This window comes from Microbacterium sp. 8M (assembly GCF_902506375.1).
Classification (GTDB): Bacteria; Actinomycetota; Actinomycetes; order Actinomycetales; family Microbacteriaceae; genus Microbacterium.
This window is the reverse complement of record NZ_LR733284.1, coordinates 2,678,702-2,791,426: the sequence shown is the minus strand read 5'-3', so window position 1 is coordinate 2,791,426 and position 112,725 is coordinate 2,678,702. Positions and strand designations below refer to the sequence as shown.

Below are 112,725 nucleotides of genomic sequence, written 5' to 3'. Positions count from 1 at the left end.
TCGCGCACGCCTCCGGTCGCGGGCTCGCCGTGGTCGTGGAGGGGCACGGGGACACCGGGCTCACGGTCAAGGTCAGCGACACCGGCGGCGGATTCGATCCGGCCCAGGTGGGCCCGGATCGCCTCGGCATCCGCGCCTCGATCCTGGCCCGGATGGCGGCGGTGGGCGGAGTCGCCACCATCGACTCCGATCGCCACGGCACCGTCGTGACGCTGGGGTGGTCGCACTCATGAGACTCACCGTGCGCATCGTGGCGACCGGACTGGCGCTCGTGTTCGCCTGCTACTTCGCTGCGCGTGCGCTGGCGTGGACGTCGCCGCCCCCGCGCCCGCTGCTGGTGCTGCTCGCGGTCGCCATCTACCTCGCCTCGTTCGCGGTGATCGCGATCGTCGGCGCCGGGCGCGCCGTGCAGATGCCGCGCTGGGCCGCCGCCCTCGCGCTCGCCTCAGCGATCGCGATCCCGCAGCTGAGCAACCTCGGTCTGGATCCGGATCAGCTGCTCGCGCCCTACGCCACCTGGTACATCGGCTCCGTCGGCCTGATCGGCGTCGTCTGCATCGTGCGGCGCCGCCCCCTGGAGGGATGGCTGGTGCTGGTCCTGCTCACCATCGCCTCGACCGCCTGGATCGGCTTCCTCGCCGCACTCGGGCTGGGCCTGGTCGGATCCACCGTGTGGATGGTGATCGCCCAGCTGCTCGTCGCGTTCTGGCGCCGAGCCGTGCGCGACACCGATCGTCTCGCCGGCATCCAGCAGGCGGCATCCGCGTGGCAGGCGACGCAGATCGTGCGCCAGCGGGAGCGCCGCGAGCGCGTGCAGTACGCCCTCACGGTGGCCGGACCCGTGCTCAGTCGGGTCATCGAGACGCGCGGCGAGCTCTCGCCGGAGGAGCGGCGCACCGCGCGGCTGGCCGAAGGGCGTCTGCGGGACGAGATCCGCGGCGGCGAGCTGCTCAACGAGCGGGCGCGCGCGGCGATCGAGTCGGCGCGCGCGAGGGGCGCGTCGGTCACGGTGTTCGACGACGGCGGCCTGAACGGGCTGGACGAGCAGACCAAGGGCCGGATCCGGGAGGAGCTGGCCGACGTGCTCTCCGGCTCCTCCTCGGCCCGGCTGATCATCCGCGCCCCGAAGGATCCGCGTGTCGCGGTGACGGTCGTGGGTCGTTCGGCGGCGGGGGAGTCGTCCGACGAGGATTCCGTCGAACTCTGGCACGAGATCCCGCGCACCCACGCGGACTGACGGCATAAGAAAGGGCGAGGGGCGGCGAAGCCGCCCGCCCCTCGCCAGGTGCGGAACAGTTACCCGAAAACCGTCCGCAAAGACCGGAGATCGTCTGCCTACCCTGTGGCGGAGATCCGGTCGAACGCGAAGCGTTGCAAGAAAGAGTCTTCCGGGTCGCGCAGAGGATGTCTGTAGGTATTTTGGGGGACAAATTCAGACGGAGGCGAAATTCCTGGATCCGCCCGCGCTGCAGCGGGTTCCGCGGTCAGCCCGAGAAGCGTCCCCAGGGGATGTCCCGGCGCAGCGGAGTGCGCAGCCCGCGCTGGTTGCGCTCCCAGGCGGAGACGGGCTTCTGGGCGGCCACCGCGTCGGCCTCCTCGGCGGCGAACGCCTCGGAGAGCACGGCGATGAGCGCCGCGAGCTCCTCCTCGGTGGCGGAGCCGCGGAGCACCTGGATCTCGACCGCGTCGGCCGCGTCCTCGGCGCTCACAGCGGGATGTTCCCGTGCTTCTTCGGAGGCAGCTCGGCGCGCTTGCCGCGCAGGGCCCGCAGCGCCTTCGCGATCGAGACGCGGGTGTTGGCCGGCTCGATGATGCCGTCGATCTCCCCGCGCTCGGCGGCGAGGAACGGGCTCGTGACGTTGTAGGTGTACTCGTTGGCCAGGCGCGTGCGCACGGCAGCGACATCCTCGCCGGCCTCTTCGGCGCGCTTGATCTCGCCGCGGTAGAGGATGTTCACGGCGCCCTGGCCGCCCATGACCGCGATCTCGGCCGTCGGCCAGGCGAGGTTCACGTCTGCGCCGAGCTGCTTGGAGCCCATGACGATGTACGCGCCGCCGTAGGCTTTGCGCAGGATCACGGTGACGAGCGGCACGGTGGCCTCGGCGTACGCGTAGATGAGCTTCGCGCCGCGGCGGATGACGCCGGTCCACTCCTGGTCGGTGCCGGGGAGGTAGCCGGGCACGTCGACGAGGGTGACGATCGGGATCGAGAACGCGTCGCAGAATCGCACGAAGCGGCTGGCCTTCTCTCCGGCCTCGATGTTCAGGGTGCCCGCCATCTGCGAGGGCTGGTTGGCGATGATGCCGACAGAGCGCCCCTCGACGCGGCCGAAGCCGATCACGATGTTGGGCGCGAACAGCGGCTGCACCTCGAGGAAGTCGCCGTCGTCGACGACGTGCTCGATGACGGTGTGGATGTCGTAGGGCTGGTTCGGGGAGTCCGGGATCAGCGTGTTGAGCGCCCGGTCCGCGTCCGTGGTCTCGAACTCGAAGCCGCTCGCGTAGGCGGGAAGCTCCGCCATGTTGTTGTCGGGCAGGAAGCTCAGCAGGGTGCGCGCGTAGTCGATCGCGTCGTCCTCGTCCTCGGCGAGGTAATGCGCGACGCCCGAGCGGGTGTTGTGGGTGTAGGCGCCGCCGAGCTCCTCCATGCCGACGTCCTCGCCGGTCACGGTCTTGATGACGTCGGGGCCGGTCACGAACATCTGGCTGGTCTTGTCGACCATGATGACGAAGTCGGTGAGGGCGGGGCCGTAGACGGCGCCGCCCGCGGCCGGGCCCATGATGATCGAGATCTGCGGGATCACGCCGGAGGAGCGGGTGTTCAGCCGGAAGATCTCGCCGTACTTGCTGAGCGCGAGCACGCCCTCCTGGATGCGCGCCCCGCCCGAGTCGAGGATGCCGATGATCGGCACGCCGCTGCGCAGCGCGAACTCCATGATCTTGATGATCTTGTCGCCGGAGACCTCGCCGAGCGAGCCGCCGAAGGTCGTGAAGTCCTGCGAGTACACCGCGACCGTGCGCCCGTTGATGGTGCCGACTCCGGTGACGACCGAGTCGCCGTAGGGCCGGTTGCGGTCCATCCCGAAAGCGGTCGTGCGGTGCCGCACGTACTCGTCGAACTCGACGAAGCTGCCCGGATCCACCAGCAGCTCGATGCGCTCGCGGGCCGTCATCTTGCCCTTGGCGTGCTGCTTCTCCTTCGCCTTCGCCTCTGCCGAGACGACGGCCTCGTCGTAGCGGGCGCGGAGGTCGGCGATCTTGCCGGCGGTCGTGTAGAGGTCAGGCGTGTCCGTCACGGTCTCCACATTAGCGCCGGGGCCCTCGCGACCGTTGGATGAGAGGCACAACTCCCCGGCCGGATCCTCTGTGCGGACCCTCCGATCCGATCGCCGGTCGCGAGGGCTCCGAAGGGCCCCGGATAGGGTGACCGCATGACTTTCCCGCACAGCACCGCGGCCGCCTCGCGGCTCGAGGTCGTCGCGTCCACCGGCTCCACGAACGCCGACCTGCGCGCGCACGCCGAGGATGAGGCGGGATGGCCCCACCTGTCCGCGATCCTCACCGAGGACCAGGTCGCCGGGCGGGGCCGGCTGGACCGCGTCTGGACGGCTCCCGCGGGCTCCGCGATCGCCCTCTCCGTACTGCTGCGGGTGCCGCGGATCCCCGTCGCCGAGCGCGGCTGGATCCCGCTCGCGGCCGGGCTCGCCATGGCGGATGCGGTCGCGGCGCAGCTTCCCGGGCGCCCGGTCGGCGTGAAGTGGCCGAACGACGTGCTCGTCGGAGAGCGGAAGATCTGCGGGATCCTCGCGGAAGCCTCCGGATCCGAGGCCGTGATCGTGGGATCCGGCGTCAACACCAGGATGACGGCCGAGCAGCTGCCGGTGCAGACCGCGACCTCCTTCGCGGTCGAGGGCGTCGACGTCGACGTCGACCTGCTGGTCGCGGGCTACCTCGCCCGGCTGGACGGCTGGATCGACGGCCTCGCGGAGCACGGCTCGGCCGTGGCGAGCGGGCTGCGCGACGCCGTCGCTGCGCGCTGCGTCACGCTCGGACGCACCGTGCGCGTGATGCTCCCGGCCGGCGCGGACCTCGTGGGCGAGGCGACGGGCCTGGGCGAGGACGGCTGCCTTCTGGTGTCGGCCGGGGGCGTGCACCGCGTGGCGGCCGGCGACGTCGTGCACGTGCGCCCAGCCTGAGCCGGAGGCGGGCCGGGAGAGCACGCGACTACCCTGGGATCCGACATGGCACATCTTCTCGGGGCCGAAGGGCTCCACCTCGAATTCCCCACCCGCGTCGTCTTCGACTCCGTCACCCTCGGCATCGAGGAGGGCGACCGGATCGGCATCGTCGGCCGCAACGGCGACGGCAAGTCGAGCCTGCTGGCGATGCTCGCCGGCCGTCTGGAGCCGGACGCCGGCCGGGTGACCGTGCGCGGCGGGACGACGATCGGCGTGCTCGACCAGGCCGACGTCCTGGACGACGCGCTCACCGTGGGACGCGCCATCGTCGGCGATGCGGCGGAGCACGAGTGGGCCGGGGATCCGAGGATCCGCGACGTGATCGACGGGCTCGTCGGGGACCTGGACTGGGACGCCTCGGTCGCCGACCTCTCCGGAGGGCAGCGGCGTCGCGTCGCGCTCGCGAAGCTCCTCGCCGGCGACTGGGACATCATCGCTCTGGACGAGCCCACCAACCACCTCGACGTGGAGGCCATCGGCTGGCTCGCGGAGCATCTGAAGCGGCGCTGGCCGGCGGGCCAGGGCGCGCTCATGGTGGTCACGCACGACCGCTGGTTCCTGGACGAGGTGTGCACCGAGACCTGGGAGGTGCACGACCGGATCGTCGAGCCCTTCGAGGGCGGCTACGCCGCGTACATCCTGCAGCGCGTGGAGCGGGACCGGATGGCGGCGGCGACCGAGGCGAAGCGGCAGAACCTCGCCCGCAAGGAGCTGGCGTGGCTGCGCCGTGGCGCGCCCGCGCGCACCTCGAAGCCGAAGTTCCGCATCGACGCGGCGAACGCGCTCATCGCAGACGTGCCCGAGATCCGCGACCGGATCGCGCTGCAGTCGCTCGCGGTGTCGCGTCTCGGCAAGGACGTGGTCGACCTCATCGACGCGGGTGTGACGTTCCCGGCGACGGCCACGACGCCGGAGCGCGAGGTGCTGCGCGACGTGGAGTGGCGCATCGCCCCCGGGGAGCGCACCGGCATCCTCGGCGTCAACGGCGCGGGCAAGTCCACCCTGCTCGGCCTCGTGGCCGGGACCGTGGAACCCACCAGCGGCCGGGTCAAGCACGGCAAGACGGTGCAGGTGCGCACCCTCACCCAGCGCCTGGACGAACTGCAGGACGTGTGGGACGAGCCCGTCCGCGTCGTGATCGGGCGCCTGCGCACGACCTACACGTTCGGTACAGGATCCAAGGCCGCCGAGCTCACGCCCGGCCAGCTGCTGGAGCGCCTCGGGTTCTCCTCGGCACAGTTGTCCACCCCGGTCAAGGACCTGTCCGGAGGCCAGCAGCGCCGGCTGCAGCTGCTGCTCGTGCTGCTGGACCAGCCCAACGTGATGATCCTCGACGAGCCCACGAACGACATGGACACGGACATGCTCGCCGCCATCGAGGACCTCCTCGACTCGTGGCCGGGCACGCTCCTCGTCGTCAGCCACGATCGCTACTTCCTGGAGCGCGTGACGGACCAGCAGTACGCGATCCTCGGCGGGCGCCTGCGGCACCTGCCCGGCGGCGTCGACGAGTACCTGCGGCTGCGGGCGCTCGAGCAGGCGGCGCCGAAGGATTCGGGAGCGCAGTCGGGATCCGCCCCGGCCGCCGCCGAACCGGCACTGAGCGGGGCGGACCGCCGGGCCGCGGAGAAGGAGGTCTCCGCGCTCGAACGGCGCATGCAGAAGCTCGCCGAGCAGATCGACCGCGCCAAGCATGCGCTCGCCGACCACGATCAGTCCGACTACGCCGGCCTCGGCGAGAAGATGAAGGCGATCCAGGCGCAGCAGGACGAGGTGGACGAGCTGGAGCTGCGCTGGTTCGAGCTCACCGAGCAGCTGGGCTGAGCGCGCCGGCCACGAGACGGAAGTCCTCCTCGACGAGAGTGCCGTTGACCCCGGCGCCGGCCATGGCACCCGCGCCGATCGCCATCGGCACCGTCGCCATCGGGTTCACCACGTTCCCGGCCGCCCAGATGCGCGGGTGCGACGTCCTCCCGGTGGCGTCCGCCTGCACGAAGGATCCGAGACCCGACGGGAGGTCGGCCCGGGCGAGGCGGAGGTCGTCGAGGAATCCGTCGTGCGGCACCGGGCGACCGCCGGTGAACACCGCATCGACCGGGATCTCGGCACCGTCGGCCGTGCGGATGGCGCTGACGGTGGTTCCCTCCCCGAGCACCTCGACGGCGGGCGAGGCGACGATCTCGATGCCGCGGGCGCGCAGCAGACGCTCGTCGGAGGGGTCCAGGCCGCCGAGCCCGGCGGAGAAGAGCACGACGTCGTCACTCCACTGCCGCACCATCTTCGCCTGGTGCAGTGACGCGGGCGAAGTCGCCAACACCGCGAGCCGACGGTCGCGCACCTCCCAGCCGTGGCAGTACGGGCAGTGCAGCACGCTCGTGCCCCAGCGTTCGGCGAGCCCGGCGACCGCGGGGAGGTCGTCGTCGATGCCGCTGGCGACCACGAGCGCTCGGGTGCGCTCCTCGGCGCCGTCGACGGCGACGACCAGGACGTCGCCCTCATCGCGCACACCGGCGACCGCGCCGTCACGGGTCTCGACGCCGTAGCCGGCGACCTCCTCCCTGCCGCGCCGAAGGAGGCCCGACGGCGACGCGCCCTCGTTCCCGAGCACGCCGTGCATGTGCGCGGCGAAGCGGTTGCGCGGGCTGCCCGCATCGATGACCAGCGTGCGACGGCGCGCCCGCCCGAGCAGCAGCGCGGCGGAGAGGCCGGCAGCGCCACCGCCGATGACGATCACGTCCCAGGAGGCGGATGAGTTCACGGTTTCCATGCATCCAGTGCAGGGGCTATGCTCACAGGATCGCAAGTGAACTTGCGGTTTTGGCAAGAAGGGGAAGTCGTGCAGGATGAGCTGGCCCAGGTGGGACCGCGGCTGCGCGCCGCTCGGCGGGCCCGCGGATGGACTCTCGAGGAACTGGCCGAACGGGCGGAGATGTCGGCCAGCACCCTGTCCCGCCTGGAATCGGGAAAGCGTCAGGCGAGCCTCGAGCTGCTGCTGCCGCTGACCCGGCGCCTGGGCATCCGGATCGAGGACCTCCTGCCGGAGGAGACGCCCGATCCCCGCATCCGCCGACCCGTGATCCGCCGCGACGGGGTCGTCATCGTGCCGCTCTCCCCGGAAGGCTCGCCCGTGCACACCTACCGGATCACCTACCCGCCGGTGACCCGTCTTCCCGCACTGCGGGTGCACGACGGCTACGAGTGGTTCTCGGTCATCTCCGGCCGGCTGCGGCTGCGCCTCGGCGGTCAGGATCTCGTGCTCACGCGCGGCGAGGCCGCCGAGTTCGACACCCGCACGCCGCACGCGATGTCGGCGGCCGGAGGAAGACCTGCCCAGATCATCAGCATCTTCAACGACGAGGGCGTGCGGATGCACACCCACGTCGCGGACCCGGCGGCAGAGGGGATCGAGGCAGGGCGCTGACTCCCGCCTGTCGCACGGACGCGCCGGGGAATACCGTGGAGTCATCCGACGCTGTGGCACTTCGCGGAACGCCACGCTCGATCCGCGTCGCACGACGAGAGGAGACCGCACATGGAAGGTCTCGAGGTCACCGTCCTGCTGGGACTCACGATCCTCACGGGGGCACTGCTCGCGCCGCGGCTGCGGCTCGCGCTGCCGCTGGTGCTGGTCGTTCTGGGCCTCGCGCTGGGCTTCGTCCCCGCCCTGCGGGAGATCCAGCTTCCCCCGGAGACGGTGCTGCTGCTGTTCCTGCCCGTGATGCTGTTCTGGGAGAGCCTCACCACCTCGCTGCGCGCCATCCGGCGCGACTTCCGGTACATCCTGCCGATGAGCACGCTGCTCGTGGTGGCGTCGGCCTTCGCCGTCGCCGGCATCGGCCTGCTGTTCGGCCTCCCCTGGGAGACGGCGCTGATCCTCGGCGCCGCGGTCGCGCCGCCGGACGCGACGGCCGTCGCCGCGCTCGGCCGCCTGCTGCCCCGGCGCATGTTCATGAAGCTCAAGGCGGAGAGCCTCACCAACGACGGCACCGCCCTGGTGCTGTACGCGATCGGCATCTCCCTCGCCATCGGCGGTCGGGTGACGCCGCTCAGCGTCACGTGGTCGGTGCTCGTGTCGTACCTCGGCGGGATCGCGGCGGGCGTCGCGGTCGCCGCGCTGGCCTACCTGCTGCTGCGCATGGTCACCTCGACGATCGTGATCAACACGGCCCTGCTCCTGGTCCCGTTCGTCGCCTTCCTCCTGGCGGAGCTCATCACGGCCTCGGGCGTGCTGGCGGTCGTCGTCGCCGGCGTGATCATCGCGTACGTGTCGCCGACGGTGACCACGGCGCAGTCCCGCCGGCAGGCGGAGTCGGCCTGGCCGTTCGGGGTGTTCCTCCTCAACGGCGCCCTGTTCGTGCTCATCGGGCTCGAGGTGCAGTACGTCGTGCACCAGATCTCGGCGGGGGCGATCGGACGCCTGGTGCTGGTCACCCTCGCGGTGTGGGTCGCCCTGCTGGTGGTGCGCTACCTGTTCCAGCTGCTCAGCGTGCCGTTCTACCAGCGCACCGGTCCGCGGCCGCCCCGCGGTGTGCGGGCCCGCGCCCGGGTGCTCAGCACGTTCGCGGGCATGCGGGGTGCGGTGTCGCTCGCGATCGCGCTGTCGGTGCCCGCGGGGGCCGTCGCCGGGGGAGCGGTGGACGGCCGTGACGAGATCGTCTTCGTCACGGCGGGCGTGATCCTGCTCAGCCTGCTCGTGCAGGGCACGCTCCTGCCGGCCATGGTGCGCTGGGCCCGGATCCCGGCGGACCAGGGCGAGGTCGAGGAGTACGAACTCGCCGAGCGCACGATCTCGGGCGCCGCGCTCGCCGCGCTGGACGATCTGGCCGCGCGGCACCAGGTCAGCGACGAGGTGCGCGACCGGATCCGCTTCGAGGGCTACCAGATGCTCGAGTACACGAACGCGCGGACGCTGGCCCGCGAGCAGGCCCTCGTCGACGCAGAGGTCAAGGCGCTCGACGAGATGCTCGGTCAGCCCGATCCGCTCGCGGCCGGCACCCAGCCGGAGCCGGACGCCGCCGGGCTCGACGGCATCGGGGCTGACGGCGTCGGCGGCGAGCCGATCGACGGCGGCACCGGGGCGGCCCCACGACGGACGATCGTCGAGGGCGCCACGCTGCAGATGATCGCGACCTCGGAGGACGTCGACCTGATGCAGCGCTCGCCGCTCATCCGCCACGAGGAGCACACCCGGCTCAAGCTCGCGCTGCTGGACCGCAAGCGCGAGGTGCTGCTGGGCCTGCGCCGCTCGGGCACGGTCGACGACCTCGTGGTGCGGCGCATCTCCGCCCGGCTCGACCTCGAGCAGCTCCGCCTGCAGGGGCTGGAGGAGTTCGACTGAGCCCTGGGGGCCGCAGGGCGGATCCCGAGCTGTGACGTCGTGTGACGGAGTGATTCGGACGCCGTGCGATCCCGCTCCTAGCGTTGTGATGTCCCCCAAGAGAGGAACTCACAGCCATGTCCCGCAAGCTCACCACCGCGCTCGCCGCCGCCACCGCGGCCGCCGCGCTCGTCTTCTCCCTCGTCGGCTGCGCCTCCGGCTCGAGCGCCGGCGCTGACCCGACCGACGCATCCAGCAAGCCGGTCAAGATCGGCGTCGTCGGCAAGAGCGACCCGCAGTGGCCCGCGTTCGTCGCGGCCGCCAAGAAGGAGGGCATCACCGTCGAGATCGTGGACTTCGGCTCCTACGAGCAGCCCAACCCGGCCCTCAGCGAGGGCGAGCTCGACCTCAACGAGTTCCAGCACATCGTCTACCTCGCGCAGTACAACGTGAAGTCGGGCAAGGATCTGCAGGCGATCGGATCCACGGCCATCTATCCGCTCGGTCTCTACTCGAAGAAGCACAAGAGCGTGAAGGAGATCCCGGCGGGCGGCACGGTCGCGGTTCCGGACGACGCCTCCAACCAGGCGCGCGCTCTGCTCGTGCTGCAGTCGGCCGGTCTCGTGAAGCTGAAGTCGGGAGGCACCGCGCTGTCCGACCTTGCCGACGTCGACACGGCGGCGTCCAAGGTCAAGGTGACCGCGTTGGAGGCGGCGCTCATCCCGACGTCGCTCCCGGACGTCGACGCAGCGATCATCAACAATGACTTCGTGAAGGATGCGGGGCTCACCTTCGCGGACGCCCTCACGCAGGACGACGCCAAGGATCCGAGCGCCCAGCCCTATGTCAACATCTTCGCCGCACGTGCCAAGGACAAGGACAACGCGACCTACCTGAAGCTCGTCGAGATCTTCCAGAAGGACCCCGCCGTGCAGGCAGGGCTCAAGAAGGCCTCGGGTGACATCGGGGTGCCGACCGTCCTGTCCGCGGCCGACCTGCAGAAGGTGCAGGCCAAGGTCGAGGCGGACGTCAAGGCGCACAAGAACTGAGCTCCAGAGCTCCGCAGCGGCGGCCACGCCCGCCGCAGCCGCCGGAACCGGGCGACGCCGAACCGCGTCGCCCGGTTCCGCGTCCCATGACTTCATGACGCAGAACCAACCGGAGAACCCATGCCGATCGTGAGCCTGCAGGGCGTCACCAAGTCCTATCCGCCGACCGCGCGCGACGGCGCCCCCGTCGTCGCGGTCGACGATGTGTCCCTCGACATCGCCCAGGGGGACGTCTTCGGCATCATCGGATACTCCGGCGCGGGCAAGTCGACCCTGGTGCGCCTGATCAACGCGCTGGAGCCCGCCACGAGCGGGCACCTGATCGTCGACGGCGTCGACATCACGACGCTCTCCGAGCGCGAGCTGCGTCGCGTCCGCGGCGGGATCGGCATGATCTTCCAGCAGTTCAACCTCTTCTCCGCGAAGACCGTCAAGGCGAACATCGCGTACCCGCTCAAGCTCGCCGGCTGGGCGAAGGCGGACATCGACGCGCGCGTCGCCGAACTGCTCGCGTTCGTCGGCCTCTCCGACAAGGCCAAGGCGTATCCCGAGCAGCTCTCCGGCGGTCAGAAGCAGCGCGTCGGCATCGCGCGCGCCCTCGCCACCCGGCCGGCGATCCTGCTCGCCGATGAGGCGACCAGCGCGCTGGATCCGCAGACCACCCACGAGGTGCTCGAACTGCTGCGCCGCGTGAACCGCGAGCAGGGCGTCACCATCGTCGTCATCACGCATGAGATGGATGTGATCCAGACGCTCGCCACGAAGGTGGCCGTCATGGAGAACGGCCGGGTCGTGGAGCAGGGCGACGTGTTCGAGGTGTTCTCGAATCCGCAGAACCCGGCGTCGCAGCGGTTCGTGGGAACCGTGATCAAGGGGGTGCCGACCCCGGCCGAGCAGGCGTCGCTGCGGGCGCGTCACGAGGGCCGCCTGGTCACGTTCTCCTTCCGCGACGGAGACTCGTCGCAGGCGCAGGTGTTCCTCGACCTCGCGGAGGCGGGCCTGGAGTTCGAGCTCGTCTACGGCGGGATCAACGACATCCGCGGCCGCGCGTTCGGGCATCTCACCCTGGCGATCCGCGGCGCGGATCCGGCGATCGACGCTGCTCTGGGCCGGATCCGGGCTCATGCGACGGTGACCGAGATCGGATCCGATGCGCCCGACGCACGGGCGGGCGTGGAAGGCGAGGTGCGCTGATGGATCGTCTCATCGAGCTGCTGCCGGACTTCTGGCAGGCCGCCGTTGAAACGCTGTACATGACGACGATCGCGCTCGTCATGTCGGGCGTGATCGGCACGATCATCGGCATCGGGCTCTACGTCACCCGCCCCGGCGGCCTCATGCCGAACCGTGCGGTGAGCACCCTGATCTCGTTCCTCGTGAACTTCTTCCGGCCGATCCCGTTCGTGATCTTCATCGCCGTGCTGCAGCCGTTCACCCGGCTCGTGATCGGCACGGGCATCGGCATCAACGCGGGAGCGTTCGCGATCGGGGTGGCGGCGTCGTTCGCGATCGGGCGCATCGTCGAGCAGCATCTGGTGTCCGTCTCGCCCGGCGTGATCGAGGCGGCGCGCTCGATGGGCGCGGGCCCGTGGCGCATCCTGCTCACGGTCGTGATGCCCGAGGCGCTCGGCCCGCTGATCCTCGGTTACACCTTCATCGTCGTCGCCCTCATCGACATGACGGCGATGGCGGGTCTCGTCGGCGGCGGAGGCCTCGGCGCTTTCGCGCAGGTCTACGGCTTCCGGCAGTTCGAGCCCGTCGTGATGTGGGCGGCGATCATCCTCATCGTGGTGTTCGTGCACCTCGTGCAGACGCTCGGGACGTGGCTGGCCCGGCGCATCATGCGGCGCTGACGGGCCGCGGCGCCTCCTGCAGCGTGCGCCGCGTGGTGAACTCGCGCGGCGCGCCGGAGAGCGGGTCGATGAAGCGCAGCTCCCGGGCGAGCAGCTGCAGGGGGCGCGCGAAATCGTCCGGCGTCTCCGGCAGCAGCTCCGGGTAGAAGCCGTCGTGGAGGATCCCCGCGCCGAGCTCGGCGAGGTGCACGCGCAGCTGGTGCATGCGTCCGGAGTGCGGGCGCAGCAGGGTGTGCAGCACGCGGTCGTCGAAGCCGCGCAGCTCGATGAGCGTCTCCGCGTTCGGCTCGCGGGCGGGATCCGTCTGCACGCACACGCTGCCGCGGAGCTTGGCGATGTGGTTGCGGTGCACGAGAGGGAAGGCGGATCCGGCCAGCGCAGGAGCGTCGGGATCCCAGTCGGCCGGCAGCAGCGAGACGGCCTCGTAGACCTTCTCCACCTCGCGGCGCTCGAACAGCAGCTGGTACGCCCCACGGGTCGCCGGACGCGCGGAGAACATCAGCAGGCCCGCCGTCGCGCGGTCCAGGCGGTGTATCGGCGTGAGCTCCGGGATTCCCAGCGCGTTGCGCAGCCGCACCAGGGCGGAGTTCTGCAGGTACTTGCCGCCGGGGGTCGTGGGCAGGAAGTGCGGCTTGTCGACGACCACGAGATCCGCGTCCTGATGCAGGACCTCCACGTCGAACGGGATCTCCTTCTCCACCGGCGGCTCGCGGTAGTACCAGACGAAGTCGTGCGCACCCAATGGGGTCGCGCGGCTGAGGGCGGTCCCGTCGAAGGCCACGATCTCGCCGCGGTCGAACCGGCTCAGCAGCCGCTCCGGGTCGAGGTGGAAGAACCGCTCGGCCATGTAGGCGCCCACGGTCGGCCACGGCCCCTCGGCGGGCACGCGCAGACGCGTCGCGCCGACGCCGTCGCGCACGGGCAGGGGAGAGGGCATCGCCATTCGCCCCAGCCTAGTTCGCGCGACCTGTGCGGGAGCGGCGCGGCAGCCCGCGCCCGGTCGACGACACGCGACGTCACCCGGAAATAGTCGTCGCCGATCCTCGGTTGCCCCGGAGTATGACACGCATCGGATCCAGTGACCTGTCCGTCTTCCCGCTCTCGCTCGGCGGCAACGTGTTCGGCTGGACGGCCGACCGCGACGCCTCGTTCGCCGTGCTCGACGCGTTCGTGGCGGGAGGCGGGAACTTCATCGACACCGCCGACGCGTACAGCGCCTGGGTGCCGGGCAACAGCGGCGGCGAGAGCGAGACGATCATCGGGGAGTGGCTCGCCTCGCGACGCCCCGAAGGACTCGTGGTCGCGACCAAGGTGAGCCAGCATCCGCAGTTCCGCGGTCTGTCGGCCGGCAACATCCGTCGCGCGGCGGAGGCGTCGCTGGACCGGCTCGGCGTGGACGCGATCGACCTGTACTACGCGCACTTCGACGACGAGACGGTGCCGCTGGAGGAGACCGTGGCCGCCTTCGGGCAGCTCGTCGCCGACGGCCTGGTCCGGTACGTCGGCGTGTCGAACTACTCGGCCGAGCGGATCCGCGAGTGGATCCGGATCGCGCAGGCGAGCGGCGTCGCTCTGCCGGTGGCCGTGCAGCCGCACTACAACCTCGTGCACCGCAACGACGTCGAGGAGAAGATCATCCCCGTCGCGACCGAGTTCGACCTCGGCCTCGTCCCGTACTACGCGCTCGCGAGCGGCTTCCTCACCGGCAAGTACCGCTCCACCGACGCGACCGGCCAGTCCTCCCCGCGAGCCGCCGGCGCCGCCAAGTATGCGACGGAGCACGGTCTGCGGATCATCGACGCGCTCCAGGAGATCGGCGACGCGCACAGCGCCTCGATCACCGCGACCGCGCTCGCCTGGCTGCGCGCCCAGCCGACCGTCGTCGCGCCGATCGCCAGTGCGCGCACGGCCGACCAGGTGCCGGACCTGCTCGCCGGCGCGCGCCTCGAGCTCTCCGCCGAGGAGATCGCGCGTCTCAGCAGCGTCTCCGCGTGGACGCCGGCCCAGGTCTGACGGGAGGACGAGAGCACATGCGCACAGCGGTCTACACAGGTCCGGGGAGCGCGGCGGACGTCGTCGCGTTCCGTGAGGTCGACGCCCCGGTCGCGGGCCCGGGAGAGGTGCTCGTCCGCGTCGCCGCGGTCGGGCTCAACCCCGTGGACGTCAAGATCCGCGCCGCGGGGCACGACTTCGGATCGATCCGGTACTCGGATCGTCCCGGGTGGGACGTCGCGGGCACGGTCGCGGCCGTCGGGCCCGGCGTCACCGGATGGGGTGCGGGCGACGCGGTGTTCGCCCTGGCCCGCTTCCCCGATGCGGCGCACACCCTCGCCGAACTCGTCGCCGTCCCCGCCGGGGATCTCGCCCCTGCGCCGCACTCGTGGAGCGCGGCGCAGGCGGGCGCGGCGCCGCTCGCCGCGCTGACGGCGTGGCAGGCGCTGGACGCCGCGGGCACGGAAGCCGCGGCGGGAGCGGACGGCCGCCGCGTGCTCGTGCTCGGGGGCGCGGGCGGCGTCGGCCACTTCGCGGTCCAGCTCGCGAAGGCCAGGGGAGCGCACGTGATCGCGACCGCAAGCCCGGCGAAGCAGGCCGTCGTCGCGTCCTGGGGTGCGGACGAGGTGATCGACTACCACGACCGCGATGCGCTCGAGGCGGTCGCTCCGGTGGACGCGGTGATCGTCACGGTCTCGGACACGCTCCCGCCGCGCGGGGCGATCCGCGAGGGGACGTCGGTGATCACGATCACCGGCTTCACCGCCGAGCAGGAGGCGCAGCTGCGCGCGTGGGGCGCGGATCCGGTGCAGCGGATCCTCGTCGTCGCGAACGGCGCGCAGCTCACGGAGATCTCCGCGCTCGCCGATGCGGGTCGGCTCACGGTGCACCTCGACGGGGAGTACGGCCTGGATGACCTCGCTGCCGCCGAGGAGCGGGTCGAGACCGGGCGGGTGACCGGCAAGGTCGTGGTCGTGGTCGAGCCGAGGGATTGAGCGCGATCAGGCGTCGAAGCTCAGGCTGAGCTTGCGCAGCAGCGCCGCGATGCGCTCGCGGTCGCTGCGGCCCAGCGCGGACAGCAGGGTCGCCTCGGCGTCGACGAGGCGCGTGATCGCCGCGTCCACGCGCACCCTGCCGTCGTCGGTCAGGGTGACGAGCACGCTGCGGCCGTCGCCCGGATCCGCCTCGCGGCGCACCAGCCGGCGTCCCACCAGCCGGTCGATGCGGTTCGTCATGGTGCCGCTGGAGACGAGCGTCTGCTGCAGCAGCTGCTTCGGGCTGAGCTGGAACGGGGCGCCGGCGCGGCGCAGCGCGGACAGCACGTCCCACTCCCACGTCTCCAGGTCGCTGCGGCGGAACACGTCGCGGCGGGCGCGGTCGAGCAGGCGGGAGAGCCGGTCGACGCGGGAGAGCACTTCGAGGGGGGAGAAGTCCAGATCCGGTCGCTGCGTGTTCCACGCCGCGACGATGCGGTCGACCTCGTCGCCCGTCCGCTCCTCGCCGATGCTCATCCGTCCATTATCGCGGGCTCAGGGCGTAGCTCCCCGGCACCGGCAGCGGACCGGTGGCGATGCTCACCGGAAGCGTCCTGGGTGTCACCCGGATCGTCAGGAACAGGCTGTGCGGATCGTCGGTGTACGCCCCGAACGGCTCGCACTCGTCGAAGCCCGCCTTGGCGTACAGGCGATGCGCGGGCCAGAAGAAGTCATCGGCGCCGGTCTCCAGCGAGATCCGGCTGATGCCGCGGTCGCGCGCGTCGTCGAGCAGGGCGGTGAGCATCACGGAGGCCACTCCGCGACCGCGCATCGACGGGGCGGTGCGCATCGACTTGAGCTCCTCGTGGCCCGGCTCCAGCTCGGCCAGCGCTCCGGTTCCGACGAGCACGCCGTCCACGGTCGCGGCGAACAGGCGCACCGTGGGGGCGAGCAGGCCGGTGATGTCGAGAGCATGCCGGCTCTCGGGCGGCGCGGTCGCTTCCATGTCCCGGAGGTGGTCGGTCAGGAAGCGCTCGAGCTCGGGCGTCGGGGTGTGCACCCGGGTGATGCGGATGTTCATCGTCCCAGCGTCGCGCAGCGACGTTACAGCGGTATTGCCGACCGGTTCCGAGCCGGTCACGCCCGCCGCGGTCTGGCAGACTTGTCGGGCGGCCATCGCCTCGGCGGCCGCGGTCCGCCGTGGTGTAATGGCAGCACGACAGCCTTTGGAGCTGTGAGGTCCGGGTTCGAATCCTGGCGGCGGAGCATGACGCAGAACGCACTCGCCATCATCGTGCTCGCTGCCGGCCAGGGCACGCGCATGAAATCCCGCCTCCCGAAGGTGCTGCACCCGATCGCCGGGCGCACGCTCGTGGGGCACGTGCTGGCCACCGCCTCCCGGCTGGGCGCCGACACCATCGAGGTCGTGGTGCGCCACGAGCGCGACCAGGTGGTGGCGGCCCTGGAGGCCGAGCACCCCGACGTCGTGATCGTCGACCAGGACGAGATCCCCGGCACCGGGCGGGCGGTGCAGGTGGCGCTCGACGCGCTGCCCTCCGGCTTCGACGGCGATGTGCTGGTGCTCTCGGGCGACGTGCCGCTGCTGGAGGCGGAGACGCTGCAGGCGCTCGTGGACGGGCACCGCGCTGCGGCCGCCGCGGCGACCGTGCTCAGCGCGATCGTCGACGACCCGACCGGATACGGGCGCATCATCCGCGATGCCGACGGCGACGTCGCGCGCATCGTCGAGCAGAAGGACGCCGACGAGGCGGAGCAGGCGACCCGCGAGATCAACGCCGGCGTCTACGTGTTCCGCGCCGGTCTGCTGCGCACGCAGCTCGCCCAGGTGACCACGGACAACGCCCAGGGCGAGATGTACCTCACCACCGTGATCGGCCTGCTGCGCGAGAACGACGAGAAGGTGGCCGTCGAGATCGCCGCCGACACCGCGGCCACGTTCGGCATCAATGACCGGATCCAGCTCGCCGAGGCGGCCCGTACGCTGAACGACCGCATCGTGCGCCGCTGGCAGCGTGAGGGCGTGACGATCCAGGATCCGGCCACGACCTGGATCGACGACGATGTGACGCTCGCCCCCGACGTCACGATCCTGCCCAACACGCACATCCTCCGCGCCAGTACGGTCGCGACGGGAGCGGTGGTCGGCCCGGACACGACGCTCGTCAGCACCGAGGTGGGGGAGGACGCCGAGGTGCGCCGCTCCGAGGCGACGCTCGCCGTGATCGGCGCCCGCGCCACCGTCGGCCCGTTCTCCTACCTGCGCGCCGGCACCACCCTCGGCGAGGGCGGGAAGATCGGCGCCTACGTCGAGACCAAGAACGCCCAGATCGGCGACGGCTCGAAGGTGCCGCACCTGTCCTACGTCGGCGATGCGACGGTGGGCCGCGGCGTCAACCTCGGTGCGTCCACGATCACCGCGAACTACGACGACGTGAACAAGCACCGCACCGAGATCGGCGACGAGGTGCACACCGGCTCGCACACGGTGCTCGTCGCGCCCGTTAGGCTGGGAGCCGGCGCGAAGACCGGCGCCGGAGCCGTCGTCCGCAAGGACGTCCCCGCCGGTGCTCTCGCGATGACTGTCGCACCTCAGCGCAACATCGAGGGGTGGGTCGAGAAGAACAGAGCAGGCACGGCCGCGGCAGAAGCAGCGCGTGCCGATTCGGCGGAATAGGCGGGTCCGATGGGGCGCAAGAAGAACACGACGGTCGAGCTGGATCGCGAGAACGACATCGCGCCAGGCCTGGTCGCCAAGACCAAGAAGAGGCTCGTCGTCGCCGGCGGTCGCTCGCACCCTGAGCTCACCGCCGCGGTCGCCGCGGCGCTCGGCACCGAGATCGCCCCGGTGGAGCACCGCACCTTCGCCTCCGGCGAGCTCTACGCCCGCTTCGAGGTCTCGATCCGTGGCTGCGACCTGTTCATCGTGCAGTCCTTCGGGCAGCCGATCAACGAGTGGCTCATGGAGACGCTCATCATGCTCGACGCCGCCAAGCGCGCCTCGGCCAAGCGGATCACCGTCGTCGCCCCGTATTACCCGTACGCCCGTCAGGACAAGAAGGGGCGCGGTCGCGAGCCGATCTCGGCGCGCCTGGTGGCGGACATGTTCAAGGTCGCCGGCGCCGACCGCGTGATGAGCGTCGATCTGCACGCCGCGCAGATCCAGGGCTTCTTCGACGGCCCGGTCGACCACCTCTTCGCCAAGCCGGTGCTGCTGCAGCACTTCGAGGACACCCTCACGGCCGAGGACCGCGAGACCCTCACCATCGTGTCGCCGGACATGGGCCGCGTGCGCGTGGCCGACACCTGGTCGGACAGCCTCGGCGCGCCGCTGGCGATCATCCACAAGCGCCGGGATCCGAAGGTCGCGAACCAGGTCTCCGTGCACGAGATCGTCGGCACCGTCGACGGGCGCACCTGCCTGCTCGTCGACGACATGATCGACACCGGCGGCACGATCGTGAAGGCGGCCCAGGCGCTCAAGGCCAATGGCGCGCGCAAGGTGATCGTCGCAGCGACCCACGCGATCTTCTCGGATCCGGCGAGCGAGCGGCTGCAGGACTCGGCGATCGACGAGGTCGTCGTCACCGACACCATCCCGCTCTCGGAGGCGCGTCGCTTCCCGGGCCTGCGGATCCTCCCGATCGCGCCCTTGCTGGCCACCGCGATCCGGCAGGTGTTCGAGGACGGCTCGGTCACGAGCATGTTCGACGGCGCGGCCTGACGCGCCCAGCCTCATCGCCCGCCGGGCCGCCTCAAAGGTGACGCATAGGCGCAGTGCGGAAGGTGGATCCATGCAGCTCACACCCATGGCACGTCGCGGATCCGCCCTCGTCGGCATCGCCGGAACGCTCCTCCTGGCCGGATGCGCGGCCGAGGCGTCCTCTGCCGAGACCACGAAGGACACCCCGGCGCCGCAGAGCACCGCCTCGGCTCCGTCGACCTCGAGCGCATCCACGGGCGGTGGCGGCGGCGCGTACAAGGACGGCACCTACACCGCCGAGGGCTCGTACCAGACGCCGGAGACGGTCGAGAAGATCTCGGTCTCGCTGACGATCCAGGACGACACGGTCACCGCGGTGGACGTGACCGGGGATCCACAGGCGGCGGAGACCAAGCACTATCAGGCTCAGTTCGTCGGCGGGATCGCCGCACAGGTGGTCGGCAAGAAGCTCGACGACATCTCGGTCAGTCGGGTCTCCGGATCCTCGCTCACCAGCAAGGGCTTCACGCAGGCTCTCGACACGATCCGCACCGAAGCCAAGGGCTGACGTGCACACCTGGCGGTTCGAGGCGATCGGCACCGTCTGGGAGATCGAGACGGTCCGGCCCGTGACAGCGGGTGAGCGCGACGCCGTCGGCGACGTGATCGACGACTTCGACCAGACCTGGTCGCGGTTCCGCGACGACTCGCTGGTGACCGCGCTCGCCGCCGCACCCCAGGAGGTGCCGGCCCCGCCGGACGCGGCAGCGATGCTCGACCTGTACCGCGCGCTCTCGGACGTGACGGGGGGAGCCGTCCAGCCCCTCGTCGGCGACAGCCTGGCGGCGCGGGGATACGACGCCCGCTACACGATGCGCGACCGCGGCGCCCATCCCGCTCCGCACGACTGGATCGCGCTCCTCGCCTGGGACGACGCTGCTCTGGCGCTGCGCGCGCCGGCGCTCATCGACGTCGGAGCGCTCGGCAAGGGGCGCCTCGTGGACGTGGTGCACGATCTGCTGGGATCCCTCGGCCACACCGAGCGCCTCATCGACGCGGGCGGCGACCTCCGGCTGAGCGGCGGGCCGATCCGCGTGGGGCTGGAGCATCCGTTCGACGCGACGAGCGCCATCGGCGTCGCCGTCGTCGCGGATGCGGCACTGTGCGGATCGGCCGTGAACCGGCGCGCGTGGCCGGGGCAGCACGGCGGGCTGCACCACGTGCTGGACGCCCGGACGGGTGAGCCGGTGCGCACGATCGCTGCGGCCTGGGCGATCGCGGACGAGGCGATGCTGGCCGATGCGGCCGCCACGGCGCTGTTCTTCGACGGGGGTCCGGAGTTCGCCGCTCGATTCGGTGTGGAATGGGTGCGGATGACCACCACCGGCGGCGTGGAGTGGTCTGCAGGGACGAGGATGGAGGTGTTCGCATGATCGCGACGCTGGTGGGGCTTCGCCAGCGGGTGCTCGCGCCACTCGGTCGGCTGTCGATGTACCGGCTCACGCTCTACGCGCTGCTCGCGCTCGCCGCGGTCGCCGTGGTCGAGTCCGCCCTCGGGTGGATCGGCGTCACGCCGCTCGACCTGGTGGCCAGTCTGGCGCTGCTCGTGCTCGCGACCTTCTGCACGGATGCAGTGGCTCAGGCCCTTCTGCGGGTGCCGCGGCGGATCGAGTCATCGCTGATCACCGCGCTCATCCTGCTGTTCGTCGTGCAGCCGGGCGCGAACCCGGATCAGATCGGGGGCATCGCGCTCGCCGGCGTCGTGGCGGGCGCATCGAAGTACCTGCTGGTGTGGCGCGGCCGTCACCTGTTCAACCCTGCGGCCGTGGGCGCGACGGTGCTGACCGTGACCGGTCTGGGGTTCTCGGCCTGGTGGGTCGGCACGCCCGCGCTGGCGATCCCCGTGGTCCTGCTCGGACTGCTGGTGCTGTGGCGCACCGAACGGTCCGGCATGGTTCTGCTGTTCCTCGCCGTGTACGCGGTGGTGTCCTCGGCGCGAATGTCGGTGCTGTCCTCCGCGGCCGGGCTCGCCGTCGATCCTGCGACGCTGCTGTCGTCGGTGCTGCTGCAGTCGCCGGTGCTCTTCCTCGGCGCGTTCATGCTCACCGAGCCGCTCACGCTGCCGTCGCGGCGCTGGCAGCGGCTGCTCGTCGCCGGCGTGGTGGGGGTGCTCGCCGGGTGGCCGCTGAACCTCGGCGTCGTCACGCTCGGCCAAGAGCGCGCGCTGCTGATCGGCAACCTGATCGCCGCGGTTCTGGTGGGCCGTGCCGGGATCCGGCTCTCCCTCGTGCGCCGCAGGGCCCTGACGCCGACCGTGCACGAGCTCACCTTCCGGGCGCGGCGCGGGTTCCGGTTCGCGCCGGGGCAGTACCTCGAGCTGCAGGTGCCGCACCGCCGCCCCGACGCCCGGGGCACGCGCCGGGAGTTCAGCATCGCCTCCGCGCCGGCCGAGCTGCCGTTCGTCCGCATCGCGTACCGCGAGACCGGATCCGGATCCACGTACAAGCGTGCGCTCGAGGCCGTGCAGACCGACGACGTGCTCACCGCGACAGGCGTCTGGGGGGACTTCGTGCTGCCCGCCCGGCAGGTCCCGGTGCTCCTCGTGGCCGCGGGGATCGGCATCACGCCGTTCGTGTCACAGCTGGCCGCCGGCGACCGCGCCGACGCGGTGCTCGTGCTCGTGGCCTCCTCGGCGGAGGAGTGCGCGTACCTCGACGAGGTCGCCGCGTCCGGCGCCCGCGTCGTGGTGGTGACCCCGGATCGGCCCGAGCTGCCGAGCGGGGCCGAGTGGGCCGGTGGGGGCCGGCTCGACGCCGCGATGCTGCAGGAGCTCGTTCCGGACCTGGACAGCCGCCAGGCGTACGTCTCCGGACCGCCGCGCCTCATCGCCGACCTCGCACCGGCGCTGCGTGGCGCGCGTCGGCTCACCACGGACGCCTTCGCCGGCTACTGAGCCCGCGGGTGGCGCTCAGCGTCCCCCGATGGCGCGGCCGATCTCGTGGCCGCCCTCGGCGGCGCGATCGTCGTCGGGTGCGCTCGCAGCATGCGGCATGCGCGGCAGGCGCACCGTGAACACGGTCTCGCCCGGTTCGCTCTGCACCGAGATCGTGCCGCCGTGGCCCTCCACGATCGCCTTGGTGATCGACAGGCCGAGGCCGGATCCGCCGGTGGCGCGGTTGCGGGAGCGGTCGCCGCGGGCGAACCGGCTGAAGAGCTCGTCCCGCACCTGCGGGTCGATGCCGGGGCCGTCGTCCCGCACGCGGAGCACGGCATCCTCGCCGTCCACGGCGACCTCGACGGTGATGCGCGTGCCGGCCGGAGTGTGCGTGCGCGCGTTGGCGACGAGGTTGGCGACCACCTGCTGCAGCCGTCCGGTGTCCCCGATGAGCTCGACGGGCTCCGCCGGCACATCGATCGTCCACACGTGGTCGGGCGCCGTGGGGCGCGCATCCTCGACGCCCTCGATCGCGAGCCGGGAGAGATCGACGGTCGACAGCGACAGCTCTCTGCCCTCCTCGAGCCGCGCCAGCAGCAGCAGATCCTCGACGAGGCGCGTCATCCGCAGCGATTGGGCCTGGATGCGCTCGAGCGCCGTGTGCGCCGATGCCGTCGCCGGATCCTCAGGAGCCGTGGACGTCGACAGCGCCCGCAGCGAGAGCTCGGAGTATCCGCGGATCGACGACAGCGGGGTGCGCAGCTCGTGGCTCGCGTCCGCGACGAACTGCCGCATCCGCTCCTCGTTGCGCTGCCGCACGGCGAGCGAGGCGTCGACGTGGTCGAGGAGCGTGTTCAGGGCCGCGCCCACCAGTCCGGTCTCCGTGCGCGGATCCGCCTCCGCCGCCGGCACGCGCTCGGTGATCGACACGTCGCCGCGGTCCAGCGGTTGGTTGGCGACGCGGTTGGCGGTGGCCGCGACCTCGCGCAGCGGCCGCAGGGCGAGCCGGATGGTGATCGCCGTGGACAGGGCGAGCAGGATCAGGCCGCCGATCGTGGTGAGGGCGATCATCGAGAACAGCGTCGTGATCTGGGCCTCGACCGAGGCGCGGGGAAGGCCGGTGATCACCTCGACCGAATGCGGCGTGTCCCCAGGGATGGCGACCGCTTGGTGCGCCAGTTGATACGAGCCGAGGCCGCCGATCTCCTCGTCGTATCGCCCTTGGTTGAGCGCGGTGACGATCTGCCGCATCTGGGTGCCGTTCAGATCCTGCGCGACCCGGTCGGGACTCACATAGGACCCCGTCACCGAACCCGTGTCCGACAGCACCATGACGAGGGTTCCCGTCGGCACGCCGGTCTGACCCTCCCAGAGGCTCGATGCGCTCGGCACGGTGTGGCTGATGAAGGCGCTCGCCGCAGCCGAGCGGGCGAGGCTCTTGCTCGCCGTCGCGAGCTCGTCCTGCAGCCGCCCGTTCAGCACGTTCCCGAGCACCACGCTGGTCGCGATGGCGATGACCACGAGGATCAGCGACACGAAACCGGTGACGGCGGCCATGAGTCGCGCCTGCAGCGACAGGGGGCCGCGCGGGCCGTGGCGGAACGGGTTCATCGGCGGGAGGACTCCATCGTGCGCGGACTTATTGCTGCGGGGCCTTGATCATGTAGCCCACACCGCGGACCGTGTGGATCAGCGGCACCTCGCGTCCGGCGTCGAGCTTCTTGCGCAGGTACGAGATGTAGAGCTCGACGACGCTGGAGCGGCCGCCGAAGTCGTAGCTCCACACCCGGTCGAGGATCTGCGCCTTCGACAGCACGCGGCGCTCGTTGCGCATGAGGAAGCGCAGCAGCTCGAACTCCGTCGCGGTGAGCTCGATCTCGTCGCCGCCGCGGACCACCTCGTGGCTGTCCTCGTTGAGGGTGAGATCGCCGACCTGCAGGATCGAGTCCTTGGCATCGGTGGTCGCGCCGCCCGAGCGGCGGATCACGGCGCGCAGACGCGCCACGACCTCCTCGAGGCTGAACGGCTTGGTGACGTAGTCGTCGCCGCCCGCGGTGAGCCCGGCGATCCGGTCGCTCACCGCGTCCTTGGCGGTCAGGAACACGACGGGCACCATGTTGCCCTGCTCGCGCAGGCGCTTGAGGACGCCGAGCCCGTCCAGGTCGGGCATCATGACGTCGAGGACCAGGGCGTCGGGGCCGAAGTCGCGGGCGACCTGCAGCGCTTCGAGTCCCGACCCGGCGGTCCGCACCTCCCAGCCCTCCATGCGCAGGGCCATGGCGAGGAGGTCGGTGAGCATCGGCTCGTCGTCGACCGCGAGGATCCGCAGGGGAGAGCCATCGGGGCGGCGCAGCTCAGTGGCGTGATCGTTCATGCATCCATTCTCCTCAGCTTCCTATGAGCCGCCTATGAGCTTTGAAATGTCTGTGGCCATGATTACCGTCGGACCATGAGCTCCTCCCGCGAATCCGGATCCGCCGTCCCCGAGAACCAGCCCGAGATCGTGCACCCCGCCGATGCCGACGAGGTCGCGGCAGCCGTGCGCCGTGCGGTCGAGGAGGGCAGGCCGGTGATCGTCCGCGGCGGCGGCCACGGCTTCTGGAAGCCTGCGCCGGGCGCACTCACGATCGATGTCCGCGCCCTCGCGTCGATAGAGGTCGGCGAGGAGACGGAGCGGGGCCGCCTGGTCCGCGTCGGCACGGGCGCGCTCTGGGGCGAGGTGGCCGCGGCGCTCGCCCCGCACGGCGTGGCGATCAGTTCCGGCGACACCGCGAGCGTCGGGGTCGGCGGCCTCGCCGTCGGCGGCGGCATCGGCCTGCTCGTGCGCGACCGCGGACTCGCGGTCGACCAGCTCCGCGGCGCGCAGGTGGTGACCGCGGACGGTCGGGTGGTCGAGGCCTCCGCCGCGGAGAACGCCGAGCTGTTCTGGGCGATCCGGGGCGGTGGCGGCAACTTCGGCATCGTCACGCGGCTCGACTTCGAGGCGGCGCCGCTCGCGGGCGTCCTGGCCGGCGAGCTGACGGTCGACGGCGACCAGGCCGCGCTGCTGCGCGTCGTGCGGGACACCCTGGCGACCGCGCCGCGCGAGCTGACCGTCACCTACATGGACGTGCCGGCGATGGACCCCAGCGCTCCGGCCGGCGCCCGCCTCGCGGTCGTCTGGGCGGGCACCGACGAGGCTGCGCTCGAGCCCGTGCTGCAGCCGATCACGGCGGTCGAGGGCGTGGGCGGCGAGGTGGCGCGCACGGCGTACGCGGACGCGCTGAGCACGATGCCGCATGACGTCGACGATCCGGTGCCGCCGATGCTGTCGGTGAACGGCTTGTTCGCCGAGCTCGACGACGCGCTGATCGACCGTCTGGTCGCGTTCCGCCGCGCGCATGCCGGCTCGGTCGTGTTCCTGCGCTCGCTCGGCGGAGCCTACGGTGACGTCGCGGACGATGCGACCGCGTTCCCGGCGCGTGCGGCGACCTGGTTCGTGATGGCCGTCGCCTTCGACTTCCCCGGCATGCTCGATGACAGGGAGCGCGAGACCGCGCGGACGGAGCTCGAGGCGATCGCGCAGGGACGGCTCGCCGCGTACACGAACTTCGCGGATCCGGCGTCGAATCCGGATCCTGCCGTGTTCTACGCGCCGCAGGTGTGGTCCCGGCTGCGCGCACTGAAGGCGCAGTGGGATCCGCGGAACCTGTTCTCCGGCAACCACAACATCCCGCCCGCGGGCTGATCGCGTCATCGGAACGCCGACGCCGGCCCGAGGTCGGCGCGGTGCTTAGCCTGCGCATAGCAACGCCATCACCGCGGCCCAGAACGCGCTCCTAGCGTCACCAGCACAAGCGTGACCGAAGAGGAGAAGCATGTACGGGACGTATCTGCGCCGCGAGCTGGCCGGGCGGAAGAAGCAGACGGTGATCGTCGCGGTGGGATTGGCGATCGCGATCGCCCTGGTCATCGTCGTCAACGCCCTGTCCGCCGGGGTCCGGGATGCGCAGGCCGAGGCCCTCGCGCGGGTCTACGGCGTCGGCACCGACCTCACCGTGACCGGAGCACCCGCGCAGCGGGGCAGCGACACGGGCCAGCGCTTCGACTTCGGCGCCGGCGGCGGCGCGACCGGCAGCGACGGCAGCACCTCGCTGAAGACGTCGGTGCTGCGCGCCTCGCCCGCCCGCGGCACGCTCGCCGCGTCCGAGGTGAAGACGGCGGCCTCGACCGATGGTGTCGCCGCCGCGACGGGCGCGCTGAGCCTCACCAACCTGACCTTCGACGGGCAGATCGCCCAGCAGGACGCGCAGTCCGGCACCAGCCGGCCCGAAGGGCAGAGCGGTGCGGCCGAAGGCCAGGCCGGCGGCCAGAGCACCGGGGAGCGACCGCGCTTCGGCGGCGGCCGGTTCGGACTCGACTCGTTCTCGGTGCTCGGCGTCGACCCCGCCGCGGGGACGGACGTGGGACCGCTGTCATCGGTGAAGGTCTCCTCCGGGCGTGCGCTGAGCGCGAGCGACGCCGGCGGGATGGTGGCCCTCGCCGACAGCACCTACGCCACGTCGAAGAGCCTGAGCGTGGGCGACACGGTCGACGTCGGCGGATCCAGCGTGAAGATCGTCGGGATCGTGACCTCGTCGTCCGCCTCGGCCGACACCGCGGCGAACATCTACCTGCCGCTGGACACGGCGCAGAAGATCGCCGGCACGGGCGACGTCGTTTCCGCGATCTATGTCAAGGCGTCGTCGGCGGCCGGTATCCCCGCCGTGCAGAGCGCGCTCGCGAAGACGCTGCCCGATGCGACGGTGAGCTCGCAGGCCGACCTCGCCTCCACGGTCTCCGGATCCCTCTCCAGCGCCGCGGGCATGATCGAGGGCCTCGGCACCTGGCTGTCGGTCATCGTGCTCGCCGTGGCCGTGCTCCTGGCCGTGCTGTTCACGCTCTCCGGCGTGGCACGGCGTACGCGGGAGTTCGGCACCCTCAAGGCGATCGGCTGGTCCAACGGGCGCATCGTGCGCCAGGTCGCGGGGGAGTCGCTCGTGCAGGGGCTCATCGGCGGCGCCGCGGGGCTCGCGCTCGGCCTCGTCGGGATCCTCGTCGTCAACCTCGTGCACCCCACGATCTCCGGCGCCTCAGGCATCGCCCGCCGGGCGGCCGGTGGCGCGGAGGCGTCCGGGCCCGGCGGCGGAGCAGGGGGCTTCGGCGGTGAGGGATTCGGCGGCGGGGGCGCCTTCCGCGCCCTCGGCGGGGCCGCACAGGACGTCGTGCTGCACGCACCGCTCAGCGTCGGGATCCTCGTCGCCGCCGTCGGGCTCGCGATCCTCGGAGGCCTGATCGCCGGTGCCGTCGGGGGATGGCGTGCCGCGCGGCTGAGCCCCGCAGAAGCCCTGCGGTCCGCCGCCTGAAACGCATCCGGAACGGGAGAACATCATGAGCACCATCGAGACCGCACCCCAGCCGCTCTACGTCCTGACCGACGTGACCCGCACCTACACCGGGAAGGGGCGCACCGTGACGCCCCTGACCGGCGTGACAGCGGAGATCGGGGCCGGCGAGTTCGTCACCATCCAGGGCCCGACCGGCGGCGGCAAGTCGACCCTGCTGCAGCTCCTCGGCGCGCTGGATCGGCCGACCGCGGGATCCCTCGTCCTCGCCGGCACGGAGCTGTCCTCCGCCTCGAACAAGGAGCTCGGGCGGATCCGGGCGGAGGACGTCGGCTTCGTCTTCCAGGGGTTCAACCTGATCCCCACGCTCACCGCCAGGGAGAACGTGGCGATGGCGCTGGTGCCCGCCAGGACGGGCCCGGCCGAGCGCGCCGCCCGCGTGGAGGAGGCGCTGGCCCACGTCGGGCTCGCCGATCGCGGTGACCATCTTCCCGGGGAGCTGTCGGGCGGCCAGCAGCAGCGGGTGGCGATCGCCCGCGCCATCGTGAAGCGACCGCGGGTGCTGCTCGCGGACGAGCCGACGGGCAACCTCGACGAGGAGATGCGCGACGAGATCCTGACGCTGCTGGAATCGCTGTGCGCCGAGGGGCTGACGCTCATCGTCGTCACGCACGACTCCGCGGTCGCCAAACGCGCGCACCGCCGGCTGCGGCTGAAGAACGGACGTCTGAACGCGGTCTGAGGTATGGAACACGCAAGCGCCGTCCCCGGCGATCGGGGACGGCGCTTCACTGTGCGGTCAGTGCGTGTCGACGGCCGGGATCTCGGTGCGGTCGCCGGACCACTGCGTGTGGAACGTGCCGTCCTTGTCGATGCGCTTGTAGGTGTGCGCGCCGAAGAAGTCGCGCTGGCCCTGCACGAGCGCTGCGGGCAGCCGGTCGGCGCGGATGCCGTCGTAGTACGACAGCGACGACGAGAACGCCGGCGCGGGGATCCCGGCCTGCGCTGCCGCGACCACGACGCGGCGCCAGGCGGCCTGGGCGCGGCCGATGGCCTCGGCGAAGTACGGCGCCGTCATCAGCACCGGGAGGTCCGGCGTCTGCGCGTACGCGTCCGCGATGCGGTTCAGGAACTGGGCGCGGATGATGCAGCCGCCGCGCCAGATCTTCGCGATCGCGCCGAGGTCGATGTTCCAGCCGTACTCGGCGGCGCCGGCGCGGATCTCGTCGAAGCCCTGCGAGTAGGCGACGATCTTCGACGCGTACAGCGCCAGGCGCACGTCCTCGATGAACGCGTCGGCCTGGTCGGCGGGGACCGTGAACTCGTCGGCCGGGCCGGGCAGGGCCGCGGCGACGGCGCGCTGCTCGGGGTGCGAGCTCAGCGAGCGGGCGAAGGTGGCCTCGGCGATGCCGGAGACGGGCACGCCGAGCGACAGCGCGGTCTGCACGGTCCACGCACCGGTGCCCTTGGCGCCGGCCTGGTCGAGGATGACGTCCACGAGCGGCTTGCCGGTGGACGCGTCGACCTGGCGCAGCACCTCGGCGGTGATCTCGATGAGGTACGACTCCAGCTCGCCCTTGTTCCACTCGGCGAAGATCTCCGCGATCTCCGCCGGGGTCTTGCCGGTGCCGCGGCGGATCAGGTCGTACGCCTCGGCGATGAGCTGCATGTCGGCGTACTCGATGCCGTTGTGCACCATCTTCACGAAGTGCCCCGCGCCGTCGTGGCCGACGTGCGTGACGCACGGCTCGCCCTCCGCGATGGCAGCGATGGACTTGAGGATCGGGCCGAGCGTGACCCAGGACTCGTCGGATCCGCCGGGCATGATCGACGGGCCGGTGAGCGCGCCCTCCTCGCCGCCGGAGATGCCCGCGCCGACGAAGTTGATGCCGGTCTCGCGCACGGCCTTCTCGCGGCGGATCGTGTCGGGGAAGTACGCGTTGCCTCCGTCGACGATGATGTCGCCCGGCTCGAAGACCTTGACGAGCTCGTCGATCACGGCGTCCGTGCCCGCACCGGCCTTGACCATGATGATCGCGGTACGCGGCTTCTGCAGGCTGTCGGCGAACTCCTGGTACGTGGAGGCGGGGATGAAGCCCGCCTCGGGATGCGCGTCCAGCACCGACTGCGTCTTCTCGTAGCTGCGGTTGAAGATCGCCACGGTGTTGCCCTCACGGCTCGCGAGGTTGCGGGCGAGGTTCGAGCCCATGACGGCGAGTCCGACGACTCCGATGTTGGCAGCGGCTGTGGGCACGGTGATCTCCTCGTGTCTCCGATGGGGGATGGGTTCAGCGTATCGCTGTTATCGCGGCGTTCCGGGCTGTGAGTCACGCTCCGCGACGTACCGCCGGGTGACCGAGATGTCGCGCTCGCCGAGTCCCGCCGACACGATCCCGTCGAAGGCAGCGCGCAGGGCGGGGAGAAGGGCGGGATCCGTGTGGGTCGCCTGCGCGATGTCGGCCGCGAACCCGAGGTCCTTCACCATGTAGCGGGCGATGCCGCTGGGCTCGTCGGTGCCGGCCACGAGCTGCTCGCGCCGGCTGTCCAGCAGACGGGATCCGGCGTAACCGCCGGACAACAGCGTCCACAGGGCGTCGAGGTCGAGTCCGGACCGCTCCGCCAGCACGGTGGCCTCCCCGAGCGCCAGGATCGTCGCGGCGACGACGAGCTGGTTGCACGCCTTGGCGACCTGGCCTGCGCCGAGCGGGCCGAGATGGACCGGGGTTCCGCACGGAGCCAGCACACGGGCCGCGAGCTCCGTCTCGGCCGGCTCGCCGCCGAGCATGATCGACAGCGTCCCGGCGGCCGCGCCGTCGACGCCGCCGGAGACAGGGCAGTCGACCACGCGCACACGTCCCTCGGTCTGGGTCGTGATGCGCGCCGCCAGGGCGCGCACGCCGGGCGCCGACGATGTGGAACCGATCAGGAGGAGCAGATCGCCGGCATCCGCGAGCAGGCCGTCCGGCCCGGAGAGCGCCTCCTCGAGTTCCGGGAGGTCGGGCAGCATGGTCAGGACCACGTCGGCGCGGGCGCCCAGCTCGCGGGGCGTCGCCACCGCCATGGCGCCGGCTGCGGCGAGTTCCGGCTGCGGCCGCCGCGAGGCGGTGAGAAGACGACCGTGTCCCTCCAACAGCCGCTGCGCCATCGGCAGGCCGATGGCGCCCAGGCCCAGCATCCCGACCGTGACATCCTCGTGCGCGTCGTTCATGCGCCCATCGTAGCGCGGATTCAAAATACGGAACAGTATCCAATCAGTTGGATCCGCGATACCCTGAACGGGAGTGACCGTCAGCTGCGCCTCCGGGCGGACGACGGAACGACGACGAGGAGGGTACATGGTCGAGGCGACGGAACCGAGGCTGCGCGCGGTCGCGGCGGTGCCGCTGGCGGAGCCGCTGTGCCGGCTCATCGAGGAGCTCGAGCCGCGCGTGCAGGTGGTGCGCGACCACTCTCTCGTGCATCCCATGCGCGGGCCCGCCGACTGGTCGGGGGATCCGGATCACGTGCGCACGCCGGAGCAGCAGCGCGCGTTCGAGGAGATGGTCGACTCGGCCGATGCGCTCTTCGGCATCCCCGACGTGGATCCGCAGGCCCTCGCCCGCACGGTGCGCGCCAATCCCCGGCTGCGCTGGGTGATGACTACCGCCGCCGGCGGCGGCGCGCAGATCAAGGCCGCCGGCCTCGACCGCGCGGAGCTCGATCGCATCGTCTTCACGACGAGCGCCGGGGTGCACGGCGCGCCGCTCGCGGAGTTCGCGGTGTTCGGGGTGCTCGCCGGCGCCAAAGACCTGCCGCGACTGCAGGCGGACCAGCGGGAGCGGCGCTGGCCGGAGCGTTTCACCATGCGTCAGATCGATGAGATGACCGTGCTGGTCGTGGGCCTGGGCGGCATCGGCGCCGAGTGCGCGCGCGCCTTCCATGCGCTGGGTGCCCGGGTCTGGGGGACGACCCGCACCGGCACGCCCGTCGCGGGCGTGGACCGCCTGATCCCGCTGGACGAGCTCGTCGAAGCCGTCGCGCACGTCGATGCGATCGTGGTCACCCTCCCGGGCACCGAGCAGACGCATCACCTCATCGGGGCGGATGTGCTGGCCGCCGTGCGGCCGGGGGCGATCCTCGCGAGCGTCGGGCGCGGCACCGTGATCGACGAGTCCGCGTTGCTTCAGGCCCTGGACGAGGGCCGGATCTCGTTCGCCGCGATGGACGTGTTCGAGGTCGAGCCGCTGCCGGCCGCCTCGGCGCTGTGGTCGCATCCCCGCGTGCTCATCAGCCCGCACACGGCCGCGCTCAGCACCAAGGAGGAGGAGCGGATCGCGCGGCGGTTCGCGGCAGACGCGACGCGCCTGCTGGATGGCTCGCCGTTGCATGCCGTGGTCGATACGGTCGAGTTCTACTGACCTGCGGCAGTCGCGCCGCGGGTCCGCACGATGAAGGGTTCGGCATGTCAGACGACGACGCCCGCGAGGGACGCGACCCCGCGCCCGCGGTGACGCGCAGCATCCGCCTGCTGGGCCTGCTCGCCGAGGCCGGAGGTCCGCGGACCCTCACCGAGCTCGCAACGGGGCTCGGACTGGCCAAGTCGTCGACGGCGAACCTGTGCCTGGCGCTCGAAGCCGGCGGCATGATCGAGCGCGTCGCCCAGGGGTACCGCCTGGGGCTGCGCACGGCGGAGCTGGGCGGCGCCTTCGCTGCGCAGTTCAACCAGATCCGCGAGTTCTACGCCGTGTGCGAGGCATCGCCCGTGCTCTCCTCGGAACTCGTCCAAGTGGCGATGCTGGACGGCGCCGACGCGCTGTACCTCGCCCGGCACGAGGGCTCGCGCACCATGCGCATCGGCACTCCGCTCGGCTCCCGGCTCCCGGCCGCGCTGTCCGCGACCGGGCGTGCGCTGCTGATGACCAGGACCGACGCCGAGGTCGAGGCGCTGCTCGGAGCCGACGTCGCCTTCCCCGCGCTCACCGAGCGCAGCGCGCGGGGCCTTCCGGCGCTGCTCGAGGCGCTGCGGGCCGGACGCGAGCGGGGCTGGGCGATCGACGGCGAGGAGTCCTTCCGCGGGATCATCGGGGTCGCCGTCCCCCTGGATGGCTGGTCGCCGGCCGATCCGCAGCTCGCGCTGGGCGTCGCGATCCCCGCGGCCGACGCGGGGTACGAGCGGATCGAACGGGTCGGGCGCGCGCTCCAGGAAGCCGCCCGGCAGCTGACCAACCCCTTCAGCGCCGCGGCCCGCGCCTGACACACGAGGACGGATCCCCGACGATCGGGGTGCTCGGCGTGCCCGGTTCCGGGCATCTGCGCCCGGTGATCCCGTGTGCGACGTTGTCGCTCGCCTTGAGATGATCGCGTCCGGAATCGGTACAACGTATTGAACAATGGCCAACAGGTTGGTACTGTCGTCCCTATCGCCGATGATGCGAGCCGATCGAAGGAGATGGCATGACCACCACGCACCCCGCCGTGCACACCCCGTCGGAGGATCCGGAGTACGCGGGCAATCTGCGCCGAGCGACGCTCGCATCGAGCATCGGCAGTGCGCTGGAGTACTTCGACTTCGCGCTGTACGGCCTGTCCACCGCGCTGATCTTCAACGTCCTGTTCTTCCCGCAGGGCAACCCGGGCATGGCCACGGTCGCGGCGTTCGCGACCTTCGGCGTCGGGTTCCTGGCCCGCCCCTTCGGCGGTCTCTTCTTCGGGATCCTCGGAGACAAGCTCGGCCGCAAGTGGGTGCTCGTTGCCACCATCGTGCTGATGGGCGGCGCGTCCACGGCGATCGGCCTGCTGCCGACCTATGCGGCCGTGGGCATCTGGGCGCCGATCCTGCTCGTGCTGATGCGCCTGCTGCAGGGATTCGGGGCCGGCGCCGAGCAGGCCGGTGCGACCGTGCTCATGGCGGAGTACGCGCCGGTGCGCCGCCGCGGCTACTTCTCGGCGCTGCCGTTCATCGGCATCCAGGCCGGCACCGTGCTGGCCGCGCTCGTCTTCGCCGGGATCTCGGCGCTGCCGAAGGATCAGCTGATGAGCTGGGGGTGGCGGGTGCCGTTCCTGTGCTCGTTCGTGCTGATCCTGCTCGCCCTGTTCATCCGGATGCGACTGCGGGAGACGCCGACCTTCGTCGAGCTGGAGAAGCACGAGCAGATCGCCGATCACCCGTTCCGGGAGATCTTCGGGCACGGCCTGCCCGGCGTCATCGTCGGCATCGGTCTGAGGATGGCGGAGAACGGCGGCTCCTACATGTTCCAGACGCTCGGGCTCGCGTTCTTCGTGGCGGTCGTCGGTCCCGACGCCGACAAGAGCCTGCTCACCTGGGGCGTCTCGCTCGGCTCGCTGATCGGCGTGTTCTCGGTGCCGTTCACCGGCCACCTCTCCGACCGGTTCGGACGCCGCACGGTCTATCGCTTCGGCGCGGTGTTCATGCTCGCCTACGCCTTCCCGGCCTGGTGGCTGCTGTCCCTGGGCAACCCGTTCCTCGCGATCGGGGTGATCGCGGTGGGCATCGGCGTGGCCGTGAACTCCATGCTCGGCCCGCAGTGCGCCATGCTGCCGGAGCTGTTCGGGAACCGGCACCGCTACCTCGGCGTGGCGATGGCGCGCGAGATCTCCGCGGTGCTCGCGGGCGGCCTCGCCGGTGTCCTGGGCGCGTACCTCCTCGCCGTGAGCGGCAACAACTGGATCCTGCTGGCGACCTACATGGCGGTCCTGGCGCTGATCACCACGGCCTCCACCTTCCTCGCGCCGGAGACGCTGCGTCGCGACCTCACCCGCGTGGACGACGCCGTGAAGGTGTCGCGGGAGGAGAGCGGGGACGGCGTGGACGCGACCACGGTGTCCATCCTCGCGGTGCGCCCGTGAGCACCACCAGGGCGCATCTGCCGGCGGGTCTCGCGGCGTTCGATCTCACGGGCCGTGTCGCGCTCGTCACCGGATCCACCCGCGGCCTCGGCCGCACGATCGCCGAGGGACTGGCCGCAGCGGGCGCGACGGTGGTGGTGCACGGACGCAGCGCGGAGGAGGGCGGCATCGTGGCGGGGGAGATCACCGACGCCACGGGATCGGCGGCCCATCACGCCGCCTTCGACGTCACGGACGCCGCCGAGGTCGAGGCCGGGATCGACCGGATCGAGCGCGAGCTCGGCGGGATCGACGTCCTGGTGAACAACGCCGGGATCCAGCGCCGCGCCCGCATCGACGAGTTCCGCGACGAGGACTGGGACGCGCTGGTGCAGATCAACCTCGGCGCCGTGTTCGCGCTGAGCCGCCGGGTGTCGCGGGGCATGATCGCCCGCGGATCCGGCAAGCTCATCCAGATCGGATCCGTGCAGTCCCAGTTCGCCCGGCCGTCGATCGCGGCCTACGCGGCGACCAAGGGCGCGATCGTGATGTTCACCCGCGGACTGTGCGCGGACCTCGGTCCGCACGGCGTGCAGGCGAACGTGATCGCCCCCGGCTACTTCGAGACCGCGCTGACCCGCGCGCTCGTCGACGACGAGGCGTTCTCGGCGTGGGTGCGCGGACGGACGCCGGCCGGGCGCTGGGGCGACCCGCGGGACCTGGTCGGCGCGGCCGTGTTCCTCGCCAGCGCCGCGAGCGATTTCGTCAACGGTCAGACGCTGTACGTCGACGGCGGCATGACCGCGGTGGTCTGATGCTGCTGGGACGGATCCTCACCGCGGACGGCGTCGTGCCCGCCCGGCGCGAGGGCGACGGCTGGGTGCGGATCGAGGATCCGTACGCCGCGTTCGCCGAGGGCCGGGTCCCGGCCGACCTCGGTCCGGTGCAGGGCGAGGTGCAGGCGCCGGCCGAATCGATGGTGGTCGTCGGGATCGCGCAGAACGGACCCGGGCATGCCTCGCCCGTGCAGGCCTGGCTGAAGAGTCCGCGATCCGTGGTCGGATCCGCGGTTCCGGTGCGCCTGCGCCGGGACGCCGGTGCGACGGTCGCGGAGGGGGAGATCGCCGTGGTCATCGGGCGGCGCACGGACGGGCTGACCGCCGCGAACGCGCACACCTACGTGCTCGGCATCACGGCGGTGAACGACCTGTCCAGCCCGGAGCGGGCGGTGCTGGATCCGCGCAACTTCGAGTCGAAGTCGGGCGACGGCTACACCCCGCTCGGGCCGTGGATCGACACGGAGCTCGACCTGGACGACGTCGCGCTCGCCGTCGAGGTGGACGGCGAGATCGTCGCGACGACCGGCGCGAGCGCGCTGCCGGTCCCGATCCGGGACTGCCTGGCCTACGTCGCGGCCTGGTCGACGCTCGGACCGGGGGACGTGGTGATGACCGGGGCGCCGTATTCCCAGGCGCCGGTGCGGCCGGGGCAGACCGTGGCGGTCACCGTCGGCGGCGTGCGGCTGGAGACGCCGCTGCGCTGAGGACCGGGCAGCATGCCGTGCCGCGCGGGTCGCGGCGGAGAAGAGAGAGGACACCGACGCATGGGCAACACGGCCGTGGTCGCGCACGCCGCAGAGGATCTGCGCGTGGAGGACATCCCGGAGCCGACCCCGCAGCACGACGAGGCGATCGTCCAGATCGCCTACGGCGGCATCTGCGGCTCCGATCTGCACTATTGGCAGCACGGCGCCGCCGGAGCCTCGGTGCTGCGCGAGCCCATGGTGCTGGGCCACGAGGTGTGCGGCACGGTGCTCGTCGCGGCCGCCGACGGATCAGGGCCCGCCGCCGGCGTCGACGTCGCGGTGCACCCGCTCACGCCGCACGGCGACGGGGTCACGCCGTGGCCGCGGGATCGGCCGAACCTGGCGCCCGCGTCGACGTACCTCGGCTCGGCGCTGCACCTGCCGCACACGCAGGGCGCGTTCGCGCGGCGCGTCAGCCTCCCGGCACGGATGCTCCGCACGCTTCCGGCCGGGCTCGACCTGCGCACCGCCGCGCTCGCCGAGCCGGCCGCCGTGGCCTGGCACGGGCTGGCTCAGGCCGGCGACGTGCGCGGCGCGTCGGTCGCCGTGATCGGGGGAGGGCCGATCGGGCAGCTCGTCGCCGCCGCGGCGCAGCACCACGGCGCGCGCTCCGTCGTGCTCACCGACCTCCAGGAGCTCCCGCTGGCGCTCGCCGCGCGGCGCGGGGTGCACGCGGTGGACGCCCGCGACGCCGACGCCATCGCCGGGCTGCACGCGGACGTCGTGGTCGAATCCAGCGGCACGGTTCCCGGACTGGCCTCCGCGGTCTCCGCCGCGGGCCGAGGGGGCACCGTGGTCATGCTGGGCCTGCAGCGCGCGGGGGAGGTCCCCGCGCCCCTGGCGACGGCGATCACGCGCGAGCTGCGCCTGGTGGGCTCGTTCCGCTTCGGCGACGAGCTCGACGAGGTGATCGCCGCGCTCGCGGCCGGATCCCTCGACGTCACGGGCATCGTCACCCACGCCTTCCGCGTCGAAGACGCCGGCGAGGCCTTCCGCGTCGCGGCGGATCCGGGCGCTTCGTCCAAGGTGCTGCTGGACTTCACGGAACGGCCTGCAGGCTGAGCTGCAAGGGCGGCATCCAGCGGACTCGGCGCTGCGCGGCGCGCCGGCACGACGGCCCGCCATCGGCGCTGCGCGCGTCGGGCGCGCCGCGGATCCAATATGTCGTGCCCGAGAACAACGTGTAACGATCCGAATACCCGTTCGGCCTCAGGGAGCGAAAAACTGGACGCCGTCGGACTAGTGTCGTTCGCGGAGCGCGTGCAAAGAGGTACGCTCACCACACCCTTGATGACATCGACGTTCGCAAGGAGCGGTCGATGACCCGAATCGGAAGGCAATCACAAAAATGATGCGAAAGAAGGCCCTCACAGCGGGCGTCGCGGCGGCAGCGGCACTGCTTCTGCTCGCAGGTTGCGCGAACAAGGCCGGCAGCCCGAGCAGCACGAGCGGCGGCGGCGGGATCGACGTTCCGGCGGTCACCTCGGTCGACACCCCGAAGGACGCGGTCCTCCCGGCGGGCGACGGCAAGGGCAAGTGCGCGCCGACCACCACGATCGCCTACATCGGAGCAGAGACCGGCGCGAACGCCCAGCTCGGCATCAACATCTTCAACGGTGTGCAGCTCGCGATCGACCAGCACAACAAGGCCAACCCCGACTGCCAGGTGCAGTTCAAGAAGTTCGACACCGAGGGCACGCCGGACAAGGCGACCGGCCCGGTGACCCAGGCCGTCGGCGAGGCCGACATCGTGGGCGTCATCGGCCTTCCGTTCTCCGGCGAGTCGAAGGCGACCGGCAACATCTTCGAGCAGCAGGGCCTCGTGCACCTGACGCCGTCGGCCACCAACCCCGGCCTGACCAAGAACGGCTGGACGACCTTCTTCCGCGCCCTCGGCAACGACTCGCAGCAGGGCCCCGCGGCGGCGAAGTTCGTCACCGACACCCTGAAGGCCAAGAAGGTCTACCTGGTCCAGGACGACTCCGACTACGGCATCGGCCTCGGCACCGCGACCAGCGACGCGCTGGGCAAGGCCCTCGTCGGCACCGACAAGGTCACCACCGGCCAGAAGGACTTCTCGGCCACGATCTCGAAGATCCTCAACGCCAAGCCCGACGCCGTCTACTACGCCGGCTACTACGCGGAGGGCGCGCCGTTCGACCAGCAGCTCGTCGCCAAGGGCTACAAGGGCGCCTTCGTGGGCCCCGACGGCGTGAAGGACGACCAGTTCATCAAGCTCGCCGGTGACGCGTCCAAGAACGCCTACTTCACCTGCCCCTGCATCCCGGGTGAGCTGCTGACCGACTTCGCGAAGCAGTACCAGGAGGCGTCCAACGCCGCTCCGGGCACCTACTCCATCGAGGGCTACGACGCGGCCACCGTGCTGCTGGCGGGCATCGACGCGGGCAAGCAGACCCGCGCCGACCTCAAGGACTGGGTGAAGAACTACGACAAGGACGGACTGAGCAAGCACTACAAGTGGGACTCCACGGGTGAGCTGCAGGCCCCCGCGGTGTACGGCTACAAGGTCGACAACGGCAAGATCGTCTACGTCGGACCGATCGGTCAGTGATCCACGAGCCCCGCGACGCGAACGCAGCGTCGCGGGGCTCTCTTCCTCTGCTCTCTCCGGGCGCCACGAGCGCCCCCCTTGTGGAAGCGAACCCGAATGCTGGATCTCCTCGCTCAGTCCGTCGTGCACGCGGACAACTCCTGGATCAACTTCGACGTCAATGCGCTCTTCCAGAACTTCTGGAGTGCGACATTCGACGGCCTGACCTTCGGGGCCGTGTACGGCCTCATCGCGGTCGGCTACACGCTCGTGTACGGCGTGCTCAGCCTGATCAACTTCGCGCACTCCGAGGTCTTCATCGTGGGTGCGTACGGCGTGGTCGTCACGCTGACCACGCTCGGCTTCGGTCCGAGCGCCCCGACGATCGGGCCGGCCGAGATCATCATGGATCTGCTGCTGGCGCTCATCGTCGGCATGCTCGCCTCCGCCGTGACGGCGTTCCTGGTGGAGCGCGTCGCATACAGACCGCTGCGCAAACGCAACGCGCCACGGCTGGCGTTTCTGATCACGGCGATCGGCGTGTCGTTCGCGATCCAGTACATCATCTTCCTGCCGTTCGTCGGCGGCGCGAATGCGCAGCCCGCCGTGACGATGTTCATCCCGGATCCGGTGTTCGACGTCTTCGGGACGATCATCACGAACCAGCAGATCATCATCGTGGTGGCCGCGATCCTGCTGATGGTCGGGACCGACATCTTCATCCGCCGCAGCCGCACCGGGCGCGGGATCCGCGCCGTGGCTCAGGACCCGGACACCGCCACGCTGATGGGCGTCTCGAAGGAGCGCACCATCGTGATCACGTTCATCATCGGCGGTCTGCTCGCCGGTGCGGCCGCCCTGTTCTACGTGATGCTGGTGCCGTCCGGCGTCATCTACAACGGCGGATTCATCCTCGGCGTCAAGGCTTTCGCCGCGGCGGTCCTGGGTGGCATCGGCAACGTCCGCGGGGCGCTGCTCGGCGGCATCCTGCTGGGCATCGTCGGCAACTACGGGCAGATCCTGCTCGGCGACGCCCAGTGGGCCGACGTCGTCGCCTTCGTCATCCTCGTCCTCGTCCTGCTGGTCCGCCCGACCGGCATCCTGGGCACCACGCTCGGAAGGAGCAAGGCATGAGCACCTCCGCTGACGGGCCGCGCCCGCTGCCCACGGCCGAGTCGGCCCGCGAGACGATCGAGACCGAGTCCGTCGCCACCGCGCGCCGGGGTCCGTTCCGCGGTCTCCGCGGGCGCTGGAACGAGCTGTCGCGTCCTGTGCAATGGGCGTGGATGCTGCCCGTGGTCGCGATCGCGTACGCGCTGCCGTACCTGGACTTCTTCCCGATCAGCACCTCGCCGGGCACCAACTGGTCCATCGCGTTGTTCTCGATGGCCGTCTACGCCCTGGTGGCGGTCGGCCTGAACGTCGTGGTCGGCTACGCCGGCCTCCTCGACCTCGGCTACGTGGCCTTCTTCGCCGTGGGGCAGTACACGGCGGCGATGTTCACCAGCCCCGACTCGCCCTACCTGAAGATCCCGTATCTGTGGACGCTGCCGGCGGCCATGGTCGTCGCAATGGTCTTCGGCGTCGTGCTGGGTGTTCCCACCCTGCGGCTGCGCGGCGACTACCTCGCGATCGTCACGCTCGGATTCGGTGAGATCGTGCGCATCCTCGCCACGATCATCCCCGCGATGAAGGGACAGGTCGGCTTCCAGAACATCGGCCGCCCGCCGGGGGAGACCGCGTCCGGCGTCCCGGTCTTCGCGAACTCCAACGGCGTGCCCTGGTACTGGTTGACCATCACCATCCTGATCATCGTGCTGCTCCTGGTGGGCAACCTGGAGCGCTCGCGGGTCGGCCGCGCGTTCATCGCGATCCGCGAGGACGAGGACGCCGCCGAGACGATGGGCGTGCCCACCTTCAAGTACAAGGTGTGGGCGTTCGCGATCGGCGCCAGTGTCGGCGGCCTCTCCGGCGCGCTGATGGCGGGTCAGATCGGCTTCGTGAACAATCAGAAGTTCGACGTGCAGACCTCGATCCTGTTCCTCGCCGCCGTGGTCCTGGGCGGCACGGGGAACAAGGTCGGTGCGATCCTCGGTGGCGCGATCGTCGCCTACATCCCGCTGCGGTTCACGGCGATCGCCGAGTACAAGTACCTGATCTTCGGCGTCGCCCTGGTGATCCTGATGATCTACCGCGCGCAGGGTCTGATCCCCGCGAAGATGCGTCTCATGGCGTACTCACGGAAGGCGCTGGAGTGGGTGGCGCCGCCGAAGCAGCCGCGGGGTTCCGAACCGCCGCGAACCACCACGCCGAGCACTGAGGGAGGTGCGTCATGACCGATGCGAACGAGAACCGCGTTCCTCAGGACGCGGCTCCGGAGGAGCCCGTGACCTCGGGCGCGGAGCCGGACATCGTGCCCGGGCAGGATCCGCCGCTCGTCGAGGGCGCGGAGTCCGAGCGCGAGATCGACGTCGCGGTCGGGGAGAAGCTCGTCGAAGTGAAGAACCTGACGATCAAGTTCGGCGGCCTCACAGCCCTGGACGATGTCTCGTTCGACATCAAGCGCGGCGAGATCCTCGGCCTGATCGGCCCGAACGGCGCCGGCAAGACGACGTGCTTCAACGCGATGACGGGCGTGTACCGGCCGACCAGCGGCGACGTGCTGCTGGAGGGCCAGTCGGTGAAGGGGCGCAAGCAGCACCAGATCACCCGGCTCGGGTTCGCCCGCACGTTCCAGAACATCCGTCTCTTCGGCGAGATGAGTGCGCTGGAGAACGTCGTCGTGGGTCTGGACGCGCGGCACCGCACCTCGGTCCCCGGCGCGCTGCTCCGGCTGCCCCGGCACGTGCGCGAGGAGAAGAGCTCGGTGGACCGGGCGATGGCGCTCCTCGACTTCGTCGGCATCGCGCAGCACGCTCAGAAGCGGTCGCGCGATCTGTCCTACGGGTCGCAGCGCCGCCTCGAGATCGCCCGCGCCCTCGCGACGGATCCGAAGCTGCTGTGCCTGGACGAGCCGGCCGCCGGGTTCAACCCCGCGGAGAAGGAGGACCTGATGGCGCTCATCCGGTCCATCCGCGACGAGGGGTACACCGTCCTGCTCATCGAGCACGACATGAAGCTCGTGATGGGCGTCACCGACCGCATCGTGGTGCTCGAGTTCGGCAAGAAGATCGCCGACGACGTGCCCGCGGTCATCCGTGACGACCCGCGCGTGATCGCCGCCTACCTGGGAGTGCCTGAAGATGACGTTGCTTGAACTGAAGGACGTCTCCGTCCACTACGGGCGGATCAAGGCGATCCACGACATCTCCTTCTCGGTGGAGGAGGGCGAGATCGTCTCGCTGATCGGCGCGAACGGCGCGGGCAAGACGACCACCATGCGCACGATCTCGGGCCTGCTGCAGCCGTCCAGCGGGTCCATCCTGTTCGACGGCCAGGACATCACCAAGATGAAGGCGCACCTGCGCGTCGTCAAGGGGATCTCGCAGTCGCCCGAGGGCCGCGGAATCTTCCCGGGCATGACGGTGCTGGAGAACCTGGACATGGGCACGTTCGGCTTGAAGAACAAGTCCGGGGTCGCCGAGTCGTACGAGCGCGTGTTCTCGCTGTTCCCGCGGCTGGACGAGCGCAAGAAGCAGCTCGGCGGGACGATGTCCGGCGGCGAGCAGCAGATGCTCGCCATCGGGCGCGCGCTGATGTCGCAGCCGCGCGTGCTGCTGCTGGACGAGCCCTCGATGGGACTCGCGCCGCAGTTCATCCGGCAGATCTTCAAGATCATCACGGAGATCAATGCGCAGGGCACGACCGTGCTGCTCGTGGAGCAGAACGCGAATCAGGCTCTCGCGAGAGCACACCGCGCGTTCGTGCTGGAGACCGGGGCGATCACCCGCACCGGAACCGGCAAGGAGCTGCTCGCCGACCCGGCCGTCAAAGAGGCTTACCTCGGCGTCGGCTGAACCCGAGCGGATCGGATCCGCGCACACACGAGAAGAACCGCGTCCTCCGGAAGGGCGGCGCGGTTCTTCCTGGAGACGGTCAGTCCTTGCGGTAGCCGGAACGGCCCATGGAGAACAGGGCGCCGAACGTGAGCACGGTCGCGGCGATCGCCATGAGGCCGATCAGCCAGGCGATCCCCTCGGAGATGTAAGCGGCATCGAACATGGTCCACAGCCTATCGTCAGAACGCCGCGCCGAACTCGGGTAGCATGGTGTGGTCCTCGGCGAGGGATGGCGCCTGCGTGCGCGCATCCGTGATCGACGCGGTGAGCTCTGGCTCTCCTTCCGTCGTGTCGAGACGACGAACCCAGACCACCGCACGGCACCTGAGCCGCGTGTGAACGAGGAGAACATCATGACCGAAGACAACAAGGTTGTCGCCGAGCTCCGCACCAGCTTCGGCAAGGGCTTCGCCCGCCGTCTGCGCGCCGCGGGCCAGATCCCGGCCGTCATCTACGGCCACGGCACCGAGCCGGTGCACGTCGCCCTGCCGGGCCACCAGGTCGCCCTGCTCGTGCGCCGCGCCAACGCGCTGCTCGAGCTGGACATCGCCGGCAAGAGCCAGCTCGCCCTGGTGAAGGACGTGCAGAAGGACCCGGTGCACCAGATCATCGAGCACATCGACCTGCTCGTCGTGAAGAAGGGCGAGAAGGTCGCCGTCGAGCTCCCCGTCGTCCTCGTCGGCGAGCCGTTCGCCGGCACCATCGCCAACCTCGACGCGACCCACCTGTCGGTCGAGGCCGAGGCGACCCACATCCCGGAGCACGTAGAGGTCTCCGTCGAGGGCCTCGAGGACGGCGCGCGCATCACGGCCGCCGACGTGACCCTGCCCAAGGGCGTCTCGCTGGTCGCCGACCCGGAGACGCTCGTCGTCGCCGTCTCCGTCCCCGCTGCGGCGATCGCCGCCGAGGAGGAGATCGCGGCTGCCGATGAGGCCGTCGCCGAGGCACAGTCCGAGGAGGCCGCCGCGGAGTGATCCTGCGGTCCTAGAACTCCGGGAAGGGGGCGCGACTGGTTCGCGCCCCCTTCTTGTCTCTCTTCTTTCTTCGTGATCCGGGAGGATGGATCCATGGCGCAGACGTGGCTGGTGGTGGGACTCGGCAACCCGGGTCCGAGGTACGCCGCGACCCGGCACAACGTCGGGCAGATGGTGGTCGACGAACTGGCCTCCCGCCGCGGCGAGGCGTTCCGCGAGCACAAGGCCGGCGCCCGGGTCGTCGAGACCTGGGTGCGCCCGGGCGGCGACAAGCTCGTGCTGGCCAAGCCCAACAGCTTCATGAACGTCTCGGGTGCGCCGGTCGGCGCCCTCGCGCGCTTCTACTCCGTAGATCCGGAGCGGATCGTGCTCGTGCACGACGAGCTCGACATCCCGTTCGACACGATCAAGCTCAAGGTCGGCGGCGGCCACGGCGGCCACAACGGCATCCGCGACGTCGCCCGGGTGCTGACCACGCCCGACTTCCCGCGGGTGCGGGTGGGCATCGGCCGCCCGCCGGGCCGGCAGGATCCCGCCGACTGGGTGCTCGCGCCGTTCGGCGCCGCGGAGCGCCCGAACCTTCCGATCCTCATCTCCGACGCGGCGGACGCCGTGGAGCAGCTCGTCGAGGAGGGGCTGCTCGCAGCGCAGCAGAAGCACCACGCGCCGCGCTGAGCCTGCGGGTGTCGCCGGCCCGCGCGGGGCGACGCCTCACCGCGTCGTTCCTCGCGGTTCAGCGGGTGGTCGAGGCGACGCCCAGCGCGATCGCCAGAACGACGTACGCGACGAAGAAGAACACGAGCGGCCCGAGCGCCGCGATGATCACGGCCGCGATGCCGGATCCGCGGCCGCGACGGCGAGCGATGGCGACGATGCCCTGCACGAGCGCCCAGATGCCCAGCGCGCTCGCGACCCACGCCGTGATCTCCCACCACAGCACCAGGTCGCGCACCGGGGTGAACGCCGAGAGGTCCTCGGCGGCGAGCTGCCTCTCGAGATCCGTGAGGCTGGTGCCGGAACCGGCGCCGTAGCCGATCTGCCAGGCGAGGACCGCGCTGACGAGCGTGAGCAGGACGGTGGCGACCAGGGCGAGGACCAGCGCGACGCGGCCGATCGCGGCGCCGCCCCGGCGGGCGGCGGGAGCGGGGAACGGCGCAGCGTACCCGCCGGCAGGCCCGGCGAACGCGCCGGGCGGCGCCTGCGGCGGCTGCGCGTTCTGCTGCGGCGAGTACGGCGCCGGCGGGACCGGGGGAACGGCGTACCCGCCTGGCGCGGCCGGGGGAGCCGTGTATCCCGGCGGAACGGGGCGGGGCTGCTGCGGATCGGTCACGCGTTCATCCTAGGCGCGGGCTCCGACGGAGCGATCGGTCGCGGCATATGTGCGTCATCTCAACCGGCTGCCCGCCTGTCGATCCCTGAGCTTGTGGAAGAGACATGAACCGGGTGTCGTGGTCTTCTCCCGGTGCCTGCTCCAGGCCGGCCGATCGTCGGTCCCTGAGCTAGTCGAAGGGACATCACGGTCCTCCCACGCGGGCCTTGATGCGAGTGTGCCGATCCGTGGGTGGCCGTCGATCGTCCTCCACAGGCGAGTATCTGAACGAGTTGTGCACAGGTTGCGTTTTTAGCGCTGATCTGGTGTTCGAATGTCGGTGGCCACGGGTTGAATGGGGGTATGACATCGACCACGACACGGGTTCTCGAGCAGCTGGACGGGCTGGTGGAGGAGCTGTGCGCGTCGTCGGAAATGTCGGCGTGCTTCGACGGGCTGACGGGTTCGGAGCTGGTGTCGGCGTTGCAGGCGGCCGGGGCTGTGCGGCGCCGGTTGGATGCGGTGGTCACGGGGTTGGTGGGGCAGGTCGAGGACCGGGACCGGCGCCTTTCCGCCGAACGCGTCTCCTCGACGGTGGGCTGCCGAGACGTGACCGAACTGCTGCGACGTTCCCTGCGCACCGACATGGGCACCGCGCGACAGTTCGTGCGGGCGGCCCGGGTGACGCATCGGGATGTGGTGCTGTCCACGGGTGACCTGCTGCCGGCCCGCTACCCCGCCATGGCCGAGGCGTTGCGGGACGGGGTCGTGTCGGTTCCGGGCCTGTTGGCCGCGATCGGGCCGGTGGAGCGGGCGGGGAACCGGATCCGCTCCGAGGAGCGGGAAGCGGTGGACGGGCTGCTCGCCGCGACCGCGCATGGGGAGGACCTGCCGGACGAGCATGGTCGTCCGGGTCCTGCGCCGTCGACGGACGAGCTGGCGGAGTACGCCCGGGCGATCATGCTCGCGTTGGACCCGGATGGTGCCGAACCCGACGACGCGAAAGCCGACCGCAACCGGTCCTTCTGGATGGGACCCCTCCGCGGCGGAGTCCACCCCATCGGTGGTGGGCTGATCCCCGAGGTCGCCGGGCTGCTGCAACGGCTGCTGGACGGGTTGAACAACCCCGCGGCGGGCCGATCGCCCGACCTTGGATCCGACACGGTGAATCCCGGCAGCGACGCGGATCGCCCGGAACGTTCCCCGAATGTCGGCGGTGTACGCTTCGAACCTGACGGCGACCCGGACGGTGAGGATCCGGGCGGGATCGACGGCCTGCCGGTCCCGGAGGATCGCCGGACCCGCACCCAACGCGACCACGACAACCTCGCCATGATCCTCACCGCCGCCGCGTCTGGCGGTGTCCCCGACCTGGGTGGTGCCGCCCCGACGCTCGTGGTGTCGGTCACGGCGGAGGCATACGCGTCCGGACACGGGCGGGCGTTCATCGAAGGCACCGGCGATGACGTCCCCCTGTCTGTAGCGCACCACGCCGCCTGCGCCGGTGGGATCCAGCGGGTGCTGTTCGACGAGCGCGGACAGATCGTGTCCATCGGGACCACCGCGCGGATCTTCACCGCCCTGCAGCGCCGCGCCATCCAGCTCCGCGACCGGGAATGCATCATCCCCGGCTGCCACGTCCCCGCCACCTGGTGCGAGATCCACCACGTCCAGGAATGGGCGGACGGCGGCCCCACCCACACCAGCAACGTCGCAAGTCGTTAATACACCTGTTGCGCTCTCTGGTCCGCACTTCTCGGATCTGTAGCATTGCCATAGCTGCGGAGGGAGCAACCTTGACTGATATATCAGCGACATCGAAGAGCCCAGGAGAAGTCGAGCTCGTCGAGAGTGGAAAACGCGCGATTCAGGCCGCAGACTCGATTTCCGATGAACCTATCGATTGCTACTTCGGAAGGTTCGGCACCTTCTTCTTGGACGTGGGACACTCCAAGAAGTCCAGGCGGGTCTTCCATGAGGAAATCGTCCAGGCGATCCGTTCGGATAGCCGGGTCACAGAGGTTGCTGATTCAGAGTTCAAGGCCGTCTGGACTCGAACCTGGACCTCGTTCCCCCCGGGAGCAGACTCGAATCGAGACCAGCTACTCAGCGGTTCAGACCACTTTCACCCCCTCGAATTGTCAGAACCTGTGGCCTTCGCCGTGCACGTTCCGATCAAGAATCAACCCGTCATCCTTGACGCTGATGACGTCCCAACGGATCAATACTGGGCGGTCTGGGACGGGCTCACTCTGGTGGTCATCTGGAAAAGACAACCCGAATCGCGCCGTCCTCCAAGATCCGCCGGGCACGTGGTCGAGGAGATCATTCGCGCAGCCGCTGAACGAACAGGCGCCCGCCTGGTCGTTCAAGCATGCAGTCCCGGATGCACGAATATGTTCGCGCACCGCAGTCTGCGCATCGACCAGTTTCGTGAGCAGGATGGCCCTTCAATGAAACTGGAGGGTTCCCACCCGAGAGTCGTGAGCGTTCGTCTCCATCGAGATGGCGAGCCCATGAATGTGGCGACGACTCTCTATGAGCGGATCGAGGACCCTTGCGGACACTTTGCGCGCCTAAAGAACTTGTCACGCCGGATCATTGACATTGAGGGAGATTTACGACAGCTGGTAGACGAACTGCTGGCAATGGACTACGCGAGGCTGGCACGCAGCAAGAAAGGTTGGAGGGCACGAGCGAGTTACCAATTGCACGCGGCATGGCACTGGTTCCGTGGGGAAGGTGCGGGTCGCGAAACTCAGGAACTCATCGGATCTATCTGGATAGCTATGGCGCGGATCGAACGACTGCGCCGAGATTGGCTGCAACAACAGCGAAGATTCTCTGATGCCGCAACGCTCTATGGACGGCAGGTTTTGTTCGACATCGATCGCATCGATGACGAGGTTGCCGTTTCTGCGATGGACACGGGCTTCGCGAAGGCGGCCGTGGAGCACAAATCAGCAAGGCGCGATAGCAAGGTGATCGTGTGGGCCACTGTGGGCGGTGGCGTCGCCGGTGGTGCGGTTGCGTTGTTGGCGGCGGCGCTCTCGAGCGCCGCATAGCGGCGCTCTTGACTTGAATCTGCAACATAACTCGGGGTCGCGACTGCGGCGTCGTCGGCAAGGAATCGCGGAGCGATTCCGCGGCAGGCGCGCCGCAGCGCGGCGCCTGTGCGGTCGCTGTGAGCTTGCCTTCCTCGAATGACACGCCTGTGATTCGCTGGCTATCCTGCTGGTGAACGGTGGCTGGAACTCACACAGAGTAAGAACTCAAGCGCTTCGGCATCTAACAAGCCTCACAACGCAGACAAACAACGCAGGCCTCCACAGCCGGGCCAACCCTGACATGACAAGTGGGCCGTTCGCGTCTCTGTCGTGCTGTCTGTGTGAGGTCTCTCGATGGTGTCCGAACTGTCCCCGGCTTCCTGGTCGTTGGCTCGTCCCGATGCAGGTTGGTCGTTCACTCTTGTCCCTGCTGCCGGTGAGGGCGGCGGCTCGTTCCGCTCGTCTCTCCGACGTGTTCCCGAGTACGTGGCTCGCGGTGAGGCGTCCGATCCCGACCGCGCGGCCGCGGAAGCAGCGCGGCGTGCTCGCTCGAAACTGCGCCGATACTGCGCCGCGAATGTGCTGAACCGGCTTGGGACCCTCACCTATCGCGGTGAAGGGAACCACGATTCGGCGCTAGTACGGGACCATCTGGGCGCGTTCTTCCGTGATCTACGGGCGTCGCTCGGTGGGGACCCGTTCCCGTATGCGTGGGTGCCGGAGTGGCACAAGACCGGCCACGGGCTGCACGCGCATTTCGCAGTGGGCCGGTTCATCAAGCGCCACATGATCGAGGCAGCGTGGCCGCACGGGTTCATCTCGATCAAACTGCTCGGGAACTTGCCGGTCGGATCAACGAAGCTGTCCGAGGCGCGAATCGCGGGCGGGTATCTCGCGAAATACGTCGCGAAGTCGTTCGCTGACCCGGTGGGCCGGGAGCTCGGCTCGCACCGGTACGACGTCGCGGAGGGATTCCAACCTGAACGGGTCCGGTTCACCGGCCCCAGCCGGGATGCGGTGCTCGAGCAGGCGTCCGCGCATTTGGGGTCTGCTCCGGGTGTGGTGTGGGATTCGGCAGCGTTGGAGCAGTGGCAGGGCCCGCCGACGGTCTGGGCACAGTGGGGGCGATGATGGCTGCGGTCGATCCGCTCGCTGTCGCCGCATGGGTGGCGCGGACCTGTCAGACGCAGGGGGTGCCGGTGTTCGTGTCTGACCCGGGCGTGCTGTCCCAGGTGCGGAGGGTGGTAGGAGCCGGCGGGCCGGGAGCGGGGCCCCGCAGGGGCGCGCGCGGGCCGGCGGCTCCTACACCGCCCACACCGGGATGATCCGGTCGGGATAGAACCGGCCAAGACGCTCCGCGGGCTGGATCGTGGCGTAGTCGAGCACGGCGCGGATGATCGTGTGTTGGCGCTCCAAGTTCATGGTCGCCCACCCGGCGCGCAGCGCATCACCTTGGCCGATGATCTGCGCCAGCGCATGGCCCCCAGGGACTCTGGCGAGCTGCTGATCCACCATCGTGAGCTGTCGCTCCAACGGATCCCGTGCAGCCTTCCACTCCAAGCGTGAGACCTCTCCTTCAGAGAACATCTCGCTCAACTCCACCATCCGCGCCTGCAGCTTCTCTCGCTCAGCGGTGAGTTCCGCATGTCGAGTGTCTTGCGCCTGCTGGCCGGTGAGCACAGCTTCCATGTCAGCCGTATCGAGCCGGTACAGCACGGCAGCGGTGAGCCATTCCTCCACCGGCGGCGCAGCGACCGTAACCCCGCCGCACCCTCGATGATCCGGCCCCGACATGCACACATAGCGGCGTTCATCGCCGCGGGCGGAGGAGAACAGCTTCCCGCCGCACTTCCCGCACCGCAGCATCCCCGACAACAGGTAACGGCGCGGGGCTCGTCGTCCAGCCGCCTTCTTCGTCACCGCGACGGCGAGGATTCGGTCGCGGTCCTCAACGCTGATGATCGGATCCCACATCGCCTTGCCGACGACCTCACCCAGATGCGAGCGCAAGCCCGCGATCCGTGCACTGTGCAGCAGGTTCCGGACCGTGGTGGATCGCCACGCGGCCCCGCTGGACGTGGGAACGCCGCGGTCCTCCAGGTCCGTGGCGATCGACCGCGTCGACTCCCCACTGATGTACCGATCAGCCATCTCTTGCACGATCTGTGCCTCTGTTGGGTTGATCGTGATCTTGTCAGCCTCGTACCCGAACGGACGATTCGCGCCACCGCCCGGCCTGCCCTGCTCGGCGTTCTGCCGCGCCTTGCGCCGCAACCGCTCCGACTTGCGGCCGGACTCCTTCGCCGCGAACGCCGCGAAGATGCGCGCGGTGAACAAGCCATCGTCCGTGCCGAGGTCCACGTCTGTGGTGACGGTCGCGACCTGATGTACCCCTGCCGCCTTGCAGACCTGCGCGAACTGCTCCAACTCGATTGGACGGCGCGTGAGCCGGTCCATGTTGTACACGATCACCGCGTCCCGCAGCCCGTCTCGTACATCCGCAAGCATCCGCTCATACTCCGGGCGGACCTTGCCCGAGAACGCGGACACGTCGTTGTCGACATACTCCGCCCCTACCGTCCACCCGCGATCCGCGGCAAGCTTGCGGCAATCCTCCAACTGCCGCTGCACACCGAGCGCGAGGCCGGTCGGGTCGGACGAGATCCGCGCGTACACCGCCGCCGAACGAGGCTTCTCCATGACGGTCATATTACGAACTCACCACCAACGGCGTCGCCCTCTGCTGGCACCACCACCGCACGCTCGACACCTCCGGCTGGGAAGTCCGGATGCGACACGGAGTCCCCGAAATCCGAGGCCCGGCATGGTGGGACCCCTACCGCGACTGGCACCGACCCCGCACCCGCACCGGCGACCCCGAGAGGATCCACCGAGACCTCACCCACGCCGGAACACCACCCGGATGACTCGCGGCGTCGGCCGCCTCAGCCCCTGATGCCTGCGCTCGTTCGAACGGCTCTGCATGGTCATCGCCCGGTTCGAGGTTGCGGCATCGGTGCCGGAGACGTCACGGGTCGCGTCTCCAGCGCTCAACGCCGGAGAGCCGGACCCAGAACGCGGGCATCCAGTGTCGGCGGAGCCACGTAGACTTTCTCGGTGACTGTGCAGGGTATCGTGCGCGCGCTGGAAGAAGAGGCGTCGGGCTTCCGCGACGCCCTGACCTGGGCGCAGACCGACGCCGACCTGCTCGCGAGCATCGGGATGGATGCGCCGATGCTCGCCGGCCTCCTCGAGCGTCGTGCCGCCGGCGGCAAGCCCGCAGCGCTGCTGGTGGTCGCTCCGACCGGTCGGCGTGCGGAGTCCCTGGCCGCGGCGCTGGGGTCCTACCTCTCGGGTGCCGAGATCCTGGCCTTCCCCGCGTGGGAGACGCTCCCGCATGAGCGCTTGAGCCCGAGCCCCGACACGGTCGGCCGTCGCCTCGAGGTTCTGCGCCGTATGCGTCTCTGGTCGGGGGAGCGCCCGCTCGTCGTCGTCGCGTCGGTGCGCGCCGCACTGCAGCCCGTGGCGGCAGGACTCGGCGACGTCGAGCCGCTCGAGCTCACCGTCGGCGGGCGCGGCTACGACCTCGACGGCGTGGCGGCCGCGCTCGTCGAGCGCGCCTACTCCCGCGTGGACATGGTCTCGCGTCGCGGCGAGTTCGCGGTGCGCGGCGGCATCCTCGACGTCTTCCCGCCCACGGCGGAGCATCCCTCCCGCGTCGAGTTCTTCGGCGACGAGATCGACCAGATCCGCCTCTTCTCCGTGGCCGACCAGCGCTCGCTGCCCGGCGAGGTGCGCAGCGTGGCGCTGCCGGCGAGCCGCGAGCTGCTGCTCACCGCCGAGGTGCGCGAGCGCGCCGGGGCGCTCGTCGACGCGTTCCCCGGCATCGCGGGCATGCTCCAGAAGATGGCGGAGGGCATCCCCGTCGAAGGCATGGAGTCGCTCCTGCCCGTGGTGGCCGGACCGGTGGTGCCCCTCGCCGACTACCTTCCCGAGGGGGCCGCGGTCGCGCTCGTCGACCCGGAACGCAGCGGCGCCCGCGCGGCGAGCCTCGGCGAGACGAACCGGGAGTTCCTCGAGGCGGCGTGGAGTGCGGCCACTGCGGGGGCGTCCGCCCCGATCGACCTGCAGACCGGCGACTTCCTCTCCGTCGCCGAGCTGCGGACGGCGGTGCACGACCGCGGCGGCGTGTGGTGGCGGCTGAGTGCGTTCGACGCGGGCTCCGATGACGCCGCCTTCGAACAGGGCGCCGACGGTGTGAGCGCCGCACCCATCCCGTCCTTCCACGGCAACGTCGACGGTGCGATCGAGTTCACCGCGGGCCGGGTCTCGGACGGGTGGCGCGTGGTGCTGGTGTCGTCGGGCGCAGGCCTCGTCGACCGCGCCCGCGACGTGCTCGCCGACCGCGGCATCGCCGCGCGCGTCGTCGAGACGCTGCCCGACGTCCCGGACGCCGGCGTCGCGACGCTCGTCACCGGCACGATCGAGTCCGGCTTCCAGATCGCGAGCGCCAGGATCGCGGTCGTCACCGAGAACGAGTTCTACGGTCGCACCATCGGCGGCGACACCCGCGTCGTGAAGAAGCTCGCCTCCCGGCGCAAGAACGTCGTGGATCCGATGCAGCTCAAGGCGGGCGACTACGTCGTGCACCAGACGCACGGCATCGCGCGGTTCGTCGAGATGACCCAGCGCGAGGTCTCATCGGGCGGCCGAAACGCGGTGAAGACGACGCGCGACTACCTGGTGCTGGAGTACGCGCCGTCGAAGCGCGGTTACCCCGGCGACAAGCTGTACGTGCCGACCGATCAGCTCGACCTGCTGTCGAAGTACGTCGGCGGCGAGGCGCCCACGCTCTCGAAGATGGGCGGCAGCGACTGGGCCGCCGCAAAGGGCAAGGCCCGCAAGGCGGTGCGCGACATCGCCGTCGAGCTCGTGAAGCTGTACTCGGCGCGCATGGCCGCCAAGGGGCATGCCTTCGGCCCCGACACCCCCTGGCAGCGCGAGCTCGAGGAGGCGTTCCCGTTCGCGGAGACCCCCGACCAGCTGCAGACGATCGACGAGATCAAGGCCGACATGGAGCGGCCGATCCCGATGGACCGCCTGCTGTCCGGCGACGTCGGCTTCGGCAAGACCGAGGTCGCGGTGCGCGCCGCGTTCAAGGCCATCCAGGACGGCAAGCAGGTCGCGATGCTCGTTCCGACGACCCTCCTCGTCAAGCAGCACCTGGAGACGTTCACCGAGCGCTTCGCCGGCTTCCCGGTCAAGGTGCGTCCGCTCTCGCGCTTCCAGACGGACAAGGAGGCACGCCTCGTCCGCGAGGGCCTGCTGGAAGGCTCCGTCGACATGGTGATCGGCACGCACCGGATCCTCACCGATCAGGTGATGTTCAAGGACCTGGGCCTCATGATCATCGACGAGGAGCAGCGCTTCGGCGTCGAGCACAAGGATGCGCTGAAGAAGCTGAAGACGAACGTCGACATCCTCGCGATGAGCGCGACGCCGATCCCGCGCACGCTGGAGATGGCGGTGACCGGGATCCGGGAGATGTCCACACTGCAGACGCCTCCAGAGGACCGGCACCCGATCCTCTCGTTCGTGGGCCCGAAGAGCGACAAGCAGGTGGCCGCGGCGATCCGCCGCGAGATCCTCCGCGAGGGGCAGGTCTTCTACGTGCACAACCGGGTGCAGTCGATCCAGCGCGTAGCCGCAGAGCTGGCCGAGCTGGTGCCCGAAGCGCGGATCGCGGTGGCGCACGGCAAGATGGGCGAGCACCAGCTGGAGCAGGTGGTGGACGACTTCTGGGAGCGCAAGTACGACGTGCTCGTCTCGACCACCATCATCGAGACGGGCCTGGACATCTCGAACGCGAACACCATCATCATCGACCGCGCGGACCGCTACGGCCTCAGTCAGCTGCACCAGCTGCGCGGGCGTGTCGGCCGCGGCCGGGAGCGCGCCTACGCCTACTTCCTCTATGACGACAGCAAGCCGCTCAGCGAGACGGCCGCCGACCGACTGCAGACCATCGCGATCAACAACGATCTCGGATCCGGCATGCAGGTCGCACTCAAGGATCTCGAGCTGCGCGGCGCCGGCAACCTCCTCGGCGCCGAGCAGGCCGGGCACATCGCGGGGGTCGGCTTCGACCTGTACCTGCGCATGATCGGCGAAGCCGTGGCGACGTTCCGGGGCGAGGAGACCGAGACCGGCGCGGAGCTGCGCCTCGAGCTTCCCGTCGATGCCCGCATCCCCGACTCGTACATCGACAGCGAGCGTCTGCGCCTGGAGGCCTACCAGAAGCTGTCCAGCGCGGCCACCGCGACCGCGCCGGCCGACGCGATCGACCACGTCGTCGAGGAGCTCACCGACCGCTACGGCACTCCGCCGGCCGAGGTCGAGGGACTCATCGCGATCGCCCGGCTGCGCCGCCGCGCGGCTCGCGCCGGGCTCACCGACGTCGTCGCGATGGGCTCGAACCTGCGTGTCGCACCGGCCCGCCTGGAGGACTCCATGAAGGTGCGGCTGCAGCGGCTGTACCCGCAGGCCAAGCTCGTCGGCGGGGGAGAGGCGCTCGTTGTGCCGATGCCGGGCGCCGACCGGGCGGATCCCGTCGAGTGGACCGGCCAGCTGCTCACCGCGCTGTTCCTTGAATCGGCGCCCGCCGAGGCGCCCGTCGCCGCGGGAGCGGCGTCGTGAACGCCGACTCCGTCGTGCGCTCGCGGGGCGGGCGGGCCCTGTCGGCGGCCGAGGGGCGTGCCCTCGCGGAGCAGCTGATGCAGAGCCGGCGACCGCGTCCGGAGGCACCTGCGGCGGTGCGCCCGGAGGCGGCCGCCGCGGCGGCGTCGGATCACATCCCGCCGCGGACGGAGGCGCCCGAGCCCGTGCGCCGCTCCCGGGTGCGTCCCGCTCCCAGCGCGGATCCGCGCTGGCGCTGGATCTCCACGCGCGAGACGCACCGCGGGAGGGTGCGCATCGACGTGGACGAGGTTCAGCTGCCCACGGGAGAGCGGACCACGTTCGAGGTCGATCGCAGCGTGCCGTTCACCGTCGCGACCCTCGTGCAGCAGGGATCCGATCTGCTGCTGGCACGGCAGTACCGCTACCCGGTCGATCGCTGGATCCTCGACCTCCCGGGCGGCGGGGGCGAGTTCGGCGAGGTGCCCGAGCAGGCGGCGCGCCGCGAGCTCGAGGAGGAGCTCGGTGTCATCGCGACCACGCTGATCCCGCTGCACACGTACTTCGCCAACCCCGGGCGCAGCGTGTGGGCGACGCATCTCTTCTTCGCACCCGGCGTCCGGGAGGGTCGTGCCCTCGTCGACCCGAGCGAGCGGGTCCAGCCCGTGCGGATGCCGCTCGCCGAACTCGACCGGCTGCTCGTCGAGGGTGAGGTCACGGATCCTGCGCTGCTCATCGCCCGCACGATGGCCGCGGCCAAGGGCCTGCTCCCGCCCGTCGGTGCCTGAACAGCGGAGTCAGCGCCAGAGCCAGCACAACGCATCGGGCAGGAGCACGCCGCCGTGGTTGGGATGGTGACCTCCATCTCCGACGACGAGACGGAAGTCGTACCCTCGACGTGCAAGCGCGGCTGCCGTTTCCAGCGACTCGGCGAACCAGTTCATCTCCGATTCGTTCCGAGGTCATCACAACGAGAATCCGCCGTCCGTGGTGAGCACTTGCCCCACGACCCACGAGCCGGCATTGCTGCACAGCCACGCGATCAGCCGCGCGGGATCATCGATGCGGCCCACCCGTCCGAACGGGGTGGTCGGCAGCCAGGCGAGGTAGTCGGTGAGGTCGCGGTCGGTTGTCTCCGGATCGAGGTAGCCCGTGTTCACCGGACCGGGATTCACGGTGTTCAGCACGAGACCGACCTCGAGCAGTTCGGCGGCGACGGTGCGCGTAATGCCGGCGAGCGCTGCCTTGCTCGTGGCGTAGGCGACCTCGCCGCGCATCGCGCCGTGCCCCTGGCCAGAGGTCATCCAGATCACGTGACCCGTCGGCGCCGGGAAGGGGCCGAGGCTTCCGCCGCGGTCGCCGGGCCGGGCTGCCACCGCCTCACCGCCTCCCAGGTCGCGTCTGCGGCGCCGTGCGAATCCCGCCGTGAGCAGCAGCGAGGCGCGCGCGTTGGCCTTCCAGTGCGCGTCCAGTCGGTCTGCTGTCATGTCGTAGATGCTTCCGTCGCCGCCACTCATGGCCTGATTGCAGACGAGGATGTCCAGGCGCCCGGTGAGCGCGGACGCGGCGTCCAACAGAGGCTCGATCGCGTCGGGGTCCCGCAGGTCCGCCGAGAGGTCTCCGAGACGAGCGCCGTGAGCCTGTGCCGCCCGGACGCCTGCGCGCACGGCGTCGAGGTCGTCGGCGCCCGTCTGCTGGGCGAGATCGTGTGGACGGTAATGGTGCAGGAACAGATCGGCGCCGAGCGCGGCGAGCGCCGTCGCGATGCCGTAGCCGATTCCGCGACGACGTGAGACGCCGGTGACCAGTGCGGTCCTGCCGGCCAGCGGGAGCGGCTCGGCGTGTGACAGGGAAGAGGGAGAGGAGGACACGGCGATGACTTTCGATCGGAGGGAAGCAGCGACACCCGTGCGAGGACGGAAGCGAGGCGGCGGGGAAGGATCCGGTCATCGGCATTGCATGTTGCCACACTGGCAGACCCTGAGAGGTCAGGGCAAGAGCGCCCCGACTTCTAGCGCACCGGGCCCGGCACGTCAACGGGGTGGCCGGTGTTCCTCGAGCGCGGGAGAGTCATCGCATGTGGACACTCCTGATCATCCTGCTCATCGTCTGGCTCGGGCTCTCGATCCTCGGCTTCGTCGTCAAGGGACTGGTCTGGCTGGCCGTGCTCGGGATCGTGCTGTTCCTCGCGACCCTCGTGTTCGGCCTGATCCGGGGCAACCGCAGCCGCACCTGAGCAACCGCCGCCGGAGCTGAGCAACCGCCGCTAGTCTGGCGGCATGATGTACGAGCACCTCGGGGCTCGGCCCCGTATCCACGACACGGCCGTCGTGGCTCCGTCCGCCGTGATCTCCGGCGACGTGACGATCGGCCCGAACTGCCAGGTGCTGCACGGCGCCGTGATCACGGCCGAGGGCGGTCCGATCACCCTCGGCGAGCACGTGATCGTGATGGAGAACGCGCTCATCCGCGCCACCGCCGCCAACCCCGTGCATATCGGCGACCACGTACTGGTGGGCCCGATGGCGAGCATCTCCGGCGCCACGATCGCGGATGAGGTGTTCCTGGCGACCGGCACCAGGATCTTCAACGGCGCCGTGATCGGCGAGCGCAGCGAGGTGCGCATCAACGCGGTCGTGCACCTGCGCACCACACTGCCGCCCGAGACCGTGGTGCCGATCGGCTGGGTCGCGGTGGGGGCGCCCGTGCGGATCCTGTCGCCCGAGCGCCACGAGGAGATCTGGGAGGCGCAGCACGAGCTCGACTTCCCCGGCTACGTGTTCGGTGTGGACCGCTCGACGCCCGATCTCATGGTGCAGCTCACCGAGCGCTACGCGCGATCGCTCGCCCGGCACTCCGACGACCACGCACTCTGAGCGACCACGGGTCGCCCTCCACCGCTCTCCTCCGCTCGAACGAAGGGACTGCTGTGCCCGAACAGCCCACTGGGGGTCTCGTGCGCCCCGATGTCACCGTGTCCGACGCCGTCGCCATCGCCCGCGAGCACTGGGGCGTCGCCGTCACGGCGTCAGAGCTCGGCAGCAACCAGGACCGCAACTTCCTGCTCACCGAGGCGGATGGCGCCCGCAGCGTGCTCCGGGTCGACAACCCGGTCTTCGGTGACAGCGCCCGCGACGCGCAGCATGCGGCGCTCGACGCGTACCGGTCGGCCGGTGTCACCGTGCCTGCCGCGCTGCCGGGCCTCGACGGCGCCCTCACGCAGCGCTGGCGCGGTCTCTCCGTGCGGCGCAGCGCCTTCGCCCACGGCGAGCCGATGGTCGACGCGGGCTACTTCGCGCCCGTGGTGCTGAGGGAGTTCGGATCGCTCGCGGCTGCCTCGGTGAACGCGCTCGCCGCGCTGGATCATCCCGGGCTCGACCGCCCGCACATGTGGGACATGCGGGTGGCCGCGGACGAGGCCCGGCGCCTGCTGCCCTCGATCGCGGAGCCGGCGCTGCAGGACCGCGTCTCCGCGGCGATCGCCGAGGCGGAGTCGCTGCTGCAGCGCGTCGCGGCGGATCTGCCCGTGCAGCCGATCCACGGCGACCTCACCGACGACAACGTCATGGGCGAGCGCGGGGCGGACACGCGGCTGCACCCGCGCACGGTGCTCGACCTGGGCGACCTGGCACTCGGGTGGCGGGTCGCGGAGCTCGCCGTATGCGCGTCGTCGATGCTGCACCATGAGCCCGAGCGGCCGTGGCGCGTACTCGACACGATCGCGGCGTTCCACGCCGATGCGCCGCTCAGTGACGCCGAGGCGCGGGCCGTCTGGCCGCTGATCGTGCTGCGCGCGGCCCTGCTCGTGGCGAGCGGCTGGCGCCAGCTCGAGATCGACGGCGGCAACGACTACGCGCGCGAGCGCATCGCCGGAGAGCAGGCGATCTTCGACGCCGCCACGGCCGTGCCTCTCGTCGAGGCCGTGGAGCTCGTCCTGGACCGGCTCGGTGTCGCCGCTCCCTCCCCGGTTTCGGCGCCGGTGCTGGATGGATCCCGGCTCGCGTCGTTGCTGCCCGGCCTCGAGGGCGAGGTCGCGATCCTGGATCCCGGAGTGGAGGCCGAGGACCTTGCTTCCGGTGCCTGGCTCGCACCCGACGCGGAGGACGCGCTCGTCCGTGCCGCGTTTGATGGCGGCGCAGCGGCGGCCGTCATGCCCTATGGCGTCTTCCGGCTCACGCGTACGCGCATCGACAGCCCCGAAGCGGCGGCGACCTGGCCGGTCGGCACGGTGATCCACCTTCCCGCGGGCGGCCGGCTGCCGATCACCGCACCGATCGCCGGGCGGGTCGGTGCGTCCGCATCGGGCGCGGTGCGGATCGCGCTCGACGACGGCTGGGTCTGCGAGCTCCGCGGCGCGGACACCGCTCCTGCCGCCGGCACCGCGGTCCAGGCGGGGCAGGAGATCGGCACGATCCCGGCCAGTGCGACGGCCCGCACCCTCGTCGTCTCGATCCTCCGCGCGGACGTCTCGCCGCCGTCGACGCCCGCCGTCGACGCCGCGTTCGTGGTCCCGGACCTCGTCCCCGCGTGGCGCCGGCTCAGCGCGGACCCGGCACCCTGGCTCGGCTTGCCCTCCGTCGCCCAGCAGGACGAGGCGCCCGCCGAGCTGGCCCGCCGGGAGCGGATCTTCGCCCGTGCGCAGGAGCGCTACTACGAGCGGCCGCCGCAGATCGAGCGCGGCTGGCGGCATCACCTCGTCGACACCACGGGCCGCGCGTACATCGACATGGTCAACAACGTCACGGGTCTCGGCCACGGGCACCCCGGCATCGCCGACGCCGTGAACCGGCAGATCCGGATCCTGAACACCAACTCGCGGTTCCTGTACCGCGAGCTCGCCGAGTACAGCGAGCGGCTGCTCGCGCTGCTGCCGGACGAGGCACGCCGTGCGGGCGCCGACCGGGACGCCCTCGACACGGTGCTTCTCGTCAACAGCGGATCCGAGGCCGTGGATCTCGCGCTGCGGCTCGCCCAGGCGGCGACGGCGCGCAGGACCGTCGTGTCGCTGCGGGAGGCCTACCACGGCTGGACCATGGCCAGCGATGCCGTGACCACGAGCGCCTACGACAACCCGGATGCGCTCGCCACGCGGCCGGACTGGGTGCATGTCGCCGACGTGCCGAACCGGTTCCGCGGCACGTATCGGGGCGAGGACACGGGCGCGAGGTACGCCGCGGATCTGGGCGCGGACCTGGACCGGCTGGCGGGGGAGGGCCGGCCCGCGGCGGGGTTCATCTGCGAGTCGGTGCTCGGCAACGCCGGTGGCGTGCTGCTGCCGGACGGGTACCTTGCGGACGCCTATACGAGGGTGCGCGCCGCGGGCGGACTGTGCATCGCCGACGAGGTGCAGGTGGGGTTCGGGCGGATGGGATCCACGTTCTGGGGCTTCGAGCAGTCCGGCGTCGTCCCGGACATCATCACGATCGCCAAGCCGATGGGCAACGGATTCCCCATCGGCGGCGTCATCACCTCGCAGCGGGTCGCCGACGCGCTCGCCACGCAGGGGCAGTTCTTCTCGTCCGCCGGCGGCAACCCGCTCAGCTGCCGCGTCGGCATCGCCGTGCTCGACGCGATGGTGGAGGAGGGCCTGCAGGAGAACGCCCGCGTCGTGGGCGCACGCCTGGCAGAGGGGTTCCGCGCACTCGCCGAGAAGCACGCGCTGATCGGGCCCGTGCACGGCGAGGGGCTGTACCTCGGCGTGGAGCTCGTGCGCGACCGGCGCAGCATGGAGCCGGCGGCGGCCGAGGCCGCGGCGATCTGCGAGAGGCTGCGAGAGCTCGGCGTCATCGTGCTCACCACGTCGGAGCGCTCGAACGTGCTGAAGGTCAAGCCGCCGCTGTGCCTGACCCCGGCCAGCGCCGACCTGGTTGTGAGCGCGCTGGACCGGGTGCTCACCGAGGGCTGGTGAGACGGTCCGGGCGCCGTGCGAGCAGGCAGGCGCCGGCCCTCGGTGAGAGGACCGGCGCCTGAGTCCGGCCGGAGTCCGGCGGGCGGGCTGGATCAGCCGGTGTTCTGCAGCCCCGCCGCGACGCCGCTGACCGAGAGCAGCAGCAGCCGCTGCAGCTCCGGATCCGGCGCTGGCGCCTGCTCGTCGGCGGCGCGCAGTGCGCGCAGCGCCCGCAGCTGCAGCAGCGACAGGGCGTCGACGTACGGGCTGCGCATCGCGACCGCGCGCTGCAGGATCGGCTTGTTCTCCAGCAGGCGCTCGCCGCCGGTGAGGCGGATCACCCAGGAGCGGGTCAGGTCCATCTCCTCTAGAACGAGGGCGGCCAGGTCGTCGCGGTCGCCGAGCTCGAGGTAGCGGCGGGCGATCCGCGGATCCGTCTTCGCGAGGCTCATCGCGACGTTGTCGACCATCGTGCGCAGCAGCGGCCACTCGCGGTATGCGGTGCGAAGCAGCTCCTCGTCGCCCACGGCCTCCAGTGCGCTGCCGAGTCCGAACCAGCCGGCGAGGTTGATCCGCGCCTGGGTCCAGGCGAACACCCACGGGATCGCCCGCAGGTCCTCGAGCGACTCGACCGAGAGGCCGCGGCGAGCCGGGCGGGATCCGAGGGCGAGCAGGCCGATCTCCTCCATCGGCGTGACCGTGGCGAACCACGGCGCGAAGCCCGGCGCCTTGACGAGCGCGAAGAAGCGCTCCCGCGACGCGCGGTCCATGGTGGCGGCGACGTCGGCGAACCGGGTGGCTGCGGCGCTGTTGCGCTGCTCGACGCCGGGGGAGGAGGCGAGCAGCGTGGCGGCCGTCACCTGGTCGATGTGCCGCATCGCGATCGCCGGCTCGCCGTAGCGGGCGAAGATGACCTCGCCCTGCTCGGTGAGCTTGAAGCGGCCGTCGACCGAGTGCGGCGGCTGGGCCAGGATCGCCGAGTTCGCGGGCCCTCCGCCGCGGCCGAGCGCACCGCCACGGCCGTGGAAGAGGGTCAGCTCGATGCCCTCGCGCTGCGCCCAGGCGGCGATCTCGGCCTGGGCCTCGTAGAGCGCCAGGTTCGCGGCCACCGGGCCGACGTCCTTCGACGAGTCGGAGTAGCCGAGCATGACCTCGAGACGTCGGCCCGTCGCGGCGAGCCGGGCGGCGAACGCGGGATGCTCGACGATCTCCGCGAGGATCCCGGGAGCGGCCTGCAGATCGGCGAACGTCTCGAAGAGTGGGACCACGTCGAGCACGGGCACGTCATCGCCGCAGGCGTATGCGGCGAGCCGGTGGACGTTCGCGAGGTCCTGGGCGGACTGCGTGAACGACACCACGTAGCGCCCCGCCGCGCGCGGCCCGTAGGTGCGCTGGATCTCCCGGATGGTGCGGAAGACCGCGAGCACCTCCTCGGTCTGGGCGCTCACCGTCCCGCCTTCGCCGGATCCGTCCGAGGCCGCCTCGAGCTCGGCGAGAGCCTTCGCGTGCACCTGCGAATGCTGGCGCACCTCCAGCTCGGCGAGGTGGAACCCGTAGGTCTCCACCTGCCAGATGAGGTGCTGCACCCCGCCGAACGCGTGGCGGTGCGCGCCCGCCGCGTCGAGCGAGGACTGCACGACGCGCAGATCCGCGAGCAGCTGCTCGGGGTCGGTGTAGCCGCCCTCCTCGCCGCGCCGGGTGGCGCCCACACGGTGTGCGAGCAGCAGCAGGATCCGGCGATGCGGTTCGCCGGGCGAGCGCGTGGCGACCTCGGCCGCCAGGTCGGGATCGGCGGCCTGCAGCGACTCCCAGAGGGCCGTCGCCTCGGCCGACGGGGGCGTGCCCTCGGCGTCGAGCGTGAGGGTGCGGCCGATCCGCTCGATCGCGCGCTCGAGTCCGCGCAGCACGTGGTCGGACGCGATCGCCGCGGCCTCGCGCGTCACCGCGGCGGTCACGAAGGGGTTGCCGTCGCGGTCGCCGCCGACCCAGGTGCCGACGCGCACGAACGCGGGCACGATCGGCGCCGACGAGCCGGACTCCTCGCCGCGGAGGGTGTCGTCGATCCGCCGGTACACGTGCGGGACGGTCGTGAAGAGCGTCTCGTCGAACACGGCCATCACCGTGCGCACCTCGTCGGTGGGCTCGGGCTTCTGAGCGCGCAGCGGCGCGGTGCGCCAGAGCGTGTCGACCTCTTCGAGCATGCGTCGGCGGGCGCGGTGCGCCTCGGGACCGCCCGGGGTGGCCGCATCGTGCTCGCTGAGCAGCTCGGCGAGGCGCCGGATGCTCGAGGAGACCGCGCGACGGCGCGCCTCGGTCGGGTGCGCCGTGAACACGGGGTGGAAGCGCAGACCGCCCAGCCGGCGGCGCGCCTCGTCCTCGCCGACCTCCCGGGTGAGCTGCGCGAAGGCGCCGGCCACGGTGTCGGTCGAGGTGGGGTCGTCGCCGCGCTCGCGCAGCACGCGCACACGCTGGTGCTCCTCGGCGAGGTTCACGAGGTGGAAGTAGGCGGTGAACGCGCGGGCCACCTCGTCGGCCCGCTGCACCGAGAACTCCTCGGCGATGCGGGTCGCGCGGTCGAACGCTTCGGCGGACTCGTCGGTGTAGGCCTCGATCGTGGCCTGGCGCAGGCGCTCGACGTCGTCGAACAGGTCCTCGCCGCCGGATTCGCGCAGCACCTGGCCGAGCAGCGCGCCGAGCATGCGCACGTCCGCGCGCATCGCCTCGGGCAGCTCGCGCCCTGCCTCGAACCGGCCGATGATGCGGATGGCTTCGGTATGGGTCGTGTCGGGGGTCACTCTTCGAGCGTAAACCGGCGCGGCACGGCCGACGAACGCATGACGAACGGGGTCCACGCGGACCCCACGGGTCCCCGCCGCGCGCGATACGGTGGCAGGGATGAGCCGCACGACTCGCCTCCTGAGATCCCCGCAGTTCCCCGCGATCCTGCTGCTCGCGACAGCAGGACTCGGACTGCTGCTGGCGAACCTGCCCACGCACGACGCGATCGCCGGCGTCCTCCACGCACATCTGGGCGTCCCCGGCACGCCGCTGGATCTCTCCGTGTCGCACTGGGTGTCGGACGGGGTGCTCGCGATCTTCTTCTTCGTCGTCGCCCTCGAGCTGCAGTACGAGCTGACCCGCGGCGAGCTGAACAGCGTGCGCGTCGCCGTCCAGCCGGCCATCGCGGCGGCGGGCGGCATCCTCGTGCCCATCGCGCTGTACCTGCTCATCGCGGCTCCTTCGGCAGGGTCAGGGACCGGCGCAGCGGGCGGCTGGCCGATCCCGACCGCGACCGACATCGCCTTCGCCCTCGGCGTGCTGGCCGTCTTCGGACGCGGGCTGCCGTCCGCCGTGCGAGCTTTCCTGCTCGCGCTCGCGATCCTCGACGACATCGTGGGGATCGTGTTCATCGCCGTGCTGTTCGCGCACGGCCTGAACCTGCTGCTGCTCGCGCTCGGCGTCGTCGCCGTGGCCGTGTTCGCCGTGCTCAGCCGCCTGTACCGGCGGGACGGATGGTCCCGTCCCGTGCTCTTGGTCCTGATGGTCGTCGTCGGGATCGTCGCGTGGTGCCTGTTCGCGGCGTCCGGGGTGCACGCGACCATCGCCGGGGTCATGCTCGGGCTGGTGATGGCCCCGCGCGTCGCGGATCCGACTCGGCACACCCTCGAGCCCTGGGTGAACGGGCTCGTGCTGCCGCTGTTCGCGTTCGTGGCCGCGTTCGTCGTGATCCCGCAGGTGCCCGTGAGCGAGCTCTCCCCGGCGTTCTTCGCGATCCTCGTCGCCCTGCCGGTCGGCAAGCTCGTCGGCATCGCGGCGTTCGGCGCGGTCGCCCAGACGATCCGCCCCCGCGGCGCCCCGCCGGCGATCCGCTTCCCCGACCTGCTCGCGGCCGGCGCGCTGGGCGGCATCGGGTTCACGGTCTCGCTGCTGCTGGCCAACCTGGCCTTCGCCGCGGATCCGGCGGTGCGCGATCAGGCGATCCTGGCGGTGCTGCTGGGCTCCGTGATCGCGCTGCTGGTCGCGGCGGTGCTCGTGTCGTGGCGGGCGAAGGCACACCGCGCTCTCGGGGATGCGGAGGAAGATGATCCCCACGAGGCCGAGGAGGGCGGAGATGGACGCTGATGCCGCATCGGGCGCGGATCCGCTCCGCGCGGCCGCCGAGGTCATGCGCCAGGTGCGCGAGCGGTGCGTGTGGTCGCAGGCGATGACGCACCGCGAGCTCGTGCCGTACCTCGTCGAGGAGTCGGCAGAGCTCATCGACGCCGTGGAGCGGGATGACCGGTCCGAGCTCCGCGAGGAACTGGGCGATCTGCTCTGGCAGGTGCTGTTCCACGCGGCGATCGCGGCGCAGGATCCCGACGACCCGTTCGACATCGACGACGTCGCCCGCGCGCTCACCGAGAAGATGACCCGGCGTCACCCTCACGTGTTCGGCGACGCGACCGCGCGCACGCCGGAGGAGGTGCTGGTGCACTGGAACGCGGCGAAGGCCGCCGAGAAGCACGAGCGTCGCAGCGTGCTGGACGGCATCCCTCCGGGCATGCCCGCGCTCGCCCGCGCGCAGAAGATCCTGGGCCGCGCCGCGAAGGCCGGCATCGAGGTCGTCGAGGACCCCGCCGCGCACGCGCACGAGGAGCCGCCGCCGGCCATCGTCGGGCCGACGCCGGCGCCCGCTCTCGAGGCGACGCCGCTCGACGAGGCGCAGCTGGGCGATCGCCTGTTGGAGCTGGTCGCGGAGGCCCGCACCCGCGGCTGGGACGCCGAGCGCGCGCTGCGCGTGCGGATCCGGGCGCTGGAGGCCGAGGTGCGCGCGGCCGAGGGATCCGAGCGGGTCTGACCGACCTGGAAGAATGGAACCGTGGCAACGGTCAATCCTCCGCGCGGGATGCGCGACTTCCTCCCTGCCGACAAGGCGCGTCGTGAGCGTGTGCTCTCCGTCATCCGCGAGCGCTATCGCGCCCATGGTTTCGACGAGATCGAGACGCCCGTCGTCGAGGAGTACGACCGCCTGCACGCCGGGATCGGCGGCGACAACGAGAAGCTGTCGTTCAACATCCTGCGTCGGGGCCTCGACGCCGAGGCGATCAGCGCCGCCGCCGAGGATCCGGCCGCCCTCAGCGACCTCGGCCTGCGGTACGACCTGACCGTGCCGCTCGCTCGGTTCTACGCGACCAACCGCGGTCAGCTGCCGGGCGTGTTCCGCTCGATCCAGATCGGTCCGGTCTGGCGTGCCGAGCGGCCGCAGAAGGGCCGCTACCGCCAGTTCGTGCAGTGCGACATCGACATCATCGGCGACGACTCGGCGCGCGCCGAGGCCGAGCTCATCGTCGCCTCGCTCGACACGATCGACGCGCTCGGGCTCACCGGCGGCATGGTGCGCGTGAACGACCGCCGGGCACTGGACTGGATGCTCGACTCCTTCGGCTTCGCCGAGGAGGAGCGGCCCGGCGTCCTCATCACGATCGACAAGCTCGACAAGATCGGGCCCGACGGCATCGTCGCGGAGCTCCGTGAGCGCGGCGCGACGGCCGCGGCCGTCGACGCGTTCGCGGCATTCCTGCGCCGCCCGCAGACCCTCGAGTACAACCCGTACGGCGAGAGGCAGATCCGCAAGGCGCTGCCGGAGAACGCGCCGGACGAGCTCGTCGCCCACCTCGTGGGGCTGGGCGAGGCGGTCGCCGCGGCCCGTCCGGCCGCCGAGGGGATCGACCCGATCCCGCTGCAGTTCGACCCGTTCCTCGTGCGTGGGATGGGGTATTACACCGGCACCATCATGGAGCTCGCGCACCCCTCCGTGTCGTACTCCCTGGGCGGCGGCGGCCGCTACGACGGCATGATCGGCCGCTTCCTCGGGCAGCAGGTCCCGGCGGTGGGCTTCTCGATCGGCTTCGAGCGCATCGTGGATCTGCTGGAGTCCGCCGACGACGCTGCCGGGCAGGCCGTCGTGCTCGTGCACGACGCCGATGTGCCGGTCGCCGAGCTCGTGGCGCACAAGGCGTCGCTCATCGCGGACGGAGCCCGTGTGCGGCTGGAGCGGCGGACGAAGAACCTCAAGGCGCTGCTGGAGCGCGCCGCAGCCGACGGGTACACGGCGTTCGCCGCCGTGCGCGCCGGCGACGCGGTGGGGACGCTCGAGGCCAAGCCGCTGTCCTGAGGGCGGCCGCTCGCGACGGAGGGCGCCCCGGAATCGTCGCCGCGCGGTCACGCGCCGTTCACCCGGATGCGGTGTGATCGGGGCATGCACGCGCGCGACGCCGATCGGATCCGTTCCGCGTCCCTCGCCTCCGGCGCGGCCGGGCTCGCGATCGCCGGCGCCGTGGTGGCGGTGCGCGTCGCGCTCTCGCGGCAGGCGCGCATCGCGCGGCGACGGATCGGCAAGCCGCTGGGGGAGGACGCCCTCGACGCCGACCGGGTGTGGCGGCCGCGCCTGCCCGGGGAGCCCCTGGACCTCCTGCTCCTCGGCGACTCGCTCGCGGCGGGGCTCGGCGCCCAGCGGCGCAAGGACACCCTCGGCGGGCGGCTCGCCAAGGGGCTGGCCCGACGCATCCATCGGCCGGTGCGCCTGCGCACGGCAGCGATCGTCGGATCCGAGTCGACCGACCTCGACACGCAGCTCGCCGCGCTCGAGGCGGACTACCTGCCGCACGTCGCCGTCGTGGTTGTCGGCGGCAACGACGTGACGCATCGGATCCCGCTCTCGCTCTCGGTGCAGCACCTCGAGGACGCGATCGGGTGGCTGCATGCGCTCGGGGCGGGCGTCGTGGTCGGCACGTGCCCCGACCTCGGAGCGCTCCGGCCCGTGCCGCAGCCGCTGCGGTCGATCGCCTCGCGGATGTCGCGCCGGCTGGCCGCGGCCCAGGCGCAGGCGGCGATCGAGCACGGTGCCACGGCGGTGGATCTGCGCAGGGCCGTCGGCACGATGTTCTTCGACGAGCCCGAGGAGATGTTCAGCCTGGACCGGTTCCACCCGAGCGCGCTCGGCTACCGCCGCACCGCGGAGGCGCTTCTTCCCGCGGTGACGGCGGCGGCTGAGGAGGCGCTCGCCCAGGACGGGCGCGCTACGGCCGGCCGTGCGACGGCCCCGGCGACGGCGGAGCGTGCGCTGCGCGCTGCGGCGCGCTGACCCCGCCATTGCGGCGCGCGCTCTGCGGCGCGCTGCTCTGCGGCTCCCGGGCTCTGCGGCGCTCGGCTCGGCGGCGCTCAGCTCTGCGGGGCGCTGAACGACGCGGCCCACTCGGCCACGCGCGCGGCGCTCTCCTGCTCCGAGAGGTCCTCCACGCGGGTCATGATCGACCAGCGCACGCCGAACGGATCCCGGATGCTCGCGTAGCGGTCGCCCGACACGAACGTCGACGGCGCCTCGCGCACGGTGGCGCCCGCGGCGACCGCCCGCGCGACGACCGCATCGACGTCGGGCACGTAGAGACCCATCGAGTAGCAGTCGGCATCGCCCGCCGGGGCCGCGATCAGTCCATATTCCGGGTTGGGGTCGCCCAGCTGCAGCACGCCCAGGCCGAAGTCGAGGTCGGCGTGGGCGACCACGCCGCCGAACTCGGTGACGTCGACGACGCGGGCGCCGAAGATGTCGCGGTAGAACTCGATCGCACGGCGGGAGTCGGGGATCGCCAGGAACGGGGTGAGGGAGGTCGCCGAGTTCGGGCGGCCGTTCGTGGTGTACCGGCCGGTCACGCCCGTGGTCCCCGCGGCCGAGGGGTTCGTGGTGGTGGTGTCTTCGCTCATGCCTCCGACGGTAGGCGTGCGCACGGCCGGGTCGCTTGCAGATTCACGCCAGATGTCCGTGCGCGGTGCCGAGGGGGGCGGGTGGGGCGCGTCCGTGTCGTTCAGGTCGCAATTTCGGTCCCAAGTCCCGGATCTTGGCGCAGAAAGTGCGACCTGAGCGAAGGTTGCGGCCGAATCGGGTGGCCTGACGATCTTCTGCGGTGTCCGCGCCGCCCTCTACGCTCGAGGGATGGTCGACCCCACGCGCGGCGTGCTCTATCCGGCGCGCCTGCCGCAGTTCCACCGCCTGCCGCCGACCTCCGACGCCGCGGACCTCGTGGAGTGGTGCTGGATCCCGGAGTGGGACATCGAGCCCGGTCGCTCCTCGCGCCAGGAGCTCGTCTCGTACCCGGCGCTGAACCTCGTGGTCGAGTCGGACGCCGTGGAGGAGCCGCGCGTGGTGCTGTCCGGCGCCACCACGCGCGCGACCTCGCGCGACCTGAGCGGCCGCGGATGGGCCGTCGGCGCGCTGCTCAGGCCGGCGGCCGTCGCGGCCCTCACAGAGGCGCCCAGCGCCCTGCTCGACCGGGTCGAGCCGTTCCTCGCGCCGGGGCTGCCCGAGGCGGTGGCTCGGGCCATGGCGTCGGGAGAGGGTCACCGCGAGCGCGCCGTCGCCGTGCTGTGCGCGTGGCTGCGGAGCCGGGTCGGCGAGGTCGCCGCGCCCGCGCGGCACGCCAACGCGATGGCGCAGCTGCTGATGTCCGACCCGTCCGTGCGCACGCCGGAGCAGGCCGCGGCCCGCCTGGCCGTCTCCGTGCGCACCCTGCAGCGGATGGCGCACCGTCATGTCGGCCTCTCGCCGGCCGCGATCATCCGCCGGCGCCGGCTGCAGGAAGCGGCGGAGCGGATCCGCACGGATCCGCAGGCAGAGCTGGCGGGTGTCGCGGTGGAGCTCGGCTATGCCGACCAGGCGCACCTGGCGAACGACTTCCGCGCGGTGCTGGGCTTCACGCCTTCGTCGTACCGCTCCGCCGCCGATCCCGGGCGATCCTGATCGACCGGAGGGCGACGCCCACGGCGACCACTCCGGTCCCGATCAGCACGGAACCCAGCGGGAGCGTCGCGACGAGGAGGATGCAGCCGAATGCGCCGATGACGGGCAGCGGCCTCGGCCACCACCGAGTCCGCCGCTCGCGCGCCGCCGCCCGGTCGCGGGCCAGCGCGCTCACGTTGGCGACGAAGTAGTACAGCAGCACCCCGAACGAGGAGAACCCGATCGCGCCGCGCAGATCAGCGACGGCCACGACCACGATCACGACAAGCCCGGCCGCGAGCTGCGCACGCCGGGGCACGTGGTGTCGCGGATCGATCCCGGCCAGCGCCGACGGCAGGTCGCGCTCCCGCGCCATCGCCAGCGACGTGCGCCCGATCCCCGACAGCAGGGCCAGCAGCGCCCCGGTCGCGGCAGCGGCGGCGGCGACCCGGACGGCTGGAGTGGCGGAGGTCCAGCCGGCCGCTTCGACGACGCCGACCAGGGGCGCGGAGGAACCCGCGGCCGCCCCGCCGAGCGTCAGCGCGACCGCACCGCCGACGAGCGCGTAGATCACCAGCACGGCGGCCAGGGCGAGCACGACGGCTCGCGGGATGGTGCGCGCGGGGTCGCGCACCTCCTCGCCCATGGTCGCGATGCGCGCATATCCCGCGAACGCGAAGAAGAGCAGCCCCGCGGCCTGGAGCACACCGTACCCGGTGCCGCCCGGCAGCGGTGCGGGGGAGGCCGCCGGCAGGGCCGCGCCCGCCGCGGCGAGCACGACGACGAGGCCCAGCAGCGTGACCGCGACCAGCGCCTGGGTGAGGCGGGCGGTGCGGGTCACTCCGAAGCAGGTGACCGCGGTGAGCAGCGCCACCACGCCGATCGCGACGGGCTTCTGCCACGCGAGGGGTGCGACGTAGGCGGCGACCGTCATCGCCATCGCGGCGCAGCTCGCGAGCTTGCCGATCACGAAGCACCAGCCGGCGACGAAGCCCCACCACGGCCCGAGCTCCGCGCGCCCGTACGCGTAGGCGCCGCCCGAGACCGGGTGCGCGGCGGCGAGCCGGGCGGACGAGGTCGCATTGCAGTAGGCCACGATGCCGGCGATGACCAGGGCGATGAGCAGGCCGGATCCGGCGGTGCCGATCGCCGGGCCCCACACGGTGAAGACGCCGGCGCCGATCATGGATCCGAGGCCGATTGCGACGGCGTCGGCGAGGGTCAGGCGGCGGGCGAGAGGCATGCCTCCATCATCCGGGATCGGCGGGGCCGTCCGGGATCCGCGGAGCGCTCGATCATGCCTTGGCGGCCGTGACCCGCTTCTTCTCGCGGACGTAGACCTCGCGGCGCACCCGCGCCACCACGTCGCCCGAGCGGTCCGTGATCTCCGTCTCGAACCATTCCAGCACCTTGGCGCCGCCCTCGGCGCGGGCACGGATGGCGGCGACCCGTTCCTTCGGCACTTCGAACCGCGCCGTGAGCACGCCGCGCCCCGGCTTGAGGAACTCGATCTCGCCACGGGTGTCCCACACGACGTAGTCGCGACCGAGCTGGTGCATGACCAGCATGAAGAAGTACGGATCCGTCATGGCCTGCATGGATCCGCCGAACGCCGTCTTCACGTAGTTGCGGGTGAAGAGGTTGACGTGCAGCTCGACCGTCGCGCGGGTCCAGTCCTCGCTGAAGCCGCGGACCCGGATGCCGCTGAAGAGATTGGGGATCCAGAGACTCATGCCCAGGGCCAGGCGACGGGGTGTCATGCGCATGCTGCCAGTGTCGGTGCGGGGCCGACGAATGGGGAATCGACGGGACCTCTTCCACAAATCGGCCCTGCCGGTGCGGATTCGGTGGGATCCGTCCCACAATTGATCTAGTTGTCCTAGAATAACTGCGTACAAGCGATCACGGTGGCGGGAGGTGCGGAATGCTGATCCGGATCGACGCCGACAGCGCGCGCCCGCTGTTCGAGCAGATCGCGGCATCCGTGCGCGCGGAGGTGCTAGCGGGGCGTCTGCGCCCCGGCGACCGTCTGCCCGCCGCGCGGGAGCTGGCGTCCGCGATCGACGTGAACGTCCACACCGTGCTGCGCGCGTATCAGGAACTCCGCGACGAGGGGCTGGTGGACCTCCGGCGGGGTCGTGGCGCCGTGCTCTCCGCCAGTGCGGCGCCTCTCGCCGAGGTCGCCGATGACATCGCGGAGCTCGTCCGGCGCGGCGCAGCGCTCGGGCTCACCCCGGCGACGCTCGCCGCGCTCGTCGCCGCGCAAGGGGCGGGGGAGCGATGAGTGCCCGGCCCGGTCGCGCGTCTGGCCGCAGAGAGAGGAAGCGGTCATGAACGATCGCACGGATCCGGTCACGCAGGACGTGACGGCCGTTCCGACCCAGGAGCTGAGGCGTGCGCGGCTGATCGCGCTCGTCGTGGGCGTGGTGCTCCCGCTGCTGCTCTCCGGCGTCGTGACCCTGCTGATCCTGTCCTGGCTGCCGGAGCTGCCCTCTCCCGCGGTCACGCACTGGGGCCCGTCCGGTCCGGACGGCTACGGTCCGCCGGCCACCTTCGTCTGGATGGCGGTGCTGCTGGGCCTGGTCCTGCCCGCGACGATGACGGCCGTCACCCTGCTCGGCGTGCGCGACCACTGGGGTGGCGCCGCGCGGCTGCTGGCCGCGATGGCCCTGGGGATCTCGGGTCTGAGCGCCGTGATCGTGCTCAGCGCGGTGGGCATGCAGCGCGGTCTCGCCGACGCCTCCCGTGCGCCCGATGCGGGGTGGTGGATGGTCGGCGCGTTCGCGGTCTTCGTGGTGCTCATCGGCGTCGGGTGGCTGGTGCAGCCGCACGTGCGCCCGGCCCCTGCGGCTCCGCTGCAACCCGTGCATATCGACTCGATCGCACGCGGGGAGCGCGTGGTGTGGCTGGCGACCGCGAGCCTGTCCCGGCCGGCGGTGATCCTCGTCTCACTGATCGTCGTGCTCGTGGTCGGCGTCACCGCGGTGATGGCGATCCGGTTCACGGATCGGATGTGGATTCCGGCCCTGACGCTGCTGCTGGTCGGCGTGGCGTTCGCGACCTCCGCGTCGTTCCGGGTGCGCGTGGGCCCGGGCGGGCTCCTGGTGCGCTCGATGGTCGGCTTCCCGCGCGTGCATGTGCCGCTCGACGATGTCGTCTCGGTCCGCGCCGTCGATTGCAACCCGTTCGGCGAGTTCGGCGGCTTCGGCTGGCGGCTCGGCCTCGACGGGCGCACCGGCATCGTGCTGCGCCGAGGGCCCGCGATCGAGGTGGAGCGACGCGGCAGGCGCCCGCTCGTGGTCACGGTCGACGGCGCCGCGGTGGGTGCGGCGGTGCTGCGGGCGTACCTGGATCGCACGCCGACGACCGCAGTGCGCGAGGAAGGTGGAACGGATCATGACTGACGAGCTGCGGGCGAAGAGCGCCGCGACCGATACCGGAGAGGCGACCGGCGCCGGAGGACCGGTCCGCATCAGCGCGGCCGCGATCGTCGCGTACGTGGTGCTGGCGTGCGGCCTGGCGTGGCTGGCCGCACTGCCGCTCTGGCTCGGCGACGGGCTGCGGGAGCCGTATGCGGTGCCCCTCATGGCCGCAGTGATGTACACACCCGCGCTCGCCGTGCTGATCGTGCTCGCGGTGCTGCGCCCGATCCCGCGGGGATCCCGGCTGCGCTTCCTCGGGCTGTGGCCGCTCCGGCCCGCGAAGCGCGTGGTCGGGATGGCGGTGATCGGGCTGCTGGTGCCGCCCGTGCTCGTGCTCGCCGGCACCGCCCTCTCCGTGCTGTGCGGGTGGCTGACGGTCGATCTCGCGGGATTCTCCGGGTTCGCGGGACTCCTCGCCGCGAAGGTCCCCGCGGGCACGCCGCTGCCGCCCACCGCCGTCCTGATCGCGGCGCAGGCGGCGAGCATCCCGGCCGCCGGAGCCACCGTCAACGCCGTCGCCGCCTTCGGTGAGGAGCTGGGCTGGCGCGGCTTCCTGGTTCCTGCGCTGCGCCGCTGGGGCACCTGGCCGGCGCTCCTGCTGAGCGGGCTGATCTGGGGGCTCTGGCACGCGCCGCTCATCCTTCTCGGCTACAACTTCGGCCGCACCGACATCACGGGCGTGCTGCTGATGACGGGCGGATGCGTCGTGCTCGGCGTGCTGTTCGGCTGGCTGCGGCTGCGGTCCGCTTCGCTGTGGCCTGCCGTGTTCGCGCACGGCGCGCTCAACGCGTCGGCCGCGATGTACCTCTGGTTCTTCGCGGCGGGGTCGAAGCCGGATCCGGCTCTGGTGCTTCCGCTCGGGGTCTCCGGCTGGATCGTCGGCATCGTGGTCATCGTCGTCCTGATCGCCGCTGGCCAGTTCCGCCGGCAGCCCGGGCTCGCCGCAGACCGCCCCCGGACACTGCCTTCGGCGCCGCCTCCCGTCCCAGGCTCTTGATCCTCATGCCGGAAGCGGTGAAGCTGGGCGCATGGCTGAACCGACCCTCGCGAACTGGCGCGCCGCAGACGACTACCTCGCCGAGACCCTGGTGGGACACGACCCCGCGCTCGAGGCCGCGCTGACCGCGCAGCAGGAAGCGGGGATGCCGGCGATCGAGGTCGCGCCCGTCAGCGGCAAGCTGCTGAACCTGCTGGTGCGGATCTCCGGGGCGCGGCGGGTGCTCGAGATCGGCACGCTCGGCGGATACTCCACGATCTGGATGGCACGGGCCGTCGGCGACGGCGGTCGCGTCGTCACCATCGAGGCCGAACCCGCCAACGCGGCGGTGGCGCGGGCGAGCATCGACGCGGCGGGCGTCGGCGATCGGGTCGAGATCCTCGTCGGGCGGGCGGCGGACGTGCTGCCGGGCCTCGCGGACCCGGGGCCCTTCGACCTCGTCTTCATCGACGCGGACAAGGAGTCGAACACGATCTACCTCGACTGGGCTGCGCGTCTCGGACATCCAGGCACCGTCGTGGTCGTCGACAACATCGGCCGGGACGGCGACATTGTCGATCCGGAATCCGCCGATTCCAAGGTCCTCGGCACGAGAGCGGGGCTCGAGCTGCTCGGCAGCGACCCGCGCTTCGACGCCACCGCCCTGCAGACCGTCGGCGTCAAGGGATGGGACGGCGTCGCGATCGCGCTCGTCGTCTGACCCCTCGGAGCGTTCCGAGCCTCGGGACACACCCTCCCGGGCGGCGCCGATGTCGCCGGAACCGGTCAGAATGGAGCCGTGACCCAACCGGTGAGTCTGAGCGGGCGGCCTCTGACGCCGCCGCCCGGCGTGCCGGCCGAGGAACGCCTCATCGCACGGTTCCACCCGCACGCCCGGCACCTGTTCTGGTCGGCTCTCGTGCTCATCGCCGTCGCCGGTGCGACGGGGTACTTCACCGGGAACCTCCCCGCGCCGATCGCCGGCTGGGCGAAGGACTGGATGCTGTGGGCTGCCGCGGGCGTGATCGTGCTGCTGCTCGTCGTCGTGCCGTACTTCGGGTGGCTCGCGCGCCAGGTCACGATCACCACCCGGCGCGTGATCGTGCGCGACGGCATCGGATCCCGCAGCAGCACCGAGATGTCGCACACCCGCGGGTACACGATCACGGTGCGCCGCGGTCCGCTGCAGCGCATGGTGGGCGCCGGCACGATCCTGCTCTCCAACGGCGTGGACGCGCCGCTGCGCCTGCGCGACGTGCCGAACGTCGCCCTGGTGCAGGAGACCCTCGCCGACCAGATCGAGGTGGGTCAGATCCTCGCGCACCGCGACGCGCAGGCCGCGAGCTTCGGAGCCTGAGGCCGAGCGCTCCGGCCGACCCGCGCTCGCGAGATCCCCGGGGACCGGGCGACCGTGCGCATGCGGAAGAATGGATGCCGAGGAATGGAGATCCGATGGCGTTGCGTGTGGGTGTGATCGGCGGCGGACAGCTGGCGCGGATGATGATCGCTCCGGCGGTCGAGCTGGGCATCGACATCCGCGTGCTCGCGGAGGACGAGGGCATGTCCGCGCAGCTCGCCGCGACCGCCGTGGGCGACTACCGCGATCTGGACACCGTGCGCCGTTTCGCCGCCGACGTCGACGTCATCACGTTCGACCACGAGCACGTGCCGCAGGAGGTGCTGCGCGCCCTCGTCGCCGACGGCGTGGCCGTGCACCCGGGGCCCGATGCGCTGCGGTTCGCCCAGGACAAGCTCGACATGCGCGCCCGCCTCGCCGAGCTGGGCGCCCCGCAGCCCGACTGGGCCCGGGCCACGGACAGCGCCGAGCTGCAGGCCTTCCTCGATGCGCACGGCGGACGCGGCGTGGTGAAGACGCCCCGGGGCGGCTACGACGGCAAGGGCGTGCGCGTGGTCTCCGCGGCGGACGAGGCGGCGGACTGGTTCGCGACCCTCGGCCCCGGCGACGCGCTGCTCGTCGAGGAGCTCGTGCCGTTCGTGCGCGAGCTCGCCCAGCAGGTCGCCCGGCGCCCGGGCGGCGAGTCCGTGTCGTACCCCGTCGTGGAGACCGTGCAGAAGGGGGGCGTCTGCGCCGAGGTGATCGCGCCCGCGCCGGGCGTCGACGCCGCGCACCTCGCCGAGGCCGCCCGTATCGGCCGCGAGATCGCCGAGGGGCTCGATGTCACGGGCATGCTCGCGGTGGAGATGTTCCAGACCGCGGATGGGCGGATCCTGGTGAACGAGCTCGCCATGCGCCCGCACAACTCGGGGCACTGGAGCCAGGACGGCGCCGTGACCGGACAGTTCGAGCAGCACCTGCGCGCGGTCGCCGACCTGCCGCTCGGGGACACCGCCCCGCACGCGGACTGGTCGGTGATGATCAACATCCTCGGCGGGCCCGAGGGGGCGGAGATGCTGGATCGCGTCCCCGCCGCGCTCGCCGCGAGCCCGAACGCGAAGGTGCACACTTACGGCAAGGCGCCGCGTCCCGGCCGCAAGGTCGGGCACGTGAACCTGAACGGGTCCGACCTCGAGGCCGTGCTGGCCGAGGCCCGCGCCGCGGCGGCGGCGTTCGGCTGACGCGCTGAGCGCCGGTCCCTGGGCCTGTCGAAGGGCCCGAGTCCCGCTTCCGCGCCCCAGCGCGCCGCAGCGGGGTTCTCACAGCCGCCCCCCGTAGCCTGGACGGGTGACTGGGACACTGCACGCATCCGCCGCGCCCCTCGTCGGCGTCGTGATGGGATCCGACTCCGACTGGCGCGTGATGAGCGCCGCCTCCGAGGCGCTGACCGAGTTCGGCATTCCGCACGAGGTCGAGGTGGTCTCCGCGCACCGCACGCCCGAGAAGCTGCACCGCTACGGCACGGAGGCGCGCGCGCGGGGGCTGAAGGCGATCATCGCCGGTGCCGGCGGCGCCGCGCATCTGCCGGGGATGCTCGCCTCCGTCACGGCGCTTCCGGTGATCGGCGTGCCCGTGCCGCTCGCGTATCTGGACGGCATGGACTCGCTGCTCTCCATCGTGCAGATGCCGGCGGGGATCCCCGTCGCCACGGTCTCGATCGGCGGGGCACGCAACGCGGGCATCCTCGCCGCGCGGATCCTCGGCACCGCGGATACCGCCCTGGCCGATCGGATCGAGTCCTATGCGCGCGATCTCGAGGCGCAGGTCGAGGAGAAGAACCGGCGGCTGAAGGACAGCCTGTGACCCAGATGCTCACCAGGCCCGGCGTGGTCTCCGCGTCCAGCGCGGGGCTCATCCGCACGCGTCCGATGCGCGACCCCGATTTCGGCTCGCCGCAGGTGATGACGCGCCGCGGCTGGTGGCTCGTGGTGCTCAACGTGCTCATCCCCGGATCCGCGCAGGTGCTGGCCGGCAACCGCCGGCTCGGCCGGTTCGGTCTCGGGGCGACACTGCTCATGTGGGCGCTGGTGATCGTCGCGGCGCTGACCGCGCTGCTCTGGCACCAGGCGCTGCTGTGGCTCACCGTCGGCGGCGGCTGGGTGAGCTGGATCGTGCTGAGCCTCATCCAGGTGCTGTGCTTCGGGTACATCGTGCTGTGGGTGGTGCTCACCTTCGACACGCTGCGCCTGGTGCGGCTCGTGCGCACCAGGGACTACGCGAAGATCGCCATCCCGCTCGTGGCCGTGCTGGTGCTCGGCCTCTGCGGCAGCGCGACCGCCTCCGCCGCGAACATCGTCGGCTCCAGCCGCAACGCGATCAGCACGCTGTTCGGATCCGGCGGGCCGAGCCTGCCGCCCAGCGACGGCTACTACAACGTGCTGCTGCTCGGCGCGGACAGCGGCCTGGGGCGCGACTCGATGCGCTACGACAGCATCTCCGTCGTCTCGGTCAACGCCGAGACCGGGAAGACGACGATCTTCGGAATCCCGCGCGACATGCCGCACGTGCCGTTCGCGCCGGGACCGATGCACGACCTGTACCCCGACGGGCTGCAGGGCCACGACGACGAGACCTGCGGCTGGGGGAGCGGCATCAACCAGCTCACCAACGCCGTGGAGACCTGCCACACCGGACCGTCCCTCTATCCGGACGCGAAGAACCATGGATCCCGTCCCGCCGTGGAAGCCACGAAGGACGCGGCAGAGGGCGTGCTGGGCATCAAGATCCCGTACTACGTGTTCCTCGACATGAACGACTTCGCGAAGCTCATCGACGCGCTCGGCGGCGTCGACATCACGGTGAAGGAGCGGCTCCCCGAGGGCAACGTGCCGGAGTGGGGCGGGCCGGACAACGCCGACGAGTGGGCGACGGGGTGGATCGAGCCGGGGCCGCAGCACATGAACGGCGACACCGCGCAGTGGTACGCGCGCTCGCGCTACACCACGAGCGACTTCGACCGGATGCGCCGTCAGCGCGAGCTGCAGGATGCGCTGCTGAAGCAGTTCACGCCGCAGAACGTGCTCACGCACTTCAACGAGATCGCCGCGGCGGGCACCTCAGCGGTCGACACCGACCTGCCGCAGGACAAGCTGCCCGAGTTCTTCGACCTCATGATGAAGGCGAAGAAGCAGAAGCTCACCACGATCGACCTCACCCCCGCGAACGGCGTGGACGAGTTCGAGCCCGACTGGAACCAGATCCACGCGATGGTGAAGCAGGCACTGCACCCGGAGCCCACGCCGACGCCGACGAACTGATCGGCGGCTCCGGCCCGAGCCGGCACCACCGGTCCCCTGAGCCGGCACCACCGGTCCTGGGCCTGCACCACCCGGTCCCTGAGCCTCTCGAAGGGCCCGATCCGGGGTACATCCGGCTCCTGAGCCTGCACCACCCGGTCCCTGAGCCTGTCGAAGGGCCCGGATCCGGCGGCCGGCGGAGCGCCTCGGCGGCTGCGCGCGCGACGCTGGGTACGTTCGGAGCATGGCTGTGCTGCGGGTGGTCCTCGATCAGGCGAACGACATCGTGGACCCTGATCAGGCCGACGCGGCACGTTCCCTGGTCCTCGGGCTCGCCGAGACCGCCCCGCCCCGATGCGAGGTCGAGGCGATCGTGCCGTCGGGAGGCGAGGGCATCGTCCCCGGTGCGCGCACCGTGCACCGTCTGGCGCTCGCTCGCCGTGAGCTCGGAGCCGCCTGGCAGCTCGGCGTGGTCGCCGGTGTGGGCGGAGGCATGATCCACGCGCCGTCCCTGTTCGCGCCGCTCGTGAAGCACGACCGGGTCAACGACTACGACCAGACCGTGGTGACGGTGTGGGACCTGCGGGCGTGGACCGCGCCCGAGGAGCTGCCCCGCGCGAGCGTGCTCTGGCAGCGGGGCATGCTGAAGCGCGCCGTCAAGCACGCCGACGCCGTCGTGGTGCCGACGCACGCCATGGCCGAGCGGCTCGCCGACCTGGGCCGGTTCGCGGACCGCATCCGGGTGATCCCCGGCGCCGTGGCCGACGGATTCGGCATCCCGCTCGACGCGACCGAGCGCCGGGCCGCCCTCGGGGCTCCGGCCCGCTACCTCGTCGCCACGGGCGGCGCAGGCACCCTCGAGCCGGTGTTCGGCGCCGCGGTCGCCGTCGATGCCGACGTCTTCGTCCTGGACGCACCGGCGGGCGCCGCCGCAGCGATCGCCGAGACCGCCGCATCCGCCGGGCTCCCCGCTCCGCGGGTGCACATCCCGGCGCGCCTCGATGCGCCCGACCGTGCGGCGCTGCTCGCCGGCGCGCTCGCGTTCACCGCCGCCGACGTGGCAGCGACGTGGCCGTGGCGCATGATCGAGGCGCTGACCCTCGGCGTGCCCGTGGTCGCCGCCGACGGCGGTGTGCACCGGGACGTGCTCGCCGAGGGAGGCGTGCTGGTGGGGGCGGAAGGGTTCGCCGAGGCGGTGCGCGATGCGGCGGGCGACGGCGCACGGCGTCTTTCGGTGATGGCCGCGGACCGCTCGCGGGCCTACTCCTGGAACGGCTCCGCCGAGCGCGTCTGGACGCTGCACGCCGAGCTGTAGGAGGCGCGACGACCCTGGGGGTCAGGCGCGCATGATCTCGACGGCCTCTTTGCTGGGACCGTCGAAGTGCACCTTGCCATCGCGGAGGAGGACCCCGCGCTCGCAGAGGTCGGAGACCATGTTCAGGTCGTGGCTGACGACGACGAGGGTCTTGCCCTGATCGTGCAGTTCGCGGACGCGCGCGATGCACTTCTTCTGGAACGGCTCGTCGCCGACCGAGAGGATCTCGTCGATCAGGAGCACATCGACCTCCGTGTGGATGGCGACGGAGAAGGCCAGGCGAAGGAACATTCCGGAGGAGTAGTGCTTGACCTCGGTGTCGATGAACTGCTCGATCTCGCTGAACGCGACGATGTCGTCGAACCGCTCCTCGATCTCCTTCTTGTTCATTCCGAGGATCGCGGCGTTGAGGAAGATGTTCTCACGACCGGACAGATCCGGATGGAAGCCGGCTCCCACCTCGATGAGTCCGGCCACCCGACCGCGGGTGAGCACCTCGCCGGAGTCGGGGCTGAGGACCCCGGAGATCATCTTGAGCAGGGTGGACTTGCCCGATCCGTTGAATCCGAGCAGCGCCACCGATTCGCCCTCGCCGATCGAGAAGGACACGCCGTCGAGGGCGCGGAACGCCGTGGTGAGCGGCTTCCTGCGTACGGCCGCGAGCGCGGTCTCCTTGATCGAGTGAGTGTGGCGAAGACGGAACTCCTTGCGCACGCCGTCCACGACGACGCGGGGGAGGGGGTCAGAGATCCTGGGCAAAGCGACCCTCCAGACGGCGGAACACGATCTGGCCGATCGCGAGGAAGACGAGGGAGATCGCGAGCCCGATCCCCGAGAAGAGCCACAGGTTCGGCGCGAGCTGCACGTCGGCGGGGTGCAGCTGGTACCAGATGCCGTAGTGGAATAGCTCGACCGCGGCCGTGAGGGGGTTGCACCGGTAGAGCACCGACAGCCACTCGGGGACGACCGAAGCCACCGCGTGCCACTCGTACATGACGGGAGAAGCCCACACCGCGACCATGACGATGATCTCGACGAAGCTCTGTGCGTCGCGGAAGGTGACGTTCACGGATCCGAACAGCAGGCCGAGTCCGCTCGCCAGCACGGCGACGATGAGGAGCGCGAGGAGGATCGCTCCGACGGCGATGAAGCTCGGCGTCCAGCCGAAGAAGAGCGCGATCACGACGACCACGAGGATCTGCGGAAGGATGTTGACCCCCGCGATGAGCATGCTGGCCACCGGGAACATCTCCCGGGGGACATAGATCTTCTTGATCAGCGCGGCATTGTCGATGAGGGACCGCGTCCCATTCGAGAACGCCTCATTGAAGAAGGTGATGGCGGTGATGCCCGACAGCAGGTAGATGGGGAAGTAGGGGACGCGGCCGTTCTGGCCGAGGAAGACGCCGATCGCGAAGTAGAAGACCGCGAACTGGACGAGCGGCTTGACGTAGGACCAGAGCCAGCCCAGCACAGATCCGCGATAGCGGATCTGCACCTCCTTGCGCACGATCAGCGAGAGCAGATAACGGTGCCGGAATACTTCCAGCAGCCCTCCATTGGCTCCTGGCCGCGTGAGGCGCGCCACACCGTCCAAGCGGGTATCTGACACCGCGCGACCACCTCCATCTGCCTGCGCGGGTTCGCAGGCGCCTAGCCATCATAGAAGGAGGGAGCAGGGAATCCGCCGCGCGGCGGAGCCGGGACGGCCTGCCCTGCTCCGGACGGCGCGCTCAGGATCCGTCGAGAGCGGACGGCTAGGATGGCGGTCGTTGTCTGCCCGCGTTTCGTGCCTCCAGGAGTCTTCTGACTGTGACCGATCATCGAGTCCACGATCTGCCCGCGCTCTTCGAGCTCGACGACACGGCGCTGGACGGTCTCTCCGAGCGTGAGATCCGCCTGCTGGTCGGCGCACTTAACTTCCACGCGATCATGGCGCCCGAGCGCGAGCTCGAGATCCATCTCTACGACGGCGACCTCACCACGCTTCCGCGTCTCACCGACGACGCGACGTTCGACGGCGGATCGCGTCAGTTCCGGCGACGGCTGCGCACCGTGCGAATGCGCAGCCTGGTCGATGCAGAGCGCCGCGAGAAGGCCAAGGGCGAGGCGCGCGCGCTCGAGCTGATCGGCTCCCCCGTGCGGCACCTGCACATCTCGTCGGACGCTGTGATCGCAGAGGATCCCGCGCGGCCGCCCCGCACCGACCTGATCGGCCAGGTAGCCCGTCGGGTGAAGGCGGCCGCACCGCTGTGGTACGACGAGGCCCGTGACCTCGTGCTGCTGCGGCACCGTCGGAGCACGACGAAGGCCGCCCCGCGACAGCAGTACGAAGCGCAGTTCGACGCCGGCGGCGTGGATGAGGACTACGAGATCGTCCCGGCCGCACCGCACGAAGCCGGAGCGTCGAAGGCGGTGATCCTGGGGCTGCACTGGTTCGAGCTCGGAGGTGCCGAGAGGTGGGCGTTCGAGACGGTGCGCCTCGTCCGCGAGGCGGGCTTCCTCCCGATCGTGCTCACCAACAAGGACTCCCATCACGCCTGGATCGGCCGTGAAGAGCTCGACGGGGCACTGCTGATCCCGTTCTCCGAGGCCACGCACCTCTCGCAGACCCCCGGCGTCGAACCGCTATTGCGCACGCTGCTGCGGCTCTACGATGTGCGCGGTGTCGTCGTCCACCACAATCAGTGGCTGTACGACAGGCTCGCGTGGATCCGGCGCAACCGTCGCGAGATCCCGGTCCTGGATTCGACGCACATCGTGGAGTACCGCGGGGGCGGCTATCCGCGCAGCAGTGCGATCGTGACCGACTCGATCTCCGTGCACCACGTGATCTCTCCGCGCCTCGCCGCGTGGATGACGCAGGTTCAGGGCGTCCCGCCGGAGAAGGTCAGGATGGCGCCCCTGGGCGGTCTCACCATCAAGCCGCGCGACGCGCGCTTCCGCCCTCGTGGCGCGGGCGAGCCCCTTACGGTGGCGTTCATCGGACGGCTTGCACGTCAGAAGGCACCCGAGGTGTTCGTGACGCTCGTGCGCAACCTGCGCCGCCACGGCGTCGAGATGCGATTCGTCATGCATGGCGACGGGGAGCAGTCCTCGTGGATCGACGACATCATCGCGGCCGACGGGCTGTCCGATGTGATCGTCCGGCGTACCTCCGCCGTCCCGGTGAAGGAGACGCTCGACGAAGCGCACGTGCTCGTCATCCCGTCGCACAACGAGGGCCTCACGCTGACGACGCTCGAGGCGATTCAGCATGGAGTCCCGGTCGTGTCGACCGACGTCGGAGCGCAGTCCGACATCATCCCGGCGTCGGCTCTGGTATCACGTAACGTGCACCGCGCGGTGCGCGAGATGACCGCGGCGGTGCTCGCACTCGCCGCAGACGAGAAGGCGCGTGAGGATCTGTGGCGCCGTGAACGGAAAGCGGAGAAGAAGTTGTTGGCGAACAAGACGGCGACGCAGTGGTTCACGGAAGAGATCGCAACGTGGTGAGCGCGACGGTCGCCGCCGTCGTCGTGACGTTCAACCGGCTCGAGAAGCTGAAGAACGTCGTCGCGGCGATCGAGAAGCAGACGCATCCCGTCTCGACGCTGTTCATCATCGACAACGCCTCCACGGACGGGACGAAGGAGTACCTCGCCTCGCTCGAGAGCTCCGTTCCGCTCTCCGTCGTGACCATGCAGGAGAACCTCGGCGGCGCGGGTGGCTTCGCCGAGGGCATGCGCCGTGGATACGGATCCGGGGCTGACCACGTCTGGATCATGGACGACGATTGCTATCCCGAGCCTGGCGCGGTCGAGGCTCTCGTGCGCGGTCTCGACGAGGCGGTCGCAGAGCTCGGGCCCGAGGTCCCCTTCTCCTGCTCCGTGGTGAAGTTCACCGACGGGAACATCTGCGAGATGAACAACCCGGTTCCCACCTGGGACTGGGGACGTCTGCTCGTCCAGGGCCAGCAGAACGTCATGGTGACGGCCTGCTCCTTCGTCTCCGTCCTCATCCCGCGCTGGGCGATCGCGGAGTACGGGCTTCCTTACTCCGAGTACTTCATCTGGTTCGACGATCGCGAGTACACCCTGCGCGTCACGGCACGATGCCCCGGCGTGCAGGTGCTCGACAGCGTCGTCGTGCACGACATGGGCGACAACAAGGGCGTCAACTTCTCGATGGTCGACCGCAAGAACTTCTGGAAGTTCTCGTACGGTGTGCGCAACGAGTCCTCCTGGCAGCTGCACCATCGCGGAGTGCTGCACTTCCTCGAGTTCGGTGCCCGCCTGTTCGTGAGTCTGCACCGCGGTCGCGTGCCTCTCGATCTGCGCGCCAAGCTCATGGGACGCTGGCTGCGCGGGATCACCTTCAACCCGAAGGTCGCTCACGTGGACGAGCGAGCGACGACGTCACTCGACGCCGCGTGAGGCGGGCGGAATGACGCAGCTGCTGGGGACCTGGCTCCCCTTCGTCCCTCCTGTGCTCGCGGCGATCCTCGTCCTCACCGTCCCCGGCCTGACGCTGGGGCTCGCGCTGCGGCTCCGGGGCTGGTGGCTCGCGGCAGCGACCGCGCCGCTCTCCGTGTCCTTGGTCGTCGTCGCCTCTGTGCTGGCGGGGGCGACCGGCGTGCGATGGGGCATCCTCCCCGTGCTGGTGCTGACCGTCGTCGCAGCGGTCGTGGCCTGGGCATGGATGCAGTGGGTCGGACGGCCGATGCCGCGGCGGCGCGCACGCCACGGCGGCGGCTGGGCGTCGGCGCTGGCCTTCGCGGTGGCGGCGGTGCCGATCGCCTACATCGTGTGCCGTGGATTCGGGGATCCGGCCCTCGTCAACCAGCGGTATGACAACTTCTTCCACGTCAATGCGATCCAGTACGTGCTCGACACGGGCAACGCCTCGCCGTTGTGGGTCGGCACGATGACGAGCCCCCATCTCATCTATCCCTCCGCCTGGCACGCACTCGGAGCGCTCGTCGCGCAGCTGTCGGGAAGCGCCGTCCCGCTCGCCAGCAACGCGCTGGTCCTCGTGGTCGCCGCGTTCGTGTGGCCGCTCTCGTCGATCCTCCTGGTGCGGACTCTGTTCGGCCGCAGCCGGATCATCGCGATCGCTGCGGGGGCCCTGTCCGCGGCGTCCCCGGCCTTCCCTTTCCTCCCGCTGCACTACGGGCCGCTGTATCCGCTCTTTCTGGGGCTCGCGCTCGCCCCGGTCGCGATCGCCGCGGTCATCCGGGCGCTGCATCCGCATCCCGTCGTGCGCCGCCACGATCTCGTCCTCCTGCTCGTGCTGCTCACGCCGGGTATCGCGGTCGCTCATCCCGGCGCGTTCCTGGCCGTGCTGGCACTCGGATCCCCGGCGGTGCTGCTGCTGGCCGCCTGGCTCTGGCGCCGGCATGGTGCGCGCGGGTACCGCGCCGTCGTCGTCGTCGGAGTCGTCCTCTTCGTCGGCGCGGCCCTCCTCACCCTGAAAGTCGTGCGCCCGCCGGCAGACCAGATCTACTGGCCTGTGACCTCGAACCTCGCCGGTGCGATCGGCGAAGTCGTCACTGCGTCCGTCTTCGGCTATCCGATCGCTCCGGGACTCGCCGTCCTCATCGGTCTCGGGGTGTTCATCGCCCTCGTGCGGCGCACGTATGCGCGCTCGATCGCCCTCGGTATGGCCCTGATCGGCACCGTCCTCTACGTCGTCGTCGCGGCTTCTCCCTCGCAGGCGCTGCGCGATTGGCTGACCGGTCCCTGGTACAACAATCCACCGCGCCTGGCGAGCATCTGGGCGGTGTCGGTGATCCCGCTCGCCGCACTCGGAGCTTCCTTCCTCGTGCGCGTCATCGCACGCCTCGGTCACCGTGCGGGACTGCCGTGGCGGCGCCCGCGCGCCTTCGCGCTCCTGGGATTCGCGGTGATCATGGTCCTCCTCGTGCAGAGCGGCGGGCTCAAGCAGGCGGCGGCGGATCTCCACTTCGTCTACGGGCAGGGTCCCGGTGCCGATGGTCCGATCCTCTCCGCCGGCGAGTACAAGCTCATCGAAGAGGTCGACGAGTACGTGCCGGAGGGAGCCGTGATCGCCGGCGACCCATGGCGCGGCGTTTCGTTCGCGTACGCCATCGCCGACCGCCGCGTCCTGATGCCCCATCTGCTGATGGACGAGAGCGCCGCAGCCGAGGAGATCAACCGTCGGTTCGCGACCGAGGGCGACTCGCCGGAGATGTGCGCCGCCTTGAAGAAGACCGGGGTGCGCTACATCCTGGACTTTGACGGCCCGGCCTTCTCCAAGAACCCAGGCGGGTTCGAGGGGGTCGAGGATCTCGAGGGAACACCCTTTGCGAAGCTGCTGGCGTCGGAGCCGGGAGCCCGTCTCTACGAGATCACTACCTGCGGATTGGCGAAATGACACTCGAGATCTTCTGCCCGTTCTGGGGCGACCCGGACCTTCTTTTCGAGACGGTGGCGTCCGTGCGCGCGCAGCGCAACCAGGACTGGCGGCTGATCGTAATCGACGACTGCTACCCGGACGAGACGGTGGCCGGTCGATTCGCGGCCATCGACGACGACCGGATCACCTACGTCCGCAACGAGAAGAACCTCGGCATCACCGAGAACTACCGCGAGGCCATCCGTCGGGCCACCACGCCGTACATCGCGATCCTGGGTTGCGACGACCTCCTGCACCCGAACTACGTCGACGTGGTGCTGCGCACCATCGCCGACGCCCCGCAGGCCGACGTGATCCAGCCCGGCGTGGTCGTCATCGATGAGCACGGCACACGGGTCACGCCCCTCGTCGACCGCGTCAAGCAGGGGCTCCTGGCACCGAAGAGCGACGGCCGCAGCGTCGTGCTCACAGGGGCGGACATGGCGACGAGCCTCATCCGCGGCGATTGGCTCTACTGGCCGTCACTCGTGTTCCGCACGGAGACTCTGAAGCGGATCGATTTCCGCGAGGGACTGCCGATCATCCAGGATCTGGCTCTGCTGATGGACATCGCGTTCGATGGCGGTTCGCTGGCCTACACTCCCGAGATCGCGTTCTCCTACCGCCGTCACGGTGCCAGCGCCTCGCAGAAGACCATTCTGGACGGGCGCCGCTTCCGGGACGAGCGCGCCTATTACCGCACGGCCCGAGGGCTGGCTCTCGCCAAGGGGTGGCGCAAGACGGCGCGAGTGGCGTCCGTGCGACTGATGTCGCGGCTGCACGCGCTGACGGAGCTGCCAGGCGTCATCCAGCACGGCAACGGCGCTGCGCTAAAATCGACGCTGGCGCACATTTTCGCGGGTTGAGGCCTTCGCAGATGCGTCGAACGCTGCCGAGGACCGCCTGACCGCCGAGGAGAACACCCATGCCCGAACACGTCCTGATCACCGGAGGGGCCGGGTTCATCGGAACCCGCCTGGCAGCGCGGTTCGCCGCCGACGGACACACCGTGACCGTGCTGGACTCGCTGATCCCGCAGGTGCACGGCGATGACCCGGTCACGACGTCCCCGCTGCTGCGCTCCCTCGACGGAGTCGCCGAGGTGATCGTCGGCACCGTGACCTCGAAGGACGACCTGCGTCGCGCGCTCTCGGGCGCGACGATCGTGATCCACCTCGCCGCGGAGACCGGCACGGGTCAGTCGATGTACGAGATCGATCGGTATGTGGACGCGAACGTGGGGGGAACCGCCAAGCTGCTGGACATCCTCACGAACGAGGAGAACTCCGTGCGGCGCATCGTCATCGCGTCGTCCCGCTCGATCTACGGTGAAGGCGCATACGAGACCGAGGACGGTCGCCGGGTGTACCCGGGTCACCGCTCCGACGCCGACATGGCGTCTGGCGACTTCGACGTGCACATGCCGGGTGAGGGGCCGCTCCGACTCATCCCGACGGACGAGACGGCGCTCGTGCATCCGTCATCGGTGTACGGCATCACGAAGCAGATGCAGGAGTCGCTGATCATGACGGTCGCGCCGACGATCGACATCGAGCCCGTCTCGGTGCGGTACCAGAACGTCTACGGCCCCGGCCAGTCGCTGAAGAACCCCTACACCGGCATCCTCTCGATCTTCTCGACGCTGATCCGCCAGGGGAAGGACATCAACATCTTCGAGGACGGCGAGGAGAGCCGCGACTTCGTCTACATCGACGATGTCGTCGAGGCCACCTTCCGCGCCGCGACCGTCCCCGCCGCGGCCGGCGGCATCTTCAACGTCGGATCCGGTGTCGCCACCTCGGTCAACGAGGTCGTCGCCGCGCTGTTCGCGGCCTATGGCACCGAGGTGCCCACCCACATCTCCGGCAACTACCGGCTCGGCGATATCCGCCACAACGTGGCCGACACGACGGCGCTGCGCGAGGTGCTCGGCTACACGCCGGCCGTCGCCTTCGAAGACGGCGTGAAGCGGTTCGCCGAATGGGTTCTGACCGAGCCGATCGAGGCCGACGGGTACGAGCGCTCGCTCAAGGAGATGGCGGAGCGGAAGCTGCTCAAGTGACGCTTCCCGCCGTCCTGCGTGGTCGCCCCTTTCCCTACCGGGACAACAGCCTCAACCTGTTCCGGTTGATCCTGGCGGCGCTGGTGCTGTTCGCCCACTCCTTCTACACGACGGGCAACGGGACAGGACCGCATCTGCAGGGCGAGAACATCGGCGGGTGGGCCGTCGCCGGCTTCTTCGTCGTCAGCGGCTTCCTCATCACGCGTTCCCGGCTGCGTACCGGCGCCGGCGACTATCTGCTCCATCGGGTCATGCGGATCTATCCGGCGTTCCTCGCCTGCCTCGTGGTCACCGCGGTGGTGTTCGCGCCGATCGCCGTGCTCCTCCAGTACGGCACTCTCGCAGGTTACGCCACGACCCCGGTGACCCCGGCCCAGTTCGTCTGGAGCAACATCACCCTGTACATGAACGAATACGGTATCGGGCGCTCGCTGAGTTCTGTGCCGTATCCGACTGCGTGGAACGGCTCGCTCTGGACGCTCTTCTATGAGTTCCTGTGCTACATCCTCGTCTGGATCCTGGGCGCGTTCGTGTGGTTCCGCCGTAACGCGATCATCGCGATCGTCTCGTTCCTTCTCGTCACGGCAGCCCATGCCGTCGAACCCCTGGTCGTCCGGTTCGGTCTCGACCCGAGCTTCCTCCTCTTCCTCAAGCTCGCCCCGTTCTTCCTCGGTGGAGCCTGCGTCTACTTCTTCATCGAGCGACACGGTGTCAACGCGTGGCTCGGGGTGAGTTCGCTCATCGTCGCTGTCGTGCTGTGTGCGTTCATCCCCGGCTGGGGCGGACAGATCGCGGCGCCCTTCCTCGCGTACGGGATCCTCTGGCTGTCGACGATCGTGCCGCAGCCGGCCTGGGTCTCTCGCAACGACGTCAGCTACGGGTTCTACATCTATGCGTGGCCGGTGCAGCAGCTGCTCGCCCTTCTGGGCGTCGGCATCGGCGCAGGCGTTCTGGGCATGGTGCTCTATGACGTCGTGGCCGTGATCGTGACCTTCGGGCTCGCCTGGCTCAGCTGGGTGCTCATCGAGCGGAGGGCGATGGCGCGCGTACGCCGGAAGCCGCAGCGCGCGGCGGCCCTGGCACCCGGCGCCTGAAGCGCTCCGGCCCGACCTTGTAGGCTGGATCGGTGCCTCGCGTTCTCGTTGATCTCCTTTCGTACACCGGCACGAAGGGCGGCATGGAAACCTACACCAGGGAGCTCTATCGCGCCTTGGGAGCGATGCCCGGCGACTGGGAGTACATCGGCTACGTCTCCAAGGAGGGCGCAGACCTCGATCTCTCGTGGTTTCCGGGGCGGATCGGCGAATCAGGCATCAGCGGCGAGAACCGCTTCATCTGGGCGTGGGGCGAACTGAGCCAGGTCGCCCGCGCAGCGCGTCGCGAGAAGGTCGACCTGGTTCATTCTCCGGCGACGCTCGGACCGCGTCGGACGGCGATGCCCACCGTCGTGACGATGCACGACATGCTGTACTGGAGTCATCCGGAGCTGATGACCACCCCGCTCTACACCGCCCCGGTGAAGTGGATGGAGCGCAAGGCCGCCGCGAACGCCGCACGTGTGGTGACGATCAGTCCGACCTCGCAGCGCGAGATCAATAAGTACCTCGGCGTCCCATCCGACCGGATCGATGTGATCCCTCTCGCCGGTGAAGCGCCGAAGAACGTCGATCGTCGGCTGGCGGGCTCCGAAGGGCCCCTGATCCTGGCGATGGGTAACCGCCGCCCGCACAAGAACTGGGGGGCGCTCATCCGGGCTGCAGCACTGATCCCTGCGCTGCAGCGGCCCCGCATCGTCATCACGGGCGGACGTGGGGACGATCCGCTCGCGCCCCTTGTTCAGAGCCTGGGCATGGGGGAGTGGGTCGAACTGAAGGGCTGGATCGACGACGCGGAGGTGGCCCGCCTGTACTCCGTCGCCACGGCTCTGGCGATCCCATCGTTCGCCGAGGGGTTCTCGCTGCCCACGCTCGAGGCGATGGAGGCGGGGTTGCCCGCTCTCCTCAGCGACATCGAGGTGCACCGCTACGTCGGCGGTGACGCCGCCCGCTACTTCGACCCGTCGGACGACCAAGCCCTCGCCGGACTGTTGACAGAGGTCTGCACGGATCCAGGCCTGGTCGCGGACATGACCGAAGCAGGGTTGGCCCGTGCGCGGGAGTTCACTTGGGCGCGGACGGCACGGGACACGCGTGCCGTCTTCGAGGAGGCGCTGCTCACCTCTCGCTCGTGACGCCGGCTTCCTGAGCGGTCCCGATGCGCGCCAGCTCGATGACGTGAACGATGCCACCGATGACCGGCGCCACCGTCAACGCCAACAGGATCCGGGGGAGCGGTTCCCAAGGGGCCAGCAGGATCAATACCGTCAGGCAGGCGCTGACCAGCCAGCCCGCGACGTACCAGCGATGCCGGTGTGCGGCGAGCACTGCGGGTCCGGTCAGGCACAGGATGCCGGTCAGGCCGGCGCTGGCGACGATCGCAGCGAGCACGCCGCCGTCGAGTGCGACGTAGTCGGGATACAGCCAGGCGAGGACGAGAGGTCCCAGCCAGGCGGCGAGGCCGGCGAGCGCTGCGATGAGCGCCAGCAGCGCGACGACCCACCGCAGGACGATGCCGACATGACCGCGGGCGTCGCGGAACCGCACGAGCAGATAGCCCTGGAGTGCCACCAGCGGGACGACCAGGGGCGCCCGCGTGAGCGAGATCGCGAGGATGACCGAAGCGAGCAGGCCCGTGCCCGCATCGGCGGCGAAGGCGCGCAGCAGCAGGGGGAGGCCGCTGATCAGAGCGCCCGTGGCCAGCGACGCCAACAGGGTCGCTGCGGTGTTCCGGAAGAGCGCGGACATCCCTACGTCGAGTTGCAGGTGTGCGGCGATCCGTCGCCCCCGCCATAGCCAGATGGCGATGGCCGCCACGAGGAAGGGGACGGCCACGGCCCAGGCCAGCAGGATCGCGCTTCCGCCCGCGCACAGCGCCAGCGCGATCGCGATCGCGCGCAGCACCGAATCGCCGATCGTCATCCCGCCGACACCCGTCCAGTCCTGGACCCCGTACATCGCGCCGCTGACGGCGGCGATGAGGCCGTAGCCCAAGGCGGCGAGGGCGATCGCGGCGACGAGGGACGCCGTGTCTGCAGGGAACACGTGCGGCCCGATCAGTCCGAACAGGACGGCGACCACGACGGCTGACGTGACCGCCGCGATGAGCGCGAAAGCCCGCCAGGTGCGATGGCCGGAACCGTCGGGCCCCGCGCGTGACGCGCGGGTCAGCTCCTGCTGCAGTCCGGCGAGGCAGGAGACCACGAGGTAGGTCGAGGACCAGAACGTCTGGAACGTCAGGTAGGTCTCGTGCGAGACCAGGCGCGGTACGACCGCCTGGATCAGATAGCCGATCCCGCCCGCGACTGCGGTGGCGAGCAGGATGGCTCGCAACCCGCTCCCCGAGTGCACCCGCGCCGGGCTTGGCTCACTCATCGGAGGCGACGCCGGCATCCGATCCGCGCGATGACTCGGACTCCAGCCGCGTCATGCGCTGCGACAGCTCGTCGTGATCTGCGCGCAGGATCGCGATCTCCTCCGCGGTCCTGCGGATCTCCTCCTCCGCCTGGGAGAGCTCCCAGGACAGGTGCAGCGCCACGCCGAGCAGCAGCAGAATCGCGAGCGCGAACAGCAGATTCGCCGGAAGCACCACGCCGAACAGCGAGGTCATCGCCTGCAGCAGCTGAGGGAAGATCCCCAAGACGAGGATCGCAAGGCTGATCACGATCCACAGCGCGGCGTACTTCTCCCGCAGGCGCCGGGTCAGGAGCATGGCCACGACGACGATGAGCATGACGATCGCGAGGACGATCCCGGTGACGGCGATCATGCGGCGCCCTCCGTCGGTCGTGCTCCGCGCGGGCGACGCAGAAGAGCGAGGCCCAGGGCCAGCACGGAGCGGGCGAGGTAGACCGTCGAGCCGAACGCTCCTTGGCTCGGCGTGCCGTGCATGCGCGGCCGCATGGCCACGGGAATCTGAGTGACGGTGAGACCGGCGTGACAGGCGACGACGAGCGAGTCCAACGTGTCACCGAGATACTCGGCGGGGTAGTAGCTCACGTACTGATCGATGGCTCGGGCGTTCGCAGCGCGGAATCCGCTGGTCACGTCGGTCAGACGCGTGTGCGCCACGCGTGAGACGATCGACGCGAGCACGACCATCGCCCAGCGACGCGGTCCTCGCACCTTGTAGTCTCCGACGTCGCTGAAGCGCGCGCCGATCGAGATGTCCGCGGACTCGAGGCCGCGAAGCACCTTCTCGATGTCGGCCGGGTTGTGCTGACCGTCCGCGTCGACCTGGATCGCGCGGCGGTAGCCCTTGCGCTGCGCGTAGGTGAAGCCGGTGCGCATCGCCCCGCCGACGCCGAGGTTGAACGGAAGCGTGAGCACGGTCGCTCCGGCCTCCCTGGCGACCTTGGCGGTGTCGTCGGCGGATCCGTCGTCGATCACCGCAACATGGTAGTCGCGGCCGGTGCCGAGGATCTCGCGCACGGTGTTGCCGACGTTGCGCTCCTCGTTCCAGGCCGGCACGATCACGAGCACCGTGTCGGGGGTCTGCGTCATAGTGGTCCCAGTCTATCCGGGAGCTTCAGGGCGCCCCGCGTCACCTCACGACGACGGTGCCATCCCTGTACAGCACGATGGTCCCGTTCTGGAACCGCTGTTGCCACGTGAGGCCATCGGACGTCTCGTTGGCGAGCGGCCAGCCCAGGGCCCCTGTGGGGCCGCCCCGAATCGCGTACTCGCGGCCGAGCACACCGCGGGTCACGGCGAGTGCGTAGGGCGAGACGTAGGTCTGCCCGCCTTCGAAGGCCTGCACGTAGCCGGTGGAGACCTTGGTCTCCACGCCGACGGGGTAGCCGAGGGGACCGGTGTAGCCGCCATTGTTGGCGAACGTGGTCGCGGTCGTTCCGCGGACTGCGAAAGCAGCACCGTTCTTGGTGCCGATCGTTCCGGATTGGAAGGGCTGCATCTTTCCCGACCCGAGCGGGGCCGACGGTCCGATGGCGAAGCCCATCGCACTGGGCCCGCCGACCCGCATGTACTCCGTGTACTCGGCATTGGCTACAGCGGAAGCCTGTCCGATCCGGGGTACGAATACAGCGCCGCGTTCGAACGTCTGCTGGAATCCGGCTGCACTTTCTGCTTCAGCAGCCGTGGGCGCGCCGAGCACATCCGTCCCGCCCGCGATACGGAACGTGGAATACGTCAGACCGATGATCGGATAGGCAGTCCCCGACGTGCCCGAGGCGATCATGCCAGAGGCGAACGGAAGCTGGCGCACGCCGTTCGTCGTCAGGGGGGCCGAAATCGGCCAGCCGAGGCGTCCGGTGGGTCCGCCCAACGAGTCCCACACGGTCGTCATCGATGCGGGGATGACCGCGAGCACCGACGGCGTGCAGATGATCCGCCCTCCGTCGAAGTCCTGGACGAAGCCGTTTCCGACGGCGCGTTCCGGACCCGTGGCAGCGCCCAGCGAGCCGGCCGCACCCCCCGCGCCGTCGTACGCGTTCCGGATCGCACCTCGTACGATCTGCGCTCCGCCCTTCCCTGTGGTGAGCGTCACCGTGTCGAACCTCTGGGAGAACGTCGTCCCGCTGCCCTTGGCGTCCTCGCGCGGGAAGCCCACGACACCCACGCCACCTGCGGTGGTGAGCGCCGAAGACAATGCACTGACGGCGTAGGCCCCGAACGCGGACGCGAAGATCGTCCCGTGCTCGAACGCCTGCGAGGAGCCGCCGTTCAACGACGCCGCCGCACCGAGGGGCCTGCCGAGCGGACCCGACTCGTAGCTCTGCGCCGCATACGGCGCGAACATCGGAGCCGACACGACCGTCACAGAAGTCGTCGTGCGGTACGCGACAGCCTTCGAGAGCAGGACCTTCGTCTGCCCGCTGCCCGCGGCAGTCACACCGGACACCGGGAGTCCGTAGCCCGCGTTCGGCCCGCCGACGGTGTTGTACCAGCCCACCCACGTGCTCGGCAGGGCAACCGCGCTGTTGCCGGACTGATAGAACGTGCCGCCGTCGAAGTTCTGCGCAGCACCTCCGGTCACCACGTACGCCCGGCTCGATGGCCACCCGTAGGCGCCGAAGATGTTCCCGACCGACTCGTGCAGGGCGAACATCGGCGCGGCGATCGCGTAGGCCCGGCCGTCGGAGCGCTCGTAGATCCTGCCGCCGGTGAAGTTCTGGTAGGCGCCGCCGTTGACCGGCACCCGGTTGCTGGTCGGCCAGCCCAGGCCGCTGGCGACGCCGGCGACGTACGTGTACTCGGTGCGGATCGGCCCCGACACGATGTACCCCGGCTGGCCGGCCTGCACGTAGATGTCCGCATTCGTGAACGTCTGCGACCAGCCTGCGCCCCCGTAGCCTCGCATCGCCGACGTGGGGTTCCCGATCCATCCCGATCCTCCGCCGTTGGCGGCCCAGGTGTCGTAGATCGAGCCGACCACGGCGAACCCCTGAGTGCTGCCGAACCAGTCGGTGAAGTAGTTGTAGAAGTTGCGGTTGCCGTACGCCGAGCAGCTGTCGCCGATACCGTAGCCGGCGGCGAGCGCGGCGGCGTTGGGCTGGTACGGCGTGTAGTAGTACAGCGCAGAGGTCGCCGCGTTCTCGATGTACACCGGGGAAGAGCCACACCCGGTGTTGGGGTTGTAGAGGATGTTCCAGGTGCGTCCGGGCGCGTACCACGTGAAGTACACGCCCTCCAGGTAGATCTTCATCTGCCGAGCGCCGCCGTAGACCTGGGCGAAGAAGCCCGCGTAGCTCGGATCGCAAGGCGCCGTGTCCGGACAGGCCTGGCCCATGGCCGCCGCGTACTGGCCCCCGACGGGCCAGGTGTCGGTGACGAGGCCCTGCTCCTTCTGCAGCATCACCACGAGCACCTGGGGGTTGATCCCGCAGGATTGGGCGACCTTGACGATGATGGTCGAGGCGAGCTCGCCGCCGGAGCCGGAGTATCCGTTGCAGTATCGGTCGGCGCCCTTGTTCGGGGTGTCCTGGCGGAAGTCCTTGAGGCACGTGTAGCCGGAACGGCATGACGACACCTTGCTCTGCAGGAACGACTGCACCTGTGCGGCCGTCATCGTGGCCGAGTTGGTGAACACGGCGTCGGAGATGATGTTCCCCGCGTGGAACTGTGACAGGTCCGCGGCGGGGCGGATCGCTGACGGAAGAACGGCGTGCGACGTCGACGTCTCCGCGGAGCTGGCGACCGGAACGGCCGCGATCAGGCCGGCGACGGTGAGGGCTGCGGCGAGCGCGGCGAACCAGCGCGAACGGAAGTGTCGGATGGGGCGCACGAGTCTATTGTGCCTGGTGACGACTGTTTTGTAGAGTGCCCCGCGATGCCTCGGAAAGCCCGAAGCCGCGCTGTGGCACGATTGACGGGTGAAAGGCATCATTCTCGCGGGTGGTTCGGGTACTCGGCTGCATCCGATCACGTTGGGTGTTTCGAAGCAGCTGATCCCGGTGTATGACAAGCCGATGGTCTATTACCCGTTGTCCACGCTGATGCTGGCGGGCATCCGGGAGATCCTGATCATCACGACCCCTCACGATGCACAGCACTTCGAGCGGCTGCTGGGAGACGGGTCGCAGTTCGGCGTCTCGATCACCTTCGCTCAGCAGCCGTCGCCGGACGGGCTGGCGCAAGCGTTCACGATCGGCGCGGACTTCATCGGTGACGACAAGGTCGCCCTCGTGCTCGGCGACAATCTGCTCTACGGCCCTGGACTGGGTACGCAGCTCAAGCGCTACGCGGATGTCGACGGGGGCGCAGTGTTCGCATACTGGGTCGCCGAACCGAGCGCCTACGGAGTGGTCGAATTCGACGCGGCGGGCACTGCGGTCTCCCTGGAGGAGAAGCCTGCAGCGCCCAAGAGCAACTATGCGGTCCCGGGCCTCTACTTCTTCGACAACGATGTGGTGGACATCGCCCGCAACCTCGCCCCCAGCGCTCGCGGCGAGTACGAGATCACCGATGTCAACCGCGCATATCTCGAACGCGGCAAGCTCCAGGTCGAGGTACTCCCGCGCGGTACCGCCTGGCTCGACACGGGGACATTCGACCAGATGACCGACGCGGCCGATTACGTGCGCACGATGGAGCGCCGCACCGGCATGCGCATCGGCGTCCCGGAAGAGGTCGCCTGGCGGCAGGGCTTCCTCACGGATGACCAGTTGCGCGAGCGCGCCGAGAAACTGGTCAAGTCCGGGTACGGCACCTATCTTCTCGAGATCTTGGAAAGGGGCCGTTGATGGCTCGACTGCTCGTCACCGGCGGGGCCGGCTTCATCGGTTCGAACTTCGTGCACCACGTCGTGGAGAACACCGACCACCACGTCACGGTGCTCGACGCGCTCACGTACGCCGGAAACCGCGCCTCCCTCGACGGACTCCCCGAGGACCGGGTGACGTTCGTGCACGGAGACATCACCGATGCGGAACTTGTCGACACCCTCTTCGCCGATGCCGACGCCGTCATCCACTACGCCGCCGAGTCGCACAACGACAACTCGCTGCACAGCCCGCGCCCGTTCCTGGACACGAACATCATCGGGACGTACACGTTGCTCGAAGCGGCCCGCAAGCACGACCGCCGCTTCCACCACATCTCCACGGACGAGGTCTACGGCGATCTCGAGCTCGACGACCCGGAACGGTTCACGGAGAACACCCCGTACAACCCGTCATCCCCGTACTCGTCCACGAAGGCCGGATCCGACCTGCTCGTGCGCGCCTGGGTGCGCTCGTTCGGCGTGCAGGCGACGATCTCGAACTGCTCCAACAACTACGGTCCGTACCAGCACGTGGAGAAGTTCATCCCCCGTCAGATCACCAACGTGATCCGCGGGATCCGTCCCAAGCTGTACGGCGCCGGAGAGAACGTGCGCGACTGGATCCACGCGAACGACCACTCGTCCGCGGTGCTCACGATCCTGGAGAAGGGCCGCATCGGCGAGACGTATCTCATCGGCGCCGACGGGGAGCGCAACAACAAGGACGTCGTCGAGCTGATCCTCGAACTGATGGGCCAGCCGCGCGACGCGTACGATCACGTCACCGACCGCGCCGGTCATGATCTGCGCTACGCGATCGACTCCACCAAGCTCCGCACCGAGCTCGGCTGGACCCCGCGGTACGCCGACTTCGAATCCGGCCTCGCCGCCACCATCGACTGGTACCGGGAGAACGAGGCCTGGTGGGCGCCCTCCAAGGACGCCACCGAAGCCTTCTACGCCACCAAGGGACAGTGATGACAGTCGAGTTCGGCAAGCAGCTCCAGGTCGTCGAGACGCCGATCCCGGGGATGATCGTCCTAGAGCTGCCGGTGCACGGCGATGCCCGCGGCTGGTTCAAGGAGAACTGGCAGCGCGAGAAGATGACGACGCTCGGTCTTCCCGACTTCGGGCCGGTGCAGAACAACATCTCGTTCAACGACGCCGTCGGCACCACCCGCGGCATCCACGCGGAGCCGTGGGACAAGTGGGTCTCCGTGGCGACGGGCCGGATCTTCGGCGCGTGGGTGGACCTGCGCGAAGGCGACAGCTTCGGGACGGTCTTCACGACGGAACTGGATCCGTCGCGCGCGATCTTCGTGCCCCGCGGGGTCGGCAACTCGTATCAGACCCTCGAGCCGAACACCGCGTACACCTATCTCGTGAACGACCACTGGTCTCCCGAGGCGACGTACTCGTTCCTGAACCTCGCCGATGAGACCGCGGCGATCGACTGGCCGATCCCGCTCGCCGACGTGGAGATCTCCGAGAAGGACAAGAACCACCCGCGATTGGCGGAGGTCACCCCGATCGCGCCGCGCAAGACCCTCGTCGTCGGTGCCAACGGCCAACTGGGACTGGCGCTGCGGGCCGAACTCGGCGACGCCGCACACATCGAATACGCCTCCCGTGCCGACCTCGATCTCGGCGCGCCCGACCTCGCCGACGCCCGGCGCTGGCGCGACTACGGCACCATCATCAACGCTGCCGCCTACACAGCCGTCGATCTCGCGGAGACCCCGGAAGGCCGTCGAGACGCGTGGCTTGCGAACGCCGAGGGACCGGCGCGCCTGGCGCGGATCGCCGCTGCGAACGGCATCACTCTCGTGCATGTCTCGAGCGACTACGTGTTCGACGGCACGGCCGAGCGCCCGTACCGGGAGGACGACGCCCTGGCACCGCTCGGGGTCTACGGGCAGTCCAAGGCCGCCGGCGACATCGCGGTGGCCACCGCTCCACGCCACTACATCCTGCGCACGTCGTGGGTGATCGGCGAGGGCAAGAACTTCGTGCGGACCATGGCGTCGCTCGCCGAGCGCGGCGTGGATCCCGCTGTCGTGTCAGACCAGATCGGGCGCCTGACGTTCGCCTCGGAGATCGCTCGCGCGATCGCGCATCTCCTCAACGTCCAGGCGCCGTACGGCACCTACAACATCTCGAATGCGGGTCCGCTTCTGTCCTGGGCTGACATCGCCCGCCGGGTCTTCTCCGTGCTCGGACACGACGAGGGCCGGATACGCGACGTCGCGACCGCAGACTACTTCGCATCGGCGCAGGGTCCGGTCGCGCCTCGCCCGCATTACAGCGCGCTCGACACCGCGTCGATCGAGGCGACCGGATTCGCGCCCCGGGACGCCGACGCGATGCTGCTGACCTACCTCCGCGGATGAGCACCGACCAGTTGACCGCACCTGCGCGCGCGCCGCGCACCCGCACCGCGTTCCGCACCGACATCCAGGCACTGCGCGCGCTGGCGATCCTGCTGGTCGTCATCAACCATGTCTGGCCGACCCGCCTGAGCGGCGGTTACGTCGGCGTCGACGTGTTCTTCGTGATCTCCGGATTCCTGATCACCGGCCATCTGACGGGCGAGCTCGCGCGTACGGGGAGAGTGCGGCTGGCGAGGTTCTACGCCCGTCGGATCCGGCGCCTGCTCCCTGCGGCATTCCTCGCCCTGGCGGTGACGGCGGTTCTGGTCTTCGTCTTCCTGCCCTATCCGCGGTGGGAGCGCAACGGGTGGGAGATCCTCGCGAGCGCCACCTACGTCGAGAACTGGTTCCTGTCTGCGATGTCGGTGAACTACTCCGCTCTGAACGACGCGGCCAGCGCGGCACAGCACTTCTGGTCGCTCTCCGTGGAGGAGCAGTTCTATCTGGTCTGGCCGTGGCTGCTGCTGCTTGCCACGTGGGCGGCGACTCGAGCGGCTCGTGGTCGACCTGCGGGCCGAGCCGATCGGCGCGCGCGGGCGAGGGGCTGGCTGTTCGCGGTCGCCGTCGTGGGCGTCGTGTCCCTCGGCGCGAGCGTGTGGTTCACGGCGGTCGCGCCCAACCAGGCCTATTTCGTCACATTCACTCGAGCCTGGGAGTTCGCCGCGGGTGGAGCCGTCGCCCTCCTCGCGTCGAGGTGGCGGTGGTCCGCGGTCGCTCGCGGCATCCTGGGAGCCGCGGGATTCGCCGCCATCGTCTACGCGGCCGTCACGTACAACAGTGCCACTTCTTTTCCCGGCTTCGCCGCCCTCCTGCCGACGCTCGGGACGGCGGCCGTGATCGCCGCCGGCACGGGCGCCGATCGTCAGTGGCACGACAGGGTCACGGCGTCGAGGCCTGTGCAGTGGCTCGGCGACGTCTCATATTCGCTGTATCTCTGGCACTGGCCCCTCTTGGTCGTCATGCCGTTCGTCCTCGGCTCGGAGTTGTCCTTCATCACGCGATGCTTGGTCTTCGTCGGGGCACTCGTCCTTGCCGCCCTGTCGCGCCGGTTCATCGAGGTGCCGGCGCAGCGCTGGTCCGGCTGGCGTGACACCGTGCGCCGACCCGTGCTCTTCATGGTGCTCGGGATGGCTCTCGTCGGCGCGCTGTCCGCGACGATGGTCATCGCCAACGCCGTGCGGGCGGAGGCGGATCGTCCGCCGATCTCGGTGACCGGCGGACCGTGCAAAGGCCCGGCCGCGCTCGCGCCGGGGGCGCACTGCGCGGGCGCCTTCACCACGCTCGACTACTCCGTGATGACCAACAAGAACGAGTACTTCTTCACGCCTCCCGAGTGCGACTGGGACAAGACGCTGCAGTACGGCGATGTCCGAACGACGATGAGGTGCGATTTCTCCGGCGGTGCGAAGAGTCCTCAGGAGGTCTGGCTGATCGGGGATTCCCACGCGCAGCAGTGGCAGGGCGCGATCTACGACCTCGCGCGGGCTCGCCACTGGCGGTTGACGACGAGCTATCTCGGCGGCTGCCCGATCGCCGATGTCGCCTTCCAGGGCTTCCGCTCGGCATGGGGTCCCGCCGAGACAGACCGCTGCCGGACCTGGTCTCACGATGCGGCCGACGAGATCGAGAAGGAACGACCTGATCTGGTGATCACGGCGATGGCCAGCAGACATCAGCTGGTCGATGACGGCTCCGGCCGCAGCCACGATGAGCAGTTCATCGCCGGGCTTCAGGCGTACTGGAAGCGGTGGACGGCGAGGGGCACGCACGTGCTCGCGATGGCGGATCCACCCCTCAACGTCGAGGTTCGACCCGCTGACTGTCTTCTCCTCAACGAAGAGGATCCGGTGTCATGCGCCCGTCCGCGAAGCGCAGCGCAGCCTCCCGATCCGGTTGTCGCCGCTGCTCGAGGGGACGTCCGCGGCGTCACTGCGCTCGACCTGACAGACCGGTTCTGCGACGCGAACCTGTGTTACGCGGCCGTCGGAGGTATCCCCGTGTATTTCGACGCGGATCACCTGAACCTCGAGTACGTCCGTCTTCTCGATCCTCTCGTCCGTGGCGCCGTGGATTCCGCACTGCCTCCATCGTCCTGAGGCGGCTCAAAGGAGCTACTCAAAGGGAATCGCAGACGCCGTGTAAACTTGTTGCTTCGTTTGCGTCACCCGAAGGCGCATGTGAGGAGACGCGCTCCCCATGGCAATCATCGCGCCCGCACGCCCGACGTCGGATCAGGTCGGCACCCGACGTCGGACCGATATCGACGGACTGCGCACGCTGGCCATCCTGCTGGTCGTCATATACCACGTATGGTTCGGGCGCGTCTCCGGCGGCGTCGACGTGTTCTTGATGATCTCGGCGTTCTTCCTGACCGGCTCCCTCGCCAAGCGGGCGATCGCCGGGGAGCAGCTGAAGCTCGGGACGTTCTGGGCCCGGCGCTTCCGGAGACTGCTGCCGGCTGCGGCCATGACGATGCTCGGCCTGCTCGTGACGGCGTACTTCGTCTATCCGCCGACCCAATGGCCGCGGCTGTGGGCAGACACCTGGTCGAGCCTGTTCTACGTGCAGAACTGGCATCTCGCCTTCTCAGAGGTGGACTACTACGCACGCGATGTCGCATCCACCAGCCCGCTGCAGCACTTCTGGTCGCTGTCGGTGCAGGGACAGGTCTTCCTCCTCTGGCCGCTCCTGATCGGGTTCGTCGCCCTCTGCTTCGCCCACCGACGCGAGTGGATCCGGCCGGCGCTCGTGATCGTCTTCTCGCTCGTGTTCGCCGTATCGCTCGTGTTCTCTGTCGTCGAGACCTCGAGCGCTCAGGCGTTCGCCTATTTCGACACGCGCGCGCGGTTGTGGGAGTTCGCCGCAGGGTCACTGCTCGCCCTGCTGCAGCCGTACATCCGTGTTCCGGCGATGATCCGCGCCGTGCTCGGTTGGACGGGCATCGCAGGTATCGTGCTGTGCGGCGTCGTGCTGGACGTCCGCGGCGGATTCCCGGGATATCTTGCGCTGTGGCCGATCCTCGCCACGGCCGCGATCATCGTTTCCGGAGGCGAGGACCACCGTGGGGGCCCCGCGAAGCTGCTTTCGTCGCGACCGCTCCAGTACTTCTCCGGCGACGCGTACGCCCTCTATCTCATTCACTGGCCCGTCCTCATCACGTGGATGATCGTGACCGATCGCGACCGTCCAGGCCTCCTCGCTGGGGGCGCGATCATCGTAGGATCCATGATTCTCGCCCGGTTGCTGGCGCGGTTCGTGGAGCATCCGCTCCAGCGCGCTGCCTGGTTCGATCGCACGACGTGGCGCAGTCTGCTCGTGATCGGTGCGTGCATCCTGCTGGTCGGCGGATCCACGGCAGCGTGGCAGATCGGCGAACGGTCTCGCGCGGCGGACATCGCCATGCACCCCGCCGAGAACCATCCCGGCGCCGCTCAGATCGGCTCAGGTTCCCCGCTGGCCGATGACGTGCCGCTGATTCCGGTGGCGACGGCGCTCGACGCCCAGTGGTCCAGTGCGGGCGCGGCATGTTCCGGGCGATTCGCCCCCGCCTCAGCCGTCCTCGCAGGCAGCTGCAATCAGAGCGCGCTCGCCAAGACAGCCGATCGCGTGGTGGTGATCGTCGGGGACTCCCATGCGCAGCAGCTCGGCGTGCCGATGATCCAGGTGGCGAAGAACCGGGGCATCGGTGTGGTCACGCTGCTCAAGGGCGGCTGCACGATCAGCGCCTCGGAGCAGGATCGGAGCGCCACGGGAAGCGGCTGTCACGACTGGGCGAAGGCGGCGATCGCGTATGTGGAGGCGCTGCATCCCGACGCCGTGTACACCGTCGTCACTCGCGCGGATCCTGTCGCAGCCGAGCGCAAGGTGGACGGCATCGATCAGACGCTCGATGTCTTCGCGCAGTCGGATATCCCCGTCATCGCCGTGCGAGACAACCCTCGATTCTCCTCCAACATGTACGACTGCGTCGCCGACGCCCGCGCGGCGGGGCGTTCCTCTGAGGAATGCGGCGTGGCCAAGGCTGCCGCGCTCGCGGACGAGAATCCCGCGCGGTCGCTCGAAGACCGTGCGGCGGCGCTCGTCGACTTCACTCCTTGGCTCTGTCCCGACGGCATCTGCCGCGGCGAGATCGGCAACGTCGCTGTCTACCTGGACGACAATCACATCACGCGCGACTACGGCCTCACGTTGGCGCCGATGCTGGCCGAGATGCTGGATCACGCCGGTCTGGCCGCGGTATCGGAGCGGGACGGGAGCTGAGCCTCGCCCGGAGTCGGCGGCCCGCGCCAGTAGAATCATTTGCGGTGCGCGTGCCGCGCATCGGCACGCCACGGTCTTCGGGCCGAGAAAGTGACAGCATGGATCTCCTCATCGTCGGGTCGGGCTTCTTCGGCCTCACCATCGCCGAGCGCGCCGCCGCAGCGGGCCGCACGGTCACGGTCATCGACCGCCGTCATCACATCGGCGGCAACGCGTACAGCGAGGACGAGCCGACCACCGGCATCGAGGTCCATCGCTATGGCGCGCACCTGTTCCACACGTCGAACCCGACCGTGTGGGAGTACGTGAACCGCTTCACGACCTTCACGAACTACGTGCACCGCGTGTACTCGACGCACAAGGGCGAGGTCTACCCGCTGCCGATCAATCTCGGCACCATCAACCAGTTCTTCCGCGCCGCCTACACGCCGGACGAGGCGCGGGCACTGATCGCTTCCCAGGCCGGGGAGTTCGATGCGCACGAGGCGAAGAACCTCGAGGAGCGCGGAATCGGCCTGATCGGTCGACCGCTGTTCGAGGCCTTCATCAAGGACTACACCGCCAAGCAGTGGCAGACCGATGCGCGCGAGCTGCCGGCGTCCATCATCAGCCGGCTCCCGGTGCGGTACAACTACGACAACCGCTACTTCAATGACACGTGGGAGGGGCTTCCCACCGACGGTTACACCGCGTGGCTGGAGCGCATGGCGGACCACCCGAACATCGAGGTCAAGCTCAACGTCGACTTCTTCGACGAGGCGCAGCCGCTGAATAAGAAGGCCACGGTCGGGCAGCTGCCGATCGTGTACACGGGTCCGGTGGACCGCTACTTCGACTACGCGGAAGGCGAGCTCGGGTGGCGCACCATCGACCTCGAGGAGGAAGTGCTCGACGTCGGCGACTTCCAGGGGACGAGCGTGATGAATTACCCGGACGCCGATGTCCCGTTCACGCGCATCCACGAGTTCAAGCACTTCCACCCCGAGCGCGCCGACCGCTACCCGACGGACAAGACCGTCATCATGCGGGAGTTCTCCCGCTTCGCCGAGCGCGGCGACGAGCCCTATTACCCCGTCAACACGGCCGCCGACAGGGAGGGCCTGCTGGCGTACCGCGAGCTGGCGAAGGGGGAGCAGGATGTCCTCTTCGGCGGTCGTCTCGGCACTTACCAGTACCTCGACATGCACATGGCGATCGGATCCGCTCTCTCGATGTGGAACAACCAGCTGGCGTGACGGGTCACGTCGAGGCGGGTTCGCAGGGGCCCGTCGATAGGATCGCATCGTGACGGTGACCGAGGTGCGCGGCGGAGGGATCTCCCGGCGCTACTTCCATTCGCTGTGGCTGCTGTCGGCCCGCGACCTGCGGGTCCGCTACGCGACGAGCGTGCTCGGCTATCTGTGGTCGGTGCTGGATCCGCTCGTCATGAGCGCGATCTACTGGTTCGTGTTCACTCAGGTGTTCCACCGCGGGCACGTCGGCGAGCAGCCGTACATCGTGTTCCTCATCACGGCGCTGCTGCCCTGGGTGTGGTTCAACACGGCGGTCGGCGACTTCACCCGCGCCTTCAAGAAGGACGCCCGCCTGATCCGCTCCACAGCGATCCCGCGGTCGATCTGGGTCGTGCGCGTCATCCTCACCAAAGGGCTGGAGTTCACGTTCGCGATCCCGGTGCTGATCCTGTTCGCCGTCTTCGCCGGCGCCCAGGCGAACTGGTCGCTGCTGCTGTTCCCGGTCGCGATGCTCTGGCAGACCGTGCTGCTGATCGGGCTCGGTCTGCTGATCGCGCCGCTGTGCGTGCTGTGGACGGATCTCGAGCGCACCACGGCGCTCATCCTGCGTGCGCTGTTCTACGTCTCGCCGGTCATCTACGGCTTCAAGGACCTTCCGCACCAGCTGCACATCCTCGGCGCGCTCAACCCGCTGTCCGGCATCTTCACGCTGTACCGCGTCGGCCTGTTCCCGGGGCAGTGGCAGCCGGAGCCGGTGATCATCGGCGCCGCCGTCACCCTGGTGTTCCTCGCTCTCGGACTGTTCACCTTCCGCTCGCTCGAGCGCGATGTGCTGAAGGAGCTGTGATGGCCGAGGAGCACCCTGCGATCGAGGTCGACGGACTCGGCGTGCGTTTCCGGCTGGGACGGCGCGGACGTCGCAGCTTCAAGGACCTCTTCGGCGGCAAGAGCCGGCGCAACCGCCCGGGGGAGTTCTGGGCGCTGCGGAAGGTGTCGTTCCGCGTCCATCACGGCGAGGCGATCGGCGTCGTCGGCCGCAACGGCCAGGGCAAGTCGACCCTGCTCAAGCTCGTCGCCGGAGTCCTGCTGCCGGATGAGGGGCACGTCCGCGTGCACGGCGGCGTGGCGCCGCTCATCGAGCTCACCGGCGGATTCGTCGGCGACCTCACCGTCCGCGAGAACGTGCGGCTGACCGCGGGGCTGCACGGCATGGGCCGTGCGGAGGTCTCGGCGCGCTACGACGACATCATCGCGTTCGCGGAGCTGGAGAAGTTCCAGGACACTCCCTACAAGCACCTCTCCAACGGCATGAAGGTGCGTCTGGCGTTCTCGGTGGTTTCGCAGCTCGAGGAGCCGATCCTGCTCGTGGACGAGGTGCTCGCCGTGGGGGACAAGGCCTTCCGCGACAAGTGCTACCGGCGGATCGACGAGCTGCTGGCCGACGGGCGCACGCTGTTCTTCGTGTCGCACAACGAGAAGGATCTGCGCCGGTTCTGCACGCGCGGTCTGTACCTGGACAAGGGCGGGCTCGTGCTCGACGCCGGCATCGGCGAGGTGCTGGACCGCTACAACGCCGACAACTCCTGAACCCCGGCTATTCGTCGAGTTTCTTCTGCTCGACGTGTGCGTTGATAGCGGCGAGTGCGGGGTGCCGGTCGAGGATCGCGATGATTCCTTCGGCGTCCTTGTGGGCCGCGTCGTGCTGCTCGATGAGGGCGGTGAGAAGGTCCAGGTCGTCGTGCGTGTCGAGGGTCACGCGGTAGCGGGATGCGTCTTCGTCGCGGATGATCGGTTCGAGTCGCGCTCGACCTGATCGGTTCGCGTAGAGGTAGGGCGTCACATGTTCGCGGTCCGCGTCTGCCGTCGCGTGTGCGTCGGCGTCGCGCAGGGCTTCAGCGGAGAACACTTCGAAGTCGAATCCGCGGGGGTAACTGCGTTCGATCACGTTCGACACGTGTGCGTAGGGGTCGTCCAGCGCCAGGTACCGGTCGATCCCGCGGCGGATGAGAGACGGGTCGATGAGCGGGCAGTCGGAGGTGACGCGCACGACGACATCGATGTTCGCGGCGGTCGCGGCGCCGGTGTAGCGCGAGAGCACGTCATGCTCGCTCCCGCGGAACACGGCGGCGTCGAGAGAGCCGGCGATCTCGACGAGCGGGTCGTCGGCGGAGTTGGTCGTGGTCGCCACGATGAGCGGTGCGCCGACAGCGGCGAGCCGTTCGAGGTGGTGAGCGAGCATCGGCTTCCCGCCAGCGGGAAGGAGGACCTTCCCGGGGAGGCGGGTGCTCGTCATCCGCGCTTGGGTGATGATCCCGACGCGGCTCATCGCAGGGCCCGGGCGAGCACCTCGACGACCTGGTCGACCTGCGCGTCGGTGAGGTCGGGGAAGATCGGCAGGGAGAGCTCCTCGGCGTAGAACCTCTCCGCGTTCGGGCACAGCCCGCGCTGATAACCGGCGTTCGCGTAGACGGGATGCCAGTACACGGGCATGTAGTTGACCTGCACGCCGATGCCATCGGCCCGCATCTTCTCGAACACTTCGCGCCGCCGGCCGTCGAGGATGCGCACGGGATAGAGGTGGCGGATCGGGTCGACGTCGTCCCGCTGCACCGGGATGCGGACGCCGTCGAGTCCTGCCAGCGCCTCGTTGTAACGCCGGGTGATCTCCGCCCGTCGGGATTTGAACTGCTCGAGTCGCTGCAGCTGCGCCAGGCCGAGGGCGCTGGCGATGTCTGTGAGGCGGTAGTTCACGCCGAACTCGTGCACCTCCTGGTGCCAGGGCCCCTCGGTGGTGATCTGGAACCGCTCCCGGTCGCGGACGAGGCCGATGAAGTGGAACTCGTGCGCGCGCTGCGCCAGCGCCGGATCCTTGGCGACGACCGCGCCGCCCTCCCCGGTGGTCAGGTTCTTCGTGGGGAAGAACGAGAACGTGGTGAGGTCGGCGAGGTCGCCGACCGGGCGTCCTTTGTATGTGCTGCCGATCGAATGCGCCGCGTCGTCGAGGGTCAGGGCGCCCACCCTGCCTGCGATGCTTCCGAGGGCGTCGTAGTCGGCGGGCGAGCCGGCGTAGTCGACGGCGGCGATCACCTTGGTGCGGTCGGAGGCCAGCGTGTCGACCGCGGCGGGGTCGATGAGGGCGGTGTCCTCCTCGACATCGGCGAACACGATCTTCGCACCGAGCAGTGATGCCATCGCCGTGGTCGCCACGAACGTCATGGGCGTGGAGATCACCTCGTCGCCCGGTCCGACGCCTGCTGCGGCGTAGGCCATGTGCAGCGCTGCGGTGCCCGAGGTCGCGGAAACCGCGCGGTGCCCGCCCGCGAGCCGGCCGATCTCGGCTTCGAACGCGGCGACAGCCGGTCCCGTGGTCAGCCAGTCGCCGCGGAGGATCGCCGCGACCGCCGCGATGTCGTCTTCGGAGATCGACTGGCGTCCGTAGGGGAGCATCGTCACAGACCCGCGTCGATGATCGCCGCGATCTCATCGCGTGTGTACCACTGATCGTTCCCGTCCGAGCGATACGCGAACCCTTCCGGCACGGGCACGGATCCCGCCGGCGTCTGGTACCCCCACGATGCGAGGTCGGGCTGGATGATGTAGTACTTCCCGTCCTGGATGGTCACCGCGCGGCGGCCCTCCTCCGGGCTGATCATCTCCTCGTGCAGCTTCTCGCCCGGACGCAGACCCACGTCGACGAGCTCGGCGCCGGGGACGACGGCGTGCGCGAGGTCGGTGACCTTCATGGACGGGATGCGCGGCACCAGCAGCTCGCCGCCCTGCATGAACTCGAACGTCTCCACGACCATCTGCACCGCCTCCGGCAGCGTGATGAAGAACCGTGTGCAGCGCAGATCGGTGATCGGCAGGGGCTTGCCCTCCTCGCCCAGCCGGCGGAAGAACGGGATCACCGAGCCCCGCGAACCCATCACGTTCCCGTAGCGGACGACCGCGAAGCGGGTCTCGTACGCGGCGGCGTAGTGGTTCCCGGTAATGAACAGCTTGTCCGCGGTGAGCTTCGTGGCACCGTACAGGTTGATCGGGCTGGATGCTTTGTCGGTCGAGAGGGCGACGACCTTCTTCACCCCCGCGTCGATCGACGCCTCGATCACGTTCTGACTGCCGAGGACGTTCGTCTTCACGAACTCGAACGGGTTGTACTCGGCCGTGTCGACCTGCTTCAGAGCCGCCGCGTGCACCACGTAGTCGACGCCGTGCAGGGCCCGCGACAGACGCCGCTCGTCACGGATGTCGCCGATGAACCACCGCAGGCGCGGGTCGTTGCCGAAGAGCTGACGAACCTCGTACTGCTTCAGTTCGTCCCGCGAGAAGATCACGAGCCGACGCGGGTTCAGGCGATCCAGCGCATACCGGATGAACGCCTTGCCGAACGATCCCGTCCCACCGGTGATGAGGATGCTGGATCCCTCAAGAATCGACACGTCGACATCCTCCTCATCGAATCCGGCGTCGGTACGCGGGAGCCGACCCATCCGCCTATCCTATCGATGGGCGCCCGGCCTGCTCGCGTCCGCGGAGTGCAGGGAGGCGCGCGGAGAGGGGAGCCGATGGCGAAGCGGAAGGCAGTGCTGTACTGCGACGCCGCCCCAGGAGTGGGGCTGGGACACCTCATGCGCTGCCTGGCGCTGGCGCAGGTCGCGCGAGCGAGGGGGTGGGAGGCGGACGTCGTCGGCGACATCGATCCGTCCGCGCTCGCCGCGGCCGCTCGCGTTGCGCCTGACGTGGTGGTGCGGTCGCGGCCGGTCGGTCCGGGCGAGCTTTCGGACGCGGCCGACGTCCTGCACCTCGACACATATGCTGATCTTCCCGATCTGCGCAGCGGTCGTCACCTGCTGAGCAACATGCAGGACGGGGCTTTCGGCGCGCGTTCTGCCGACCTGGTCATCGACGGGACGCTGGGTGCGGAGCGCTCCTTCCGGGTGACAGCGGAGGACGGGGCCGCTCGGCTCGTCGGCATCGACGCCGCCGTGATCCGGCAGCAGGTGCTGCGTCAGCGCGATCGGGCTGCCGTGACGTCGCACCGACCCCGCGTCCTCGTCGTCATGGGCGGCACGGATCCACAGGGGGCGACGGCAGCGGCGATCGCCGCACTCAGCGCGGTGGGAACGTCCATCGATGTCACGGTCGTGGACACCGCGAGCTGGCCCGAGGTGCGGGCCGCTGCTGCCGCGTCGCCGCATCGGATCGAGATCCGCGGCTTCGTCGACGATCTTCCGGCGCTGGCGGGCGAGCACGACTTCGTCGTCACCGCGGCGGGAACCTCGGTCTGGGACTACGCGTGCATGGGGCTGCCGATGGCGCTCGTGTGCGTGGTCGACAACCAGCGTGACGGCTACCGCGAAGCCGTGGCCGGCGGCCTGGCGCTCGGCCTGGGCGAGCCGAAGGACATCGCGACCCCGGCAGCGGTGAGCGCGCTGGAGGCGATTCTCCGTGACCCTGACGAACGCGCGAGGCAGCGCGAACGCCTGCGGTGCAGCGTCGACGGCCTCGGCGCCTGGCGGATCGTCTCCGCCTGGGAACAGCTGCTGGAGGTGCCCGTGAGGAAGATGCCCGGGAAGGTCTTGACCGCTCGTCGCGCGCGCATGGCTGACGCCGACCTCTTGCGGGAATGGCGCAATGATGCCGTCACACGGGCCTATTCGCGGACGCAGGGGGAGATCGATCGCGCGGCTCACGTGGAATGGCTGCGCTCGAGTCTGGGATCACCTGATCGCACGCTGCTGGTCGTGGAGGACGACGGCGAGCCCGTGGGCACCGTCCGCTGGGACCGCGATGGCCGGGCGGACTGGATCGCCTCCATCACCGTGGCCCCGCAGCAGCGCGGCCGGGGCATCGCGGCATCCGTGCTCGCCGCCGGAGAGGAGGCGATCGCGGACGCCGCGCCGATGCGGTTCCTCGCCGACATCCGCGAGGACAACTCCGCATCACGAAGGCTCTTCGCGCGCGCCGGCTACCTGCCGCAGCTTCCGGCCGATGCTCACGGCTACGCGCGTTATGCCAAATGGCGGTTCCTGGCCGGGCCAGGACTCAGAGCAGATCCCAGGTGAGCGGGGTGCCGCGGCCGGCATCGCGCGTGAACGTCCGTCCCGCGACGCGCTCGAACTCCACAGGGGGCAGGCCCCCCGAGGGGCGGATCGAGCGGACGTTCTCCGCGGTCACCCGGTCGCCTGCGCGAACATCGGCGACGACGTAGAGGGAGCGGCGCAGCGCCAGCACCGCCCGCTCCTCGGGCGTCGGTCCGAACGCCGTGCCGCTGGCCACCGCCACGCGCGCCTGCTCTGCAGCCGTCACAAGCGCTCCGAGCTCCTCCGGGGTGAGCGAGAAGTCGGCGTCGACTCCGCCGTCGGCGCGGTCCAGCGTGACGTGCTTCTCGATCGCCACGGCTCCGAGCGCGGCCGCTGCGACGGCGACCCCGATTCCGAGCGTGTGATCGGACAGCCCGACCGGTACGTCGAACGCCTCGCGCAGAACCTGGATGTTCCCCAGGCGAGCCTCCTCCGGAACGGCAGGGTAGGCAGCAGTGCACGCGAGCAGCAGCACGTGCGGGCAGCCCGCGTCGCGCAGCGCGGTGACGGCGGTGTCGATCTCGGAGAGCGTCGCCATTCCGGTCGACACGATGACCGGCTTACCGGTGCGGCCGACTTCGCGCAGGAGCGGAATGTCCACAATCTCAGCCGACGCGGTCTTGTAGAGCTCGACCCCGAGGTCCTCCAGGAACGCGACCGATGTCGGGTCGAAGGGCGTCGAGAAGGGGATCAATCCCTGGGCACGCGCCCGCGAGAAGATCTCCGCGTGCCACTCCCACGGCGTGTGAGCCTCCTGATAGAGCGAGTACAGATTGCGTCCGCCCCAGAGATCGTGATCGCCCGCGACGCGGAACGGAGGGAGGTCAGAGTCGATGGTGAGGGTGTCGGCGGTGTAGGTCTGGATCTTCAACGCGCTCGCGCCCGTCGCCGCCACGGCGTCCACGATGGCGAGCGCGCGGTCCAGGTCGCCGTTGTGGTTGCCGGACATCTCGGCGATGGTGAAGATCGGCTTTCCGCTGCCGATCTCCGCGGACTGCAGGGATACCGTCTGATCTGAGCTCACGCGACCACTTTAGACGTCGGAGGGTTCGCGGCCGGCCGCCCGGCTTCCCCTATGCTGTGAGGATATGAGACGCGTAACGGTGCCCGTCGAAGACGGCGTGAACGCTGCCACGACGGCGTTCTACGATCGGCTCCGTCCGCTGGTCGAGACCTACGCCCGAGACGGCCGCGTGCAGCGGGTCGCGGTCGTCGGGAACCAGCCGCTGCCTCCGTCGGCGGAACGCGCAGAGGTCATCGACGCGGCCGATCTCGTCTTCCGGGTGAACGGCTTCAGGACCGATGTCGAAGGCGAACCGCCCTCGGTGGGGCGGCGAACGGACATCGTGGTGTTCAACCGCGGAGTGCGTCCCACGCCATGGTTCTTCCAGGGATACACCGAACGGCTCTACCTCATGATCGAGCCCGGTCGGCTGTTATGGGAGAACCCGAAGCTGCCGGAGTTCTGGCCCAAGGATCTGGGCATGATCACGATGCCGAATCGCGAGGTGATCCTGCCGCTGGGCGAAGCGATGGGCGCGGACCCCAGAGACAGCGGCCAGTGGGCCACCACGGGAACCGTGATGCTCTGGATGGCCACCCGGCTCTTCCCCGAGGCGGCGTTCGATGTCGCCGGTCTGTCCTTCGTCCACGACGCGACGCAGACGTCATGGAACCACGCCTACGGTGATCCCTCCGCGGTGGGCGCGGAGCACCGCATCTCCCTGGAGTCGGAACTCGTGAGGCGATGGATCGACGACGGCCTCGTCTCATATCATCCCTGACCCCGACCTTCGTCAGACCGCCGAGTCGAACCCGAACGATGTGAGGACTGTATGCTCAACCGCTTTCGCCGCCGCCTGGACGCGGCGATCCGACACCGAGTCGATGCTCGTGCCGATGAGCGCATCGAGGAGCGCATCGAAGAGCGCATCGCTCCTCTTCTGGAGCAGTGGGACCGTGCGCAGCGGGACTACGAGGCTCGACTCGGTGGGAATCAGGCCGACTTCTCCTACCTTCGTTCCGAGTTCGACCGCATCGCGCCACAGCTCGCCGCGCTGGAACAGCGCTTCGAAGCGCTTCGGCTCCAGCTCGACGCGAGCCGGATGGATCCGGAGGATGCGCTGAGTCGAGCGCAGCTCGAGCACGAAAGGGCGCGTCTCCGTCTCGAGCTGGCGGCGCACTACGAGGAGAGGCTGCGCCGGCTCGAGGCGGACCGGACCTGACGCGTCGGCTCGCTGAGGACCGCCGGGCTGTCAGAGGCCGATGATGCTCTTCATCGTCGCGAGTGCGGACCGCGCTCCGCTCAGCGCCGCGGAATTCGACGGGTCGCCGGCCAGATCGTTCAGGTGCACCGCGTACGTCTGCAACGCGTCGCGCCACTTCTGCTCGATCGATGACGGCGCGGGCGTGTCCAGGAGACGCTGAGCATCGCCTTGCAGCTTCGCGACCGTCGCACCGGCGTCGTTTCCGCTGGCGATCATGTCCAGCCCTTGATCCGCGGTCGTCAGCCGGAAGCCCACCTGGTCGCGGAACTGATCGATCGAGGGATCGGGCAC

General features: G+C 70.2%; 103 protein-coding genes and 1 tRNA gene (2 of these 104 only partly in view). 72 read left to right on the top strand and 32 right to left on the bottom strand.

Going from position 1 to position 112,725, the window contains the following annotated elements:
• Both AERO9AM_RS13300 and AERO9AM_RS13295 read left to right on the top strand, forming a co-directional pair.
• A protein-coding gene (locus tag AERO9AM_RS13300; protein WP_159576568.1) for a sensor histidine kinase crosses the window boundary here: on the top strand, positions 1-233 show its 3' end. Its footprint begins 994 nt before the window's first position; only the last 233 of its 1,227 coding nucleotides appear in the window; its start codon lies beyond the left edge, outside the window; the stop codon is at positions 231-233.
• Positions 230-1,237: a hypothetical protein gene (locus tag AERO9AM_RS13295; protein ID WP_159576567.1), complete on the top strand. Its 1,008-nt coding sequence runs from the start codon at positions 230-232 to the stop codon at positions 1,235-1,237. Before AERO9AM_RS13300 ends, AERO9AM_RS13295 begins: the two co-directional genes overlap by 4 nt.
• A 247-nt stretch (positions 1,238-1,484) precedes the next feature.
• On the opposite strand, the gene AERO9AM_RS13290 is transcribed toward AERO9AM_RS13295, so the two are convergent.
• Entirely contained in the window at positions 1,485-1,709 is a 225-nt protein-coding gene (locus tag AERO9AM_RS13290; RefSeq protein WP_159576566.1) for an acyl-CoA carboxylase subunit epsilon, read from the bottom strand.
• The gene (locus AERO9AM_RS13285; protein WP_442923258.1) at positions 1,706-3,295 is read right to left on the bottom strand and encodes an acyl-CoA carboxylase subunit beta; all 1,590 of its coding nucleotides are present in this window, start codon (positions 3,293-3,295) and stop codon (positions 1,706-1,708) included. The genes AERO9AM_RS13290 and AERO9AM_RS13285 overlap by 4 nt, the downstream gene beginning before the upstream one ends.
• A 135-nt stretch (positions 3,296-3,430) precedes the next feature.
• On the opposite strand from AERO9AM_RS13285, the gene AERO9AM_RS13280 reads away from it, so the two are divergent.
• Both AERO9AM_RS13280 and AERO9AM_RS13275 read left to right on the top strand, forming a co-directional pair.
• Positions 3,431-4,195 (top strand): biotin--[acetyl-CoA-carboxylase] ligase, encoded by a 765-nt coding sequence (locus AERO9AM_RS13280; RefSeq protein WP_159576564.1) that lies wholly within the window; start codon positions 3,431-3,433, stop codon positions 4,193-4,195.
• A gap of 45 nt (positions 4,196-4,240) precedes the next feature.
• Entirely contained in the window at positions 4,241-6,061 is a 1,821-nt protein-coding gene (locus AERO9AM_RS13275) for an ABC-F family ATP-binding cassette domain-containing protein (protein ID WP_159576563.1), read from the top strand.
• On the opposite strand, the gene AERO9AM_RS13270 is transcribed toward AERO9AM_RS13275, so the two are convergent.
• Positions 6,042-7,004 (bottom strand): NAD(P)/FAD-dependent oxidoreductase, encoded by a 963-nt coding sequence (locus tag AERO9AM_RS13270; protein WP_159576562.1) that lies wholly within the window; start codon positions 7,002-7,004, stop codon positions 6,042-6,044. The genes AERO9AM_RS13275 and AERO9AM_RS13270 overlap by 20 nt on opposite strands.
• A gap of 69 nt (positions 7,005-7,073) precedes the next feature.
• Between AERO9AM_RS13270 and AERO9AM_RS13265 the strand changes: the two genes are divergently transcribed.
• The 5 genes from AERO9AM_RS13265 (at position 7,074) to AERO9AM_RS13245 (ending at position 12,456) form a co-directional block, all read left to right on the top strand.
• The gene (locus tag AERO9AM_RS13265) at positions 7,074-7,658 is read left to right on the top strand and encodes a helix-turn-helix domain-containing protein (RefSeq protein ID WP_236602618.1); all 585 of its coding nucleotides are present in this window, start codon (positions 7,074-7,076) and stop codon (positions 7,656-7,658) included.
• Positions 7,659-7,769: 111 nt separating this feature from the next.
• Positions 7,770-9,575, top strand: a complete 1,806-nt coding sequence (locus AERO9AM_RS13260; RefSeq protein WP_159576560.1) for a Na+/H+ antiporter — start codon at positions 7,770-7,772, stop codon at positions 9,573-9,575.
• A 116-nt stretch (positions 9,576-9,691) separates the two neighbouring features.
• Positions 9,692-10,603 carry a MetQ/NlpA family ABC transporter substrate-binding protein gene (locus AERO9AM_RS13255; protein ID WP_159576559.1) on the top strand — a complete coding sequence of 304 codons (912 nt, stop codon included), beginning with the start codon at positions 9,692-9,694 and terminating at the stop codon, positions 10,601-10,603.
• 120 nt (positions 10,604-10,723) lie between these two features.
• Positions 10,724-11,797, top strand: a complete 1,074-nt coding sequence (locus tag AERO9AM_RS13250; RefSeq protein ID WP_159576558.1) for a methionine ABC transporter ATP-binding protein — start codon at positions 10,724-10,726, stop codon at positions 11,795-11,797.
• Positions 11,797-12,456 carry a methionine ABC transporter permease gene (locus AERO9AM_RS13245; protein WP_159576557.1) on the top strand — a complete coding sequence of 220 codons (660 nt, stop codon included), beginning with the start codon at positions 11,797-11,799 and terminating at the stop codon, positions 12,454-12,456. Before AERO9AM_RS13250 ends, AERO9AM_RS13245 begins: the two co-directional genes overlap by 1 nt.
• On the opposite strand, the gene AERO9AM_RS13240 is transcribed toward AERO9AM_RS13245, so the two are convergent.
• Positions 12,443-13,399 (bottom strand): pseudouridine synthase, encoded by a 957-nt coding sequence (locus AERO9AM_RS13240; RefSeq protein ID WP_159576556.1) that lies wholly within the window; start codon positions 13,397-13,399, stop codon positions 12,443-12,445. The two genes, AERO9AM_RS13245 and AERO9AM_RS13240, sit on opposite strands and share 14 nt — an antisense overlap.
• Before the next feature lie 116 nt (positions 13,400-13,515).
• Here AERO9AM_RS13240 and AERO9AM_RS13235 point away from each other — a divergent pair, with 116 nt between their 5' ends.
• The gene (locus AERO9AM_RS13235; protein WP_159576555.1) at positions 13,516-14,469 is read left to right on the top strand and encodes an aldo/keto reductase; all 954 of its coding nucleotides are present in this window, start codon (positions 13,516-13,518) and stop codon (positions 14,467-14,469) included.
• Between the two features lie 17 nt (positions 14,470-14,486).
• On the top strand, positions 14,487-15,443 hold the full coding sequence (locus tag AERO9AM_RS13230) for an NADP-dependent oxidoreductase (protein WP_159576554.1): 957 nt from the start codon (positions 14,487-14,489) through the stop codon (positions 15,441-15,443).
• A 6-nt stretch (positions 15,444-15,449) separates the two neighbouring features.
• On the opposite strand, the gene AERO9AM_RS13225 is transcribed toward AERO9AM_RS13230, so the two are convergent.
• Both AERO9AM_RS13225 and AERO9AM_RS13220 read right to left on the bottom strand, forming a co-directional pair.
• Complete coding sequence (locus tag AERO9AM_RS13225) at positions 15,450-15,959, bottom strand: MarR family winged helix-turn-helix transcriptional regulator (RefSeq protein WP_159576553.1); 510 nt, start codon at positions 15,957-15,959, stop codon at positions 15,450-15,452.
• Between the two features lie 7 nt (positions 15,960-15,966).
• Entirely contained in the window at positions 15,967-16,503 is a 537-nt protein-coding gene (locus tag AERO9AM_RS13220) for a GNAT family N-acetyltransferase (RefSeq protein WP_159576552.1), read from the bottom strand.
• Between the two features lie 113 nt (positions 16,504-16,616).
• Here AERO9AM_RS13220 and AERO9AM_RS13215 point away from each other — a divergent pair.
• The 6 genes from AERO9AM_RS13215 (at position 16,617) to AERO9AM_RS13190 (ending at position 22,096) form a co-directional block, all read left to right on the top strand.
• Positions 16,617-16,688: transfer RNA gene (locus AERO9AM_RS13215), tRNA-Gln, on the top strand.
• Between the two features lies 1 nt (position 16,689).
• Positions 16,690-18,117, top strand: coding sequence for a bifunctional UDP-N-acetylglucosamine diphosphorylase/glucosamine-1-phosphate N-acetyltransferase GlmU (glmU, locus tag AERO9AM_RS13210; RefSeq protein WP_159576551.1), 1,428 nt, complete (start codon positions 16,690-16,692; stop codon positions 18,115-18,117).
• Positions 18,118-18,126: 9 nt separating this feature from the next.
• Positions 18,127-19,164 carry a ribose-phosphate diphosphokinase gene (locus AERO9AM_RS13205; protein ID WP_159576550.1) on the top strand — a complete coding sequence of 346 codons (1,038 nt, stop codon included), beginning with the start codon at positions 18,127-18,129 and terminating at the stop codon, positions 19,162-19,164.
• Between the two features lie 70 nt (positions 19,165-19,234).
• Complete coding sequence (locus tag AERO9AM_RS13200; RefSeq protein WP_159576549.1) at positions 19,235-19,711, top strand: FMN-binding protein; 477 nt, start codon at positions 19,235-19,237, stop codon at positions 19,709-19,711.
• 1 nt (position 19,712) lies between these two features.
• A complete protein-coding gene (locus AERO9AM_RS13195; protein ID WP_159576548.1) occupies positions 19,713-20,576 on the top strand; it encodes an FAD:protein FMN transferase in 864 nt (287 codons plus the stop codon).
• Positions 20,573-22,096, top strand: coding sequence for an FAD-dependent oxidoreductase (locus tag AERO9AM_RS13190; RefSeq protein WP_159576547.1), 1,524 nt, complete (start codon positions 20,573-20,575; stop codon positions 22,094-22,096). The genes AERO9AM_RS13195 and AERO9AM_RS13190 overlap by 4 nt, the downstream gene beginning before the upstream one ends.
• Positions 22,097-22,111: 15 nt before the next feature.
• Here the strand turns inward: AERO9AM_RS13190 and AERO9AM_RS13185 are convergent, their stop codons facing one another.
• Positions 22,112-23,689, bottom strand: coding sequence for a sensor histidine kinase (locus tag AERO9AM_RS13185; protein WP_159576546.1), 1,578 nt, complete (start codon positions 23,687-23,689; stop codon positions 22,112-22,114).
• A gap of 28 nt (positions 23,690-23,717) precedes the next feature.
• On the bottom strand, positions 23,718-24,452 hold the full coding sequence (locus AERO9AM_RS13180; RefSeq protein ID WP_159576545.1) for a response regulator transcription factor: 735 nt from the start codon (positions 24,450-24,452) through the stop codon (positions 23,718-23,720).
• Between the two features lie 75 nt (positions 24,453-24,527).
• On the opposite strand from AERO9AM_RS13180, the gene AERO9AM_RS13175 reads away from it, so the two are divergent.
• From AERO9AM_RS13175 to AERO9AM_RS13165, 3 genes are all read left to right on the top strand, one after another.
• Positions 24,528-25,805, top strand: a complete 1,278-nt coding sequence (locus AERO9AM_RS13175) for an FAD-binding oxidoreductase (protein WP_159576544.1) — start codon at positions 24,528-24,530, stop codon at positions 25,803-25,805.
• Between the two features lie 130 nt (positions 25,806-25,935).
• A complete protein-coding gene (locus tag AERO9AM_RS13170; RefSeq protein WP_159576543.1) occupies positions 25,936-27,462 on the top strand; it encodes an ABC transporter permease in 1,527 nt (508 codons plus the stop codon).
• 25 nt (positions 27,463-27,487) lie between these two features.
• Positions 27,488-28,183: an ABC transporter ATP-binding protein gene (locus tag AERO9AM_RS13165; RefSeq protein WP_159576542.1), complete on the top strand. Its 696-nt coding sequence runs from the start codon at positions 27,488-27,490 to the stop codon at positions 28,181-28,183.
• A gap of 57 nt (positions 28,184-28,240) precedes the next feature.
• Here the strand turns inward: AERO9AM_RS13165 and gndA are convergent, their stop codons facing one another.
• Together gndA and AERO9AM_RS13155 are read right to left on the bottom strand one after the other, a co-directional pair.
• A complete protein-coding gene (gene gndA / locus AERO9AM_RS13160) occupies positions 28,241-29,695 on the bottom strand; it encodes an NADP-dependent phosphogluconate dehydrogenase (protein ID WP_159576541.1) in 1,455 nt (484 codons plus the stop codon).
• A gap of 48 nt (positions 29,696-29,743) precedes the next feature.
• Entirely contained in the window at positions 29,744-30,649 is a 906-nt protein-coding gene (locus AERO9AM_RS13155) for an NAD(P)-dependent oxidoreductase (RefSeq protein ID WP_159576540.1), read from the bottom strand.
• A gap of 127 nt (positions 30,650-30,776) precedes the next feature.
• Between AERO9AM_RS13155 and AERO9AM_RS13150 the strand changes: the two genes are divergently transcribed.
• From AERO9AM_RS13150 to AERO9AM_RS13100, 11 genes are all read left to right on the top strand, one after another.
• Positions 30,777-31,838, top strand: a complete 1,062-nt coding sequence (locus AERO9AM_RS13150) for a D-2-hydroxyacid dehydrogenase (protein ID WP_159576539.1) — start codon at positions 30,777-30,779, stop codon at positions 31,836-31,838.
• Positions 31,839-31,882: 44 nt separating this feature from the next.
• A complete protein-coding gene (locus AERO9AM_RS13145) occupies positions 31,883-32,674 on the top strand; it encodes an IclR family transcriptional regulator (protein ID WP_159576538.1) in 792 nt (263 codons plus the stop codon).
• Positions 32,675-32,874: 200 nt separating this feature from the next.
• The gene (locus AERO9AM_RS13140) at positions 32,875-34,287 is read left to right on the top strand and encodes an MFS transporter (protein WP_159576537.1); all 1,413 of its coding nucleotides are present in this window, start codon (positions 32,875-32,877) and stop codon (positions 34,285-34,287) included.
• A complete protein-coding gene (locus AERO9AM_RS13135) occupies positions 34,284-35,081 on the top strand; it encodes an SDR family oxidoreductase (RefSeq protein WP_236602617.1) in 798 nt (265 codons plus the stop codon). Before AERO9AM_RS13140 ends, AERO9AM_RS13135 begins: the two co-directional genes overlap by 4 nt.
• Positions 35,081-35,809, top strand: a complete 729-nt coding sequence (locus AERO9AM_RS13130; RefSeq protein WP_159576536.1) for a fumarylacetoacetate hydrolase family protein — start codon at positions 35,081-35,083, stop codon at positions 35,807-35,809. The genes AERO9AM_RS13135 and AERO9AM_RS13130 overlap by 1 nt, the downstream gene beginning before the upstream one ends.
• Before the next feature lie 60 nt (positions 35,810-35,869).
• Positions 35,870-36,913 (top strand): zinc-binding dehydrogenase, encoded by a 1,044-nt coding sequence (locus AERO9AM_RS13125; RefSeq protein WP_159576535.1) that lies wholly within the window; start codon positions 35,870-35,872, stop codon positions 36,911-36,913.
• A 286-nt stretch (positions 36,914-37,199) separates the two neighbouring features.
• The gene (locus AERO9AM_RS13120; RefSeq protein WP_159576534.1) at positions 37,200-38,423 is read left to right on the top strand and encodes a branched-chain amino acid ABC transporter substrate-binding protein; all 1,224 of its coding nucleotides are present in this window, start codon (positions 37,200-37,202) and stop codon (positions 38,421-38,423) included.
• A gap of 96 nt (positions 38,424-38,519) precedes the next feature.
• On the top strand, positions 38,520-39,536 hold the full coding sequence (locus tag AERO9AM_RS13115; RefSeq protein ID WP_159576533.1) for a branched-chain amino acid ABC transporter permease: 1,017 nt from the start codon (positions 38,520-38,522) through the stop codon (positions 39,534-39,536).
• Positions 39,533-40,738, top strand: coding sequence for a branched-chain amino acid ABC transporter permease (locus tag AERO9AM_RS13110; protein WP_159576532.1), 1,206 nt, complete (start codon positions 39,533-39,535; stop codon positions 40,736-40,738). Before AERO9AM_RS13115 ends, AERO9AM_RS13110 begins: the two co-directional genes overlap by 4 nt.
• Positions 40,735-41,658, top strand: a complete 924-nt coding sequence (locus AERO9AM_RS13105) for an ABC transporter ATP-binding protein (protein ID WP_159576531.1) — start codon at positions 40,735-40,737, stop codon at positions 41,656-41,658. Before AERO9AM_RS13110 ends, AERO9AM_RS13105 begins: the two co-directional genes overlap by 4 nt.
• Positions 41,645-42,358 carry an ABC transporter ATP-binding protein gene (locus tag AERO9AM_RS13100; RefSeq protein ID WP_159576530.1) on the top strand — a complete coding sequence of 238 codons (714 nt, stop codon included), beginning with the start codon at positions 41,645-41,647 and terminating at the stop codon, positions 42,356-42,358. The genes AERO9AM_RS13105 and AERO9AM_RS13100 overlap by 14 nt, the downstream gene beginning before the upstream one ends.
• A 79-nt stretch (positions 42,359-42,437) precedes the next feature.
• Here the strand turns inward: AERO9AM_RS13100 and AERO9AM_RS17590 are convergent, their stop codons facing one another.
• Together AERO9AM_RS17590 and AERO9AM_RS17585 are read right to left on the bottom strand one after the other, a co-directional pair.
• Complete coding sequence (locus tag AERO9AM_RS17590; RefSeq protein WP_268892372.1) at positions 42,438-42,563, bottom strand: hypothetical protein; 126 nt, start codon at positions 42,561-42,563, stop codon at positions 42,438-42,440.
• Positions 42,564-42,579: 16 nt separating this feature from the next.
• Positions 42,580-42,714, bottom strand: a complete 135-nt coding sequence (locus tag AERO9AM_RS17585; protein WP_268892371.1) for a hypothetical protein — start codon at positions 42,712-42,714, stop codon at positions 42,580-42,582.
• A gap of 36 nt (positions 42,715-42,750) precedes the next feature.
• Between AERO9AM_RS17585 and AERO9AM_RS13095 the strand changes: the two genes are divergently transcribed.
• Together AERO9AM_RS13095 and pth are read left to right on the top strand one after the other, a co-directional pair.
• Positions 42,751-43,374, top strand: a complete 624-nt coding sequence (locus AERO9AM_RS13095; RefSeq protein WP_159577544.1) for a 50S ribosomal protein L25/general stress protein Ctc — start codon at positions 42,751-42,753, stop codon at positions 43,372-43,374.
• 93 nt (positions 43,375-43,467) lie between these two features.
• Complete coding sequence (gene pth, locus AERO9AM_RS13090; protein ID WP_159576529.1) at positions 43,468-44,049, top strand: aminoacyl-tRNA hydrolase; 582 nt, start codon at positions 43,468-43,470, stop codon at positions 44,047-44,049.
• 58 nt (positions 44,050-44,107) lie between these two features.
• Here pth and AERO9AM_RS13085 read toward each other — a convergent pair whose 3' ends face one another.
• Complete coding sequence (locus tag AERO9AM_RS13085) at positions 44,108-44,704, bottom strand: hypothetical protein (RefSeq protein ID WP_159576528.1); 597 nt, start codon at positions 44,702-44,704, stop codon at positions 44,108-44,110.
• Between the two features lie 387 nt (positions 44,705-45,091).
• On the opposite strand from AERO9AM_RS13085, the gene AERO9AM_RS13080 reads away from it, so the two are divergent.
• From AERO9AM_RS13080 to AERO9AM_RS13070, 3 genes are all read left to right on the top strand, one after another.
• Entirely contained in the window at positions 45,092-46,408 is a 1,317-nt protein-coding gene (locus AERO9AM_RS13080) for an HNH endonuclease signature motif containing protein (protein ID WP_159576527.1), read from the top strand.
• 71 nt (positions 46,409-46,479) lie between these two features.
• Entirely contained in the window at positions 46,480-47,748 is a 1,269-nt protein-coding gene (locus AERO9AM_RS13075; RefSeq protein WP_159576526.1) for a hypothetical protein, read from the top strand.
• A 336-nt stretch (positions 47,749-48,084) separates the two neighbouring features.
• A complete protein-coding gene (locus AERO9AM_RS13070; RefSeq protein ID WP_159576525.1) occupies positions 48,085-48,861 on the top strand; it encodes a rolling circle replication-associated protein in 777 nt (258 codons plus the stop codon).
• Positions 48,862-49,032: 171 nt separating this feature from the next.
• Here AERO9AM_RS13070 and AERO9AM_RS13065 read toward each other — a convergent pair whose 3' ends face one another.
• A complete protein-coding gene (locus AERO9AM_RS13065; protein ID WP_159576524.1) occupies positions 49,033-50,430 on the bottom strand; it encodes a recombinase family protein in 1,398 nt (465 codons plus the stop codon).
• 417 nt (positions 50,431-50,847) lie between these two features.
• On the opposite strand from AERO9AM_RS13065, the gene mfd reads away from it, so the two are divergent.
• Positions 50,848-54,426 (top strand): transcription-repair coupling factor, encoded by a 3,579-nt coding sequence (gene mfd, locus AERO9AM_RS13060; RefSeq protein ID WP_201298638.1) that lies wholly within the window; start codon positions 50,848-50,850, stop codon positions 54,424-54,426.
• Positions 54,423-55,193, top strand: a complete 771-nt coding sequence (locus tag AERO9AM_RS13055) for an NUDIX hydrolase (RefSeq protein WP_236602616.1) — start codon at positions 54,423-54,425, stop codon at positions 55,191-55,193. Before mfd ends, AERO9AM_RS13055 begins: the two co-directional genes overlap by 4 nt.
• 9 nt (positions 55,194-55,202) lie before the next feature.
• On the opposite strand, the gene AERO9AM_RS13050 is transcribed toward AERO9AM_RS13055, so the two are convergent.
• Both AERO9AM_RS13050 and AERO9AM_RS13045 read right to left on the bottom strand, forming a co-directional pair.
• Positions 55,203-55,349 (bottom strand): hypothetical protein, encoded by a 147-nt coding sequence (locus AERO9AM_RS13050; protein ID WP_236602615.1) that lies wholly within the window; start codon positions 55,347-55,349, stop codon positions 55,203-55,205.
• 21 nt (positions 55,350-55,370) lie between these two features.
• The gene (locus tag AERO9AM_RS13045) at positions 55,371-56,276 is read right to left on the bottom strand and encodes an SDR family oxidoreductase (RefSeq protein WP_236602614.1); all 906 of its coding nucleotides are present in this window, start codon (positions 56,274-56,276) and stop codon (positions 55,371-55,373) included.
• 206 nt (positions 56,277-56,482) lie between these two features.
• On the opposite strand from AERO9AM_RS13045, the gene AERO9AM_RS13040 reads away from it, so the two are divergent.
• The 3 genes from AERO9AM_RS13040 to AERO9AM_RS13030 are packed head-to-tail and all read left to right on the top strand — an operon-like array spanning position 56,483 to position 60,313.
• Complete coding sequence (locus AERO9AM_RS13040) at positions 56,483-56,641, top strand: hypothetical protein (RefSeq protein WP_201298637.1); 159 nt, start codon at positions 56,483-56,485, stop codon at positions 56,639-56,641.
• A gap of 43 nt (positions 56,642-56,684) precedes the next feature.
• Positions 56,685-57,281, top strand: a complete 597-nt coding sequence (locus AERO9AM_RS13035; protein WP_159576523.1) for a gamma carbonic anhydrase family protein — start codon at positions 56,685-56,687, stop codon at positions 57,279-57,281.
• Between the two features lie 53 nt (positions 57,282-57,334).
• Entirely contained in the window at positions 57,335-60,313 is a 2,979-nt protein-coding gene (locus AERO9AM_RS13030) for an aminotransferase (protein WP_159576522.1), read from the top strand.
• A 92-nt stretch (positions 60,314-60,405) separates the two neighbouring features.
• Here the strand turns inward: AERO9AM_RS13030 and AERO9AM_RS13025 are convergent, their stop codons facing one another.
• Positions 60,406-63,009 (bottom strand): phosphoenolpyruvate carboxylase, encoded by a 2,604-nt coding sequence (locus tag AERO9AM_RS13025; RefSeq protein ID WP_236602708.1) that lies wholly within the window; start codon positions 63,007-63,009, stop codon positions 60,406-60,408.
• A 178-nt stretch (positions 63,010-63,187) separates the two neighbouring features.
• Here AERO9AM_RS13025 and AERO9AM_RS13020 point away from each other — a divergent pair, with 178 nt between their 5' ends.
• The 4 genes from AERO9AM_RS13020 to AERO9AM_RS13005 all read left to right on the top strand — a co-directional run bounded on the left by AERO9AM_RS13020 (position 63,188) and on the right by AERO9AM_RS13005 (position 67,415).
• Positions 63,188-64,414: a Na+/H+ antiporter NhaA gene (locus AERO9AM_RS13020; RefSeq protein WP_159576520.1), complete on the top strand. Its 1,227-nt coding sequence runs from the start codon at positions 63,188-63,190 to the stop codon at positions 64,412-64,414.
• On the top strand, positions 64,404-65,129 hold the full coding sequence (locus AERO9AM_RS13015; RefSeq protein ID WP_201298636.1) for a MazG family protein: 726 nt from the start codon (positions 64,404-64,406) through the stop codon (positions 65,127-65,129). Before AERO9AM_RS13020 ends, AERO9AM_RS13015 begins: the two co-directional genes overlap by 11 nt.
• Before the next feature lie 48 nt (positions 65,130-65,177).
• Entirely contained in the window at positions 65,178-66,446 is a 1,269-nt protein-coding gene (locus tag AERO9AM_RS13010) for a histidine--tRNA ligase (RefSeq protein ID WP_236602707.1), read from the top strand.
• Between the two features lie 84 nt (positions 66,447-66,530).
• Entirely contained in the window at positions 66,531-67,415 is an 885-nt protein-coding gene (locus AERO9AM_RS13005; RefSeq protein WP_159576517.1) for an SGNH/GDSL hydrolase family protein, read from the top strand.
• A 77-nt stretch (positions 67,416-67,492) separates the two neighbouring features.
• Here AERO9AM_RS13005 and AERO9AM_RS13000 read toward each other — a convergent pair whose 3' ends face one another.
• Positions 67,493-68,032: a VOC family protein gene (locus AERO9AM_RS13000; RefSeq protein ID WP_159576516.1), complete on the bottom strand. Its 540-nt coding sequence runs from the start codon at positions 68,030-68,032 to the stop codon at positions 67,493-67,495.
• A 229-nt stretch (positions 68,033-68,261) separates the two neighbouring features.
• Here AERO9AM_RS13000 and AERO9AM_RS12995 point away from each other — a divergent pair, with 229 nt between their 5' ends.
• On the top strand, positions 68,262-69,065 hold the full coding sequence (locus tag AERO9AM_RS12995) for a helix-turn-helix domain-containing protein (protein WP_159576515.1): 804 nt from the start codon (positions 68,262-68,264) through the stop codon (positions 69,063-69,065).
• Here the strand turns inward: AERO9AM_RS12995 and AERO9AM_RS12990 are convergent.
• Positions 69,019-70,287, bottom strand: a complete 1,269-nt coding sequence (locus AERO9AM_RS12990; RefSeq protein ID WP_159576514.1) for an APC family permease — start codon at positions 70,285-70,287, stop codon at positions 69,019-69,021. The two genes, AERO9AM_RS12995 and AERO9AM_RS12990, sit on opposite strands and share 47 nt — an antisense overlap.
• 52 nt (positions 70,288-70,339) lie before the next feature.
• Positions 70,340-70,810, bottom strand: coding sequence for a DUF4442 domain-containing protein (locus tag AERO9AM_RS12985; RefSeq protein ID WP_159576513.1), 471 nt, complete (start codon positions 70,808-70,810; stop codon positions 70,340-70,342).
• Positions 70,811-70,968: 158 nt separating this feature from the next.
• On the opposite strand from AERO9AM_RS12985, the gene AERO9AM_RS12980 reads away from it, so the two are divergent.
• From AERO9AM_RS12980 to AERO9AM_RS12940, 9 genes are all read left to right on the top strand, one after another.
• On the top strand, positions 70,969-71,328 hold the full coding sequence (locus AERO9AM_RS12980) for a GntR family transcriptional regulator (RefSeq protein WP_159576512.1): 360 nt from the start codon (positions 70,969-70,971) through the stop codon (positions 71,326-71,328).
• Between the two features lie 46 nt (positions 71,329-71,374).
• Positions 71,375-72,448: a DUF1648 domain-containing protein gene (locus AERO9AM_RS12975; RefSeq protein ID WP_159576511.1), complete on the top strand. Its 1,074-nt coding sequence runs from the start codon at positions 71,375-71,377 to the stop codon at positions 72,446-72,448.
• On the top strand, positions 72,441-73,463 hold the full coding sequence (locus AERO9AM_RS12970) for a CPBP family intramembrane glutamic endopeptidase (protein WP_159576510.1): 1,023 nt from the start codon (positions 72,441-72,443) through the stop codon (positions 73,461-73,463). Before AERO9AM_RS12975 ends, AERO9AM_RS12970 begins: the two co-directional genes overlap by 8 nt.
• Before the next feature lie 31 nt (positions 73,464-73,494).
• Entirely contained in the window at positions 73,495-74,163 is a 669-nt protein-coding gene (locus tag AERO9AM_RS12965) for an O-methyltransferase (RefSeq protein WP_159576509.1), read from the top strand.
• Positions 74,164-74,241: 78 nt separating this feature from the next.
• Positions 74,242-74,799: a PH domain-containing protein gene (locus AERO9AM_RS12960; protein ID WP_159576508.1), complete on the top strand. Its 558-nt coding sequence runs from the start codon at positions 74,242-74,244 to the stop codon at positions 74,797-74,799.
• Positions 74,800-74,894: 95 nt separating this feature from the next.
• A complete protein-coding gene (locus AERO9AM_RS12955; protein WP_159576507.1) occupies positions 74,895-76,019 on the top strand; it encodes a 5-(carboxyamino)imidazole ribonucleotide synthase in 1,125 nt (374 codons plus the stop codon).
• A gap of 154 nt (positions 76,020-76,173) precedes the next feature.
• On the top strand, positions 76,174-76,641 hold the full coding sequence (purE, locus tag AERO9AM_RS12950) for a 5-(carboxyamino)imidazole ribonucleotide mutase (RefSeq protein WP_159577540.1): 468 nt from the start codon (positions 76,174-76,176) through the stop codon (positions 76,639-76,641).
• Positions 76,642-76,646: 5 nt separating this feature from the next.
• Positions 76,647-78,095: an LCP family protein gene (locus tag AERO9AM_RS12945; RefSeq protein WP_159577539.1), complete on the top strand. Its 1,449-nt coding sequence runs from the start codon at positions 76,647-76,649 to the stop codon at positions 78,093-78,095.
• 223 nt (positions 78,096-78,318) lie between these two features.
• Positions 78,319-79,389, top strand: coding sequence for a glycosyltransferase (locus AERO9AM_RS12940; RefSeq protein ID WP_159576506.1), 1,071 nt, complete (start codon positions 78,319-78,321; stop codon positions 79,387-79,389).
• A gap of 21 nt (positions 79,390-79,410) precedes the next feature.
• Here the strand turns inward: AERO9AM_RS12940 and AERO9AM_RS12935 are convergent, their stop codons facing one another.
• Together AERO9AM_RS12935 and AERO9AM_RS12930 are read right to left on the bottom strand one after the other, a co-directional pair.
• Positions 79,411-80,148, bottom strand: a complete 738-nt coding sequence (locus AERO9AM_RS12935; protein WP_159576505.1) for an ABC transporter ATP-binding protein — start codon at positions 80,146-80,148, stop codon at positions 79,411-79,413.
• The gene (locus tag AERO9AM_RS12930) at positions 80,132-81,001 is read right to left on the bottom strand and encodes an ABC transporter permease (protein WP_159576504.1); all 870 of its coding nucleotides are present in this window, start codon (positions 80,999-81,001) and stop codon (positions 80,132-80,134) included. The genes AERO9AM_RS12935 and AERO9AM_RS12930 overlap by 17 nt, the downstream gene beginning before the upstream one ends.
• A 200-nt stretch (positions 81,002-81,201) precedes the next feature.
• On the opposite strand from AERO9AM_RS12930, the gene AERO9AM_RS12925 reads away from it, so the two are divergent.
• From AERO9AM_RS12925 to AERO9AM_RS12895, 7 genes are all read left to right on the top strand, one after another.
• Complete coding sequence (locus AERO9AM_RS12925) at positions 81,202-82,884, top strand: glycosyltransferase (RefSeq protein ID WP_159576503.1); 1,683 nt, start codon at positions 81,202-81,204, stop codon at positions 82,882-82,884.
• A complete protein-coding gene (locus AERO9AM_RS12920; protein ID WP_159576502.1) occupies positions 82,878-83,804 on the top strand; it encodes a glycosyltransferase family 2 protein in 927 nt (308 codons plus the stop codon). The genes AERO9AM_RS12925 and AERO9AM_RS12920 overlap by 7 nt, the downstream gene beginning before the upstream one ends.
• Before the next feature lie 10 nt (positions 83,805-83,814).
• Positions 83,815-85,764 carry a DUF6541 family protein gene (locus AERO9AM_RS12915; protein WP_159576501.1) on the top strand — a complete coding sequence of 650 codons (1,950 nt, stop codon included), beginning with the start codon at positions 83,815-83,817 and terminating at the stop codon, positions 85,762-85,764.
• Entirely contained in the window at positions 85,761-86,651 is an 891-nt protein-coding gene (locus tag AERO9AM_RS12910) for a glycosyltransferase (RefSeq protein ID WP_159576500.1), read from the top strand. Before AERO9AM_RS12915 ends, AERO9AM_RS12910 begins: the two co-directional genes overlap by 4 nt.
• 59 nt (positions 86,652-86,710) lie before the next feature.
• The gene (locus AERO9AM_RS12905) at positions 86,711-87,847 is read left to right on the top strand and encodes an NAD-dependent epimerase/dehydratase family protein (protein ID WP_159576499.1); all 1,137 of its coding nucleotides are present in this window, start codon (positions 86,711-86,713) and stop codon (positions 87,845-87,847) included.
• Positions 87,844-88,941 (top strand): acyltransferase family protein, encoded by a 1,098-nt coding sequence (locus AERO9AM_RS12900; RefSeq protein ID WP_159576498.1) that lies wholly within the window; start codon positions 87,844-87,846, stop codon positions 88,939-88,941. Before AERO9AM_RS12905 ends, AERO9AM_RS12900 begins: the two co-directional genes overlap by 4 nt.
• 83 nt (positions 88,942-89,024) lie before the next feature.
• Positions 89,025-90,077 (top strand): glycosyltransferase family 4 protein, encoded by a 1,053-nt coding sequence (locus tag AERO9AM_RS12895; protein ID WP_159576497.1) that lies wholly within the window; start codon positions 89,025-89,027, stop codon positions 90,075-90,077.
• On the opposite strand, the gene AERO9AM_RS12890 is transcribed toward AERO9AM_RS12895, so the two are convergent.
• Genes AERO9AM_RS12890 through AERO9AM_RS12875 form a run of 4 tightly spaced genes read right to left on the bottom strand, consistent with a single transcriptional unit; the run spans position 90,061 to position 95,185 of the window.
• On the bottom strand, positions 90,061-91,317 hold the full coding sequence (locus tag AERO9AM_RS12890; RefSeq protein ID WP_159576496.1) for a hypothetical protein: 1,257 nt from the start codon (positions 91,315-91,317) through the stop codon (positions 90,061-90,063). The genes AERO9AM_RS12895 and AERO9AM_RS12890 overlap by 17 nt on opposite strands.
• Complete coding sequence (locus AERO9AM_RS12885) at positions 91,310-91,711, bottom strand: DUF2304 domain-containing protein (RefSeq protein WP_159576495.1); 402 nt, start codon at positions 91,709-91,711, stop codon at positions 91,310-91,312. The genes AERO9AM_RS12890 and AERO9AM_RS12885 overlap by 8 nt, the downstream gene beginning before the upstream one ends.
• The gene (locus AERO9AM_RS12880) at positions 91,708-92,445 is read right to left on the bottom strand and encodes a glycosyltransferase family 2 protein (RefSeq protein ID WP_159576494.1); all 738 of its coding nucleotides are present in this window, start codon (positions 92,443-92,445) and stop codon (positions 91,708-91,710) included. The genes AERO9AM_RS12885 and AERO9AM_RS12880 overlap by 4 nt, the downstream gene beginning before the upstream one ends.
• A gap of 40 nt (positions 92,446-92,485) precedes the next feature.
• Complete coding sequence (locus AERO9AM_RS12875) at positions 92,486-95,185, bottom strand: LGFP repeat-containing protein (protein ID WP_159576493.1); 2,700 nt, start codon at positions 95,183-95,185, stop codon at positions 92,486-92,488.
• 88 nt (positions 95,186-95,273) lie between these two features.
• Between AERO9AM_RS12875 and rfbA the strand changes: the two genes are divergently transcribed.
• The 8 genes from rfbA to AERO9AM_RS12835 all read left to right on the top strand — a co-directional run bounded on the left by rfbA (position 95,274) and on the right by AERO9AM_RS12835 (position 105,671).
• Positions 95,274-96,143, top strand: coding sequence for a glucose-1-phosphate thymidylyltransferase RfbA (rfbA, locus tag AERO9AM_RS12870; RefSeq protein ID WP_159576492.1), 870 nt, complete (start codon positions 95,274-95,276; stop codon positions 96,141-96,143).
• Positions 96,143-97,141 (top strand): dTDP-glucose 4,6-dehydratase, encoded by a 999-nt coding sequence (rfbB, locus tag AERO9AM_RS12865; RefSeq protein ID WP_159576491.1) that lies wholly within the window; start codon positions 96,143-96,145, stop codon positions 97,139-97,141. Before rfbA ends, rfbB begins: the two co-directional genes overlap by 1 nt.
• Positions 97,141-98,553 (top strand): sugar nucleotide-binding protein, encoded by a 1,413-nt coding sequence (locus tag AERO9AM_RS12860; RefSeq protein WP_201298635.1) that lies wholly within the window; start codon positions 97,141-97,143, stop codon positions 98,551-98,553. The genes rfbB and AERO9AM_RS12860 overlap by 1 nt, the downstream gene beginning before the upstream one ends.
• Entirely contained in the window at positions 98,550-100,688 is a 2,139-nt protein-coding gene (locus AERO9AM_RS12855; RefSeq protein ID WP_159576489.1) for an acyltransferase family protein, read from the top strand. The genes AERO9AM_RS12860 and AERO9AM_RS12855 overlap by 4 nt, the downstream gene beginning before the upstream one ends.
• Before the next feature lie 100 nt (positions 100,689-100,788).
• Positions 100,789-102,852, top strand: a complete 2,064-nt coding sequence (locus AERO9AM_RS12850; protein WP_159576488.1) for an acyltransferase family protein — start codon at positions 100,789-100,791, stop codon at positions 102,850-102,852.
• Between the two features lie 98 nt (positions 102,853-102,950).
• Complete coding sequence (gene glf, locus AERO9AM_RS12845) at positions 102,951-104,087, top strand: UDP-galactopyranose mutase (RefSeq protein ID WP_159576487.1); 1,137 nt, start codon at positions 102,951-102,953, stop codon at positions 104,085-104,087.
• Positions 104,088-104,136: 49 nt separating this feature from the next.
• Positions 104,137-104,931 (top strand): ABC transporter permease, encoded by a 795-nt coding sequence (locus AERO9AM_RS12840; RefSeq protein WP_159576486.1) that lies wholly within the window; start codon positions 104,137-104,139, stop codon positions 104,929-104,931.
• Positions 104,931-105,671, top strand: a complete 741-nt coding sequence (locus tag AERO9AM_RS12835) for an ABC transporter ATP-binding protein (RefSeq protein WP_159576485.1) — start codon at positions 104,931-104,933, stop codon at positions 105,669-105,671. Before AERO9AM_RS12840 ends, AERO9AM_RS12835 begins: the two co-directional genes overlap by 1 nt.
• 7 nt (positions 105,672-105,678) lie before the next feature.
• Here AERO9AM_RS12835 and AERO9AM_RS12830 read toward each other — a convergent pair whose 3' ends face one another.
• From AERO9AM_RS12830 to pseB, 3 genes are read right to left on the bottom strand one after another with little or no spacing between them, the layout of a single operon-like run.
• Entirely contained in the window at positions 105,679-106,410 is a 732-nt protein-coding gene (locus tag AERO9AM_RS12830; protein ID WP_159576484.1) for a cytidylyltransferase domain-containing protein, read from the bottom strand.
• Positions 106,407-107,531, bottom strand: a complete 1,125-nt coding sequence (locus tag AERO9AM_RS12825) for a DegT/DnrJ/EryC1/StrS family aminotransferase (protein WP_159577538.1) — start codon at positions 107,529-107,531, stop codon at positions 106,407-106,409. Before AERO9AM_RS12825 ends, AERO9AM_RS12830 begins: the two co-directional genes overlap by 4 nt.
• Positions 107,532-107,533: 2 nt before the next feature.
• A complete protein-coding gene (gene pseB / locus AERO9AM_RS12820; protein WP_159576483.1) occupies positions 107,534-108,523 on the bottom strand; it encodes a UDP-N-acetylglucosamine 4,6-dehydratase (inverting) in 990 nt (329 codons plus the stop codon).
• A gap of 126 nt (positions 108,524-108,649) precedes the next feature.
• On the opposite strand from pseB, the gene AERO9AM_RS12815 reads away from it, so the two are divergent.
• Entirely contained in the window at positions 108,650-110,149 is a 1,500-nt protein-coding gene (locus tag AERO9AM_RS12815; protein WP_159576482.1) for a GNAT family N-acetyltransferase, read from the top strand.
• Here AERO9AM_RS12815 and pseI read toward each other — a convergent pair.
• Positions 110,130-111,191 (bottom strand): pseudaminic acid synthase, encoded by a 1,062-nt coding sequence (gene pseI, locus AERO9AM_RS12810; RefSeq protein ID WP_236602613.1) that lies wholly within the window; start codon positions 111,189-111,191, stop codon positions 110,130-110,132. The genes AERO9AM_RS12815 and pseI overlap by 20 nt on opposite strands.
• Positions 111,192-111,255: 64 nt before the next feature.
• On the opposite strand from pseI, the gene AERO9AM_RS12805 reads away from it, so the two are divergent.
• Entirely contained in the window at positions 111,256-111,951 is a 696-nt protein-coding gene (locus tag AERO9AM_RS12805; protein ID WP_159576481.1) for a glycosyltransferase family 29 protein, read from the top strand.
• A gap of 12 nt (positions 111,952-111,963) precedes the next feature.
• Here the strand turns inward: AERO9AM_RS12805 and AERO9AM_RS12800 are convergent, their stop codons facing one another.
• Together AERO9AM_RS12800 and AERO9AM_RS12795 are read right to left on the bottom strand one after the other, a co-directional pair.
• A complete protein-coding gene (locus tag AERO9AM_RS12800; protein ID WP_159576480.1) occupies positions 111,964-112,314 on the bottom strand; it encodes a hypothetical protein in 351 nt (116 codons plus the stop codon).
• 108 nt (positions 112,315-112,422) lie between these two features.
• Positions 112,423-112,725, bottom strand: the 3' portion of a protein-coding gene (locus tag AERO9AM_RS12795; RefSeq protein WP_159576479.1) for a hypothetical protein. 270 nt of this gene lie beyond the right edge of the window; only the last 303 of its 573 coding nucleotides appear in the window; its start codon lies beyond the right edge, outside the window — the gene reads right to left on this strand; it ends in the stop codon at positions 112,423-112,425.

What these genes read in the sequence shown, in the direction of transcription:
- AERO9AM_RS13295 (WP_159576567.1), top strand. Translation starts at nt 230, where the DNA reads ATGAGACTCACCGTGCGCATCGTGGCGACCGGACTGGCGCTCGTGTTC.
- AERO9AM_RS13280 (WP_159576564.1), top strand. Translation starts at nt 3,431, where the DNA reads ATGACTTTCCCGCACAGCACCGCGGCCGCCTCGCGGCTCGAGGTCGTC.
- AERO9AM_RS13275 (WP_159576563.1), top strand. Translation starts at nt 4,241, where the DNA reads ATGGCACATCTTCTCGGGGCCGAAGGGCTCCACCTCGAATTCCCCACC.
- AERO9AM_RS13270 (WP_159576562.1), bottom strand. Translation starts at nt 7,004, where the DNA reads ATGGAAACCGTGAACTCATCCGCCTCCTGGGACGTGATCGTCATCGGC.
- AERO9AM_RS13260 (WP_159576560.1), top strand. Translation starts at nt 7,770, where the DNA reads ATGGAAGGTCTCGAGGTCACCGTCCTGCTGGGACTCACGATCCTCACG.
- AERO9AM_RS13255 (WP_159576559.1), top strand. Translation starts at nt 9,692, where the DNA reads ATGTCCCGCAAGCTCACCACCGCGCTCGCCGCCGCCACCGCGGCCGCC.
- AERO9AM_RS13250 (WP_159576558.1), top strand. Translation starts at nt 10,724, where the DNA reads ATGCCGATCGTGAGCCTGCAGGGCGTCACCAAGTCCTATCCGCCGACC.
- AERO9AM_RS13245 (WP_159576557.1), top strand. Translation starts at nt 11,797, where the DNA reads ATGGATCGTCTCATCGAGCTGCTGCCGGACTTCTGGCAGGCCGCCGTT.
- AERO9AM_RS13240 (WP_159576556.1), bottom strand. Translation starts at nt 13,399, where the DNA reads ATGGCGATGCCCTCTCCCCTGCCCGTGCGCGACGGCGTCGGCGCGACG.
- AERO9AM_RS13235 (WP_159576555.1), top strand. Translation starts at nt 13,516, where the DNA reads ATGACACGCATCGGATCCAGTGACCTGTCCGTCTTCCCGCTCTCGCTC.
- AERO9AM_RS13230 (WP_159576554.1), top strand. Translation starts at nt 14,487, where the DNA reads ATGCGCACAGCGGTCTACACAGGTCCGGGGAGCGCGGCGGACGTCGTC.
- AERO9AM_RS13225 (WP_159576553.1), bottom strand. Translation starts at nt 15,959, where the DNA reads ATGAGCATCGGCGAGGAGCGGACGGGCGACGAGGTCGACCGCATCGTC.
- AERO9AM_RS13220 (WP_159576552.1), bottom strand. Translation starts at nt 16,503, where the DNA reads ATGAACATCCGCATCACCCGGGTGCACACCCCGACGCCCGAGCTCGAG.
- glmU (WP_159576551.1), top strand. Translation starts at nt 16,690, where the DNA reads ATGACGCAGAACGCACTCGCCATCATCGTGCTCGCTGCCGGCCAGGGC.
- AERO9AM_RS13205 (WP_159576550.1), top strand. Translation starts at nt 18,127, where the DNA reads ATGGGGCGCAAGAAGAACACGACGGTCGAGCTGGATCGCGAGAACGAC.
- AERO9AM_RS13200 (WP_159576549.1), top strand. Translation starts at nt 19,235, where the DNA reads ATGCAGCTCACACCCATGGCACGTCGCGGATCCGCCCTCGTCGGCATC.
- AERO9AM_RS13190 (WP_159576547.1), top strand. Translation starts at nt 20,573, where the DNA reads ATGATCGCGACGCTGGTGGGGCTTCGCCAGCGGGTGCTCGCGCCACTC.
- AERO9AM_RS13185 (WP_159576546.1), bottom strand. Translation starts at nt 23,689, where the DNA reads ATGAACCCGTTCCGCCACGGCCCGCGCGGCCCCCTGTCGCTGCAGGCG.
- AERO9AM_RS13180 (WP_159576545.1), bottom strand. Translation starts at nt 24,452, where the DNA reads ATGAACGATCACGCCACTGAGCTGCGCCGCCCCGATGGCTCTCCCCTG.
- AERO9AM_RS13175 (WP_159576544.1), top strand. Translation starts at nt 24,528, where the DNA reads ATGAGCTCCTCCCGCGAATCCGGATCCGCCGTCCCCGAGAACCAGCCC.
- AERO9AM_RS13170 (WP_159576543.1), top strand. Translation starts at nt 25,936, where the DNA reads ATGTACGGGACGTATCTGCGCCGCGAGCTGGCCGGGCGGAAGAAGCAG.
- AERO9AM_RS13165 (WP_159576542.1), top strand. Translation starts at nt 27,488, where the DNA reads ATGAGCACCATCGAGACCGCACCCCAGCCGCTCTACGTCCTGACCGAC.
- AERO9AM_RS13155 (WP_159576540.1), bottom strand. Translation starts at nt 30,649, where the DNA reads ATGAACGACGCGCACGAGGATGTCACGGTCGGGATGCTGGGCCTGGGC.
- AERO9AM_RS13150 (WP_159576539.1), top strand. Translation starts at nt 30,777, where the DNA reads ATGGTCGAGGCGACGGAACCGAGGCTGCGCGCGGTCGCGGCGGTGCCG.
- AERO9AM_RS13145 (WP_159576538.1), top strand. Translation starts at nt 31,883, where the DNA reads ATGTCAGACGACGACGCCCGCGAGGGACGCGACCCCGCGCCCGCGGTG.
- AERO9AM_RS13140 (WP_159576537.1), top strand. Translation starts at nt 32,875, where the DNA reads ATGACCACCACGCACCCCGCCGTGCACACCCCGTCGGAGGATCCGGAG.
- AERO9AM_RS13130 (WP_159576536.1), top strand. Translation starts at nt 35,081, where the DNA reads ATGCTGCTGGGACGGATCCTCACCGCGGACGGCGTCGTGCCCGCCCGG.
- AERO9AM_RS13125 (WP_159576535.1), top strand. Translation starts at nt 35,870, where the DNA reads ATGGGCAACACGGCCGTGGTCGCGCACGCCGCAGAGGATCTGCGCGTG.
- AERO9AM_RS13120 (WP_159576534.1), top strand. Translation starts at nt 37,200, where the DNA reads ATGATGCGAAAGAAGGCCCTCACAGCGGGCGTCGCGGCGGCAGCGGCA.
- AERO9AM_RS13115 (WP_159576533.1), top strand. Translation starts at nt 38,520, where the DNA reads ATGCTGGATCTCCTCGCTCAGTCCGTCGTGCACGCGGACAACTCCTGG.
- AERO9AM_RS13110 (WP_159576532.1), top strand. Translation starts at nt 39,533, where the DNA reads ATGAGCACCTCCGCTGACGGGCCGCGCCCGCTGCCCACGGCCGAGTCG.
- AERO9AM_RS13105 (WP_159576531.1), top strand. Translation starts at nt 40,735, where the DNA reads ATGACCGATGCGAACGAGAACCGCGTTCCTCAGGACGCGGCTCCGGAG.
- AERO9AM_RS13100 (WP_159576530.1), top strand. Translation starts at nt 41,645, where the DNA reads ATGACGTTGCTTGAACTGAAGGACGTCTCCGTCCACTACGGGCGGATC.
- AERO9AM_RS17590 (WP_268892372.1), bottom strand. Translation starts at nt 42,563, where the DNA reads ATGTTCGATGCCGCTTACATCTCCGAGGGGATCGCCTGGCTGATCGGC.
- pth (WP_159576529.1), top strand. Translation starts at nt 43,468, where the DNA reads ATGGCGCAGACGTGGCTGGTGGTGGGACTCGGCAACCCGGGTCCGAGG.
- AERO9AM_RS13070 (WP_159576525.1), top strand. Translation starts at nt 48,085, where the DNA reads ATGGTGTCCGAACTGTCCCCGGCTTCCTGGTCGTTGGCTCGTCCCGAT.
- AERO9AM_RS13065 (WP_159576524.1), bottom strand. Translation starts at nt 50,430, where the DNA reads ATGGAGAAGCCTCGTTCGGCGGCGGTGTACGCGCGGATCTCGTCCGAC.
- AERO9AM_RS13050 (WP_236602615.1), bottom strand. Translation starts at nt 55,349, where the DNA reads ATGAACTGGTTCGCCGAGTCGCTGGAAACGGCAGCCGCGCTTGCACGT.
- AERO9AM_RS13040 (WP_201298637.1), top strand. Translation starts at nt 56,483, where the DNA reads ATGTGGACACTCCTGATCATCCTGCTCATCGTCTGGCTCGGGCTCTCG.
- AERO9AM_RS13035 (WP_159576523.1), top strand. Translation starts at nt 56,685, where the DNA reads ATGATGTACGAGCACCTCGGGGCTCGGCCCCGTATCCACGACACGGCC.
- AERO9AM_RS13025 (WP_236602708.1), bottom strand. Translation starts at nt 63,009, where the DNA reads ATGCGCGCGGACGTGCGCATGCTCGGCGCGCTGCTCGGCCAGGTGCTG.
- AERO9AM_RS13020 (WP_159576520.1), top strand. Translation starts at nt 63,188, where the DNA reads ATGAGCCGCACGACTCGCCTCCTGAGATCCCCGCAGTTCCCCGCGATC.
- AERO9AM_RS13015 (WP_201298636.1), top strand. Translation starts at nt 64,404, where the DNA reads ATGGACGCTGATGCCGCATCGGGCGCGGATCCGCTCCGCGCGGCCGCC.
- AERO9AM_RS13010 (WP_236602707.1), top strand. Translation starts at nt 65,178, where the DNA reads ATGCGCGACTTCCTCCCTGCCGACAAGGCGCGTCGTGAGCGTGTGCTC.
- AERO9AM_RS13005 (WP_159576517.1), top strand. Translation starts at nt 66,531, where the DNA reads ATGCACGCGCGCGACGCCGATCGGATCCGTTCCGCGTCCCTCGCCTCC.
- AERO9AM_RS13000 (WP_159576516.1), bottom strand. Translation starts at nt 68,032, where the DNA reads ATGAGCGAAGACACCACCACCACGAACCCCTCGGCCGCGGGGACCACG.
- AERO9AM_RS12995 (WP_159576515.1), top strand. Translation starts at nt 68,262, where the DNA reads ATGGTCGACCCCACGCGCGGCGTGCTCTATCCGGCGCGCCTGCCGCAG.
- AERO9AM_RS12990 (WP_159576514.1), bottom strand. Translation starts at nt 70,287, where the DNA reads ATGCCTCTCGCCCGCCGCCTGACCCTCGCCGACGCCGTCGCAATCGGC.
- AERO9AM_RS12985 (WP_159576513.1), bottom strand. Translation starts at nt 70,810, where the DNA reads ATGCGCATGACACCCCGTCGCCTGGCCCTGGGCATGAGTCTCTGGATC.
- AERO9AM_RS12980 (WP_159576512.1), top strand. Translation starts at nt 70,969, where the DNA reads ATGCTGATCCGGATCGACGCCGACAGCGCGCGCCCGCTGTTCGAGCAG.
- AERO9AM_RS12975 (WP_159576511.1), top strand. Translation starts at nt 71,375, where the DNA reads ATGAACGATCGCACGGATCCGGTCACGCAGGACGTGACGGCCGTTCCG.
- AERO9AM_RS12970 (WP_159576510.1), top strand. Translation starts at nt 72,441, where the DNA reads ATGACTGACGAGCTGCGGGCGAAGAGCGCCGCGACCGATACCGGAGAG.
- AERO9AM_RS12965 (WP_159576509.1), top strand. Translation starts at nt 73,495, where the DNA reads ATGGCTGAACCGACCCTCGCGAACTGGCGCGCCGCAGACGACTACCTC.
- AERO9AM_RS12955 (WP_159576507.1), top strand. Translation starts at nt 74,895, where the DNA reads ATGGCGTTGCGTGTGGGTGTGATCGGCGGCGGACAGCTGGCGCGGATG.
- purE (WP_159577540.1), top strand. Translation starts at nt 76,174, where the DNA reads ATGGGATCCGACTCCGACTGGCGCGTGATGAGCGCCGCCTCCGAGGCG.
- AERO9AM_RS12945 (WP_159577539.1), top strand. Translation starts at nt 76,647, where the DNA reads ATGCTCACCAGGCCCGGCGTGGTCTCCGCGTCCAGCGCGGGGCTCATC.
- AERO9AM_RS12940 (WP_159576506.1), top strand. Translation starts at nt 78,319, where the DNA reads ATGGCTGTGCTGCGGGTGGTCCTCGATCAGGCGAACGACATCGTGGAC.
- AERO9AM_RS12915 (WP_159576501.1), top strand. Translation starts at nt 83,815, where the DNA reads ATGACGCAGCTGCTGGGGACCTGGCTCCCCTTCGTCCCTCCTGTGCTC.
- AERO9AM_RS12910 (WP_159576500.1), top strand. Translation starts at nt 85,761, where the DNA reads ATGACACTCGAGATCTTCTGCCCGTTCTGGGGCGACCCGGACCTTCTT.
- AERO9AM_RS12905 (WP_159576499.1), top strand. Translation starts at nt 86,711, where the DNA reads ATGCCCGAACACGTCCTGATCACCGGAGGGGCCGGGTTCATCGGAACC.
- AERO9AM_RS12895 (WP_159576497.1), top strand. Translation starts at nt 89,025, where the DNA reads ATGGAAACCTACACCAGGGAGCTCTATCGCGCCTTGGGAGCGATGCCC.
- AERO9AM_RS12890 (WP_159576496.1), bottom strand. Translation starts at nt 91,317, where the DNA reads ATGAGTGAGCCAAGCCCGGCGCGGGTGCACTCGGGGAGCGGGTTGCGA.
- AERO9AM_RS12885 (WP_159576495.1), bottom strand. Translation starts at nt 91,711, where the DNA reads ATGATCGCCGTCACCGGGATCGTCCTCGCGATCGTCATGCTCATCGTC.
- AERO9AM_RS12880 (WP_159576494.1), bottom strand. Translation starts at nt 92,445, where the DNA reads ATGACGCAGACCCCCGACACGGTGCTCGTGATCGTGCCGGCCTGGAAC.
- rfbB (WP_159576491.1), top strand. Translation starts at nt 96,143, where the DNA reads ATGGCTCGACTGCTCGTCACCGGCGGGGCCGGCTTCATCGGTTCGAAC.
- AERO9AM_RS12860 (WP_201298635.1), top strand. Translation starts at nt 97,141, where the DNA reads ATGACAGTCGAGTTCGGCAAGCAGCTCCAGGTCGTCGAGACGCCGATC.
- AERO9AM_RS12855 (WP_159576489.1), top strand. Translation starts at nt 98,550, where the DNA reads ATGAGCACCGACCAGTTGACCGCACCTGCGCGCGCGCCGCGCACCCGC.
- AERO9AM_RS12850 (WP_159576488.1), top strand. Translation starts at nt 100,789, where the DNA reads ATGGCAATCATCGCGCCCGCACGCCCGACGTCGGATCAGGTCGGCACC.
- glf (WP_159576487.1), top strand. Translation starts at nt 102,951, where the DNA reads ATGGATCTCCTCATCGTCGGGTCGGGCTTCTTCGGCCTCACCATCGCC.
- AERO9AM_RS12835 (WP_159576485.1), top strand. Translation starts at nt 104,931, where the DNA reads ATGGCCGAGGAGCACCCTGCGATCGAGGTCGACGGACTCGGCGTGCGT.
- AERO9AM_RS12830 (WP_159576484.1), bottom strand. Translation starts at nt 106,410, where the DNA reads ATGAGCCGCGTCGGGATCATCACCCAAGCGCGGATGACGAGCACCCGC.
- AERO9AM_RS12825 (WP_159577538.1), bottom strand. Translation starts at nt 107,531, where the DNA reads ATGCTCCCCTACGGACGCCAGTCGATCTCCGAAGACGACATCGCGGCG.
- AERO9AM_RS12815 (WP_159576482.1), top strand. Translation starts at nt 108,650, where the DNA reads ATGGCGAAGCGGAAGGCAGTGCTGTACTGCGACGCCGCCCCAGGAGTG.
- AERO9AM_RS12805 (WP_159576481.1), top strand. Translation starts at nt 111,256, where the DNA reads ATGAGACGCGTAACGGTGCCCGTCGAAGACGGCGTGAACGCTGCCACG.